The organism is Pyruvatibacter sp. (assembly GCF_040219635.1).
In the GTDB taxonomy this organism is placed as follows: domain Bacteria; phylum Pseudomonadota; class Alphaproteobacteria; order CGMCC-115125; family CGMCC-115125; genus Pyruvatibacter.
This window is the reverse complement of record NZ_JAVJSC010000009.1, coordinates 1-112,599: the sequence shown is the minus strand read 5'-3', so window position 1 is coordinate 112,599 and position 112,599 is coordinate 1. Positions and strand designations below refer to the sequence as shown.

Annotated in this window: 106 protein-coding genes, 3 tRNA genes and 1 pseudogene (1 of these 110 only partly in view); 56 read left to right on the top strand and 54 right to left on the bottom strand. The window is 60.1% G+C overall.

Features of this window, described 5'->3' with window-relative positions; translation table 11 throughout:
• The 6 genes from grxD to purC all read right to left on the bottom strand — a co-directional run.
• Positions 1–54, bottom strand: the beginning of a protein-coding gene (gene grxD / locus RIB87_RS12770; protein WP_350147243.1) for a Grx4 family monothiol glutaredoxin. The gene continues 294 nt to the left of window position 1, outside the view; the window shows 54 of its 348 coding nt (coding positions 1–54); the start codon lies at positions 52–54; its stop codon lies off the left edge, out of view.
• A gap of 23 nt (positions 55–77) precedes the next feature.
• The gene (locus tag RIB87_RS12765) at positions 78–311 is read right to left on the bottom strand and encodes a BolA family protein (RefSeq protein ID WP_350147241.1); all 234 of its coding nucleotides are present in this window, start codon (positions 309–311) and stop codon (positions 78–80) included.
• Positions 312–365: 54 nt separating this feature from the next.
• Positions 366–2,630 (bottom strand): phosphoribosylformylglycinamidine synthase subunit PurL, encoded by a 2,265-nt coding sequence (gene purL, locus RIB87_RS12760; protein WP_350147239.1) that lies wholly within the window; start codon positions 2,628–2,630, stop codon positions 366–368.
• The gene (gene purQ / locus RIB87_RS12755) at positions 2,627–3,316 is read right to left on the bottom strand and encodes a phosphoribosylformylglycinamidine synthase subunit PurQ (RefSeq protein WP_350147237.1); all 690 of its coding nucleotides are present in this window, start codon (positions 3,314–3,316) and stop codon (positions 2,627–2,629) included. Before purQ ends, purL begins: the two co-directional genes overlap by 4 nt.
• Positions 3,316–3,573 carry a phosphoribosylformylglycinamidine synthase subunit PurS gene (purS, locus tag RIB87_RS12750; RefSeq protein WP_350147235.1) on the bottom strand — a complete coding sequence of 86 codons (258 nt, stop codon included), beginning with the start codon at positions 3,571–3,573 and terminating at the stop codon, positions 3,316–3,318. The genes purQ and purS overlap by 1 nt, the downstream gene beginning before the upstream one ends.
• Positions 3,574–3,708: 135 nt before the next feature.
• The gene (gene purC / locus RIB87_RS12745; protein ID WP_350147233.1) at positions 3,709–4,476 is read right to left on the bottom strand and encodes a phosphoribosylaminoimidazolesuccinocarboxamide synthase; all 768 of its coding nucleotides are present in this window, start codon (positions 4,474–4,476) and stop codon (positions 3,709–3,711) included.
• 231 nt (positions 4,477–4,707) lie between these two features.
• Here purC and RIB87_RS12740 point away from each other — a divergent pair, with 231 nt between their 5' ends.
• Positions 4,708–5,031, top strand: a complete 324-nt coding sequence (locus tag RIB87_RS12740) for a DUF1476 domain-containing protein (protein ID WP_350147230.1) — start codon at positions 4,708–4,710, stop codon at positions 5,029–5,031.
• Here RIB87_RS12740 and RIB87_RS12735 read toward each other — a convergent pair.
• The gene (locus RIB87_RS12735) at positions 5,028–5,744 is read right to left on the bottom strand and encodes a TetR/AcrR family transcriptional regulator (RefSeq protein WP_350147228.1); all 717 of its coding nucleotides are present in this window, start codon (positions 5,742–5,744) and stop codon (positions 5,028–5,030) included. The genes RIB87_RS12740 and RIB87_RS12735 overlap by 4 nt on opposite strands.
• 113 nt (positions 5,745–5,857) lie before the next feature.
• Between RIB87_RS12735 and RIB87_RS12730 the strand changes: the two genes are divergently transcribed.
• Both RIB87_RS12730 and RIB87_RS12725 read left to right on the top strand, forming a co-directional pair.
• Positions 5,858–7,837: a pyrroloquinoline quinone-dependent dehydrogenase gene (locus tag RIB87_RS12730; protein WP_350147225.1), complete on the top strand. Its 1,980-nt coding sequence runs from the start codon at positions 5,858–5,860 to the stop codon at positions 7,835–7,837.
• A 27-nt stretch (positions 7,838–7,864) separates the two neighbouring features.
• Positions 7,865–8,395: a MarR family winged helix-turn-helix transcriptional regulator gene (locus tag RIB87_RS12725; protein ID WP_350147223.1), complete on the top strand. Its 531-nt coding sequence runs from the start codon at positions 7,865–7,867 to the stop codon at positions 8,393–8,395.
• Positions 8,396–8,570: 175 nt separating this feature from the next.
• Here the strand turns inward: RIB87_RS12725 and RIB87_RS12720 are convergent, their stop codons facing one another.
• The 7 genes from RIB87_RS12720 to sfsA form a co-directional block, all read right to left on the bottom strand.
• Positions 8,571–8,975, bottom strand: a complete 405-nt coding sequence (locus tag RIB87_RS12720) for a nuclear transport factor 2 family protein (RefSeq protein WP_350147220.1) — start codon at positions 8,973–8,975, stop codon at positions 8,571–8,573.
• Positions 8,975–10,228 (bottom strand): cytochrome P450, encoded by a 1,254-nt coding sequence (locus RIB87_RS12715; RefSeq protein WP_350147218.1) that lies wholly within the window; start codon positions 10,226–10,228, stop codon positions 8,975–8,977. Before RIB87_RS12715 ends, RIB87_RS12720 begins: the two co-directional genes overlap by 1 nt.
• 205 nt (positions 10,229–10,433) lie before the next feature.
• Complete coding sequence (locus RIB87_RS12710) at positions 10,434–11,198, bottom strand: histidine phosphatase family protein (RefSeq protein WP_350147215.1); 765 nt, start codon at positions 11,196–11,198, stop codon at positions 10,434–10,436.
• An 871-nt stretch (positions 11,199–12,069) separates the two neighbouring features.
• Positions 12,070–13,365 (bottom strand): adenylosuccinate lyase, encoded by a 1,296-nt coding sequence (gene purB, locus RIB87_RS12705; RefSeq protein WP_350147213.1) that lies wholly within the window; start codon positions 13,363–13,365, stop codon positions 12,070–12,072.
• A gap of 158 nt (positions 13,366–13,523) precedes the next feature.
• Positions 13,524–14,285, bottom strand: coding sequence for a RadC family protein (gene radC / locus RIB87_RS12700; RefSeq protein WP_350147211.1), 762 nt, complete (start codon positions 14,283–14,285; stop codon positions 13,524–13,526).
• A gap of 18 nt (positions 14,286–14,303) precedes the next feature.
• Positions 14,304–15,125 (bottom strand): type I methionyl aminopeptidase, encoded by an 822-nt coding sequence (gene map / locus RIB87_RS12695; RefSeq protein WP_350147209.1) that lies wholly within the window; start codon positions 15,123–15,125, stop codon positions 14,304–14,306.
• A 15-nt stretch (positions 15,126–15,140) separates the two neighbouring features.
• The gene (gene sfsA, locus RIB87_RS12690) at positions 15,141–15,839 is read right to left on the bottom strand and encodes a DNA/RNA nuclease SfsA (protein ID WP_350147207.1); all 699 of its coding nucleotides are present in this window, start codon (positions 15,837–15,839) and stop codon (positions 15,141–15,143) included.
• A gap of 89 nt (positions 15,840–15,928) precedes the next feature.
• Between sfsA and RIB87_RS12685 the strand changes: the two genes are divergently transcribed.
• Together RIB87_RS12685 and RIB87_RS12680 are read left to right on the top strand one after the other, a co-directional pair.
• Positions 15,929–16,696, top strand: a complete 768-nt coding sequence (locus RIB87_RS12685) for a competence/damage-inducible protein A (protein WP_350147205.1) — start codon at positions 15,929–15,931, stop codon at positions 16,694–16,696.
• 356 nt (positions 16,697–17,052) lie between these two features.
• Entirely contained in the window at positions 17,053–17,295 is a 243-nt protein-coding gene (locus RIB87_RS12680; protein ID WP_350147203.1) for a hypothetical protein, read from the top strand.
• A gap of 434 nt (positions 17,296–17,729) precedes the next feature.
• Here the strand turns inward: RIB87_RS12680 and RIB87_RS12675 are convergent, their stop codons facing one another.
• Together RIB87_RS12675 and RIB87_RS12670 are read right to left on the bottom strand one after the other, a co-directional pair.
• On the bottom strand, positions 17,730–18,350 hold the full coding sequence (locus RIB87_RS12675) for a PAS domain-containing protein (protein ID WP_350147201.1): 621 nt from the start codon (positions 18,348–18,350) through the stop codon (positions 17,730–17,732).
• Positions 18,351–18,599: 249 nt separating this feature from the next.
• Positions 18,600–19,076, bottom strand: coding sequence for a winged helix-turn-helix transcriptional regulator (locus RIB87_RS12670; RefSeq protein WP_350147199.1), 477 nt, complete (start codon positions 19,074–19,076; stop codon positions 18,600–18,602).
• 264 nt (positions 19,077–19,340) lie between these two features.
• On the opposite strand from RIB87_RS12670, the gene RIB87_RS12665 reads away from it, so the two are divergent.
• The 4 genes from RIB87_RS12665 to RIB87_RS12650 all read left to right on the top strand — a co-directional run bounded on the left by RIB87_RS12665 (position 19,341) and on the right by RIB87_RS12650 (position 25,238).
• Positions 19,341–20,486 carry an efflux RND transporter periplasmic adaptor subunit gene (locus RIB87_RS12665; protein WP_350147197.1) on the top strand — a complete coding sequence of 382 codons (1,146 nt, stop codon included), beginning with the start codon at positions 19,341–19,343 and terminating at the stop codon, positions 20,484–20,486.
• A 27-nt stretch (positions 20,487–20,513) separates the two neighbouring features.
• Positions 20,514–23,651, top strand: coding sequence for an efflux RND transporter permease subunit (locus RIB87_RS12660; protein ID WP_350147195.1), 3,138 nt, complete (start codon positions 20,514–20,516; stop codon positions 23,649–23,651).
• A 109-nt stretch (positions 23,652–23,760) separates the two neighbouring features.
• A complete protein-coding gene (locus tag RIB87_RS12655; RefSeq protein ID WP_350147193.1) occupies positions 23,761–24,627 on the top strand; it encodes a hypothetical protein in 867 nt (288 codons plus the stop codon).
• 200 nt (positions 24,628–24,827) lie between these two features.
• Complete coding sequence (locus RIB87_RS12650) at positions 24,828–25,238, top strand: GFA family protein (RefSeq protein WP_350147191.1); 411 nt, start codon at positions 24,828–24,830, stop codon at positions 25,236–25,238.
• Between the two features lie 190 nt (positions 25,239–25,428).
• Here RIB87_RS12650 and RIB87_RS12645 read toward each other — a convergent pair whose 3' ends face one another.
• Complete coding sequence (locus RIB87_RS12645; protein WP_350147189.1) at positions 25,429–26,982, bottom strand: carotenoid oxygenase family protein; 1,554 nt, start codon at positions 26,980–26,982, stop codon at positions 25,429–25,431.
• A 91-nt stretch (positions 26,983–27,073) separates the two neighbouring features.
• Between RIB87_RS12645 and RIB87_RS12640 the strand changes: the two genes are divergently transcribed.
• A complete protein-coding gene (locus RIB87_RS12640) occupies positions 27,074–27,688 on the top strand; it encodes a TetR/AcrR family transcriptional regulator (protein ID WP_350147187.1) in 615 nt (204 codons plus the stop codon).
• A gap of 158 nt (positions 27,689–27,846) precedes the next feature.
• On the opposite strand, the gene RIB87_RS12635 is transcribed toward RIB87_RS12640, so the two are convergent.
• From RIB87_RS12635 to hfaA, 3 genes are read right to left on the bottom strand one after another with little or no spacing between them, the layout of a single operon-like run.
• On the bottom strand, positions 27,847–28,623 hold the full coding sequence (locus RIB87_RS12635) for a hypothetical protein (protein ID WP_350147185.1): 777 nt from the start codon (positions 28,621–28,623) through the stop codon (positions 27,847–27,849).
• Complete coding sequence (hfaB, locus tag RIB87_RS12630) at positions 28,544–29,695, bottom strand: holdfast anchoring protein HfaB (protein ID WP_350147183.1); 1,152 nt, start codon at positions 29,693–29,695, stop codon at positions 28,544–28,546. The genes RIB87_RS12635 and hfaB overlap by 80 nt, the downstream gene beginning before the upstream one ends.
• Positions 29,673–30,122 carry a holdfast anchoring protein HfaA gene (hfaA, locus tag RIB87_RS12625; protein WP_350147181.1) on the bottom strand — a complete coding sequence of 150 codons (450 nt, stop codon included), beginning with the start codon at positions 30,120–30,122 and terminating at the stop codon, positions 29,673–29,675. Before hfaA ends, hfaB begins: the two co-directional genes overlap by 23 nt.
• 333 nt (positions 30,123–30,455) lie before the next feature.
• On the opposite strand from hfaA, the gene RIB87_RS12620 reads away from it, so the two are divergent.
• The 3 genes from RIB87_RS12620 to RIB87_RS12610 all read left to right on the top strand — a co-directional run bounded on the left by RIB87_RS12620 (position 30,456) and on the right by RIB87_RS12610 (position 32,346).
• Entirely contained in the window at positions 30,456–31,073 is a 618-nt protein-coding gene (locus RIB87_RS12620) for a 2-hydroxychromene-2-carboxylate isomerase (protein ID WP_350147179.1), read from the top strand.
• On the top strand, positions 31,070–31,852 hold the full coding sequence (locus tag RIB87_RS12615) for a rhomboid family intramembrane serine protease (RefSeq protein ID WP_350147177.1): 783 nt from the start codon (positions 31,070–31,072) through the stop codon (positions 31,850–31,852). The genes RIB87_RS12620 and RIB87_RS12615 overlap by 4 nt, the downstream gene beginning before the upstream one ends.
• Positions 31,853–32,010: 158 nt before the next feature.
• Positions 32,011–32,346: a DUF4389 domain-containing protein gene (locus RIB87_RS12610; RefSeq protein WP_350147175.1), complete on the top strand. Its 336-nt coding sequence runs from the start codon at positions 32,011–32,013 to the stop codon at positions 32,344–32,346.
• An 85-nt stretch (positions 32,347–32,431) separates the two neighbouring features.
• Here the strand turns inward: RIB87_RS12610 and RIB87_RS12605 are convergent, their stop codons facing one another.
• Both RIB87_RS12605 and RIB87_RS12600 read right to left on the bottom strand, forming a co-directional pair.
• Positions 32,432–33,085 carry a GDYXXLXY domain-containing protein gene (locus tag RIB87_RS12605; protein ID WP_350147173.1) on the bottom strand — a complete coding sequence of 218 codons (654 nt, stop codon included), beginning with the start codon at positions 33,083–33,085 and terminating at the stop codon, positions 32,432–32,434.
• Positions 33,082–34,383 carry a DUF2157 domain-containing protein gene (locus RIB87_RS12600; protein WP_350147171.1) on the bottom strand — a complete coding sequence of 434 codons (1,302 nt, stop codon included), beginning with the start codon at positions 34,381–34,383 and terminating at the stop codon, positions 33,082–33,084. Before RIB87_RS12600 ends, RIB87_RS12605 begins: the two co-directional genes overlap by 4 nt.
• Positions 34,384–34,748: 365 nt before the next feature.
• Here RIB87_RS12600 and RIB87_RS12595 point away from each other — a divergent pair, with 365 nt between their 5' ends.
• Entirely contained in the window at positions 34,749–35,180 is a 432-nt protein-coding gene (locus RIB87_RS12595) for a CBS domain-containing protein (RefSeq protein ID WP_350147169.1), read from the top strand.
• A gap of 49 nt (positions 35,181–35,229) precedes the next feature.
• Here the strand turns inward: RIB87_RS12595 and RIB87_RS12590 are convergent, their stop codons facing one another.
• Positions 35,230–36,207, bottom strand: a complete 978-nt coding sequence (locus RIB87_RS12590) for a patatin-like phospholipase family protein (protein WP_350147167.1) — start codon at positions 36,205–36,207, stop codon at positions 35,230–35,232.
• 118 nt (positions 36,208–36,325) lie between these two features.
• On the opposite strand from RIB87_RS12590, the gene RIB87_RS12585 reads away from it, so the two are divergent.
• Entirely contained in the window at positions 36,326–36,859 is a 534-nt protein-coding gene (locus RIB87_RS12585; RefSeq protein ID WP_350147165.1) for a GNAT family N-acetyltransferase, read from the top strand.
• A gap of 251 nt (positions 36,860–37,110) precedes the next feature.
• Here the strand turns inward: RIB87_RS12585 and hisI are convergent, their stop codons facing one another.
• Both hisI and folE read right to left on the bottom strand, forming a co-directional pair.
• A complete protein-coding gene (gene hisI / locus RIB87_RS12580; RefSeq protein WP_350147163.1) occupies positions 37,111–37,599 on the bottom strand; it encodes a phosphoribosyl-AMP cyclohydrolase in 489 nt (162 codons plus the stop codon).
• A 77-nt stretch (positions 37,600–37,676) separates the two neighbouring features.
• Positions 37,677–38,312: a GTP cyclohydrolase I FolE gene (gene folE, locus RIB87_RS12575; RefSeq protein ID WP_350147161.1), complete on the bottom strand. Its 636-nt coding sequence runs from the start codon at positions 38,310–38,312 to the stop codon at positions 37,677–37,679.
• A 324-nt stretch (positions 38,313–38,636) separates the two neighbouring features.
• Between folE and RIB87_RS12570 the strand changes: the two genes are divergently transcribed.
• The 7 genes from RIB87_RS12570 to thrS all read left to right on the top strand — a co-directional run bounded on the left by RIB87_RS12570 (position 38,637) and on the right by thrS (position 45,053).
• Positions 38,637–39,098 carry an iron-sulfur cluster assembly scaffold protein gene (locus RIB87_RS12570; RefSeq protein WP_350147159.1) on the top strand — a complete coding sequence of 154 codons (462 nt, stop codon included), beginning with the start codon at positions 38,637–38,639 and terminating at the stop codon, positions 39,096–39,098.
• 33 nt (positions 39,099–39,131) lie between these two features.
• Positions 39,132–39,479: a hypothetical protein gene (locus tag RIB87_RS12565; RefSeq protein ID WP_350147157.1), complete on the top strand. Its 348-nt coding sequence runs from the start codon at positions 39,132–39,134 to the stop codon at positions 39,477–39,479.
• Positions 39,480–39,587: 108 nt separating this feature from the next.
• Positions 39,588–40,178: a cupredoxin domain-containing protein gene (locus RIB87_RS12560; RefSeq protein WP_350147155.1), complete on the top strand. Its 591-nt coding sequence runs from the start codon at positions 39,588–39,590 to the stop codon at positions 40,176–40,178.
• Positions 40,179–40,183: 5 nt separating this feature from the next.
• Entirely contained in the window at positions 40,184–41,890 is a 1,707-nt protein-coding gene (locus RIB87_RS12555; protein ID WP_350147153.1) for a copper resistance system multicopper oxidase, read from the top strand.
• A 68-nt stretch (positions 41,891–41,958) separates the two neighbouring features.
• Positions 41,959–42,600, top strand: coding sequence for a copper resistance protein B (locus RIB87_RS12550; protein WP_350147151.1), 642 nt, complete (start codon positions 41,959–41,961; stop codon positions 42,598–42,600).
• 108 nt (positions 42,601–42,708) lie between these two features.
• Positions 42,709–43,017, top strand: a complete 309-nt coding sequence (gene yidD / locus RIB87_RS12545; RefSeq protein WP_350147149.1) for a membrane protein insertion efficiency factor YidD — start codon at positions 42,709–42,711, stop codon at positions 43,015–43,017.
• A gap of 86 nt (positions 43,018–43,103) precedes the next feature.
• Positions 43,104–45,053 carry a threonine--tRNA ligase gene (gene thrS / locus RIB87_RS12540; protein ID WP_350147147.1) on the top strand — a complete coding sequence of 650 codons (1,950 nt, stop codon included), beginning with the start codon at positions 43,104–43,106 and terminating at the stop codon, positions 45,051–45,053.
• 136 nt (positions 45,054–45,189) lie between these two features.
• On the opposite strand, the gene RIB87_RS12535 is transcribed toward thrS, so the two are convergent.
• Positions 45,190–47,346 (bottom strand): methyl-accepting chemotaxis protein, encoded by a 2,157-nt coding sequence (locus RIB87_RS12535; RefSeq protein ID WP_350147145.1) that lies wholly within the window; start codon positions 47,344–47,346, stop codon positions 45,190–45,192.
• Positions 47,347–47,530: 184 nt separating this feature from the next.
• Here RIB87_RS12535 and RIB87_RS12530 point away from each other — a divergent pair, with 184 nt between their 5' ends.
• Positions 47,531–49,261, top strand: a complete 1,731-nt coding sequence (locus RIB87_RS12530) for a hypothetical protein (protein WP_350147143.1) — start codon at positions 47,531–47,533, stop codon at positions 49,259–49,261.
• Between the two features lie 79 nt (positions 49,262–49,340).
• Positions 49,341–49,925 carry a nitroreductase family protein gene (locus RIB87_RS12525; protein WP_350147141.1) on the top strand — a complete coding sequence of 195 codons (585 nt, stop codon included), beginning with the start codon at positions 49,341–49,343 and terminating at the stop codon, positions 49,923–49,925.
• Between the two features lie 5 nt (positions 49,926–49,930).
• On the opposite strand, the gene RIB87_RS12520 is transcribed toward RIB87_RS12525, so the two are convergent.
• From RIB87_RS12520 to RIB87_RS12505, 4 genes are all read right to left on the bottom strand, one after another.
• Positions 49,931–51,073 (bottom strand): hypothetical protein, encoded by a 1,143-nt coding sequence (locus RIB87_RS12520; RefSeq protein ID WP_350147139.1) that lies wholly within the window; start codon positions 51,071–51,073, stop codon positions 49,931–49,933.
• 16 nt (positions 51,074–51,089) lie between these two features.
• Positions 51,090–51,788: a DedA family protein gene (locus tag RIB87_RS12515; protein WP_350147137.1), complete on the bottom strand. Its 699-nt coding sequence runs from the start codon at positions 51,786–51,788 to the stop codon at positions 51,090–51,092.
• Positions 51,789–51,874: 86 nt separating this feature from the next.
• Positions 51,875–52,861 carry an alpha/beta fold hydrolase gene (locus RIB87_RS12510; RefSeq protein ID WP_350147135.1) on the bottom strand — a complete coding sequence of 329 codons (987 nt, stop codon included), beginning with the start codon at positions 52,859–52,861 and terminating at the stop codon, positions 51,875–51,877.
• A gap of 12 nt (positions 52,862–52,873) precedes the next feature.
• On the bottom strand, positions 52,874–53,146 hold the full coding sequence (locus RIB87_RS12505) for a hypothetical protein (protein WP_350147133.1): 273 nt from the start codon (positions 53,144–53,146) through the stop codon (positions 52,874–52,876).
• Positions 53,147–53,345: 199 nt separating this feature from the next.
• Between RIB87_RS12505 and RIB87_RS12500 the strand changes: the two genes are divergently transcribed.
• Positions 53,346–54,734, top strand: a complete 1,389-nt coding sequence (locus RIB87_RS12500; protein WP_350147131.1) for an MATE family efflux transporter — start codon at positions 53,346–53,348, stop codon at positions 54,732–54,734.
• Positions 54,735–54,779: 45 nt separating this feature from the next.
• Here the strand turns inward: RIB87_RS12500 and RIB87_RS12495 are convergent, their stop codons facing one another.
• The 3 genes from RIB87_RS12495 to RIB87_RS12485 all read right to left on the bottom strand — a co-directional run bounded on the left by RIB87_RS12495 (position 54,780) and on the right by RIB87_RS12485 (position 58,010).
• Positions 54,780–56,534: a WS/DGAT/MGAT family O-acyltransferase gene (locus RIB87_RS12495; protein WP_350147129.1), complete on the bottom strand. Its 1,755-nt coding sequence runs from the start codon at positions 56,532–56,534 to the stop codon at positions 54,780–54,782.
• A gap of 145 nt (positions 56,535–56,679) precedes the next feature.
• Positions 56,680–57,543 (bottom strand): HpcH/HpaI aldolase/citrate lyase family protein, encoded by an 864-nt coding sequence (locus RIB87_RS12490; RefSeq protein ID WP_350147127.1) that lies wholly within the window; start codon positions 57,541–57,543, stop codon positions 56,680–56,682.
• Complete coding sequence (locus RIB87_RS12485) at positions 57,543–58,010, bottom strand: MaoC family dehydratase (protein WP_350147125.1); 468 nt, start codon at positions 58,008–58,010, stop codon at positions 57,543–57,545. Before RIB87_RS12485 ends, RIB87_RS12490 begins: the two co-directional genes overlap by 1 nt.
• Before the next feature lie 103 nt (positions 58,011–58,113).
• Between RIB87_RS12485 and RIB87_RS12480 the strand changes: the two genes are divergently transcribed.
• On the top strand, positions 58,114–59,277 hold the full coding sequence (locus RIB87_RS12480) for an acyl-CoA dehydrogenase family protein (protein WP_350147123.1): 1,164 nt from the start codon (positions 58,114–58,116) through the stop codon (positions 59,275–59,277).
• A gap of 7 nt (positions 59,278–59,284) precedes the next feature.
• Here RIB87_RS12480 and RIB87_RS12475 read toward each other — a convergent pair whose 3' ends face one another.
• Positions 59,285–60,748: a spinster family MFS transporter gene (locus tag RIB87_RS12475; protein WP_350147121.1), complete on the bottom strand. Its 1,464-nt coding sequence runs from the start codon at positions 60,746–60,748 to the stop codon at positions 59,285–59,287.
• A 154-nt stretch (positions 60,749–60,902) separates the two neighbouring features.
• On the opposite strand from RIB87_RS12475, the gene RIB87_RS12470 reads away from it, so the two are divergent.
• Complete coding sequence (locus RIB87_RS12470) at positions 60,903–61,928, top strand: lytic transglycosylase domain-containing protein (protein ID WP_350147119.1); 1,026 nt, start codon at positions 60,903–60,905, stop codon at positions 61,926–61,928.
• A 164-nt stretch (positions 61,929–62,092) separates the two neighbouring features.
• Here RIB87_RS12470 and RIB87_RS12465 read toward each other — a convergent pair whose 3' ends face one another.
• The 3 genes from RIB87_RS12465 to RIB87_RS12455 all read right to left on the bottom strand — a co-directional run bounded on the left by RIB87_RS12465 (position 62,093) and on the right by RIB87_RS12455 (position 64,867).
• Positions 62,093–63,301: a CaiB/BaiF CoA transferase family protein gene (locus RIB87_RS12465; RefSeq protein ID WP_350147117.1), complete on the bottom strand. Its 1,209-nt coding sequence runs from the start codon at positions 63,299–63,301 to the stop codon at positions 62,093–62,095.
• Positions 63,302–63,403: 102 nt separating this feature from the next.
• A complete protein-coding gene (locus RIB87_RS12460) occupies positions 63,404–64,615 on the bottom strand; it encodes a serine hydrolase domain-containing protein (RefSeq protein ID WP_350147115.1) in 1,212 nt (403 codons plus the stop codon).
• Positions 64,616–64,687: 72 nt separating this feature from the next.
• A complete protein-coding gene (locus RIB87_RS12455) occupies positions 64,688–64,867 on the bottom strand; it encodes a hypothetical protein (RefSeq protein WP_350147113.1) in 180 nt (59 codons plus the stop codon).
• A gap of 231 nt (positions 64,868–65,098) precedes the next feature.
• On the opposite strand from RIB87_RS12455, the gene spbR reads away from it, so the two are divergent.
• Positions 65,099–66,235 carry a SpbR family protein gene (gene spbR / locus RIB87_RS12450; protein WP_350147111.1) on the top strand — a complete coding sequence of 379 codons (1,137 nt, stop codon included), beginning with the start codon at positions 65,099–65,101 and terminating at the stop codon, positions 66,233–66,235.
• 19 nt (positions 66,236–66,254) lie between these two features.
• On the opposite strand, the gene RIB87_RS12445 is transcribed toward spbR, so the two are convergent.
• A complete protein-coding gene (locus tag RIB87_RS12445; RefSeq protein WP_350147109.1) occupies positions 66,255–67,448 on the bottom strand; it encodes an acyl-CoA dehydrogenase family protein in 1,194 nt (397 codons plus the stop codon).
• 83 nt (positions 67,449–67,531) lie between these two features.
• Entirely contained in the window at positions 67,532–68,617 is a 1,086-nt protein-coding gene (locus tag RIB87_RS12440; RefSeq protein WP_350147107.1) for an EAL domain-containing protein, read from the bottom strand.
• 156 nt (positions 68,618–68,773) lie between these two features.
• Here RIB87_RS12440 and RIB87_RS12435 point away from each other — a divergent pair, with 156 nt between their 5' ends.
• Positions 68,774–69,568, top strand: coding sequence for an NUDIX hydrolase (locus RIB87_RS12435; RefSeq protein ID WP_350147105.1), 795 nt, complete (start codon positions 68,774–68,776; stop codon positions 69,566–69,568).
• A 3-nt stretch (positions 69,569–69,571) separates the two neighbouring features.
• Here RIB87_RS12435 and RIB87_RS12430 read toward each other — a convergent pair whose 3' ends face one another.
• From RIB87_RS12430 to RIB87_RS12415, 4 genes are all read right to left on the bottom strand, one after another.
• On the bottom strand, positions 69,572–70,129 hold the full coding sequence (locus tag RIB87_RS12430; RefSeq protein ID WP_350147103.1) for a hypothetical protein: 558 nt from the start codon (positions 70,127–70,129) through the stop codon (positions 69,572–69,574).
• 15 nt (positions 70,130–70,144) lie between these two features.
• Positions 70,145–70,687, bottom strand: a complete 543-nt coding sequence (locus tag RIB87_RS12425) for a response regulator (RefSeq protein WP_350147101.1) — start codon at positions 70,685–70,687, stop codon at positions 70,145–70,147.
• A 90-nt stretch (positions 70,688–70,777) separates the two neighbouring features.
• Positions 70,778–71,914, bottom strand: coding sequence for an AbrB family transcriptional regulator (locus RIB87_RS12420; RefSeq protein WP_350147099.1), 1,137 nt, complete (start codon positions 71,912–71,914; stop codon positions 70,778–70,780).
• Positions 71,911–72,678, bottom strand: a complete 768-nt coding sequence (locus tag RIB87_RS12415; RefSeq protein WP_350147097.1) for an NAD kinase — start codon at positions 72,676–72,678, stop codon at positions 71,911–71,913. The genes RIB87_RS12420 and RIB87_RS12415 overlap by 4 nt, the downstream gene beginning before the upstream one ends.
• A gap of 103 nt (positions 72,679–72,781) precedes the next feature.
• On the opposite strand from RIB87_RS12415, the gene cutA reads away from it, so the two are divergent.
• The 7 genes from cutA (at position 72,782) to RIB87_RS12380 (ending at position 79,552) form a co-directional block, all read left to right on the top strand.
• Positions 72,782–73,171, top strand: coding sequence for a divalent-cation tolerance protein CutA (gene cutA / locus RIB87_RS12410; protein WP_350147095.1), 390 nt, complete (start codon positions 72,782–72,784; stop codon positions 73,169–73,171).
• A gap of 2 nt (positions 73,172–73,173) precedes the next feature.
• On the top strand, positions 73,174–74,670 hold the full coding sequence (gene glpK / locus RIB87_RS12405; protein WP_350147093.1) for a glycerol kinase GlpK: 1,497 nt from the start codon (positions 73,174–73,176) through the stop codon (positions 74,668–74,670).
• Between the two features lie 125 nt (positions 74,671–74,795).
• A complete protein-coding gene (locus RIB87_RS12400; protein ID WP_350147091.1) occupies positions 74,796–76,199 on the top strand; it encodes an FAD-binding oxidoreductase in 1,404 nt (467 codons plus the stop codon).
• 56 nt (positions 76,200–76,255) lie between these two features.
• Positions 76,256–77,023 carry a class II aldolase/adducin family protein gene (locus tag RIB87_RS12395; RefSeq protein ID WP_350148212.1) on the top strand — a complete coding sequence of 256 codons (768 nt, stop codon included), beginning with the start codon at positions 76,256–76,258 and terminating at the stop codon, positions 77,021–77,023.
• A gap of 129 nt (positions 77,024–77,152) precedes the next feature.
• Entirely contained in the window at positions 77,153–77,788 is a 636-nt protein-coding gene (locus RIB87_RS12390; protein WP_350147089.1) for a TetR/AcrR family transcriptional regulator, read from the top strand.
• A gap of 1 nt (position 77,789) precedes the next feature.
• Entirely contained in the window at positions 77,790–78,695 is a 906-nt protein-coding gene (locus RIB87_RS12385) for an SDR family NAD(P)-dependent oxidoreductase (RefSeq protein ID WP_350147087.1), read from the top strand.
• An 89-nt stretch (positions 78,696–78,784) separates the two neighbouring features.
• Positions 78,785–79,552 carry a Coq4 family protein gene (locus RIB87_RS12380; protein WP_350147085.1) on the top strand — a complete coding sequence of 256 codons (768 nt, stop codon included), beginning with the start codon at positions 78,785–78,787 and terminating at the stop codon, positions 79,550–79,552.
• A gap of 12 nt (positions 79,553–79,564) precedes the next feature.
• Here the strand turns inward: RIB87_RS12380 and RIB87_RS12375 are convergent, their stop codons facing one another.
• From RIB87_RS12375 to RIB87_RS12365, 3 genes are read right to left on the bottom strand one after another with little or no spacing between them, the layout of a single operon-like run.
• Positions 79,565–80,236 carry a LutC/YkgG family protein gene (locus RIB87_RS12375; protein ID WP_350147083.1) on the bottom strand — a complete coding sequence of 224 codons (672 nt, stop codon included), beginning with the start codon at positions 80,234–80,236 and terminating at the stop codon, positions 79,565–79,567.
• Positions 80,233–81,663, bottom strand: a complete 1,431-nt coding sequence (locus RIB87_RS12370) for a lactate utilization protein B (protein WP_350147081.1) — start codon at positions 81,661–81,663, stop codon at positions 80,233–80,235. The genes RIB87_RS12375 and RIB87_RS12370 overlap by 4 nt, the downstream gene beginning before the upstream one ends.
• Complete coding sequence (locus RIB87_RS12365) at positions 81,663–82,439, bottom strand: (Fe-S)-binding protein (RefSeq protein WP_350147079.1); 777 nt, start codon at positions 82,437–82,439, stop codon at positions 81,663–81,665. The genes RIB87_RS12370 and RIB87_RS12365 overlap by 1 nt, the downstream gene beginning before the upstream one ends.
• Before the next feature lie 134 nt (positions 82,440–82,573).
• Here RIB87_RS12365 and RIB87_RS12360 point away from each other — a divergent pair, with 134 nt between their 5' ends.
• The gene (locus RIB87_RS12360; RefSeq protein ID WP_350147077.1) at positions 82,574–83,878 is read left to right on the top strand and encodes an MFS transporter; all 1,305 of its coding nucleotides are present in this window, start codon (positions 82,574–82,576) and stop codon (positions 83,876–83,878) included.
• On the opposite strand, the gene RIB87_RS12355 is transcribed toward RIB87_RS12360, so the two are convergent.
• Complete coding sequence (locus tag RIB87_RS12355) at positions 83,835–86,408, bottom strand: MMPL family transporter (protein ID WP_350147075.1); 2,574 nt, start codon at positions 86,406–86,408, stop codon at positions 83,835–83,837. The genes RIB87_RS12360 and RIB87_RS12355 overlap by 44 nt on opposite strands.
• Before the next feature lie 111 nt (positions 86,409–86,519).
• Between RIB87_RS12355 and RIB87_RS12350 the strand changes: the two genes are divergently transcribed.
• Genes RIB87_RS12350 through RIB87_RS12335 form a run of 4 tightly spaced genes read left to right on the top strand, consistent with a single transcriptional unit; the run spans position 86,520 to position 90,401 of the window.
• Entirely contained in the window at positions 86,520–87,173 is a 654-nt protein-coding gene (locus tag RIB87_RS12350) for an ABC transporter substrate-binding protein (protein WP_350147073.1), read from the top strand.
• A gap of 3 nt (positions 87,174–87,176) precedes the next feature.
• On the top strand, positions 87,177–88,271 hold the full coding sequence (locus tag RIB87_RS12345; protein WP_350147071.1) for a sulfotransferase family protein: 1,095 nt from the start codon (positions 87,177–87,179) through the stop codon (positions 88,269–88,271).
• Complete coding sequence (locus RIB87_RS12340; protein WP_350147069.1) at positions 88,261–89,397, top strand: SMP-30/gluconolactonase/LRE family protein; 1,137 nt, start codon at positions 88,261–88,263, stop codon at positions 89,395–89,397. Before RIB87_RS12345 ends, RIB87_RS12340 begins: the two co-directional genes overlap by 11 nt.
• A 2-nt stretch (positions 89,398–89,399) precedes the next feature.
• Positions 89,400–90,401 carry an NAD-dependent epimerase/dehydratase family protein gene (locus tag RIB87_RS12335; RefSeq protein WP_350147067.1) on the top strand — a complete coding sequence of 334 codons (1,002 nt, stop codon included), beginning with the start codon at positions 89,400–89,402 and terminating at the stop codon, positions 90,399–90,401.
• On the opposite strand, the gene RIB87_RS12330 is transcribed toward RIB87_RS12335, so the two are convergent.
• Entirely contained in the window at positions 90,398–91,588 is a 1,191-nt protein-coding gene (locus RIB87_RS12330; RefSeq protein ID WP_350147065.1) for a glycosyltransferase, read from the bottom strand. The two genes, RIB87_RS12335 and RIB87_RS12330, sit on opposite strands and share 4 nt — an antisense overlap.
• A 161-nt stretch (positions 91,589–91,749) precedes the next feature.
• Between RIB87_RS12330 and hpnC the strand changes: the two genes are divergently transcribed.
• The 3 genes from hpnC to hpnE are packed head-to-tail and all read left to right on the top strand — an operon-like array spanning position 91,750 to position 94,823.
• On the top strand, positions 91,750–92,661 hold the full coding sequence (gene hpnC / locus RIB87_RS12325; protein ID WP_350147063.1) for a squalene synthase HpnC: 912 nt from the start codon (positions 91,750–91,752) through the stop codon (positions 92,659–92,661).
• Positions 92,658–93,554, top strand: coding sequence for a presqualene diphosphate synthase HpnD (hpnD, locus tag RIB87_RS12320; RefSeq protein WP_350147062.1), 897 nt, complete (start codon positions 92,658–92,660; stop codon positions 93,552–93,554). Before hpnC ends, hpnD begins: the two co-directional genes overlap by 4 nt.
• 3 nt (positions 93,555–93,557) lie before the next feature.
• Positions 93,558–94,823 (top strand): hydroxysqualene dehydroxylase HpnE, encoded by a 1,266-nt coding sequence (hpnE, locus tag RIB87_RS12315; protein ID WP_350147060.1) that lies wholly within the window; start codon positions 93,558–93,560, stop codon positions 94,821–94,823.
• A gap of 13 nt (positions 94,824–94,836) precedes the next feature.
• On the opposite strand, the pseudogene RIB87_RS12310 reads toward hpnE, so the two are convergent.
• Together RIB87_RS12310 and RIB87_RS12305 are read right to left on the bottom strand one after the other, a co-directional pair.
• Positions 94,837–95,102, bottom strand: a pseudogene (locus tag RIB87_RS12310) (IS5/IS1182 family transposase); the annotation flags it as partial.
• Between the two features lie 85 nt (positions 95,103–95,187).
• The gene (locus tag RIB87_RS12305; protein WP_350147058.1) at positions 95,188–96,339 is read right to left on the bottom strand and encodes a sterol desaturase family protein; all 1,152 of its coding nucleotides are present in this window, start codon (positions 96,337–96,339) and stop codon (positions 95,188–95,190) included.
• A gap of 177 nt (positions 96,340–96,516) precedes the next feature.
• Here RIB87_RS12305 and RIB87_RS12300 point away from each other — a divergent pair, with 177 nt between their 5' ends.
• From RIB87_RS12300 to RIB87_RS12285, 4 genes are all read left to right on the top strand, one after another.
• Entirely contained in the window at positions 96,517–97,593 is a 1,077-nt protein-coding gene (locus tag RIB87_RS12300) for a hypothetical protein (RefSeq protein WP_350147056.1), read from the top strand.
• Between the two features lie 109 nt (positions 97,594–97,702).
• Positions 97,703–98,299, top strand: coding sequence for a TetR/AcrR family transcriptional regulator (locus tag RIB87_RS12295; RefSeq protein WP_350147054.1), 597 nt, complete (start codon positions 97,703–97,705; stop codon positions 98,297–98,299).
• A gap of 362 nt (positions 98,300–98,661) precedes the next feature.
• Complete coding sequence (shc, locus tag RIB87_RS12290; RefSeq protein ID WP_350148210.1) at positions 98,662–100,575, top strand: squalene--hopene cyclase; 1,914 nt, start codon at positions 98,662–98,664, stop codon at positions 100,573–100,575.
• 294 nt (positions 100,576–100,869) lie between these two features.
• Positions 100,870–101,565, top strand: a complete 696-nt coding sequence (locus RIB87_RS12285; RefSeq protein ID WP_350147052.1) for a phosphorylase family protein — start codon at positions 100,870–100,872, stop codon at positions 101,563–101,565.
• On the opposite strand, the gene hpnH is transcribed toward RIB87_RS12285, so the two are convergent.
• Both hpnH and ispH read right to left on the bottom strand, forming a co-directional pair.
• Positions 101,515–102,693, bottom strand: coding sequence for an adenosyl-hopene transferase HpnH (hpnH, locus tag RIB87_RS12280; RefSeq protein WP_350147050.1), 1,179 nt, complete (start codon positions 102,691–102,693; stop codon positions 101,515–101,517). The two genes, RIB87_RS12285 and hpnH, sit on opposite strands and share 51 nt — an antisense overlap.
• A gap of 80 nt (positions 102,694–102,773) precedes the next feature.
• Positions 102,774–103,727 carry a 4-hydroxy-3-methylbut-2-enyl diphosphate reductase gene (gene ispH, locus RIB87_RS12275; protein ID WP_350148208.1) on the bottom strand — a complete coding sequence of 318 codons (954 nt, stop codon included), beginning with the start codon at positions 103,725–103,727 and terminating at the stop codon, positions 102,774–102,776.
• A 498-nt stretch (positions 103,728–104,225) separates the two neighbouring features.
• Between ispH and ispG the strand changes: the two genes are divergently transcribed.
• The 5 genes from ispG (at position 104,226) to RIB87_RS12250 (ending at position 110,348) form a co-directional block, all read left to right on the top strand.
• Positions 104,226–105,416 (top strand): flavodoxin-dependent (E)-4-hydroxy-3-methylbut-2-enyl-diphosphate synthase, encoded by a 1,191-nt coding sequence (gene ispG, locus RIB87_RS12270; protein WP_350147048.1) that lies wholly within the window; start codon positions 104,226–104,228, stop codon positions 105,414–105,416.
• Between the two features lie 12 nt (positions 105,417–105,428).
• Positions 105,429–106,388 carry a polyprenyl synthetase family protein gene (locus RIB87_RS12265; protein ID WP_350147046.1) on the top strand — a complete coding sequence of 320 codons (960 nt, stop codon included), beginning with the start codon at positions 105,429–105,431 and terminating at the stop codon, positions 106,386–106,388.
• Between the two features lie 54 nt (positions 106,389–106,442).
• Positions 106,443–108,350 (top strand): 1-deoxy-D-xylulose-5-phosphate synthase, encoded by a 1,908-nt coding sequence (gene dxs, locus RIB87_RS12260; RefSeq protein ID WP_350147044.1) that lies wholly within the window; start codon positions 106,443–106,445, stop codon positions 108,348–108,350.
• A gap of 119 nt (positions 108,351–108,469) precedes the next feature.
• Positions 108,470–109,705, top strand: coding sequence for a BtaA family protein (locus RIB87_RS12255; RefSeq protein WP_350147042.1), 1,236 nt, complete (start codon positions 108,470–108,472; stop codon positions 109,703–109,705).
• A 4-nt stretch (positions 109,706–109,709) separates the two neighbouring features.
• Positions 109,710–110,348, top strand: coding sequence for a class I SAM-dependent methyltransferase (locus RIB87_RS12250; protein WP_350147040.1), 639 nt, complete (start codon positions 109,710–109,712; stop codon positions 110,346–110,348).
• 99 nt (positions 110,349–110,447) lie between these two features.
• On the opposite strand, the gene RIB87_RS12245 is transcribed toward RIB87_RS12250, so the two are convergent.
• Both RIB87_RS12245 and rlmB read right to left on the bottom strand, forming a co-directional pair.
• Positions 110,448–110,523: transfer RNA gene (locus RIB87_RS12245), tRNA-Thr, on the bottom strand.
• 87 nt (positions 110,524–110,610) lie between these two features.
• Positions 110,611–111,672, bottom strand: a complete 1,062-nt coding sequence (gene rlmB, locus RIB87_RS12240; RefSeq protein ID WP_350147038.1) for a 23S rRNA (guanosine(2251)-2'-O)-methyltransferase RlmB — start codon at positions 111,670–111,672, stop codon at positions 110,611–110,613.
• A gap of 357 nt (positions 111,673–112,029) precedes the next feature.
• Here rlmB and RIB87_RS12235 point away from each other — a divergent pair.
• The 3 genes from RIB87_RS12235 to RIB87_RS12225 all read left to right on the top strand — a co-directional run.
• Positions 112,030–112,114: transfer RNA gene (locus RIB87_RS12235), tRNA-Tyr, on the top strand.
• 40 nt (positions 112,115–112,154) lie between these two features.
• A tRNA-Gly gene (locus RIB87_RS12230) sits at positions 112,155–112,228 on the top strand.
• 110 nt (positions 112,229–112,338) lie between these two features.
• Positions 112,339–112,599: GTP-binding protein (locus tag RIB87_RS12225; RefSeq protein ID WP_350147036.1), on the top strand; the 261-nt coding region annotated here is incomplete at its 3' end.

The window sequence follows — 112,599 nt, the reverse complement described above, 5'->3', positions numbered from 1 at the left end:
GTCATCGCCCTTGATGGCGCTGTCAATTTTGTCGAAGGCGGGAATATCGCTCATGGTCGTGGTCCTTTGCGGTGCCGCTACTTTGGAGCGGATGTCTGGAGTGCCAGCGCGTGGAGCTCGCCGCCCATGCGGCCCTCCAGCGCGTCATATACCATTTTGTGTTGCTGCACACGGGTAAGGCCGGCAAACGCCGGGGTGGTAACAACGGCTGAGTAGTGGTCGCCGTCGCCTGCCAGATCCTCGATCGTTACCTCGGCGTCAGGCAATGCGGAACGGATCAGCTTTTCGATCTCGGCAGCAGCCATCGCCATGGTGAAACCTCCTGAAACCCTAGTTGGTGTGCGGTTTTTCGCGTCGCGGTGCGGCTAATGCGTAGCATCCATATAGGCCGGGAACCAGCCTTCATGGGCTTTGCGCATTTGCTGAACAGATATGGGGTCGCACCCTTGCGCCGTCAATTCCATGCCGCCAACCGTGCCCAGACGGCGCGCGCGCACGCCGGCTTTTTCTGCGGCACGCAGGGCATTCTTTGTGAGATCAGCGGGCAGGGCAATGATGTAGCGCGCCTGATCCTCGGCAAACAGCGCCGCATGTGCCGCGATGCCCTCGGGCAGCGTAAAGGCCGCACCAATGTTGCTGGCCATGCACAGTTCGGCGATGGCGACATACAGCCCGCCGTCTGACAGGTCATGACAGGCAGTGAGGCGCCCTGTGGCAATCAATCCACGCACGAAGTCACCGTTGGTGCGTTCGGCCACAAGGTCGATGGGGGGCGGTGCCCCGCCTTCGGTATCGAGGTTGAGGCCCAACACGTCACGCAGATAAAGCGACTGGCCCAGATAACCCGCTTCGGCGCCGATAAGAATGAGGTCGTTGCCCTCTTTCATGCCGTCCATGCGGGCGTAGATGCGGGCGTCGTCAATCAGGCCGATGCCGCCAATGCCCGGCGTTGGCAGAATGCCGGTGCCGTTGGTTTCGTTGTACAGCGACACGTTGCCGGACACGACCGGGTAGTCCAGTGCCTCGCAGGCGTCCTTCATGCCGAGGATGCAGCCGGCAAACTGGCCCATGATTTCGGGTCGCTGCGGGTTGCCGAAGTTCATGCAGTCGGTGATCGCCAGCGGTTTGGCCCCGGTGGCGGTGAGGTTGCGCCATGTTTCCACCACGGCCTGCTTGCCGCCCTCTTTGGGGTCGGCCTTGCAGTAGCGCGGCGTGACATCAACGGTAACGGCGAGCGCTGTGTTGGTGCCGTGGACACGCACAACACCGGCGTCGCCGCCGGGGCGCTGCAGCGTGTCGCCCATAATGGTGTGGTCGTACTGCTCGTATATCCAGCGGCGAGAGCACAGGGCGGGCGAGCCGAGCATCTGCACCAGCGTCTGCGCCGCATTGGCCGGCGCGGGTGCGTTGCTTACATCAAACGGTGCGGGCGGTGTTGTGAACTCGTAGGGTCGCTCATACATCGGCGCGTCGTCATTGAGGCTGTCGAGCGGCAGGTCAGCCACCAGCACGCCCTGGTGGCGCACGGTCATGCGGCCCGTATCGGTAATTGTTCCGATGACGGCGAAGTCGAGTTGCCATTTTTCAAAAATCGCGCGGGCAACATCCTCGCGGCCCGGCTTGAGCACCATCAACATGCGCTCCTGGCTTTCAGACAGCAGCATCTCATACGCCGTCATGGCTTCTTCGCGCACCGGCACGTCATCAAGAATAAGCTCGATGCCGACATTGCCCTTGCCCGCCATCTCAACGGATGAACTGGTGAGGCCTGCTGCCCCCATGTCCTGAATGGCGACGATGGCGTCTTGCTCCATCAGTTCAAGGCAGGCTTCCAGCAGCAGTTTCTCCGTAAACGGATCACCCACCTGCACGGTCGGGCGTTTGTCCTGGCTGTCATCGTCAAACTCGGCGGATGCCATGGTGGCACCGTGAATGCCGTCGCGCCCGGTCTTGGAGCCGACATACACCACCGGATTGCCGACGCCCGACGCTGCGGCATAAAAAATGTTGTCTGCCGGGGCCAGACCCACGCACATGGCGTTGACCAGAATGTTGCCGTTGTAGGCCGGGTCAAACTCCACTTCGCCGCCCACCGTCGGCACGCCAAAACAGTTGCCATAGCCGCCGATGCCGGACACGACGCCTTCCACAAGGTGGCGGGTTTTTTCGTGCTCCGGTGCGCCGAAGCGCAGCGCATTGAGATTGGCAACGGGGCGCGCGCCCATGGTGAACACATCGCGCATGATGCCACCCACGCCGGTGGCAGCGCCCTGATAGGGTTCAATGAATGACGGGTGGTTGTGGCTTTCCATCTTGAAAACCGCAGCGAGGCCGTTGCCGATATCGACGATGCCGGCATTCTCGCCGGGGCCGCAAATCACCTGCGGGCCGGTGGTGGGAAGCTGCTTCAGCCACACGCGTGATGACTTGTATGAGCAGTGCTCCGACCACATGACGGAATAAACGCCAAGCTCGGTCATGGTCGGTGTGCGGTTCAGGGCACGCAGCACGCGGGCATATTCTTCGTCGGTGAAACCGTGTTCCGCAACAATCTGCGGCGTGATTTCCGGCTCGCGGGCGGCGGGGTCTGCCGATGGCAGTTCGCCGGATTGCGCTGCTGCATTGCTCATGAGAGCGCCTCCATCAGGCCTTCAAACATCGGGCGGCCATCGCTGCCGCCAAGGGCGGGCTCAATCAGCCGTTCGGGGTGGGGCATCATGCCCAGCACCCGCAAATCTTCTGAGTAGATACCGGCAATGTTGGCGCGCGATCCGTTTGGGTTGGCATCGTCACCGGGCGCGCCGCTTTTTGTGACATAGCGAAATGCCACGCGGCCTTCGCCTTCAAGGCGGGCGAGGGTGTCATCGTCGGTAAAGTAGTTGCCGTCATGGTGCGCAATGGGAATGCGGATGGTTTTTCCGGCCGCGTATTTTTGGGTGAAGGGCGTGTCGTTGCGTTCAACGCTTAGATGCACGTCCTTGCACAGGAACCTGAGGCCCGCATTGCGCATCAACGCGCCGGGCAGCAGGCCTGTTTCGGTGAGCATCTGAAAGCCGTTGCAGATGCCCAACACGTACGCGCCGTCGGCGGCACGTTTTTTCACGGCAGCCATGACAGGTGAGCGGGCGGCCATCGCACCGGAGCGCAGATAGTCGCCATAGGTGAAGCCGCCGGGCAGCACCACAAGGTCAGCTTGGGGAAGCTCGGTTTCGGTATGCCAGACTTTTATCGGCGCGCGCCCGGTGATGCGCTCAAGTGCCACCAGCGTGTCGCGGTCACAGTTGGAGCCGGGGAATGTAACAACGGCGGCCTTCATTATGATGCACTCTGGGACGAAGCCAGTTCGATGGAATAATTCTCGATCACCGTGTTGGCCAGAAGCTGCTCGCACATGTCCTTGATGACAGCTTCGGCTTTGGCCGGGTCCGTCTCGGCGATGTCGAGGTCTATGACCTTGCCCTGGCGGACACTCTCAACGCCCAAGAAACCCAGATTGCCGAGGGTCTTTTCTATGGCCTTGCCCTGCGGGTCGAGGACGCCTGATTTGAGGGTGACGTGAACGCGTGCCTTCATGGATGTGTGTTCCCCCGGCTGTTCTGGCGGGGCCTCTTTGGTTCAGGGTCGAATCGAAATCTGTTTGGCAGAAAATATCAGCAACAGCGTCTTTGCGCGCCTGCCGGACCTGCAAGGCTGCTCCTTCACCAGCGCCTACTTCACCAGCACGGGGCCGGAGCGTGGGGTGGTATCGTCGTTGCTGGTGTAGATGCCAAGGCGGCGGGCAACCTCCTGATAGGCGTCCATCAGCCCGCCCATGTCGCGGCGGAAACGGTCCTTGTCCAGTTTCTCGTTCGTGGTGGTGTCCCACAGGCGGCAGCTATCGGGGCTTATTTCATCGGCCAGAATGACCCGCATCATCTCGCCTTCAAACTGACGGCCAAACTCAATCTTGAAGTCCACCAGCTTGATGCCGATGCCCAAAAACAAGCCGGACAAAAAGTCGTTGATGCGCAGGCTCATGGCCATCATGTCGTCAATCTCCTGGGGGGTGGCCCAAGAAAACGCGGTGATGTGTTCTTCTGTTACGAGCGGGTCGTCCAGCTCGTCGGATTTGTAGGCGAACTCGATGATGGAGCGGGGCAGCGGTGTGCCTTCCTCAATGCCAAGGCGCTTGGCCAGCGAGCCCGCGGCCACGTTGCGAACCATCACTTCAACCGGGATGATTTCCACTTCCTTGATGAGCTGCTCGCGCATGTTCACCCGTTTGATGAAGTGGGTCGGCACACCAATCTCGTTGAGCTTGGTAAAGATGAACTCGGAGATGCGGTTGTTGAGAACGCCCTTGCCGTCAATCAGCTCATGCTTCTTGTTGTTGAAGGCGGTGGCGTCATCCTTGAAATGCTGAATGAGGGTGCCGGGCTCAGGGCCTTCGTAAAGGATCTTGGCCTTGCCTTCGTATATTTTTCTGCGGCGCGTCATAAAACTGAATCCATCCCGGATTGATGCCGTTTTTGGTGATTTGTGCGGTGCGACCTCTTGACCTTGGCGGCAGTCGCGCTCACGTGTTGCTTTAGCGGAAATTGGCAGCTATGCCTAGCTGAACTTGGGCGCGGTCACGTGCCGGATTTTCGTATTTTTCGGCAAAAATCTGCCATTTCGGGGGCTGTCACTCCCATATGCATGGCACCTAACTGCAAGGGGCGTTTACCCATGAGTTCACTTGATAAGCGCGGCAAGGACTTTGAAAACAAGTTCGCCCATGACCAGGAACTTGAGTTCAAGGCCGTGGCGCGCCGCAACAAGTTGCTGGGCCTGTGGGCTGCAGAGGCGATGGGGCTGGACGCGGATGCTGCGGCTGCCTACGCCAAAGAGGTTGTGAAGTCCGACTTTGAAGAAGCCGGCGAAGAGGATGTATTCCGCAAGGTGTCTGGCGATCTTGAGGCGCGCGGCGTGGATAAGTCCGAACATCAGATCCGCCGCACCATGCAGGAATTGATGGTGAAGGCCCGCGAGCAGGTTGCGACTGAAGGCTAGGCTTTCTGGGTTGCCTTGAGCAGCGCTGCATATTGGCGGATTGCTGTTTCACGGATTTGCGCTTCGCTGGCCTGCGGTATCAGCCACTGGTCGCGGTGGCGGTGCATGGCGGGCCAGGCCATCATTTCAACGGCGTTGCGTGCGGCCACATCAGTCACCACGCCCGGAGCCTTCCATTTGCCGATGAGTGCGATCAGCTTGCCCATAAAGGCGCCATGCACTTTTTCCGCCTGTAGTTTTTCAAACTCCGGAAGTTCCAGTGACAACTTATCAATCAGCCAGATGCCTTCGCGGAAGGCATCCAGCAGGTCATAAACTTCGGCTCCTATTTTTCTGAGCGTCGCCACATCGGGCGCGCGGTCTGCTGCAATGGCCGCGTCGAGGGTTGGCCATTGGGCCACGTCGCTAATCCGCTGGTGCGCCATGGCGATGATTTTTTTCATCGGCAACGGTGCGACCGGCAGTGGCGTTGCGGGCAACTCATCGTCAAAAACATGCAGGAAGGCGAGGGTGAGCAGACCCTCCTTTCCCTTTGCATATGTGTAAAGCGCGGCCGGTGACAGGCCCGCTTCCAGGGCCACATCGGCCATTTGCGTGCGATGGAAGCCGTGACGCGACATGCACTCAAAGGCAGCTTTTGCCACCAGCGCTAGCCGGGCCTGCGGTGTTTCTCCCCGCTTTGAGCGACGGGTGGGATTTTCAATCTGGGACATGGCTTGCGACTCAACACTCCGGAACACAGCGAGATAATAACACTTGACGACCGACGTTAATTAAATGAATGATTCAATCAATTAACTGCTTCGTGTCACAGGGTGGATTTTCCATGGGCTCATTTACTTTACGTTTCAGACGGTTCGGGCGCTTGTTTGCGCTGATGCTGGTGGGCGTCGTTACGGGTGCGCTCCCAGGTTTTGCCCAGCAGGGTGGTGGCTGGACCCATTATGGTGGTGACGCGGGGGGCAGCCGGTATAGCGCGAGTGCCGCGATCACGCCTGACACCGTGGGCGATCTGGAAATCGCCTGGCAGTACGCCACCGGCGATCTTGAGGCGCGCCCTGACGCTGTAACCCGCAGCGCATCCGAAGGCACGCCGATTCTGGCGGGCGGTGCGTTGCGGCTGTGCACGCCGTTCAACGAGATTGTGTCTTTGGACCCGGCCACGGGCGAGGAGCAGTGGCGCTATGACCCGCAGATTCCGACGGACTATATGCCCGCCAATCAGTTTATCTGCCGTGGCGTTGTCTATTGGCAGGATCCGCAGGCAGGTGGCGGGAGTGAATGCGCGGAACGGATTTTCATGGGCACGAACCACGGCCGCCTGATCGCCGTGGATGCTACTACAGGTCGTCCGTGTACGTTGTTTGGTGAGAATGGCACCGTTGCCATAGATCCCGGCATGGATTTGTGGTGGCCCGGCGAGTTTCAGATAACGTCGCCGCCTGTCACTGTGGGCGACACGGTGATTGTCGGGTCTGCCATTGGTGACAATGCCCGCGCGGATGCACCCAAGGGTGCCGTGCGCGCGTTTGATGTCCGCACCGGCACGCCACGCTGGGAGTTTGATGCGGTGGCGCGCGGGGCCGTCGAGCAGCCCGGCAGTTGGCAGGGTGAGCAGGCGGCCCGCACCGGCCACGCCAATGTGTGGGCGCCCATGTCGGTTGATGAAGCGCGCGGGCTGGTGTTTCTGCCAACGTCCTCGCCCTCGCCGGATTTTTATGGTGGTGAGCGTCCCGGTGACAACCGCTATGCCAATTCCGTGGTGGCACTTGACGGCGCGACCGGCACAGTACGCTGGCATTTTCAAACGGTGCATCATGATGTGTGGGACTATGACCTGCCGGCACAGCCAAGTCTGGTGACCATAAACAAGGGCGATGGTCCGCGCGATGTGGTGGTGCAGGTGGCCAAGACCGGCTTTGTGTTTGTGCTGGACCGAGATACCGGGGAGCCGGTTTTTCCCGTCGATGAAGTGCCGGTGCCACAGGATGGAGCGTCGGGTGAGGAGTTGTCCCCAACCCAACCGATGCCGCAAAAGCCGCCTGCGCTTGTGCCGCATTCGATTGTACCTGACGATGCCTGGGGATTGACCTTCTGGGATCGTGGCCGGTGTCGGGATGCGATTGCGCGCTATCGCAATGACGGGCTTTTCACCCCGCCCAGCGAGCAGGGCACGCTGATGTTTCCGTTTTCCGGCGGTGGTGCCAACTGGGGTGGAATGGCGTTCAACCCGCAAAGCCAGATGATGTATGTGAATACGTCGCGCGCTTTGCATGTTGTAAAGCTCATTCCACGTGATGAGTTTGCGGATGCCAAAGCTGCCGAGCCCGGCAAGGAAATCAGCCCGCAGGCCGGAACACGCTACGGCATGAAGCGCGATCTTGTTCTGTCGCCCCTGAGTCTGCCCTGCAACAAGCCGCCCTTCGGGGTATTGCACGCGATCGACCTGTCCACCGGCGACATTGCCTGGGAGGCAACGTTGGGCACCGTGCGCGACATCGCGCCCGTGCCGCTGCCGTGGAAGCTTGGAACGCCCAATTTCGGGGGGCCGCTGGTCACGGCGGGCGGTCTTGTTTTCATCGGTGCGGCCATGGACGACTATCTGCGCGCATTTGATGCGGCGACGGGCGATGAAGTGTGGAAAGGCCGGTTGCCCGGCGGCGGACAGGCTACGCCCATGACCTATGAATGGCAGGGCAGACAATATGTGGTTATCTCTGCCGGCGGTCATTCGCGGTCCACAACAACGCTGAACGACAAACTGGTCGCTTTCGCGCTGCCATATAATGAAGGCAGGGTAGAATGACGCTCGCGCCGAATCGGAGCTTCGTTCATGCCGCCCTCCAAACCCAAGACCAAACTGCCCGACAGCCTCAACCGACCGGATGCAGCGCTTGCGTTGCTGGGGTATTTTTACCCAATTCACTACAAAGCGGGCATCCGGGTTGAGGATACGCTGCGCAACAAGGGAATGCGCTCCGAGCTTGGTCGTCATCAGGTAGCTGTCCTGTGGCACATCCACTCCGCCGGCAAGGATGGCAAGTCGATGCGGCGCAAGGACATAGAGCAATCGCTTCGGGTCTGGTTCGAGATTTCAGGGGCCGCCATCACCAAGGCAGTGCGCGCCATGGCGGCACCGCCCTTGTCGTTGGTAGTGCAGGTGGAAGACCCCGTGTCGGCGCGTGAAAAGCTGGTGAAGCTGACGCCCAAGGGCGAGCGGTATATCGCTGCCATGATGGATCGCGGCGTCGAGGTCATCCAGGACATCATGGAGCCGATGGATGCGACTACCATCCGCGAGGGGATCAAGTTTTTTGAAGCCATCACCAAGTCTATCGCGGCAATGGAGCGAGGGGATAAGTAACCGCCGGTTCGACCGGGTGTCTTGCGCGCTTTTACCTCCCCCTTGTGGGGAGGTCGGCACGGATGTGCCGGGTGGGGGGGCGGGCGGTTGCTGACTGATCTGCGGGGGCTGCCGTCATGCACACCCCCCACCCCAACCCCTCCCCACCTCCTATCTACAAGGCGGGAGAGACTGGTTATGAAAACGCTTTTACGGCCTGATGAGTGTCCATGAAGTCGCGGAACTTTTGCCATTTTCCGTCGCGCATGGTGATGACATGGACAAAGTCTGACTTGATGTCGCGGCCGGTGGATTTGGCTGTCAGGTGCAGCACGCCGGTAACAATCACCTTGTCGGCATCGGCCAGAAACTCCTGCGGCTCGAACACGTGAATGTCCACGGATGACAGCACGGTTTCAAAAAACCGGCGTGCGCCCTCCATGCCGTCATACATGTCTGCATACGGAATAATGTCGGCAGGCCCGTAAAACTCAATGCGAATGTCGTCGCTGCACAAGGCCAGAATGGCAGGGATGTCGCCCGCGCCGAAGGCTTCAAACAGCTTTTGTGTGGCGGCGATGTTGGTTTGCTGGAGGCTCATTATGCGGCGTCCTTCCGGGCTGGCGTGAGAATAAGCGGAAGCGTTGCCAGCCCGTGATTGAGCAGGCTTGCGCGTTGGGGTTCCGGCGTGGTGCCGCCCAGCGAAATATCCGCATAGCGATCAAGCATTGCGTTCATGAGTTCGCGGGCTTCTGCCTTAGCCAGTGCTGACCCTAGGCAGTGGTGAATACCCACGCCAAAGGTCAGTTGCTTGTTGAGGTTGGGGCGATCAATGTCGAATGCGTCAGGGTCGGGAAATATGGCCGGGTCGTGATTGGCGGCTGCAAAAAACAGCGCCACCCAGTCTCCCTGCTTTATCTGGCGGCCGCCAATCTCAGTGTCTTTTTCAGCAATGCGGAACAGGCGTTGCGGCGGGCCCGAGTGGCGCAGGCTTTCGTTCATGAAGCCCTCAAGGGCGCTGCGGTCAGCGCGCAGCCGTGCGGTGATGTCCGGCATGGTCGCCAGATGATGCAGCAGGTTGCCGAGCAGGAAGGTAGTGGTTTCAGCACCGGCTACAACAAGCGTCAGGCAGAAGCGGATGACTTCATCGCGCGTCAGCTTTTCGCCGTCCGCTTGCGTGGTCAGGAGTGCACGCATCAGGCTGTCGGGCACTGATTTGCCCGCTGCCAGCGCTTCGTCCATCGCCGTCACCTGCTCAACAAAATACGTGTACAGCTCAACGTTTGAGGTCTGCCGTTGTTCCGGCGTCAGGTCGGCAGACAGCATGAAGGCTGTGCCCCAGTAGCGAAATTTTGCAGCAATCCCGTCCGGCAGGCCCAGCAGATGCACCATCACACGCGCGGGCAAGGCGGCGCAGATGTCGGTCATCGCCTCGATGCCGGTGCCTTTGTCACGTTCAATTTCGTCAAGCAGGTGATGCACCATCGTGCTCACATGCGGTGACAGCTCCTCAATGCGTTTGCGGGAGAATGCCAGATTGACGATGTTGCGCAGGCGGTCATGCTCCGGGTTGTCGTGGTTGACCAGCATCAGCGTCGGCGCGGAGGACGCCTCCTGAAGCGGGTCGCGTGACGAAAACGTGCGGTGGTCGCGGGCGGCCTTTGACACATGGTCGTAGTCCAGCAGCACCCACGCATTTACCGGCTCGTCTTCGCCGGGCACCGTGCCCGGCGGGTAGTCGCGGTAGCCCTGCACGGGGGCAAACGGGCGGAGTTGCGCATAGAGCGGGTAGGGGTTGGCGATGGTGTCGCCGGTGGGCAGGGCGGCGATGAGCGCTGCAATGTCTGCGGCCATTGGGGCTTCCTCCTTGGGCGGGAGGGGTGGTGCCTCCCTTTATTGTTCAATCAGTATATTGTTTACAGAGTAAACAATCAAGGTGTGAAGCTGGTGGCCGCGCCTGCCTCCCGGTATCCCTGACCTTATCGGGGGTCCGCTCGCTTTCGCTGTACAGTTGATCCTGTGCGAGGTGGCTCCGGATCAAGTCCGGAGCAACGGATGATTATGCTTTGCGGGTTTGCTGCAGCTTGTGCGCAAGGCCTTCAAGCGTGGTCAGGTGACGCTCGCGTTTGGGCGGGTCGTAGGTGGTCGCGTTGACGGCGCGCACCAGCACACGACGGATGGTGAGGTCATCGGGATCCTGGTCAATGTCCAGCACGTTGAGACAGCACGTGTCCTGCTCGAACTGGCCGAAGGTTTTGAGCCCGGTGCCCAGCGCCCAGCCCAGCAGCACACGGTTGACGCCGCCATGGGCGACCAGTGCCATTGTGTGCCAGTCGGGCGTCTTCAGCAGGCCCTCAAAGGCCGGCACGACGCGGGCCTCAAAATCCTCGAACGCTTCACCGTTGCGGTATTTCATGCCCGGCTTGTGCGCATTCAAAAACGCGTAGGCCACTTCGTTCAGGTCGTCGGGCAACGGCACAGGGTCGGGCGCCGAGCCTTGCTCGTAGGCGGCCTGGGCGCGGTCTGAGCGCAGCTCTTCGAGGTCCGGCACCTGTTCCACCGGCATGTCGCGGTCGCCCAGAATGCGGTCCAGGGTTTGGATGGTGCGCGGCAGGCCGGAGCATACGGCTTTGTCGATGGGGATATCGGCCATCATTTTCCCCATGGCGTCCGCCTCCTGCTGGCCCTGCGTCGTGAGGTGCACGGCGCGCGGGTCCGCCACGATGGAGCCATCATTGGTGACATAGGCAACGTCGCCGTGGCGGAACAGATAGACGCGGCGGCGCAGCGAGCCGTCAAAGGCAATGCGGGGAGGTGTGGTCATGGTGGCTCCAAAGTCTGTTTGTGTGTTTCGGTCATCAGTATAGGCGCTGCGCAACATTTGTGTGGCGCGAAGCCGGCTACATGGCTCGCGCTCATACTCCCATTATGCTTTTCCGTGGCGTGACCACGGAACCCAGGGCAGCCGGTTAGCGTGGTCGTGTGGCTCTGGGCCCCGCGGTCAAGCCGCGGGGAGGCAACGTATGTCTAACTTTTTGCCTTGCTTCTTGCTTCTTGCTTTTCCGTGGCTTGACCACGGAACCCAGGGCAGCCCGCAAGAGTGGTCGTGTGGCTCCGGGCCCAGCGGTCAAGCTGTGGGGAGGCATTGGAGAGGGGCCGAGCATCAGCATCCGCGCGCGGGGTCCGCCGCCGGTGTGCAGTCAACAAAGCTCCCAAAAGGTAAGGGAGGCGGGGAGCGCCTGAGGTCTGCTGTGCGCAAATCTCATGCGATATCAAACATAAGGCGGCAGTCCTCAGACGCTCCGCGCGCAGATGTGCTTCTGCGTGTGTCCTCGCGCGGGCGCAGGAGGCGATTAACCCCACACGTTCCGCGTGATCCTCTCGTCCGCACTCCCGCACTTTGGAACCGCACGGCCTGAGACGGGGCCAGCTTTTTCAGGGCGTGACCAGGATCAAAAACACGCAGCCCTTCCAGCGCGCCCACGTTACTTGCGCGCTACGCTGATGCAGCGTCCCTCCACGTTCCCAAGGAGATAAAACCACACCAGCCTTCCAGGCATCCGCTCCCCCACCCAGGTCCGGACGGCCCGGAGTGCCCTTGCGGCGGGAGATACGGGTATTATCGGTGACGCTGAGGGGGCGTGGATAAGTTTTTTGAAAAAAAACACCTACCCACGAGGGGGGAGGGCTTATATCTACCCAAACACCCGCTTGAAAATCGTGTCCACGTGTTTGGTGTGGTAGCCCAGGTCAAACAGGTCTTCGAGTTCGGCGTCTGACAGGATCACGTCCTTGTCGGCTTTCAGCAGATCAATGAACACGCCTTCGCCGCGCCACACGGGCATGGCGTTGCGCTGAACCAGACGATAGCTGTCTTCGCGGCTGACGCCTTTTTGCGTCAGCGCCAGCAGCACGCGCTGCGAGTGCATGAGGCCGCCGAGCTTGTCCATGTTGGCCTGCATGTTTTCAGGATAGACCACGAGTTTTTCCATCACCCCGGCAAGGCGCATCAGTGCAAAGTCGAGGGTGACAGTGGCGTCGGGGCCGATCATGCGTTCGACGCTGGAGTGCGAAATATCGCGCTCGTGCCACAGGGCGACGTTTTCAAGCGCTGGTATCACCATGCCGCGGACGATGCGGGCGAGGCCGGTGAGGTTTTCGGTCAGGATCGGATTGCGCTTGTGGGGCATGGCGGAGGAGCCTTTCTGACCGGCAGAGAAAAACTCTTCCGCTTCCAGAACTTCCGTCCGCTGAAGGTGGCGGATTTCGGTTGCCAGCCGTTCAACGCTTGATGCGATCACGCCGAGCACCGCAAAGAACTGCGCGTGACGGTCGCGCGGGATCACCTGGGTTGAAACGGGTTCGGGCGTCAGGCCAAGCTGCGCGGCCACATATTCTTCCACGCGCGGGTCAATGTTGGCGAAGGTGCCGACGGCGCCGGAAATGGCGCAGGTGGCAATCTCGGCGCGGGCGTGTTCAAGCCGTGTCTTGCAGCGGTCAAACTCCGCATAGGCCTGCGCCAGCTTGATGCCAAATGTGGTGGGTTCGGCGTGGATGCCGTGGGAGCGGCCGATGGTAACAGTATCTTTGTGTTCGTAGGCGCGGGTTTTGAGCGCTGCCAGCAATATGTCCATGTCGGCCAGCAGCAGGTCTGCGGCGCGGGTGAGTTGCACGGACAGGCATGTGTCCAGCACGTCGGATGAGGTCATGCCCTGGTGCACGAACCGGCTGTCGTCGCCGATGAACTCTGCGAGGTGGGTGAGGAAGGCGATGACGTCGTGCTTTACCTCGCGCTCGATCTCGTCGATACGGGCCACATCAAACTCGGCCTTGGAGCCCTTGTCCCAGATGTTTTTTGCGGCCTCTTCGGGAATGACGCCAAGCTGCGCCAGCGCCGTGCAGGCATGGGCCTCGATCTCGAACCAGATGCGGAACTTGGTTTCGGGCGACCAGATGGCGACCATTTCCGGGCGGCTGTAACGGGGGATCATCGGCGGGCGCTCCAAAGGCTTTGTGCGGGGAAGGGCTGGGTGAGCCTGTTGATACGCCAAGGCCTCACGGCCCTCAACCACGTTTAGCGGGGATGAGACATGCGGTGGGGCTGGCACCGAGCATTTGCCAGGCAGCAGCAAAGGGGGGGGGGCCGATGTTACAGCAACCCCAACTGCCGCAGGCTGGCGTGGGTGCCCTTGCCGATGACGAGGTGGTCGTGGACGGCAACGCCCAGCGGCTTGGCGGCGTCTTCGATTTTCTTGGTCATGTCCACGTCGGCGCGGCTGGGTGTCGGGTCGCCTGACGGGTGGTTGTGGACGAGGATGATGGCGCTGGCACCAAGCTCGAGCGCGCGTTTCACCACCTCGCGCGGGTAAACGGGGGTGTGGTCCACAGTGCCGCGGCTTTGTACTTCGTCGGCAATCAGAACATTTTTGCGATCGAGAAACAGAATGCGGAACTGTTCGTTGCGTTCATACGCCATGGCGGCGGTGCAATAATCCACCATCGCCTTCCAGCTTGTGATGGCGGGGCGTTCCAACACCTGCGCCTGCGCCAGCCGCAGTGAGGCGGCCTGCACGATCTTGAGTTCCGTCGCTACGGCGTCTGAAACGCCAGGCACTTCCACCAGCCGCTCAACGGGCGCGGTGATGACTTCGTTGAAACCGCCGAAGCGTTTGAGCAGGTCTTTGGCCAGGGGCTTGGTGTCGCGGCGCGGGATGGCGCGAAACAGGATGAGTTCGAGCAGTTCATAGTCGGGCAGGGCATCCGCACCGCCCTTGAGAAACCGTTCGCGCAGGCGCTGGCGGTGGCCGGTGTGGTGCGGCGGCTCCGACTTTTTGTCAGCCTGGTTTGACTTCGCAGAGTCTCGCGCCGGTTTGGGAAGCGGTCTGCCGCCGCTGTCCTCAAAGCCCGCCATGCGGTGCGCCTGCCGGCTCTAGCTGTAGGGCAGGCAATGAAGACCCGCCGGAGAGGTTGTGAAAATCTCGACGCCGTCTTCCGTCACACCAATGGAATGTTCAAACTGTGCCGACAATGAGCGGTCGCGGGTGACCGCCGTCCAGCCGTCAGACAGCAACTTTACGTGCGGGCGGCCCAGATTGATCATCGGCTCGATGGTGAAGAACATGCCCGGTTTGAGTACCTGACCTTCGCCACGGGTGCCGTAATGCAGAATGTTGGGTGCGTCATGAAACACACGTCCCAGACCGTGGCCGCAAAAATCGCGCACCACGCCGCAGCGCTCGCCCTCGGCATATTGCTGAATGGCTGCGCCAATGTCGCCCAGCTTGGCGCCGGGTTTGACGGCTTCGATACCGCGCATCATTGATTGATAGGTAATGTCGATCAGCCGCTCGGCTTTGCGGTTGATGTCACCCACCGGGTACATGCGGCTGGTGTCGCCGTGCCAGCCGTCCACCAGCAGCGTGACGTCGATGTTGACGATGTCGCCGTTTTTCAGCGCCTTGTCGCCGGGGATGCCGTGACACACCACATGGTTGATGGAGGTGCACGATGAGTGGCGGTAACCGCGATAGCCATAGGTCGCGGGCACCACACCGTGGTCCAGCGCGAACTCAAGCACGCGCCTGTCCAGTTCTGCGGTCGTGACGCCGGGCACAACGAGCGGTGCCAGCATGTCGAGCGCGGCCGCCGACAACTGACCGGCCTTGCGCATTCCCGCAAAGCCTTCTGCTCCGTGCAGCTTGATGGCGCCCGTATTGACGAGCGGCGCGTCGATGGCGTCCACATAGTTCATCGGCGGTTTGGCCTCTTAGATGTCGATGTCGAGTTGATAACTCAGCGTGATGGCCTCGGGTGATATGTCGCAACCATAACACAGTGTTTCAACACCGCGACCCTTGGCGATGTCCAGAGCCGCAGCATATTTCGGGTCGATGTCGTCCGCCAGTGTGAACCGCTGTGTGCCGGGATATTGAACCAGATACAGCATCACGGCGCGGTGGCCCTGCTCGGCCATGTCGCCCAGTTCCACCAGATGCTTGGCACCGCGCGCCGTGACAGAATCAGGAAACTCGGCAAGTCCGGGTTGGCGCATCAGGTGGACGTTCTTGACCTCCACATAGGTGAGCGGCTTTTGGTCGTCTTCAAGCAGAATATCAATGCGGCTGTTCTGGCCGTATTTCACCTCGCGGCGCAGGCTGGCGTAGCCCGTGAGTTCGGCAATGCGGCCGGCCTCGATGGCCTCTTCCGCCAGCTTGTTGGGCATGGATGTGTTGATGCCGACAAGGGTGCCATTCACCTCTACCAGTTCCCATGAATAGGCCAGCTTGCGTTTGGGGTTGTCGGACTTCGACAGCCACACACGGTTGCCCGGCTCATTCAGCCCCAGCATCGCACCGGGGTTGGCGCAATGGGCGGTAATGGTCTCGCCGGTGTCGAGGGTGACATCGGCCAGAAAGCGTTTGTAGCGCCTGATGAGCGTGCCGGGCACGAGGGGAGGGAGTTTCATGGCACGCGGTATCGGCTGGTGGCGGCTGTGGGTCAAGGTTGCAGTCAGGGGTGCTGTGCGCAGACGCGCTGCGTGCTATATCCGCGCCCATGAGTGACTCAGACAAAAAAGTAACCGCCGCCGTCTTGATGATCGGCGATGAAATCCTCTCCGGGCGGACGCAGGACAAGAACCTGGGCTTCATTGCCACATGGCTTGGCGAGCGCGGCATTCGGGTGATGGAGGCGCGCGTGGTGCCTGACATCGAGGCTGAGATTGTGGATGCGGTGAACACGCTGCGGGCGAAGTTTGACTATGTGTTCACGTCCGGCGGTATCGGCCCCACCCATGACGACATCACGGCTGATTCCATTGCTGCGGCATTCGGTGTGGGTATTCACCATCACCCCGACGCCATGGCGCGGCTTCAGGCGCACTATGATGCGTCGGGCATCGAGTTCAATGACGCCCGCCAGCGCATGGCACGGATTCCCGATACGGCCACGCTGATCGACAATCCGGTATCCAAAGCACCGGGCTTTCAGATCGGCAATGTGTTTGTGATGGCGGGCATCCCGTCAGTGATGCAGGCGATGATTACCGGCATCGAGGATCGGCTGACGGGCGGGGCCAGAATGCTGGCGTGCTCTGTGGCCGGACAGATAGCCGAAGGCACCGTCGCGGCACCGCTGGGCGCGCTGCAAAAGAAATATCCAACCGTCAGCATGGGGAGTTATCCCTATTACAAAGACGGTACATTTGGCGCCAATCTGGTGTTCCGCACGACGGATGCAGCGCTGCTGGAGACGGTGAAACACGAAGCCATCGAGATGGTTCGCGGGCTTGGCGTTGAGCCGGTTGTCGGCGACGGAACCTAGTTGCAGCGCTCGCAAGCCCCCTGTATCGCTGCGTTAACTTAGATTTCGTGACAGATTGGCAACACCAGTAACAACATTACGAAGATTTCAGGTGATTGGCCGAGGAATCCATTAGTATGAGTCTCAGGAGCGGTTATCGTTCTGCCCGGATAACAAGGTCGGCAGTAAGGCCGAATAGCAAGGGTGGTGCGATGCGCGTCGCTAGGGTGAGGCCTGGTCTTCACCCGAACCGGAGCATCGACCGTCCATAAACGACTGGCAGCCTGCGTTGGCCGATACCGGCTTTCGCGGGTACGCTGTTCAGGGAACATCACCCCCTAACATGGGGGCGGGGAAACCTCTTGAGGGAGACAAGTATGAAAAAGATTCTCGCAGGCGCATTTGCCGCTGCATTCATGATGACGGGCTCAGCTTTCGCGCTCGACAGCAGCTACGAAGCAACCAGCAAGGCTGGCACGCACCAGTTCTATGTGTGGTGCACCGGCGCTGCCGACAGCCAGACAACGGCTGATGGCGCCAACATGGAAGAAGCAATGGCTTCCGTGCAGGCATCCGTTGCCGGCACGTGCAAGCCCGTGTGGCAGGGTCTGGTCAACTAACCAGCTCTTCAGCGACGCGTATCCAACTCGCTCTTAACGGAGCGGCAAAACGGCGGTTCCTGTGAAAACAGGGAGCGCCGTTTTTGCGTTTGGCAGCAGAGTTGTAGCGTCGTCACCCCGGACCTGATCCGGGGGCCACTCGCATTTCAGGTTTTTCGGGGTGCTGCTGTTGAGGTGTTGGCCGCAGCAAGGTGTGCGCGACCAACAGCCAGTGTACCCGTCGCATCGCGAGTAGGCCCCGGATCAAGTCCGGGGCGACGGTGAGCATTTGGAGCCGTGCAACCACTGTCTCCCGGTCAAGTTGGAGGGGGCGTGGTCTTTGTACCCGGATCTGACTGGATGCAAATGATTCTGCGCGCCTGTGGATCGACTCGAATTGGTGAGTCGTTTCAGGTGGTTGAGTCGTTATCCACAAAGGCCTGAATCGGCGACGCCTACGTGTCTGTCTTCACCAGGCGCAGATAGGGCCGCACTTCGCGAAACGCGATGGCTGGCGGCGCGTTGTGGTCGTCTTCAACGTCCAGTTCCACGCGGGTGGTATTGGGCAGCGTCTCGCCTTGTTCGGCGTCCAGCACCTCTATGGTTTCGGTCCACTGGCGCACCAGCGGGTCCGAGCCGAGCCAGAACGGGTCTTCGAGGGGGGCAAAGCAGCCCAGCACGCGTGACAGGCGACCGTCGGCTGCGGCCAGCGGCAGCAGAATGAGTTCAAAGCGCACGGTGCGTTCGCGCATACTTTCAGCGGCAAACTCCACCAGCACCGGCTCAGCGTTGCCGATCACCCGTTCCAGCAGGCCGGTCATGGTGGCGCGGCCTTCGCCCTGCCACAGGCTGGCAAAATCCTCGCCGCGCAGTTCAAAGCCGTAATTGGCGCAGATTGCCGTGCCGGCCAGCCTGAACGTAAAGCTGCCCGGCTTTTCGAGTTCCACAATGAACATGTCCGGCAGGTGCCGTTTGATGTCGCGCGGTTCAATTTCATCGCGGCGCGGGGCCTGGCGCCCGGCAGCCAGCCGGAACCAGTAAGCAAGAAGATCGCGGGCGGCTCGCGTTTTGGTCATGGGTACGCGCTCATACTGGTGGTCGGCTTCTGGTCGTGTCCCGAAGAAGCGTCCCTGGTTGATCCGTTGGGCATATCCGGGACACCAATCGTGCCGCTGCGGCACAAAAAGACCCGGAAACTGGCCGTGTACCCTCAAGGGAGCACGCGCTGTGCCAGCCTGCCTGAAGCGCTGGGGATGGATTGTTCTTTTCAGGGGATAAGCGGAAAAAACCGGGCAAAACCGGCCAAAACCAGTCAAGACGAGAGTTCAGTCGTTTTTGCCAGGGTGACGGGCGATGCCGTCGGGCGGCGTTACCACCACCGATTTATAGTGAACGGGCCGGTTGGTGCCGGTGTCTATCATCTGCACCTCAAGGGGCGCGCCGGTGTCTGCGCTGTGAAAACGCACGGGTGCCGGTGTGTCGCCGGCAATTTTCCATTTGTTGCCCCATTGGGCCAGCGCCATGACAGCGGTGCCCAGTTCCTTGCCCTTTTGGGTCAGCACGTATTCGTAGCGGGCGGGGCGCTCCTGATATTTGCGCCGCTCCAGAATGCCGTGGCTTTCAAGGTGGCGCAGGCGGCGTGTCAAAATGTTGCGGGCGATGCCAAGCCGCTCGCGAAAGTCCTCAAAGCGGGTAAACCCGGTCAGGGCTTCGCGGATAATAAGCATACTCCACCACTCGCCTATGATCTCAAGCGAGCAGGCGAGCGTACATTCAGAGTTGGCAAAGCTGGTTCGGCGCACCCATGTCTCTCCTGTCAGGTATCACTGGCCTATCACGTTTTGCTGCCGGTGGGGGTGTTGCCCGTTGTTAACAGGGGAAAAGTGATAATAGTGCGTTGCATGACGCAACCCACTATGGCAGCCTAAGTTTCTTGGTGCAACTCACCTGACTCTCGTGCTGCCGCCAAAGGGCGGGTCGCCGCCTTGACTGGCGGGATGGTTTGGCAGGGTCAGCGTTGCGGGGCAAGGCCTATGGTGGCTGCCTCCGAAGGTGGGGAATAGGGTGTGAGCAGGCAGGTTATCATTGCGATTGTGCTGCTGGTGGTTGCCGGTGTCGCTGTCTTTTTCATGTCGGGCGCATCTGACGCCGTAAGCCAGAATGCGGACCGCGACAGGCTGCTGCCCGTTGAGGTGGCCGAGGTTGACATGCGGGACGCCTTTGAGGCCGAGGCGCGCTATGCGGGCCGCATCACCGCCAGCCGGTCCAGCAATCTGGGGTTTGAGCGTCCGGGCCTGTTGGCTTCTGTGGCCGTTGATGAAGGCGCGAAAGTAAAGGCCGGCGACGTATTGGCTTCGCTTGATACGCGGAGCCTTGAAGCACAGCTGGCGCAGGCCCGCGCGCAGGAAAATGAGGCGTCGGCCCGCCTTGCCCTGGCGAATGTTACGGTCAACCGCCAAAAGCAGCTTCTCGACCGCAAGAATGTATCCGAGCAGCGCTATGACGAGGCACGGTTCAACCGTCAGGCGACCGCCGCCCAGCTTGCCGGTGCGCGCGCCAGCATTCAGGCGCTGGAAGTGGCGTTGGAGCTTGCCACCATCCGTGCGCCGTATGATGGCGACATTGTTGCGCGCATGGTGGATGAAGGCACGGTGGTCAACGCCGGTCAGCCGATTTTCCGGCTGCTGGAGAGTGCAGCCCTTGAGGCGCATATCGGCATTCCGCCTGAAACCGCGGCTACGCTGAACACCGGCACCATTTATCAGGTGGATGTGCGCGGACAGTTGTATCCCGCCGTGCTGTCGCAGGTGCTGTCCGAAGTGGATGCCGAGACACGCACGATTTCAGCAATCTTTCTGGTGGAAGCCCCGTTGAGTGATGTGCGTGCCGGTGAACTGGCGCGCGTCGTGCTGACGCAGGAAGTGCGTGAGCCGGGGTTCTGGGTGCCGCTCGAGGCGCTCAGCGAAGGGCGGCGCGGGCTGTGGGCGGTCTATGTGGTTGCGCCCGATGATGCAGATGGCACGCAGGAAGCCGTGATTGAAAATGCCGGTGTGATTGAGCGCCGCACGGTGCAGCTTTTGCACACCGAAGCAGCGCGTGCCTATGTGCGCGGCACGCTCAGGGACGGCGAAGCCTATGTATCGAACGGCACTCATCGCCTTGTGCCCGGACAACGGGTGCGGGTGTTGGATGCGGTGGCGCAGGTTCAGTAACTCTCACGACTTTGAAGGCTAAGCTGCATGTGGTCGAACCTGTTTTTCAGAAACCCGCGCCTGACGGCCCTCACTTTGGGTCTCATCATCATTGCCGGGTGGCTGGCATTTTCAAGCCTTGGCCGCCAGGAAGACCCGGCACTGACACGCCGCTTTGCCTCCGTCGTGACCTTCATGCCGGGCGCGGATGCGCTGCGCATGGAAACGCTGATATCCGAGCCCATCGAGGAGCGTTTGCGCGAGGTGCCGGAGATCAAGGAAGTGGCGTCCACATCGCGGGCGGGTGCCTCGGTCATAACCATTGAGCTGCACGACTATGTGATGGTGCCTGATCAGGTGTGGTCGAAGGCGCGCAACAAGTTGACGGAAGCCGAAGCCGTGTTGCCGGCCGCTGCCTCAAAGCCTGACCTGCAGGACCGCTCCTCCACTGCCGTTACGCTGGTGATCGGGCTTGTATGGGATCAGGAGGGGCCGCCGCAGGTGGACATACTTAGTCGGTATGCGGATGATCTGGCAGACCGGCTGCTCAACATTCCCGGCACGCGCGAAACCGAAAAATACGGCGAGGCCGACGAGGAAGTGCTGGTCACGCTGGACGCCACCGCCGTGTCGTCGCTCAATCTCACAGTCGCCGAAATTGCTCAGGCCATTCGGCTGGCCGACGCCAAAGTGTCAGCCGGGCAGGTGCGCAATGCGGCGAATGATCTGGTGATTGAAGTAACCGGCGAACTGCAGACCATCACGCAGATTGCCGACCTGCCGATCAAGCAGCGACCTGACGGGCAGATTGTGCGCCTGCGCGACATTGCGACCGTCGCCAAGGGTGTGCGTGATCCCCCGCGCAGCATGGCGCTTGTGCGCGGCGATCGCGGGGTGATGGTTTCTGCCGAGATGGAAGCGGGGGGCCGCATTGATGTGTGGTCGGCGCGGGCCAACCGTGTGCTGAGCGACTTTGAAGCGGACCTGCCGCGCGGCGTCAAACAGATCATCGTGTTTGACCAGAACGTCTATACGTCCGCGCGCCTGCTTGAGCTTGGGGCCAACATGCTGCTGGGCGCTGCCATTGTCATGGGCGTGCTGCTGGTGACACTTGGCTGGAAGTCAGCGCTGCTGGTGGGGGCCGCGCTGCCATTGACCGTGCTGATGGTGTTCATCGGCTACAACCTTTTGGGAATGCCGCTGCACCAGACGTCCATGGTGGGCATCATTGTGTCGCTGGGGCTGTTGATCGACAACGCCATTGTGGTGGTGGACGATTTCAACGCCAACCGCCGAAACGGTGCCAGCGCCGCGGATGCAATCTCTGAAACCATTGGTCATCTGTTTGTGCCGCTGCTGGCGTCCACGCTCACCACGTGCTTTGCCTTTGCACCTATTTTTCTGGCGCCGGGCGGGGCAGGCGAGTTTGTGGGGCCGCTTGCCATTGGCGTGGTGATTGCGCTCACCAGTTCGTTCTTCCTCGCGATGACGGTCATTCCGGCGATTGCGGGCTATGTATCCAGTGATGCGGACGCTGATGCACACCGCGAAAAACGCTGGTGGCGCGACGGCTATGTCAATCAGCCGCTGGCGGATCTTTATCGGCGCAGCATCCGATTCATTTTGCGCGTGCCTGCCGTGGGCGTTGCGGTATCTCTCGTGTTGCCCATCATCGGCTTCGTGATGGCGGGGTCGCTGGAAAACCAGTTTTTCCCGGCCAACGACCGCGACATGTTTCAGATGCAGGTGTTCTTGCCTGCTCAGACATCGCTCACCGAGACCCGCGTCGAAGTTGAAAAAATCCGTGAGCGGATCAATCGGCACAAGGCGGTCATCGACAGCTATTGGGTGATTGGCGACCCGGCTCCGCGTGTTTTTTACACGATGACCAATTCGTCTGAAGGTCTTGCATCGTATGCGGGTGCGTTTGTGCGCACGACATCTGGTCAGGACACGCTGAAATATATGGCGGAGATCCAGAATGATCTGCGCAATGCGTTTCCGCAGGCGACCATTCTGGCGACGCCGTTTGAGCAGGGACCACCGGCGGACGCGCCCGTTGAAGTGCGCGTTGTGGGGCCGGATGTGGATCAGTTGCGCGAAGAAGGCGAAAAAATACGCGCCATCATGCATCGCACGTCGAGCATCACTTACACCATTGCCAAGCTCTCAGGCGGCCAGCCGAAACTGAGCGTCGTCGCCAATGAGGACGAAGCCAAGAATGCCGGCGTGCAGGCGGTGGATATCGCCCGCCAGCTTGATGCCATGTTTGAAGGCGTGATTGGCGGCTCGGTTGTGGAAGCAACCGAAGAACTGCCGGTGCGCGTACGGCTTGGTGATGGCGGGCGCAGCGAGGTCAGTGACATTCGCTCTGAATATATTCTGCCGACCCAGCGTGGTCCGCTGGTGGATGGCGGTATGCCCGGCGTGCCGCTGACGGCGATCGCCGATATTGGTCTGGTGCCGGAGCTTACGGGCATCACCCGGCGCAACGGCGAGCGCACCAACACCATCCAGGGTTTTCTGGTGCCGTTTGAACTGCCTGCCGAGGCGCTTGCCGAGTTTCAGATGCATCTCGACGAGGCAGGCTACGAGCCGCCGCGCGGCTACCGGTTTGAATATGGTGGCGATGCTGAAAACCAGTCGGAGGCGCTGGGCAGTTTTGCTGCTTTCGCCGGGCCACTGCTGGTGCTGATGGCGGCGTCGATCATTCTGTCGTTCAACTCGTTCCGCTATGCGGGCATTGTGTTTCTCGTGGCGTTTCTGGCGGTGGGTCTGGCCTTGTGGGGGGTGTGGCTGTTTGGTCATCCGCTCGGCTTTGTGGCCATTGTCGGCACCATGGGGCTGGTGGGGCTTGCCATCAACGGGGCCATAATCGTGCTTTCGGCGTTGCGGGCGGACGATGATGCGCGCGCCGGCGATGCTCAGGCGGCGGAAGAGGTTGTGATTAACGCCAGCCGCCACATCATTTCCACCACGCTCACCACCGTGGGCGGGTTTTTGCCGCTGATCCTGTTCGGCGGTCGGTTCTGGCAGCCGATGGCAACGGCCATTGCGGGCGGTGTGGGGGGCTCGGCCATTCTGGCGCTCTATCTCACGCCTGCGCTGTTCATTGTCATGGCCCGGCGCGATGCAGCCCGTGCGGAACGCGAACGGATGGCAGGGCGTATCGCGCCTGCGGAGTAGGGCATCCCGGCACACAACCTGCAAAACCTGATCTGACAGCGGTGATTTGGCCGCTTTAGGACAGGAAAGGGGTCATCTCCCCCCAGTGATGACCCGCAGGAGTGCCAGAATGAAACAGTTGACCCGCAACCAGACCCGTTTTGCCGCCGTTGGCGCGCTGTCAGTGTCCCTTATGGCGACACTTCTGACCGGCGCATCCATTGCCGGGCCGGACAAAAATCATCACAGCAAGGGCAGCTACGGCGGCCATATGCCGAGCGTGCCGCACATCTCGGTGGGTGTGCCTAAAATCTCGACGCATGTTTTCAACGTGTCGGTGCCGGTGCCCAACGTGCATGTGCCGATGTTCCACGGCGAAAAAGAGAAAAAAGACGGCGGCACGGAAACGTTCCGCGAAAAGGAAACCATCATCGAGCGTGAGACCATCCGCGAAACCACGGTGATTGAGCGCGAAGTCATCAACAATCAGACCGTGTTCATTGGTGGCGGCGGTGGCTCATCCTTTGTCATCCGTCAGGCCCCGCCGGTGCAGCTTGGTCACATCAAGGTTGTGCAGCCGCAGCCGCCCAAGCCCGTCAAGGCTGAGTGCATTGACGTGAAGGGGCACCTGTCAAACGCCGTGCGCGTATCGCCCGCTGAAATTGATGCCGAGTATCGCGGCGAAGTGTTCCGCTGCGCTGCAGGCTTTGCATTGGGCGCGACGGTTGGTGAGTGGGTTGATGGTCATGCTGATTACACAGACGGTTTTGTGATCGAGTGCCAGTCCGGCGAAGCGCTGCGCTTTGGCCAGGGCGGGCGGTTGGCCTGCGCCCCTGAAGAGCGTCGTGCAGACTATGGCCACGCGCAGCTTGCCGGTGGTCCGCTGGCTGAGGTTCTTATTCACCGTGGTGATGCGGCCGCTGCCGGTGGTCATGCCGGTGAAGCTGACCTTGGCGGGTTGGTGCTGACCGGCGGTGTCGGCGGCACGGTTTACTAGGTTTTCCGAGAGGGGAAAATGAGGTGATGGCGCGCTGACCTGTCCTGGTGTCTTTAGCGCTGCTTTTGCCTCACATGACGGGCGTTCAGGCTGGGGGGTCTGAACGCCCGTTTTCTTTTGTGCTTGATCCATTCGATAGACAATAGCCAGATGAGATTGTTTGCTTGGCCCACAAGAACAATCCTCAGGGGAGCTGGCCTATGACGCAGATAACCGGATCATGCCGATGTGGCGAAGTGACATATACCAGCACCGCTGCACCTGTTTTCGCCCGCATTTGCTGGTGCCGCACCTGTCAGCGATATGCGGCGGGCATGGGCACGGTCAATGTGGTGTTCCCCAGCGACACTTTCAAAATCAACGGGCATCTGCGTGATGATGTGAGCACCGCTGACAGCGGAAATGTCATACATCGCGGGTTTTGCCCGCTGTGCGGCACACATATGTTCAGCGAGGCCGAAGTGCGGCCGCATCTCGTGGGTGTCAGGGCGGGGACGCTGGACGACCAAAGCATTGTCAGGCCGACCGCCAATATATGGGCGTCGCAAGCGCCGCCCTGGGCGATACTGGACGACACGCTGGAGCGCTTTGAGGGTCAGCCGCCTGCGTAACAGCAAACCCGTTGCCCCGGACTTGATCCGGGGTCCACTCTCATCCGCCAACGCGACAGAGCCCAAGGTCACTGACTGAACGCGCCCCTGCGAATTGCCGTGCTGCGAGTAGGCCCCGGATCAAGTCCGGGGCGACGGGTATTGTGAGGGCGCTGCCGTTTTCAAGTCAGGCGGCCCAGCCGTTTTGTAGTTAGGCGGCCCAGCCGCCGTGGAACGAAATCGGGACGTGGTGGGTGAGCCAGATTTTGGCGAGCGGGCCTGCGTCCACGGCGCTTGCATCAAACACCGCAAAGAATGTGCGTTCGGTTTTGGCGTCCAGGCACTGGGCGATGAGCCAGCCGTCGTCAACCGTGTCGGCGCTTTCATCGCGCGCGGCAAACACGGGTTCGCCCACATGGGTTGTGTTGGCGCCAAAATCAAACGTCTGTGTACGTCCTTTTTTCATCTCCATGCGCTTGATGCCGGAATTGACCGCTCCCAGACCGCCGGTTGAGAAGTAGCCAACCTTGTGGTCGCCAAGCTGTGCGCGCGGGTCCGTCATGGGGAACTCGTGGGTGCCCGCGTCCAAAATCTCCTCGCGGGCCTTGCCGGTTGCCAGCGATATGACGTAACGCCGGATGGTGCCGGGCTGCACGGCCTTGCCCAGCCTGCCCACCATCAGCGCCTTGAGCTGCGGGTCGTCGCCGATGAAATGATCCGGGTCATCATAGCCGACAAAGTCCGCCACAATTTCGTCGCCCGCCTCATGCGCATTGAGCGCGTGCCACATGAACGAGCCGGGCACATCAAAGTAGCGCGCCTCGCCGCCTGCCTTGGGTACCACGGCCAGAATGGTGCCTTCTGCCTGGTTAAACGTCAGGCTGTCGGTGATCGAGTTCATGCCGGCCAGAAACCCGAAAGGCGAAAAGAAGCACGGGTGCAGCACGAAGATGATGTGGTTTTTGGATGCGAAAAAGTCGTGGATATAGACCTGACGCGGCGCGTCAAAGCTGAACTCATTGGCCAGCGTCATCTGCGGTGAATACACCGACACATGCAGCGTCATGGTGGGGCCAAAGCCTTGTCCTGCCAAAATCCACTCGTTGGTTTGCGGGTCGTGTTTGGCGTGCGCCTTGTAGCCGCCGGAAATGCGCGCAGTGGGAATGGTGCCGGTGGTGGCCAGAGTGTCAGGGTCGAGCACAAATGTGTCGCCGCCTTCATCGCGGGCCACGACTTTGCCGTTGACCGGATACACAGTAACGCCCGCCTGGCTGACGATGTCGCCACCCATGATGTTTGACACAAAGCCGCCGGGCCGCCGGGTGGTCCAGGTGGCGTGCAGATATTTGCCGGCTTCTTCTTCGGCGCGCAGCTTGGGCGTGTCGATGAAGGCATTTGAATAGTGGGCCTTGCCATCGCGGATGGTCAGCCGCTGCGCCAGCCCGTCGCCGTCCAGCATGTGCTGTTTGCGATAGCCGTTGCGCTCAAACAGGCCGGGGCCGTTGCGGTAGAGCGTGCCCGATAGCTGGGCGGGGAGGGTGCCTTCAATGGTCGGCGCATAGCTGCGGCCCCCTTGTTCAGAGACGCCCAGAAGCGTCATCCAGCGGGGAGCGGTATCGGCGGGTGCTGCGGCATGAGCGTGTGACATGAAACGTCCTTTGGGAAACTGGCTGGTGATCGGCAACAGGGCGGCGGCGGCTGTTCCGGCCACGAGGGCGCGTCGGCGGGTGAGGCTTGTTGGAGCGGATGATGGCTTCTTGGACATTGTAGCTCTCCGGAATGGCGCGTCACAGGCGCACAATCTTTACGTCGTTAAGATAAGTTGCAATTTAACGGTGTCAAGATTAAAAACGGATATGACAACGAAACCCGGAAAGACCCGCAAATCTGCCGGCTATCACCACGGCGACCTGAAACGGGCGCTGGTGGACGCGGGGCGGCGCGTGCTTGAGGAGCAGGGGGCTGACAAGCTGTCGCTGCGCGGTGTGGCGCGCGCGGCGGGGGTCAGCCAGGCAGCGCCCTATCATCACTTTGCAGATAAAGATGCGTTGCTGGCAGCTATTGCCACGCAGGGGTTTGCCGGGCTGGCCGCTGAAATGGCGGCGCGCTCGCAACACGCAACAACCAGTTCCGAGCATATGGCCGGTCTTGGCGAGGGCTACATCGTGTTTGCCTTCCGGAATCCTGAGCTTTTCCGCCTCATGCACGGGCCGCGCTTTGAGGTCGGCGAGCGCTACACGGACCTGCTGACGGTGGCATCTGAGAGCTACGGGATGCTGCGCGACGGTGTTGCGGCGTGTCTGCCCGGCGCGGGCGACGCCGATATTGATAGCGCATGCAAAGCCGCATGGTCGCTGGTGCACGGGGCATCCATGTTGCTGGTGGATGGCCGCATTGATGTAGGCCGCACACTTGGTGATGTGGTGGCCTTCGCCAACGACATGACGCGACAGTTGCCTGTCTCACTTTGAGTAGCCCACAAAAAAGAGGGGAGATCCGTTCTGGATCTCCCCTTCAAGTCACGCCATGACCCCGACGGTTAAGGCGCTTGGTCAACCTGGCTTGCCCTCAATTCTCACAATTGCCCTGGCAAGGGGCGGGCGGAGCCGGGTTGTCTGGTTAAGCCGGTCTAGAAGTCTGCGCCGTAGGTGGCCGTGTTGCCGATTGCCGTGGCCTGCAGGTTGGTGAAGGCCGCGTGGTTTGTGTTGTCGGTCGTCAGGTTCACCTGCGCGCGGGTTGCAGCGTTATTGGTCTGCGTGCTCGTTACGTCCAGCGGTGCGGGGTTGCCAAAGCCTGCTGCTGCACCGGTTGCCGAGTTGGCGATGGCCGTAGCTGAGCCGTGCACCACGCCCCACCCGTCAGAGGTGGTGAGGTTGGTGGTGGCGCGTGTTGCAGCATTTGTTGTCTGCTCCACGTTCATGGTTGACCCGGCGAAGTTGGACCCGGCTGTGAGCTTGTTTGAGATCGCCAGCGCGTTGGCACCCACGTAACCGTCGATTTCATCCACCGTGACATTCACATTTGCGGTCGTGCGGGCTTCGTTGGTCTGCGTTGACGTCAGGTCAAGCGTTGAGCCGCGCGTCACGCCGGTAAAGTCGTTGGCGAATGATGCCGCCGTTGCATCCACACCTGAGCCATCGTCGTACACAACCTTCACATCCGAGATCACCTGGTTGAGGTTGATCTGACCATTGAGAATGGTCGAGACGGGCGGTGTGACAGCGGTGGTTGAAGCGTCAGATGCGTCCGTGCTTTCAACAGCATCCACAATGGCCTCGGCACCAACGCCGCCTTCAATCGAGGTGGCTTCCTGGGCGAAAGCGGCGCTAGAGAGAGCCGCGAAGGCCACTATCGACACGGCCATCAGAACCGGCATACCAGCCATAGGGACGATTGCGTGTTTCATAGTTGTATCCTCCAGTATTCGCGGTCCCGTAAGCGGGCGCGGGGGTAACAGCAGGTGTGGTGTATGCGGGGGCTGCTGCATATGTGTTGGTGGTGTGACCGTTATTGGCGTGCGGCACTTTCACAGCGTCGGCATGGCCATTGAGGTCGTTGACGTAGCGGTTGTTGTTGGCAACGCCGTCAAACAGCGGGTCGTTACCGGCACAGATCTGCGGACCTGTTGAATACAGGCTGCCGACCATCTCAAGCACGGCGCGTTCAATGACCGAGCGCACGGCAAGCTGGATCGGCTCAAGGGCCTTTTCGCCTGCGCCAACATCAATCAGGTTGCCGCCGAGGAAGTCGAACACGCCGGCGCGAAGCTCGCGGCCAATGATCTGCTTCTGGTAGGAAATCACGTCCACAACTTCCAGCGTGGAGGTGCGCACCAGCCGCAGGTCGAGGCCGACATTGAGCACATACTGCTTGGCAACCAGTGTCGCCGTCGTGCCCATCGGGTTTTCTTCCGAGAACAGGCCGTCAATGCCGCCGGAGCGGATGTTGAAGTTCAGCTCGGTGATGCCACCCACAAGATAATAGTCGGAGCCGGGAATCTGACCGGCATGTACCTGGCGGTATGCGCCTTTTTCCGTGCCGTCGCCGATCAGCTTGTTGTTGGCATATTTCAGTTCAAGCTCGCTGACGCCGGTGTCGAAGCGTTCGACCAGACGCACGCCAGATTTTGCAAGGGCGGAGATCGCCATCAGGGCCGCGCCCTGGGTGACCTTGCGGCCGCCTTCAAACTCTTCCTTGCCGGTGTAGTCGGCGATCTGACCAACAGCGATCCGCGGACCGGCAATGCCCTGACCACGAACGTGGCGGGACAAGCAGCGCAGAGCTGTCGAGTAAGGTGTTTCGTTGGAGATGACGGGCGCATTGCCGATCGGCGTTGCGTATGTGCCGGAGGGACCAGCCACGGGGCTGATGCACCCGGCAAGCGCAAGCGCACCGAACGTCAGGGCAAGCCCGCGAATAGGGCCGCGGGGTGCCGCCTGGGTGCTAGCCGGGGATTTAGTCGAGATTGAGCGTGCCATTGAGGACCACTGCTTCCTGATTGCCATTGTTGACCTGCGTTGCATCGACAATCACCGTATTATTATTGCCATTCGTTACGACATTGAGTTGATTTCCAACGGCTAACGCAGAACCGTTGAACCCAACACCGGAACCTTCGCCAGAAACACCTGCGGTGTTGCTGAACTGTGAGAATTGATTAACCAGAACCCGGTTGCCACTGGCGTCGCGGGTTGTGGGGTCAAAGGCGCGGTTTGTTTCGCCAGGCTGATCCCCGTAAGGGGTGTTCATGGTGTAGTTCTCTTCCCACGGCTCGTTGGCCGCGAATGCTTCACCAGCCGTGAAGCCGATGAGAGAAACACCAAGGGCCACAACGCCACCGGCTACAGCGGCGAGCTTTTCAGCGCGCTTTTGAGCCTTTTTGCGGTTGTGCGTTGAACCCAACATGACGTGTCGCTTTCCTTTGGTTGATGTGCGCCCCACCGGGGACACAGCGCTACAGGAGCAATGGGCGTGCCATGTGGATTTTGGGTCATCCGAATACGGATTAACCATGAAACCGGCAGTTTTGGGTCAGGGCTGATATCGCGCGCCGTTCATGAAGCTGACAATGGCCAGAAGCGTGCCAGGTTGAGATGTCCCGCGATGGGTCAATGTGGGACACAAGGTGGCCGCGATGCGACAGGGTGAAAAAAATTGTAATTTTCTGACCGGACTTGCATCCTGCGGCCCGAAAACAATCAGTTGCCGCTTAAAAGACGGCACCGCAGGGAGATCAGTGTGCCAGCAACCCTTGAGTTCTTTTTCGATATTTCCAGCCCGTGGACCTATCTGGCGTTTTCGCGCGTGGAAGATGTGGCGGCGCGCGCCGGTGCTGACATTGACTGGCGGCCGGTGCTGGTCGGCGGCATTTTCAACACGGTAAACGAAAGCGTCTATGAGCAGCGCGCCAACCCGCACCCTGTGAAGGCACGCTATTACCTCAAGGACTTGCAGGACTGGGCCAAACACTGCGGCATTACGATCGGCCAGCCAAAGGTGTTTCCGGTGCGGGCTGTTACTGTGATGCGCGGTGCCATTCATGCGCAGGATCAAGGCAAGCTGGTTGAGTATTCGCGTGCGGCGTTTGCGGCCTATTGGGGCGACCTCAAGGACATTTCGCAACCCGACGTTCTCAGGGAAATATGTGACGACGTGGGGCTTGATTGGGATTCGTATCAGCAGGCTGTCGGGTCAGATGCTGTGAAGGCCCGGTTGCGCGACAACACGGAGGAGGTGATTGCGCGCGGCGGCTTTGGCTCACCGACGATGTTCGTCAACAAGACCGATATGTATTTTGGCAACGACCGGCTGGAACTGGTTGAGGCGGCGCTCGTGCGTGCAGGGGCGTCCGCATGAGTGAGGATCGTGGCCAGGAGCCTGAGGGTGGCGCATTTGGTGATCGCCGCCCGCCGAGCTATCCGGCCTTTCGCGCGCCGGGCATTCTGATTGGCCTTGTGGCGGTGCTGTTTGGGGTGCATCTGGCGCGCGCATTCATGGATGCGCAGGCGGATTTTGAGTTTCTGGTGACCTTCGCGCTTATTCCCGCGCGCTACGGGGCCGATATTGACGGCACGCAGATTGTGTTTCCCTATCCCCTTTGGGGTGCGGTGTGGACGCCGGTGACCTACGCGTTCCTGCACAGCGACTGGATGCATCTGGCGTTCAACTCAATCTGGCTGCTGGCGTTCGGCACGCCGGTGGCGCGGCGTCTGGGGCCGGTGCGGTTTGTCTTCTTCTATCTGGCGTGCGCGATAATTGCGGCCATCGTTTTTGTGGCGGCACAAGTCGGCACGCTGGTGCCGGTCATCGGGGCGTCGGGGGCCATATCAGGTGTCATCGCGGGGGCCGCGTTGTTTGTGTTTGAGCGCGGCGGGCCGTTGGCACGTTTTGGGTTTGATCATTCAGCGGCGTCGTTGCGGGCTATTCCCCGCCGCCCGGCCCACAAGGTCTTCACCAGTGGCCCGGCAATGATTTTCATCGCCGTCTGGCTGGGGCTGGCCATGCTGACCGGGTTGTTGGGCATCGGGGCCACGGGGGAGGCTGCAAATATCGCCTGGGAAGCGCATCTGGGTGGCTTTATCGCGGGGATTTTGCTGTTCCGGCGGTTTGACCCCGGCGTTGAGGCACCTGAGTAAGCACCGTGGTGGGGATAGTGCATTTCACATTCAAGGGCGGAAAACAGGGTTTAACCTATTGAATGCGTTGCGTGACTTCCCAGATCCTAGTCAAGCAACGCGCAGCATGATCGGTCATCCGGCGCGCAGCACCCCCTCTAAGGAGTGAAAGTCCCACAATGAGCGACGCTACAGCCTCCACATCCGGTGAAACCCCCAATGAAAACAGCAAGCGCATTGGCTCTGATGCCAATGGTGACGAGGCCCTCTGGGTCCGGCTGCTTTACATGCTGGGCTTCTGGTTTTTGGGAAATCTCGCATTTTCGATTTCCATCTTTCTGGGCGCATTGCAGTTTGTCGTCATTCTGGTCCGCGGCGATGCCAATGAGGAACTGAAGACCTTCAGCCGCAACCTCATCCAGTATGTGTGGCAGTGCCTGGCTTATGTGACGTTCAACCAGAACGACAAGCCGTTTCCGATGACCCGTTTTCCGGATACGGCGAAGGACGACTAAACCCGCACGATAAAGCCGGAGCAGCGGCTCATCCTAATTGGTCGGCGCTGCTAGAGCAGCGACGCATCTCAGTTGGTCGGCGCTGCTAAAGCAGCGGCTCCAGATACACCGGATCGCCGCCGTCGAGGATCAGACCCTTGATGGCGGCGGTGCCGTTTTGGGCGATCGCTGTAATGACCGTGACGCTGCCTTCGTCGCGCATATTCTCGAGATCGCGGCCGGTGCCTTCGGGTACGAAGTAACTTTCAATGCCATAGGCTATGCGCGCCGAGTTGCACGGCCTGCACGGTTCGCCATTTGCCTGCGTCAAGGGTGGCTCCGACGTTTCGCCTGCTACGGGGCGAACCTGTGTCATCCACTCGATACGACCCTTGATGAACACGTCGTCGGTGAAGGCGTCCGCGTTGCGGGCAATGCCGGATGCCTGCCAGATGCCGTTGGTGTCTTCCTCAAGAGAGACATACACGGTGTCGCCCTCGGTGTAGTCGTCCAGATCGTCGCCGGTGAGTTGCTCCAGCACCAGATTAGAAATCTCATAGGTGAGGATCACGTAGTCGCCGCGAAAAATGTCGCGCGGGTCCACCGGCGTTGTGGCGAGGCGCACTTCTGTTCCGTCGCGCAAAATTGCCACGCGCTCCATTATGATTTGGCCCAGAAGTGCGGTCATGATGAGGCCGGCAAGCACAATGCCCCAGACACGAAACGGCGCACGGGCGAGGCGTTCAAGCAGGGCGGTCATGCGCTTGTCTCCTTGTCCGTCGTCTGCTGCGCCAGAACGTATTTTCTGACCCGCTGCAGGCCGATGCTCAGGCCAATAAGCAGTACGCCGCCAAGGGCAAAGAAGGCGGCTGTGCCCAGCAGCGTGCCGATGGTTTCAAAATAGACGTAAAGCGCCATCAGCCCGAACGCGACAAACCCCAGATTGACGCTGAATCGGTCATGAGTGCGGGTGCCGTAACTGATGCACCAGATGGTGGCGGCGAAATAACCGATGATAAACAGCCAGTCGATGCCTTCGCCAAACACACCACGGGCAACGGGGAAGGCGAGCAATATGATGGTAGCGCCCATCAACACGGCAGCGTCCACCAGTGACAGGCGTTTTTGCATCAGCGCCAGACCAGTTGTGCCAAGAACGGCAAGCGCAAGCGGCACCGCAAGCAGAAGCGTCGCGCTGTCGGCCACATCGCCACTCTCTTTAGTCATTGGAATAAGGAACCCGACTGCCATCGCCGCGAACAGACCCCAGTGGATCATCGCATCCTCGAAGGGGGCGATGACGCGCATATTGATATGGCCCTTGGCGAAAATCGTCAGGGCAATGAATATCCAGATCGCAAATACGCCGGTGGGCGGCCAGCCCAGTTCGCCCATCAGCCAGGCGCCCGATGCGCCAAACCAGACACCCCATGCTAAAATGATGAGGTGGGCGCCAAACCGCCAGCCCATGCCAGCCACCAGCAGGCCTGCCAGCGAGATGGGAATGATGAACTGCCAGTGCAGCACCGTGGGCGTATCAATCAGAGCGGCAATGCTCCAGATCGGCATCAGGATGATGGCCAGTGCCAGCGCCGCGCGTGACGGCACCAGCCACGCCGTTAGAAGCGCGCCCAGCATCCACAGCATCAGCCCGCCGGAGTATTCACCGGCCACATGATACATCTGCCCGATCAGCATGATGGCCACGCCGTAGAGGATGACGGCCAGCAGCACCGCCGCATCCGTGTAAAGCGGCCCGGTGTCGCGGCGGGCCTGCCAGATGGCAATGCCGATGGCGGTCCACATGCTGCCGCCCAGAATGAGCAGCCGCGTCAGCCGTGGCATCTCCGCCCAGTTGGCGGCGACAAAGCTCATGGCGGCAAAGCCCAGCAGCACCACGCCGAGGATGGCCAGCAAGGTTGTCAGCCGGTTGGGGCTGGCAGTGCCTTGCGCGTGTTTCAGGATGGCGGGAATGTTGGCCGGGTCCACAAGGCCGCGTTGGGCCCAGGTGTCCAGATCACCGGCGAGACGCTTGAGATATTGCTGGCGCAGGATCATGTGGCCCGTCCTGTTTTGTGGTGGCACTACTCGATTAGGCACCGAATACGACCCTATTGCGGCCAGCATAAAGGCCGACGCTGCACGGACAATAGACCGGTTGAGCTATTGGGCGGGGCGCAATAATGTCAGTGTGGTTGACCTAAATAGCTGTTTTTGTTTGTTTTCCCGGCTTGCGGCGCTCTTTTGGCACGCTCATACTTTCAGTTCATATGCGTGGGAGAACTTGACGGAAGGGCTACGTGTTTTTGCCGGCAAGGAGCCGAAAAGGCCCGGCAAACTGCAAAAGCGCACTCCCGCGTCGGATTCATCATCGCTGCACACCCATGCCCCAAGGCGGGTGTGCACAGTAGGGAGAGCGACTGATGACTGTATCGAGCATCCTCAAGGACAAGGGCCGGGATGTGGCGACCATAACGCCGGAGGCCACGTTGCAGGACGCGGTCAACATGCTGGCCGCACGCCGCATCGGTGCCATTGTCGTCACGGACTTTGCGGACCGTGTGGCAGGCATTCTGTCGGAACGCGACATTGTGCGGGCGGCTGGCCGCAACGGGGGCGACGCCCTCACAGAGCCTGTATCAGCCCACATGACCCGCGAAGTGGTGACGTGCGCTGTTGATGACTCAACCGAAAAGCTGATGGAAATGATGACTGCCGGGCGTATGCGTCACCTGCCGGTGGTGCAGGACGGCAAGCTCGTGGGCATCATCTCAATCGGCGACGTGGTGAAGCGGCGGATCGCGGACGCGGAGCTGGAAGCTGAGTCGCTCAAGGCCTATATCGCCAGCGGCTAAGGCGTGCCAGAAGGCGTTTCAGAAGTCGTGTCAGTGGGTGCTGGATGCACTATTCCGATACCGGCTCGCCGGGCAAATCGGGGGTGCCTGACAGAAACTCCATGGCTTCACGGATCACCGGCATGGCCTGACGGGCGGCGTCCTCGCCCAGCTTTATGCATTCGTCGGCCTTGTGAAAATCACTCAGCGAAATATGGCCGATGCGCGGGGCGACCATCACGTCGGGGGGGTCACCGGCCAGGCGCATACGGGCCAGCCGGTCCTGAATGATGTTGAGGGCACCCATCATCACGGTGGTGATGCCGGGCGTTTTTTCGTCCCAGCCGAATAGCTGGCGCACGAGGTCGCGGTCGGGGCGTGTCGAGCGCGATACCATGGCGCGGGCGAGCGAGCGCGAATTGCCGTTCTTCTTTTCCTCGTAGCCAAAATCAAGACCGTCAATCTTGTCGCCTTCGGTGACCATGCCAAGGCCGTAAGTGTCGGACGACAGCGACACGGCGATCACCAGTCGCGCGCCGAATGCGCGGCATACAGAGGCCGGCACCGGGTTCACCAGCGCGCCGTCCACCAGCCAGCGGTCATCAATCTTGACGGGCGTGAACACGGCGGGCAGGGCGTAGGAGGCGCGCAGGGCGGGCACAAGCGGGCCTTCGCGCAGCCATATTTCGTGACCGGTCGCCAGTTCGGTTGCCACGGCCACGAAGCGTGTCTGCAGATCCTGCAACTCTATGGCACCGAGATTTTCTTCCAGCAGGCGAGCCAGCTTCATGCCGGACAGCAGGCCGGAGCCGCCGAATGTCATGTCGAGAAGGCCCAGCACCCGGCGCGGCGTCAGGCTGCGCGCCCAGATTTCCAGTTCGTCCAGCTTGCCTGCGGAATAACACCCGCCCACGACGGCACCAATGGATGTACCGGAAATGATATCAGGCTCGATGCCTTCTTCCATCAGCACGCGCATGATGCCGATATGTGCCCACCCGCGCGCGACGCCACCACCAAGAGCCAGGCCAATTCGGGGTCGCGTCATGAAGGCAGTATCCTTATGGTCCGCGCCCGGAAAGCGGCGCGTTCAAATCTGGCCGCAGGATGCCATTATTCGCCACATGTGCAAGTCACAGCTTTGCGCAACACCAGAAAGACGCCCTATGCAGCTTGAAACAGACCGCATGATTTTCCGCGCCTTTGCAGCGGATGACTGGCGTGATCTGCGTTTGATACAGGGTAACGCGCAGGCAACGGATACGCTGTCAGCGGATGGCAAGCCGTTTGCCGAAGACAAAAGTCGCGAGGCCGCGCGTCGGTGGGCGGCGCACTGGGATGTTCATGGCTTCGGGTTGTGGCACATCACTGACAAGGCCAGTGGCGGGTTTTGCGCGTATGCCGGGCTGCGGCTTGAGTTGTTTTACGGACTGCCGATTGTGGAAATGGCGTATGCCGTGGTGCCCGCGTTCTGGCGTCAGGGGCGGGGGCACGAGTTTGCGCGTGTATGCGTGGATGATGTTTTTGAGCGTACGGGCCTGAGTGACGCCTGGTGTTTTACACTGGCGCGCAACATTGCATCGCAAAAGGTGATGCAGGGGGCGGGGTTCGTGTTCAGTCACGACGGCGATCATGTGGGATTGCCGCACAGGTTCTATCATATGACCCGTGCCCAATGGGTGGCATCGAAAGCTGATTGAAAGCGGGGTGACGCAGATGCGTTGTGCTGTTTGGCCCCTGGGCCCCGCGGTCAAGCCGCGGGGAGGCAAAGACGGTGCGCTCACATCCCAAAGCTGCATCCCCGTGGCTTGACCACGGGGCCCAGAGCAACACGGGTGGCCCTTACTCTTAGAGTTTCGTCGGGTTGGCCGCGGGGAGGCAGTGATATTGCAACCTTTGCTTCCCCGTGGCTTGACCACGGGGTCCAGAGCAACACAGGTGGCGCTTACTCTTAGAGTTTCGTCGGGTTGGGGGCGTCGCCATAGACTTCTACAGGATCAAACGTCTTTTCGTTTTCCTTGTAGGTCAGCACCAGGGATGTGAAATCGCCGTCACGTTTGCCCATGGGTACTTCGCGGTAGAAGCACGACATATAGCCCACGTGGCAGGATGCGCCGGAGCCTGCGACGTCCACTTTCATCCACACCGAATCCTGATCGTCGTCGATACGCAGTTCGACAATTTTCTGCACCAGACCCGACGTTGCGCCCTTGTGCCATACGGCCTGGCGTGAGCGCGAAAAATAATGCGCTTCGCCGGTTTCAATGGCTTTGGCCAGAGCCTCGTCGTTCATGTAGCCGACCATCAGCACGTCGCCGGTATGCACGTCGGTTGTCACCACCGGCATCAGGCCATTGGCGTCAAACTTTGGTGCAAGGTCGTTGCCTTCTTCCACCTGCTCGATGGTAAGGCGTTTGGCGAACTGTGGTTTTTCACTCATGGCTCTAACTCTAAAAAAACAACGGCCCCGCACATATACTATGCAGGGCCGCTAAAATCATCTTGGTGGGCAGCGTTTTAGTAGCTGCGGTCGCCGCGCACAAGGCGGAAGAAGCGTTCTTCCATGCGCGGGTCGTCCTTGAACACGCCGGTAAACTGCGTGGTGATGGTGGCCACATCCGGCTTCTTGATGCCGCGTGTGGTCATGCACTGGTGCTTGGCTTCAATCATCACCGCCACGCCCGCAGGCTTGAGGGCAGTTGCGATGGTTTCAGCGATCTGCGCCGTCATGGTTTCCTGCGTCTGCAGGCGCTTGGCGTAAATCTCGATCACGCGGGCGAGCTTGGAGATGCCGACCACTGAATCAATCGGCATATAAGCGATGTGCGCCTTGCCCAGAATTGGCACCATGTGGTGCTCGCAGTGGCTTTCCAACGAGATGTCGCGGAGCATGACAATGTCGTTGTAGCCCTCGACTTCCTCAAAGGTGCGGCCCAGCACATCGGCGGGGTCTTCCTCGTAGCCCTCAAAAAACTCCTCGTAGGCACGCACAACGCGGGACGGGGTGTCGATCAGGCCTTCGCGGTCCGGGTTGTCACCGGCCCATGAAATGAGCGTGCGCACCGCGGCTTCCGCTTCCGAGCGCGACGGGCGCTTGATGCTGGTTTCAGCGGTATCGGCGGGCACGGCTGCCGCAGTTGGGTTGGCATCCATCGTCGTTATCCTTCCTGGCGCACGCGCGGCCCCCCGTCCCGGTTGGGTTTGTATCATCCGGGCATGAGGCGCTGCGAGGCGCGTCACTTGAAAAATCCATGCGCGAAGCGGGGTTTTAGCGGGTAACCGCACGCGCTTTGGAGGTGGATATATGGCACGGCAGACCCGCGACCACATTGCTTAAACTGTGCATGGAGTATTGCACTTTTTGAGGGTCAAACGAAGCACGCTGCCCCCTGAAACCCGCATCTATTACGTGTGTCTTGAGCAATTGGATGACAAGAGGACTTGGAATTGTGCGCTTTTACCCACATTTTGAGGCACATGAGCGAAGCAGCCCCCCAAAATGGCCTGAACGAGGTTTATAACCGCCGCATTCTTGAGTTGGCGGGAGATATTCCGTGCATTGGCGTGCTTGAAGATGCGGACGCTTCTGCCAGCGCTATTTCCAAGCTGTGCGGCTCGAAAGTGACTGTGCATGTGAAAATGGCGGACGGCCGGGTGAGTGATTTTGCGCATCAGGTTCATGCCTGCGCGCTGGGGCAGGCGTCGTCGTCCGTCATGGCGCGTAACGTGGTGGGTGCCGACAAAGCCGAGCTTGAGCAGGTGCGGGACCAAATGCGGGCAATGCTCAAGGAAGAAGGTCCGGCTCCCGGTGGCAAATGGGCGGACCTTGAAGTACTGCTGCCGGCGCGCGATTTCAAAAACCGTCACCAGTCCATCATGCTGACATTCGACGCGGTGCTGGATGCGATTGGGCAAGTTGAGGGTCGCACTGCCGCTTGACCTTCCCCTAAATGGAAGGTGCACACTGTTGGTATGCGTATGAGAATCGCACAGTTTTTGTCCGTTGTGATGTTGCTGACGGCAGCAGCGCCTGCCCTTGCCCCCGCGCAGATGGCCGGTGCGCATTCGCTTGGATGCGATATGACGGCGATGCTTGATACGGGGCATGACGGAACTGACACACCGGAGCAGGTGCGCGGCGAGAGCGATGCCCTGCGTGTGTGTCCGCTATCTGCATCATGCCCGTCTGCGATGATTGACGACCAACGCCCACCGCACAGCCGTGTTGCAGTTTCGGCGGTGCGTGTGGTGACGTTGATTATGGACCGTGAGATATCGGCAAGCCTTGAGCTTGACCCGCCGCCGCCCCGACGCGGGTAGCTTTGACATCTGCCCGGCGCGGCAGGTTTTTCAGAACATTCCTGACTGCGTCTTGCTGCGTTTGTGCAACGCGGCTGCAGCGACGGCCATTTGCTCATGGAGTTACCTATGTCCAGTTTTCATATGCTTACTCGTTTCACGTTCACCATCGGTGCTGCGTTGTTTGCCACCGTGCCGATAGCCCTGGCCGCCGGGCCTGGCGACCATTCTCATGGTGGCGGGCACATGATGAAGGAGGGCACCAGGATGTCCGGCCCGATGTCGTTTGGTATGCCGGGACAGGCTGCCAGCGCTGACCGCGTCATCGAGATTGTGATGGACGACAATTTCTTCGAGCCTGAAACACTCAGTGTTACGGCTGGTGAGACCATTCATTTCAAGGTCTCGAACCAAGGCACGCTGGTGCATGAGTTCAATCTGGGCACGCCGGACTATCACGTGGCGCATCAGGCCGAGATGGCAATGATGCAGCAGCACGGAGTGCTGATGGGCGATCACATCAACCACGAAATGATGAACATGCCGATGGGAGATGACGGCCACACCATGAGCCATGATCACCCCAACAGCATTTTGCTGGAACCTGGCAAGTCTGGCGATGTGGTGTGGACCTTCACCTCTGCGGGCGACATTGAGTTTGCCTGCAACGTGCCGGGGCATTATGCGGCCGGTATGGTCGGCACGGTGGATGTGGAGTAGCCGATATGAAACTCCGTATTCTGAGTATTTTTCTGGCGTTTGCCATCACACCGGCCTTTGGGGCCACATATGACCTTGAAGTGGGCCCGGTCACGCTTGATGTGTCTGGCCGCGATATTGGCGGGTTCGCCATCAACGGCCAGGTACCGGCACCGCTGCTGCGGTTCACGGAAGGCGAAGACCTCACCATCAATGTGACCAACACGCTGGCGGTAGATACGTCCATCCACTGGCACGGTTTTGTACTGCCGTTTGAGCAGGACGGTGTGCCGGGGATGAGCTTTGACGGCATCAAGCCGGGCGAGACGTTCACGTATCGCTTCAAGGCACCGAAGGCGGGCACCTACTGGTATCATTCGCATTCGGGCCTGCAGGAAGGGGCGGGCATGTATGGGCCAATCATCATCGAGCCTAATGCGCGTGAACCCTTCCGCTATGACCGCGACTATGTGGTGGTGCTGTCCGACTGGCATGAGGACAGCCCCATGCAGGTATTTAGGAACCTCAAGCGCTCGCCGGATCATTACAACGGCATTCAGCGCACGGTCGGTGAGTTCTTTCGTGATGCCTCCGACATGGGTTTGGGCGGTGCGATTGATGACCGGCTGGCCTGGGGCGAAATGCGGATGATGCCGTCTGATATTTCAGACGTGCAGGGATACACCTATCTGATGAACGGCATGAATGCCGGGCAGAACTGGACCGGGCTTTTTGAGCCGGGCGAGCGGGTGCGGCTGCGGTTCATCAATGCGTCGGCCATGACGTTTTTTGACGTGCGCATCCCCGGCCTTGAAATGACCGTGGTGCAGGCTGATGCCAACAATGTGCAGCCTGTTACAGTGGATGAGTTTCGCATCGCAGTTGCCGAAACATATGACGTGATCGTGCGGCCGCGTGACGACAAGGCGGTCACGATCTTTGCCGAGACGATGGCGCGCGACGGGTTTGCGCGCGGCACCCTTGCGCCGCGCATGGGCATGGAAGGCGAGGTGCCGGAACTGCGCGACCCGCCCCGGCTGACCATGGCGGATATGGATCACGGGTCGATGGACGGCATGGATCCCGCTGGCATGGATCCCGCTGGCATGGATCACAGCACGATGGACCATGCGGCAATGGGGCACGATATGAGCGCCATGATGTCAGGTGAGGGTGACGATCCGTTTTATGCGCCGGGGTCGGGCCTTGAGCCTGATGCGGCGAACGGCGGCAAGTTTCTGTCGTTGGCTGATTTGCGCGCGCAGGATCCGCTGTATGACGAGCGGCCCTATGACCGGGAGATCAAGCTCAGACTGACGGGCAACATGGAGCGTTACATGTGGTCCATCAATGACAAGAAACTGTCGGAAGCGGAACCCATACGTCTCAAATATGGTGAGCGCGTGCGCTTTACGTTCATCAACGAAACCATGATGGCGCACCCGATGCACCTGCACGGGATGTGGAAGATTGTGGATGTGGGTGCGGGCAAGTGGAACCCGCTGAAACACGTTCTGACCGTTCCGCCAAACGTCACCATATCGGCTGACGTGGAAGTGGATGCGCCGGGCCAATGGGCGTTTCACTGTCACCTCATGTACCACATGGCGGCAGGCATGTTCCGCAAGGTGATTGTGGAAGGCGGGCCTGACAACACCGCGATGATTGACCCGGAACTTGAGAAGCTCTGGGGCATGGCCAATGCGGACGCTGCTGCGAAGGCGCATCACTGATGTGGGCGCGTCTTGCGGCAGCGGGCTGTTTGCTCGCTGTGTCCACTTTGCCGGCGATAGCGGCAGAAATGGACAACATGATCCTTAGCCATGTCTCGGTGGAGCGGCTGGAGTATCGTGTTCAGGATGGTGATGATGTGGGCTTTGTCGAGGGAGACCTTGTCATCGGCAATGACGACCACAAGGTTGTGCTGGGCATTGAGGCGGAGCGGAGCGTCAGCGGTGGCGGGTTCGAAAGTTCGGAAGTCCATCTGCTATACCGGCGACCGATCTCCGACTTCTTCGATGTCCAGGGTGGCCTGCGCCACGATCTGGCGCCGGACCCGGAGACCACGCACCTGGTACTGGGGGTAAGCGGCCTGCTGGAGCAGTGGATCGAGTTCGAGGGCAATGTCTATCTGTCAGATGATGGGGACGTGTCGTTTCGTACGGAAGCTGAGACCGAAATCTTTTTGACCCGCCGCATCTTCGCGCAACCCCTTGTGGAACTGGACATCAGCGCCAGCGAGAACCAGGCGCGTGAGGTGGGGCCGGGGTTTGCGAAAATTGAAGCCGGCCTTCGCTTTCACTATGTGGTCACGGGCGGGTTCAATCCCTACGTTGGCGTCAATTACGAAGCCAAGCTCGGAGAAACTGCGGATTTTGCCCGCGCACATGGCGAAGACCCGGATGCGGTGTCCTTTGTGGCGGGAGTCCGTTTCGCATACTAGCTTTGCGTTTTGGCTAGCTTCGCGTTTTGGGCATTTGCCCTGAACGGCGGACAGGGTTAACACATGCTTAATCCTGTCCGCCTAGCGTGGGCGTTGTGAGTAGCGGCGATGCCTAATCCGTTTAAGTATTTGGCCCTATCGGTCATCTGGGTTTATAGGAACGTCGTGTCGCCCCTGTTGGGCCCGCGTTGCCGTCATCTACCCACCTGCTCTGACTATGCGCAGGAGGCGATTAACCGGCACGGGGTTTGGCGGGGAGGCTGGCTGGCCGTATCGCGCATTCTGAGGTGCCATCCGTGGGGCACACAGGGGCTTGATCCGGTGCCGGAGAGTTTGGACGCACAAAGCGTTTTCACTCCCTGGAAATACGGGCGCTGGACCGGCGCTCACATTCGGGAAACATTCCCGGACAAATAGGTCTTCATAGGAGCTCTGGTTGCTCCATTTTTTGATAACGCTCTCGGGCTTACCTGCATTGTGTGCAGAGAATGAGGAGGAGAGGGATGGTCAAGCTGACGCTCCCCGATAAATCTATTCGCGAATACTCCAATGCCATTACGGGCCTTGGTCTTGCGGAAGACATTTCAAAATCACTGGCCAAGAAAGTCGTCCTTATTGATGTGGACGGCGCGCTTTGGGATCTGACGCGGCCGATTGAGCATGACGCAACGGTGCGTCTTGTCACGCGCGATGAGCCTGAAGGCGTCGAGGTCATCCGCCATGATACGGCGCATGTGCTGGCGGAAGCGGTGCAGGAGTTGTTTCCCGGCACGCAGGTGACCATCGGGCCGAACATCGACAACGGTTTTTTCTATGATTTTGCCCGCGAGGAACCGTTCTCGACGGATGACTTTGAAAAAATTGAAAAGCGCATGGCGGAAATCGTTGATCGCGATGAGCCGATCACGCGCGAGGTGTGGGATCGCAATGAGGCGATTGAGCACTTCAAGTCGATTGGCGAAAGCTACAAAGCCGAAATCATTTCGGACCTGCCCGAAGGCGAGGAGATCACGGTCTATCGTCAGGGTGAGTGGAAAGACCTGTGCCGCGGGCCGCATCTGCCCTCCACGGGACGTGTCGGCAAGGCCTTCAAGCTGACCAAGCTCGCCGGTGCCTATTGGCGTGGTGACAGCAACAATGCGCAGTTGCAGCGTATTTATGGCACCGCATGGGCCAACGAAAAAGACCTCAAGCATCACCTCCAGATGCTGGAGGAAGCTGAAAAACGTGACCACCGCAAGCTGGGCCGCGAAATGAACCTGTTTCATTTTCAGGAGGAGGGGCCAGGCTCCATCTTCTGGCACCCGCATGGCTGGCGGCTGTTTACGACGCTCATCGACTATATGCGCGATCAGCAGGAGCTGGCGGGCTACCACGAGATCAACACACCCGATGTGATGGACAAGTCGCTGTGGGAGAAGTCAGGCCACTGGGAAAAGTTTGGCGAGAACATGTACACGTCGGTAACGCCCGATGACCGCACGTTCTGTTTGAAGCCGATGAACTGCCCCGGCCATGTGCAGGTGTTCAAGCATGGCCTCAAGAGCTACCGCGAACTGCCACTGAAGTTTGCCGAGTTCGGCAAGGTGCATCGGTATGAGCCATCAGGCGCGCTGCACGGCATGATGCGGGTACGGCATTTTACGCAGGACGACGCACATATTTTCTGTACGGAAGATCAGATTACGGACGAATGTGTGACGGTCACAAATCTCATCTTGTCGATCTACCGTGATTTCGGTTTTGAGAACGTATTGCTCAAGTTCTCTGACCGGCCTGAAAAGCGTGTTGGCTCGGATGCAATATGGGACAAGGCGGAGGCAGCGCTTAAAACCGCGATTGATGCGACGGGGCTGGACTATGAGATGAACCCGGGCGAAGGCGCGTTTTACGGGCCGAAGATCGAGTTCGTGTTGCGCGATGCCATTGGCCGCGACTGGCAGTGCGGCACGGTGCAGGTTGATTTCAATCTGCCCGGTCGGCTTGGAGCATTCTATATCGGCGAAGACGGTAACAAGCATGAGCCGGTGATGATCCACCGGGCGCTGTTCGGGTCACTTGAACGGTTCACCGGCATTCTGATCGAGCATCATGCGGGACGGTTCCCGCTGTGGCTGGCGCCGCTGCAATGCGTGGTGGCAACCATTACGTCGGATGCGGACGAATATGGCCGCGAGGTTGCCGAGGTTCTCAAGCAGCATGGCCTGACAGTTGAGACTGATCTGCGCAACGAGAAGATCAACTACAAGGTGCGTGAACACTCACTGGCCAAGGTTCCTGCCTTGCTGGTGGTTGGCAATCGCGAAGCCGAGGAGCGTACGGTTGCCATAAGGCGGCTTGGCTCCAAGGACCAGACGGTGATGCCGCTTGAAGAAGCTGCCAGGGCGCTGGCTCAGGAGGCACGTCCGCCGCGTGCAGCGTCTGTTGCCGGTGCTGCGGTGGCTGCCGAGTAGGCTGCACCTGCGCGAAAAACATGAAGGGCGGCGCAGCGATGCGCCGCCCTTTGTTTTTGGGCTTGGGTCACGTCAACACCATCCGTATCTGCGGAGCCCATACCCCCGGATCATGTGCGGTGCACCGCAATTTGCGTCACGCGGCGCGCACCTGTTGGATGAACGCGCTCATGCGGTCGCGCAGGGCGTCGCCTTGCTCGGCCAGAGCGTTGGAGGATGCCAGAAGCTGCGTCGAGGCGGCAGAAGCCTGTTGTGACGCCTCGCTCACCCCCTGCACGCTGGAAGATACTTCCTGGGTGCCTGCCGCGGCCTGCTGGGCGTTGCTGGCAATCTCGTTTGTTGCAGCGGTTTGTTCTTCAATGGCAATGGCAATCGCCTGGCTGATTTGTGTTACCTGCGCGATGACATCACGGATACCGCTGACGGCAGTAACAGCCGTCTGGCTTTCCGTCTGCACGCCGGCAATCTGTTCGCGGATCTGCTCGGTGGCCTTCTGGGTCTGGGTGGCGAGGGTTTTCACTTCGCTGGCCACTACGGCAAAGCCCTTGCCGGCTTCACCGGCACGGGCGGCTTCAATGGTTGCGTTGAGGGCCAGCAGGTTCGTCTGTTCGGCAATGTCCTGAATGATTTTCAGCACGTCACCAATCTGGTTGGCTGCAGCTGACAGACCGGTGATCTGACCAGCGGCACTTTCCACGCTTTGCGCGGCCTGTTCGGAGACATCGCGCGAGCGCATCACCTGCTGCTGCATTTCCGCAATGGATGCAGACATTTCTTCGGTTGCCGATGATACCGTTTGTACGTTTACGGACGATTCTTCGGCGGCCGCAGCAACAGTTGCGGACTGGGCTGTGGTTTCCTCCGCGATGGCGGAAACGCCCTGTGCTGTGTCTTTGAGGTCTCGCGCTGTTGCGGCAACGGCTTCAACCACCTCACCAACGGAGGCTTCAAACTCGTCGGCCAGTTTGTTCATGGCGGCGCGTTTTTCGTCGGCCTCGCGGGCGATGCGGGCGGCATCTGCCGCTTCCATTCGCTCAACTTCCTGGCCGTTGTCCCTGAAAACCTCGACGGCTGCCGCCATGTCGCCAATTTCATCGGCGCGGTTACGGCCGGGGATGTCGGTGGCCCAGTCTTTGTCGGCCAGCTTTTTCATGCTGTGCGTCATGGCGGTGATGGGCCGCGATACGCTGCGGGCGACCAGAAGGCCAATGACGACAGAAGCGAGCGACACGACAAGTCCTGCAACCGCAAACACCCACATCAGCCGGAAAACACCTGCCTCTGCTTCGGCTATTTCCTGCTCAGCGACCACCGCATAGGTGGTGCCGTTGAACGCAAGTGGCGCGTAGGCAGCAAAGGTGGCGTTTCCGGAGAAGCCCTGCGATGTGGTTATCCCCTGCTCACCGTTCAGCGCTGCTGAAACTGCCGGGCTGTTGACTGACCGCGCCAGCGTCGTTTCTTCCTCGATGAAACGTGACTGGGTGCGCATCAGATTGTCGCTGCCCACCAGATATGTTTCGCCGGTATTACCAAGTCCCGTCGTGTCGCCGAAAATTGTGGCAATTCGCGCGACCGGCATCTGGAAGGCAACAACGCCCAAAAGCTGACCGTCGCGGCCATAGACCGGCGAGCCGATGAAACTTGCCGGTACGTTGGCGGAAGGAGTATAGGGCGCGAAATCCACAAAATGTGTCTGCCCGCTCGTCTTTGTCTTTGCGCCACGGAATACGTCACCCAGGCCTGAGGCCGCCCATTGGCCGGTCATCAGGTTGGTGGCGTAGTCGTTTTCCTTGAATACGGAATACACAAGGTCGCCGTTTGTGTTGAACAGGAACACATCATAGTAGCCGCGCGTTTGCTGCAGCTTGCGGAACCAGGGGTGAAAATAGGCGTGGGTGTCATTGTAGAGCGATGGGCCGCTGGCAGCGTCCAGTTTTTCCTTTTCGCCAAGGGGGTGGGGGTTGTCGGCAATGTACGCCGCCTGCAGTGCCTGTGTTTGGCCGGTCCCCAGATCAGCCCATGCATCGTCAAATGATACGATCGCGTCGGCGATCATGTCGTTTGAGGCGAGCAACGCAATTTCTTCGTTTATGCCTTCAAGGTAGCTCTTGATTGTTTGTGCCCGGTTGAGCGCCACCACCTTGAGCTCTTTTTTCACCACCGCGTCAATTTCGGTGCGCGATCCAAAAAAGCCGAGCGTGCTCATGATGATGGTTGCAGCTACTGCAAGCCCGATCATGACCAAAGGCAGCTTGTGCGCCAGTTTCAGGGACGACAGTTTGAAGAATGACATGGTGTGATCCGCCGCGATCTGATGGGTGAGAGTATGAAGATGCTTGTTTTCTGGGGCAGACCGTATTCACTTCAACTTAAGGGAGAGTGAATGCGGCGCACGCTAAAAAGTTGTACCGGACAAATGCATCCGTTTCCGTTAACGTTTGTCCGGGTGCTGCATTTGGATACGGGCTGATCAAACCATGCGGATTTCAGGCTTCAGGCTGGCTGGTTTTGCCGGTGTTGTTGTGGCGGGCTTTTGGGGGTTGCCGGCATCTGCTCAATCGACGGCGGTGCCGCCACAAGCTGATGGTGTGGAGGTGGCACAGGTTGCCCCTTCAGCTTCGCCGCGCTCGTGGCGTTTGTTGCGGGACCGGTGGACGGCGACCGACGAACAGGCCTATTCGGATTTTATTACCGCCATCGGCGAAAGTGATTGCCGCACCACGGACCAGTGCCTCAAGCACGCGGCCAATGTGTATCGCGGGCGCAACCCGCGCGGTGTCAACTTTTATGCGGATTGTGCGGATCTGCCCTACACGCTGCGGGGCTATTTCGCATGGATGAACGGGCTGCCGTTTGCCTTTGCGTCGGCTGTTGCGCCCAACAGCTATACGCGAGATGCGCGCTATGTGGCATCGGGCAATCGCATCATTGAAAAAACGGTGGTTGTGAACTGGCCTGGCCAGTCGCCCATGGACGGGCCGGACATGCTGAGGCGGGTGTCCAATTTCGTGTCCACGGCGATGTATCGCTACGACCCCGAAGAAACACGCGGCCTGAAGGCTGACCACTATTCCACCAGCATCGACCCGCGCTCTATCCGTCCGGGCACCAACATTTATGATCCCAACGGGCATGTGGCTGTCGTGTACCGGGTCGATCCCGACGGGCGCATTCACTACATTGATGCGCACCCGGACAATTCAATCACGCGCGGGGTCTATGGCCGCAAGTTTGTGCGTGCCCGGCCGACCATGGGGGCTGGCTTCAAGAACTGGCGCCCGGTGCAGCTTGTTGGGGCCACTCGCGCGGCGGACGGCAGCCTTGTGGGCGGGCGTTACGAATATACAAGCAATGCCGAACTGGCCGATTTTTCGGTTGAGCAGTATTTCGGCAATGACACAGTGAACAAGCGCCAGTGGCAGGGCGGCACATTTGCCTATGATGGCCAGCGGCTTGATTACTATGACTGGGTGCGCAACGCGGTTGCGGGCCGCAGCCTTGTGTATGACCCGCTGGTGGAAACCCGCAACATGATGCGTGGCCTGTGTGATGACCTGACTTACCGCGTGTATGCGGTGGAGGAGGCGATTGCCGCAGGCATTCATAGCAAACCGCAGCCGTCGCGGTTGCCTGAAAACATCTATGGCACCAGTGGCGAGTGGGAGACCTATTCCACGCCGTCGCGGGATGCGCGGCTGAAGACGTCCTTCGTTGAACTGCGTGATGAAGTGGTGCGGTTCGTGGGGCTGGTCGAGGCGGGCAGTGATCGTGTGAAGTATGATGGTACTGACATTCGCGCAGATTTGCTTCGTGTCTATGATGCAGAAGCAGCGGCATGTTCCATCGCCTATACGAACTCGGCAGGGCAGGAGATTTCGCTTGGCTTCGACGATGTGCACGCGCGCCTCTTCGACCTGTCGTTTGACCCCTATCACTGCGTTGAGCGGCGCTGGGGGGCATCATCGCGGGAGGAACTGGCGTCGTGTCGTGATGGCTCCGAAAAACGTGCGTGGTATGAAGCGGAAGCGCGGCTGCGCAATCAGACGGAACGCACATATGATGTGCGGATGGATTTCTCGCTGGCGCAGTTGCGCTCCGGCGTGAATGGTTCGGGCGTTGACGCGCCGCCTGACACTGACGTTACGGCGGTGCTGACCGCACCCCCCACGCAGGTGCGCGCTGATTTGCGGCAGGCGATTACGGAATAGTTGCCGTCAGATACTTGCGGGCCTGTGTCCAGCCGCTAGGTTGGTCCGGTTCGCGAATTGATTTCTTTCAGGTGTCTTGATGTCTGCCGACAACGCGTTTTTGCATCTCCTCAAAACCCGTCGCTCTGTTGTGGTCCGTGACATGGGGCCGGACGGGCCTGATGCCGTGCAGCTCCACAACATTTTGAGCGCAGGCCTGCGCGTGCCGGATCATGGCAAGCTGGGGCCCTGGCGGTTCATTGTATTCGAGGGTGAGAACCGCAGGCAGTTCGGCGGCGTTCTTGAGGCGGCCTATCTGGCATCCGGTATGCCTGATGAAGACGAACGACGGCAATTCGAGCGTGAGCGATTTCTCCGGGCACCTGTCGTTGTGGCGGTGATCTCGGTTGTGACGCCGGACAGCAAGATCCCCGAATGGGAGCAGGTTCTGTCATCGGGCGCTGTGTGCCAGAACATGCTGTTGGCGGCCACATCCATGGGGTTTGCCGCACAGTGGCTGACCGAATGGTATGCCTATGACCCGATGGTGACGCAGGCGTTGCGATTGGGTGCCACGGAGCGGGTTGCGGGGTTCATGTATTTTGGCTCGGTGGCAACGCCGCCGCGTGAGCGCGTGCGGCCTGAACTGGAAGACCGCGTATCGCGCTGGCGGCCTGAACTCTAAACGCTCTATTGCGTGTGAGGGTAGTGGTCAAACAGCGCGCGTTCACGCCGCCAGGCGTCATACAGGTTCCAGATGGGCGGCGGTGTAAAGCCGCGCTTGCGGTTGCGCGCGCCGATTTCAAACAACATGCGGTTCTGCTCAAACAGCGTTGCGTAGGCTTCGCGCAACGTGGTTTTGCGGTCCCATATGTGGGTTGCCTCGCCACCCGCGCCGTTGATTTCGATCAGCTTGAAGCCTTCGCCGCGTTGCAGTTTTTCAATGCTGTCAAAGCGCAGGTCGAAGCGGCCGATGTAGAACTCGGGAATGCTGCGGGCTATGTCGTCAAATGCCTGCTCCATGGCGGGCGTGATGAAGCGGGCACCGTCGCGGAAAATGGTGCCGCGTGAATGGCTGCCTGCAAAAGCCAGCCTGAACGGTTCGCCATACGGCAACACGATCGAGAGACGGTGTGCGTGGCGTGGCAGATAGATGTGCGGCAAACGCCCCGCGCGCGGGTCCACCTCAATGAGTTGCCGCAGGGTTGATGTGCCATCACCAATCACATGGGGAAAGTATTTGAGCGTCAGCGAGAAGATGCGGCCTTTGTCCTCGCCCGGCAGACGGATGTAAAACACGCCGGCCTCTGCCTCATGCTCGATCATCTCCTGCAAGATCAATGTCGCGCCATCGGGGAAACCGCTGATATAGGCGGACAGGTCGTCCAGCGTGCGCACCGGACGTACGCCAACGCCCCGACAGCCGATGTCCGGCTTGGCGACCACCGGCAGGGTTATGTCTGCATCGCGCATGGCCGCCAAAGCTGCATCAAGGTCATGGCTCAGACTTTCCGGGTCGGCTGCGCGCCGGGAACAACTGCGCGTCAGCGATACCCATCGTGCCATCGCATCTTTGGAGGCGCCTTCCAGCACATTGAAAATCTCGACTTTGCTCTCACCTGCCATGCCGCCATCGGGGAAGGTGGGGTTAGCAAGCAGCGGCAGGCCGAGCCCGCGGTGTTTTAGGGCCAACCAGCACCACTGCAGCGCGATGGGTGCATAGAAAAGACGGCCGGGCCAGAACTCAAAGTGAGAGACCGGCGGTCCCGACATGTCGAGGGGTGGCATACCTACATGGATGGGTCTGTTGGGGGTGATGGTGCGCGCGGGCATGGGCGTGTTGCGTGCCTTAGCTGGGGTCGTGTGTGCCTGATTTGGCCGGTGTTACAATGCTGGTTTTTGTTCTGTCAGCAACCGGTATGGCATCCTCGACCATACCGGTTGCATCGGGCGTGTTTCCACCCGACGCATATCTGCGGGCAATTCTCTGGGTTATGCGCGGCAACACAATGGCGGCGGCAATCACAAGTGCGGCAACGCCCCAGCGCCACGGGCCAAGCTCGTCCAGCACGGTTTCACCCAGTATGGCGATGATGCTGTAGAGCGCGGTTGCCCAGCCGGCGGCAAGCACCGCTGCATACATTGCAAAGCGGGGGAACGGGATGCCGAGAAAGCCGCTGGCGGTGTATGTCGGCAGCCGCATACCGGGCACGCAGCGGGCGCCAAACAGCGTGACGAACAGTGACCCTTCCAAAAAGGCCTTGCCGCGCATGATGCGGTGCTCCGATACGAAGCGGCGCGCGCGCGGCCAGCGGGCAGCGAGTGCGCCAAGCCCGTAAAGCCCCAGATCGCCAATCATGATGCCGCAGTACAGCGCAATGAGTGCGCTTGCATGGGGGATAACCCCTTGGGACGCCAGCAGTGCGGCGGCCACGGTTGCCGCATCTTCCAGAATGAACGTGCCAAGCACGATGGCGATCAGCACCAGGTACTGGCTGTCGGCCACGCTTTGGAACAGGGCCAGAAGGCCTTCGTAGGACAGGTCCATAAATGGTCCGACAGCAGGAGTGAATCAGGTCGCGGATACCTTACCGCGCGCGGAGGCATGATCGCCCCATTGTCTTTAGTTAATTGTTACTGCGCGCTTTCGTGCACAAAATTGGCAGAGGATAGGGAGTCTTGCTGCGCGGCGTGCGCGCCTGCTTGTGCCGCACGCGCAATGGCCATGTCAATTTCAGGCTTGGCGTTCCATGGCAGAAAATGGTTCTGACCTTCCAGCACCGTCACGCTCAGGGGCGCGTTTTTCATGTGGGCTTCCGCGAACGGGACGTTTTGAAACGGTGTCAGATTATCATCGGTGCCATGCACAATTTCGACGGGCATGGCGAGGGACGCAAGGCGTGGGGCAAGAGATATGAGTTCCTGCCTGAGCGCCAGCAGCTCATGGTTGGCATTGCGCAGGGCGCGGGGCAGCAGATGACGCACGCCCCACCAGTTGCCGACGGATTGCATGACATGCACCTTTTCAAGCGCCGGGTCGAAGGCGCCGGCCACCATGACGAGCGCCCGCACTCTTGTGGGGAACAGAACACCGAGCATGGCAGCAACAGGAGCACCCAGCGAGTGCCCCACCACGATCGCAGGGTTGGTTTCATCTGCCAGCAAAGGGGCCAGCGCGCGGGCGTGTTGTTCCAGTGATGTGACAGCTTGGGTCGGGCCGCTCTGGCCAAAGCCCGCGCGGTCCACGGCGATGTATTCATAGGTCTGTGGCACGTCCGTCAGATATGCCTCCCAGGCTCCCGCAGACCCCGGTGTGCCGTGGATGAAGATAACGCGAGTGCCACCCGGCGTGCCTGCCCGCTGTGCAGCCATTGTGGTGCCGTTCCAGGCATATGAAATGTGGTCCGCCGCCCGCGCTGGCTGCACGCCGGCAAACTGCGTGGCGCCCGTAAGGCTCGCGGCAAGCAGGCTTAGAGTATGCACCGCCTGCGACTTACGTTTGCGTGTGGATGCGGCGTCGGGATTGTGCCGGACAACGCGGCGAACCGGACTTGAGCCTGAGGCTGAGGCTGAGTGGGAGCCTAGCCGGGAGCCTTTCTGGCGCTGTTGAGGGCGAGGCATATCCGCCCGATATCAGGCTGGTCCGCCGGGCAGGCCGCGAATTTCGCCATCTTCCCCGCGCACCATGGCGCGGCTCTGGCGCAGGGCTACGGCGTGACCGGGCATTTTGTCTTTTGGCTTTTTGCCGTCGGCTTTTTTACGGCCGCCTGAAAATGCAGCAATCGCAACGACCAGTGACGACACGCCAAATACAATGGCAGCTGCCTGACTTGTTTGCAAAATGAACAAAGTACCCGCGACGCCAAGTGCGCCCACAACCGCGAATACAATCAGCTTTGTGCGCATTGTTGCTCTCCTGTGTGCCGTCTCGCCTGTCTCATGCGCAGGTGAGCATGACAGCGCCACGCGCGCAAGCTGGTGTCGGCGCGCAGATCGGGTGTGTGCGTTTGCTGCAGGCGGTGCGAACGGGCGTGTGATAGCGTGCGGCATTCATCCATCCGGCACCTGTTGCCTGATATCCGTTATCCAAGACTGCGTTTTCCCAATGGCATCTCCCTCACAAAGCGGCACACGCCTTACGCTGTACCGCGCCCATCTTGGCGAGCTTGTGCGCCTTGCTGCGCCCACCATGGTGCAGCGCGGTGGCGTGCTCACCATGTCGGTTGTGGACACGATGATGGTGGGTAACTTCTCGTCACAGGAACTGGCCTATCAGGCCATCGGCCATGTGCCCTACGCGTTTGTGATGTTGTTTCTGCTTGGCGGCATCATGGGACAGCTCGTGGTGACGTCCAACGCGTTTGGTGCTGGTACCTACAAGGAATGTGGCGCCGCGTGGCGGCGCGGGGTGCCGTATGCTGCGGGCATCGGTGTGGTGGGGTTTGCGTTCTGTCTGTTTGGTGGACCGCTGCTGGCGCTGACCGGGCAGAGCGATGATCTGGCGCGCAATGGCGGCGAGGTCTCGATCGTGCTGGGCGTGGCGTTGCCGTTCCTGCTCATCACGGTGGCAGGCGGATATTTTCTCGAAGGCATCAAGCGGCCCCTGCCGGGCATGATTTTGATGATCGCGGCCAACCTTCTCAATGTGTTGCTCAACTGGGTGCTGGTGTTCGGCATTGGCCCGTTTGAGGCGATGGGGGCTGTCGGCTCTGCCATTGCCACTGCCAGCATCTGGGCGTTTCAGGCGGTGCTCATCAGCGCGTATATCTGGCATATGCGCGACGGGGCGCAGTTTGGCCTGCGCGAAAAGGTGGCTGACACCTGGGCGGGCTTCTGGCGCAGTGGCGCGCGGCAGCGCGGGCTGGGCTATGCGGCGGGTGCGAGCCTTGGCACGGAAAACGCGGCATTTTCGGTCATGCAGTTGATGGCGGGGCTGATGGGCGCCATCGCGCTTGGGGCTTATGCTGTGACGTTCAACGCATTTGCCGTGGCGTTCATGGTGTCCATCGGCATCGGTACGGCAACAGCAGTGCGCGTTGGCTTTTACTATGGTCAGCGCGACAAGCGGCAGATGGCGATTGCCGGGTGGACGGGGCTGATGTTCAACCTTGCGGTCATGACGGTGCTCGGCGGACTGCTGATTGTCTTCGCGCATCCCATCGCAAGTGCCTATGGCGAAGATGCAGAGCTGATTGCGCTTGCCGCTGTGCTGCTGGCGTTCATCGCCGTCATTCTGCCGCTCGATAGTGCGCAGGCGGTGATGGCCAGTGCCTTGCGCGGCATGGGTGAAACATGGGTGCCCACGGGCTTTCACCTGATTTCCTATTTTGGAATCATGGTGCCGCTGGCGTGGTTGTTCGGCCTGCACTGGGAGCGGGGGCCATGGGGCCTGCTGGAAGCCATGCTGGTGGCCAGCGTCATATCGGCGCTGCTTATCAACCGGCGGTTCTGGGTGTTGTCAAAACGAGGCGGGGCAGGCGGGCTGGCCAACTAACCAACCGCACCCGCCCCGTTTTTTTATCACGCCTGAGGCTGAGGATTACTCAGCGGCAGTGGAAAATTTTTCATCCAGTGTTGCCTGAACGGGGGTTTCCACAGCCTGTGTCACAACAACTGTTTCAGCTGCGATTTCAGTAACCGGCGCCACTTTCCCCGCGGCGTGCCCGGCTTTCGTTTTCGCTTTGGCCGCAGGCTTTTTCCTTGCAGCCGGTTTCTTTTTTGTGGCCGTCTTTTTTGCAGATGTCTTTTTCGACGCCGCCTTGCGCTTGCGCGGCTTGGCGCGTTTGCTGGACAGTTCGGCGTTGAGTTTCGACTGCGCCTCTTTCAGGCGCCTGTGGTGCTCAAGGGCCTCTGCTGCCTGAAACGCCTGAAACTCCATCTTGGCTTCAAAGGCTGCTTCCAGTTCGTCAGCGGCATCGCGCACCATCTGCGCCATGGCTTCCACGTCGGGCACAGCTTCGCGGTCTGCCATCAGGCCGAAGTCGATCGAGTCCATGTAGCTGGTAACCGTAATGTTCAGCGCCTGGCTGTGCACCAGCACCGACATGGGGTAGTTGGCAATCAGCTTGGCACCGTTGACATAAAGCTGTTCACGCGGGCCGGGTACGTTGGAGATCACAAGGTTCGCGGGCGGCGGCACGGTGCCGCCAAGGCCCACGGCGTTGGTGGCCAGCACCGCCCCGTTGAGCAGCAGCGAATAGTTGGTGGCTGCTTCACGCGAGAAGTGGTTGGCTTTTTCCTTGGCTGACTTCGATGAGCGCTTGATGGCCTCAAGGCGTTCCAGCGGATCGCTCACATCGGTTGCGAGCGTCGTGATAATCATCGAAATGGAGTTGCCTTCCTGCACCGCGTCCTTGGGGCGGACGGAGACAGGGCACATGGCCGTCAGCGGCATTTTGGGAAGCTGATTTTTGCTTTTCAGGTAGGTGCGCAGGGCACCGGCGCTGATGGCTAGCACCAGATCATTGACCGTTGCGTCCAGATTGGTGCCCATATCCTTGATGCGGCTCAGGGACAAGGTGGCGATGCCGAACCTGCGGTGTTTGCAGATGGTGGTGTTGAACGGCGTCTTGGGTGCCTGAAACGGCAGTGGCGCTTCGCGCTTGTCGCCGGACAGAATGTGGAACCCGCCGCGCAACAGGCGTCCGCCGAGCTCTGTGACCGTGCGGCCGGTTGTTGCAGCACCTTCCACAAGCTGCGCTGCTGACAGGGTAGCCTGAGAAATAATGTCCTGCTTGTGCGCCGCCGCGGCGACCGGCAGCTTGTGCTGCTTCTTTGTGGGTATCTGCCAGAAGCCCTTGTCCATGCGCTGACGCGGTGAGTTGGACAGGGTTGCGCTCAGCATCGACATGGCAGCGACACCGTCAACAACCGCATGATGCACCTTGATGTACTGGGCTACCCGATTGCCCTCGATGCCTTCAATGCAATAGCACTCCCACAGCGGGTGGTTGCGGTCCAGCCGCTGGCCGTGCAGGCGCGATACGAGGTGGGTGAGCTGTTCCATCGTGCCGGGGTCGGGAAGGCGGATGAAACGGACGTGGTAGTCGATGTCGAAGTTCTCGTCCTCTACCCAACGCGGCGTGATTTCGAGTTTGGAGAGACTGCCACCCAGCTTGAGGTTGAACGGTTCCGCCGGGGGGACCGACATATCTATCCGGTCGAACATGTCCTGAAAGAAATTGCCCTTGTAGCGCGGCGGCAGCTGCAGGATTTGCAGGCCGGCGACATGCGTCGGGCTTTCGTCAGTTTCGACGGTAAGAAAGGCTGAATCCTGGATGTTCAAGCGGCGCATTGAGGTGTTCCCTATTGAAGAAGCGCAGTTCTGCTCGGCTTTTCAAATACACTAACGCCGGAAAGCCTTTGTTTCCAACCATTTACCAAAATGCTGCACTGCAATCCAGAGGGTTCCTCGCTTTTTCGCATCGCAAATGCGCGGGTCAGTCCTGCGACACGCGCATGAGTGTACGGCGGGCCTGCAAAAGATGTGGCCGGTCGATCATTTTTCCGTCGAGCGACAGCACGCCGCGATCAGGTGCGGCCTCGAACGCTGCGACGATGGCACGGGCGTGGTCGATCTGGGCGGCGGAAGGTGTCAGCGCCGCATTGATGATGGGCACTTGTGCCGGGTGAATGGCCAGTTTGGCGTCAAACCCGTCGCGGACAGCCGCAGCCAGTTCGGCGCGCAAACCCTCATCGTTTTTGAAATCCGTATAGACGCCATCAAGCGCCAGCACACCGGCGGCGCGGGCAGCCGCCAGCGTCAGCGTGCGGGCGAGCCGAAATGTGTCGGTGTAGGTGCCGTCGTCGCGGCGATTTGACGTGGCGCCCAGTTCTGCGGCCAGATCTTCCGCGCCCCAGGAGAGGCCCGCGAGACGAGATGGGCTGTGGATGTAGCCATCCATGGCAAACAGAGCTGCGGGGGTTTCCGTTGAGACGGTCAGCACGCCGATGGACGATGGCTCAAGACCCGCATCGCGTTCCAACGCGTCCAGCATGTCAGACAGATCCTGCACACCTTCGGGGGTGGCTTTGGGCAGCATTACATAGTCAGGCGCTGCGGGCGCAATGGCGGCAAGGTCATCAGCACACCAGGCACCCTCCAGCGGGTTGATACGCACGACGATGATCTTGCCGGCACGGTCGCCTGAAGCAAGAAACGTTGCCGTGGCGTCGCGGGCGGCAGGCTTGGCGCTTTCGGCAACCGAGTCTTCGAGGTCGAGGATCAGGCCATCGGCGTCGCCCGCCAGTGCTTTGGCGCGTTTTGTGTCGCTGTCGGCGGGTACGAACAGGAGCGAGCGCATCAGGCAGTCCCGCTGTTGGGTTTCATCAGCATCAGTGCCTGACGGCGGCAGCGGGCCACTTCGTCGCCGTGCTGGTTGAAGGCTGCATGGTCAAACTCGACGATGCCCTGCGTGGGGCGCGACTTTGAGGCCCGTTTGGAGATCACGCGGGTTTGCACTCTTATGGTGTCGCCATGAAACACCGGCTTTGGATACACGACGTCCGTCATGCCCAGATTGGCCACTGTGGTGCCCAGTGTTGTGTCATGCACCGAAATGCCGATCATCAGGCCCAGCGTGAACAGTGAGTTGACCAGCGGTTTGCCAAACTCGGTCTGGGTTTGTGCATAGTGATGGTCAAGGTGCAGGGCGGCGGGATTCATGGTCATCACTGAAAACAGCGTATTGTCACTTTCTGTGATGGTTCGGCGGATGGGATGGTCAATCACCATGCCGTCCTCGAACTCCTCAAAATACAATCCGGCCATGTCCGCTTCCCTTGGTTTTTCATCGTGGTTTTGTTCGGCGCGGCATGACTGTAACTACGGGACGCTGTGAGGCGTCAACCGCGAACGGGCAGGAACGAGGCAAATGTTTGAACTGACTGACGACCAGCAGGCCATCGTCGATGCCGTTAACAAGGTATGCGTCGCTTATGGAGATGACTACTGGCTGGCGCGCGATACGGACGGCGCATTTCCGGATGCGTTTGTAGCCGACATGGCGGCCGGTGGCTGGCTAGGTACGGCGATGCCTGAAGTCTTTGGCGGGGCAGGGCTTGGGGTTACGGAAGCAGCCCTTGTGATGCACACGGTGGCGCGGTCAGGGGCGGGGTTTTCCGGCGCCAGTGCTATTCACATCAATATGTTCGGGCCGATGCCGCTGGTGGTCTTTGGCACTGACGCGCAGAAGCAACGCCACCTGCCGCCGTTGATCGCCGGGCGCGAGCGGTGCTGCTTTGGTGTGACGGAGCCAAATGCCGGGCTGAACACCACGGCGATTGAAACGCGGGCGCAGCGCCACGGCGATCACTACATCATCAATGGCCGCAAGATGTGGACCAGCACCGCGCAAAGTGCGTCGAAGATTCTGCTGTTGGCGCGCACCACGCCGCTGGCTGATGTGCGCAAGCCCACGGACGGCATCAGTCTTTTTTACACGGACATGGACCGCACGGCGGTGGATGTGCATGTGATCGAGAAGATGGGCCGCAAGGCGGTGGACTCAAACGCACTGTTTATTGATGGCCTCAAAGTGCCGGTGGATGATCTCATCGGTGAGGAAGGCCGGGGGTTTGAATATCTTCTGCATGGCCTCAACCCGGAGCGTATTCTGATCGGTGCGGAAGCTGTGGGGCTGGGGCAACTGGCGCTGGAGCGTGCGGCAACCTATGCCCGTGAGCGCGAAGTGTTTGGCCGCCCCATCGGCCAGAACCAGGCGATACAGCATCCGCTGGCCGATAGCTGGGCACAGCTTGAAGCAGCATGGCTGATGTGCATGAAGGCGGCATATTTATATGACGCGGGCAAGCCGTGCGGGGCGGAAGCCAACGCTGCCAAATACCTGTCAGCCGAGGCTGGTTTCACCGCGTGCGAACGCTCGGTGATGACCCACGGCGGCATGGGCTACGCGAAGGAGTTTCACGTCGAGCGCTACCTGCGCGAAGTGATGATCGCCCGCATCGCACCCGTCAGCCGGGAACTCATTTTGTCGTTCCTGGCCGAGCGGGTGCTTGGGTTGCCCAAGAGCTATTAGCCCCTGACTATGCAGCGCCTTCGTGCTGGCGCTGCCAGTTTTCCAGATAGTCACGGCTGGCCTTGTAGGAGTCGAGACCCCACCAAATGACAGCAACCGCAATGACAAGAATTGTTGTGGCAACAATCGCCAGCGACACGTTGAGCATCGTGTCGTCGGCAAACCAGAAGTCTGTCACCAGTGCGATGGCGGTTGGGCCAAGACCAAGTCCGATGATGGTCACCACAAAAATCATGAAGGCCGACGCCTGTCCGCGCATCTGGTTGGGCATGATTTCCTGCACGCCAGAAGGCCCGGCGCCGGTGCAGAATGTGGCAAAGAACGTGGATGGTGCGATCAGGATCATGGCCAGCGTGGCGCTTTCCACAAACGGGTAGGCCACGGTGAAGGGTATGGCTGCCGCTGCGCCATACAGCAGCACGCGCAGCTTGCCGTCCTTGTAGCCGATGCTTGTCAGCTTGTCGGCCATCCAGCCGCCGGTCACAACGCCCGCCGTGCCGAACACCACGACGACGAGGCCGTAATAGATACCGGCTTCGCCCGCTGTCCAGCCGTGGGTGCGGATGAAGAAAGTGGGGATCCACGCCGATACGCCATAGGCCATCATGGCGCACAGGGCGTAACCCACATGGTGCGAGAACAGCGTGCGTGAGTTTGCGCGCATGTATTCGACAACATCCTTGACGGGCACGGAGGCAATCTTCTCGTTGCCATCGGCGTCAATAGTTTTGCGCACATGGCCACGGCGGGCGGGTTCCTGCAACGTGAGTGCCCACAAGGCCACCAGAATACCCGGCAGACCGACCACAAAGAAAACCACCTGCCATGCATACACTTCACCGACGATGGGCAGAATGGTGTGTTCGATGCCGGATACCGCAGAGACAACAACGCCGCCGATGACCAGTGCCAGGCCGGCGCCGATATAAACGCCCATGCCATAGACACCCAGCGCCGCACCGCGTTTGTCCGGCGGAAAATAGTCGGCCAGAATTGAATAGGCGGCAGGCGACAGGGCAGCCTCACCCACACCAACGCCCATGCGGAACAAGAACAACTGCCAGTATGTTTTGGCAACACCGCACAGGGCGGTCATGATGCTCCAGAACGCGATGCCTATGGCAATGATCCGTATGCGGTGTTGTACATCAACCATGCGGCCGATGGGCAGGCCGCAGATTGTGTAGAACAGCGCAAACGCAAAGCCGATGAGCAGGCTCATTTCGGTGTCGGATATTTCAAGGTCGCGGCGGATGGGAACCACCAGCAGGCTCAGTATCTGCCGGTCAATAAACGAGAACGTGTAGGCCAGCACCAAAACGCCAACCACGTACCAGGCATAGGCCCGGCTGGGGTAGGGCGGCTCATCGGCTGTGGGGGATGCATCATCGTGAATGGCGGGCGTTTGTGTGCCCGCTTCAATCAGGTCGTCGGCGATGTGATCTATCTCGTCGCGTCCGTTGGTGGACATGCGGCAGCCTCCCCCTTGATGTCGTTATGCCTGTGCGGCTTTTGTTACTGACACCTTAACGGCAACCGCTGCGATGCCAACAAGACTTATACGGGCTTTGCTGAGGCGAATTGGCACGCGGTTTGAAACGGTGTGGGCACAAAGGAGCTTCGTTATGACTGCTGTTGCCACCATTTCGCCTGCCCAGAGCACCACCAGCGTGGTGGCTGCCGTAAAGACGGCGGCCCTCTCGACGGGGACTGATTTTGACTATCTGCTGCAGACGGCGGTGCGCGAAAGCTCGCTGAAACCCTCGGCAAAAGCCTCTACATCCAGTGCTGCCGGGCTGTTTCAGTTCATCGAGCAAACATGGCTTGGCGTGGTCAAGCGGCATGGGGCCGAGTTTGGTCTGAGCAATGAAGCAGCCGCCATTGATACCGGCAGCAACGGGCGGCACAAAGTGACGGATCGCAATGCCAGGGAGGCAATTCTTGCCCTGCGGCATGACCCGGAAGTGTCTGCCCTGATGGCCGGGGCGCTCACCCGCGAGAGCCAGCAGGCGCTTGAAAACGGGATTGGCCGCGATGCAACTCCGGGCGAGTTGTACACGGCGCACTTCCTGGGAGCCGGTGGTGCAATCAAACTCATCAACACGGCGCAGAGCAATCCTGATGCCCGTGCGGCAGACATTTTCCCGGCGGCGGCCAAGGCCAACAAGTCGATTTTTTATGATCGCAGCGGCCACGCCAAAACCGTGTCGCAGGTATATGACCGGCTGACGCGCGAAACAGATATTGGCACCAAGGCTGAAGCAGCCATTGCGGCGCTCAAGACGGGCCCGCAGGATTTTGCGATGGCAAGTGTTGGGCAGCCTGTTGTGCATCAGCCCGCACCAACCGTCTCGCCGCTGGTGGTGCGTACCCAGAGCACGCCGCACAGCGGACGCAGCCCGCTGACGCTGACACTTGGTAGTGGGTTTGCAGGCGGCGGCGCTGCACCTTCCTCCATACCGGCATCGCGTCCGGCGCTGGTTCTGACACCTGCCGTCATGGAGGTGCTGGCGGCGCTTGACCCGCTGCCCGCCGTTAATGGCGACGACAAGAACGATGCGCGCCGTGATGCCAACAACGACGATTACAAGATTCCCGCGCGCGCGTTTAACGATGGGTATGTTGAAGCTCTGCGCGGCACACTCGCCTAGCGACATCCGCTGACGTTAGTGACATTTCCCCACACCCTTGCTTCCCCGCGGCTTGACCGCAGGGCCCAGGGCGTCTTCATGACGGCGTTGCCCTGTGGCTCTGGACCCCGCGGTCAAGCCGCGGGGAGGCATCGCGATAAAATTGGATGCTGCTAACGCCAGCTTTAGTTGATGGCGCCGGCTGCCTTTAGGGCTTCGACGCCTGCGTCGTCGTAGCCGATCTCTTTCAAAATCTCGGCGGTGTGTTCGCCGATGCCTGGTGCCGGGCCGCGCACGCGGTCCTCGGTGGTGCCGTCGTCGTTGGGCAGTCGAACGGGGCTGGCGACGGAGCGGCCCGTGCCGCCTGCGTGGTCGGGAATGTCAACGAAGGCACCTGCTGCCTGCGCCTGTGTATCGTCGGCCACCTGGGCGGGTGTTTGTACGGGTGCCCACACAACATCGTGCTCATCGAGGCGGCGGCCCCATTCCGCTATGTCGTATTTGGCAAACTCGGCATCGAGAATATGCACGAGCTCGGCGGCATTCTCACGGCGGGATTTGGCAGAGAGGAAACGTTCTTCCTTGGCCAGTTCGGGTTTGCCCAAAGCTGCGGCGATGGGGCCAAAAATATCGCCGGAGTGGCGCGTCAAAAGGCATAGCCATGTGCCGCATGCACACTGAAAAAAGTTGTTGAGGGCGTTCACGGCGAGTTCGCGCGACTTGGTGGAGGCAACGCGGCCGTAGCGAAGCTGGATCGCCATGTCGGAGGCGATGGAATAAATGCCGGTGCGCAGCAAGGATGCTTCAATCAGCCGTCCCTTGCCGGTGCGGGTGCGATCAAACAACGCTCCCAGAATGCCGTTGAGGGTCGCCATGCCGGTGGTGTGGTCGCCCAGGCCAACGCGCAGGGGGAACGGGTCCGTGCCTTTGGGGGCCGTGAGCGATGCAACGCCGGAGCGCGCCCAGAATGCTGCCATATCGAAGCCGGGGCGGTCCTGATCTTCGCCCTCAAGGCCATAGCCGGTGACGCTGGCGTAAATCAGTTCCGGCTTTTCCTTGCGCAGGGTTTCCCAGTCGAGGCCAGCACGTGCCAGTCCGCCGGGGCGCACATTGGTGATGAACACATCAGCCGACAGCACCAGTTTCCTGAGCGCTTCGGCACCCTTGTCGTTGCGCAGGTCAATGGCCAGGCCGCGCTTGCCGCGATTGTCCATGTCAAAAATCGGGTTGCCTTCAACGTTGGCGGCCGACACGTTTTTGAGCATTCCGCGAATGGCGTCGCCCTGCAGCGGTTCCACCTTGATGACCTCCGCACCCCAGTCCGCCATGATGCCGGCGGCGGCGGGTGCTGCAATGTAGGTCGCCAGTTCAACGACGCGGATGCCTTCAAGCATGGGTGTTCTCTCCGTAAAGCCTTTAGATGTGTTCGGGCGCGATCATCCACGCACGGGCGGCCACGTCAATGCAGTCTGGCGTGCAGTGTGGTGTTTTGCCTGCTAGAAGCTGCGCGCAATCTCGCGGAACAGATGAAACGTCTCGTTCTCGCGGTATGAACTTTCCTGCAGGTCAACGGCATAGTTGCTATTGGCGGAAAGTTTGACGATGACCACGCCGTGCGTCGGGTTCACATACACAAACTGGTTGTAAACGCCGATGCCGGAATACTCGCCTTCATCGCCGTCCAGCACCCACCACTGGTAGCCGTAGCCAACGGGCAGGAAGGGGTCGCCTGCGACTTCCGGTGTCAGGTGCGGTGCATCCGGCGTGACGGACGCTTTAGCCCAGTCTGCGGGTACAATCTGCGTGCCGTTCCACATGCCGCCATTGCGGTAAAGCTCGCCCAGCTTTGCATAGTCGCGGGCCGTGGCGTTGAAGCCGCCGAACGCCATTTCCATACCCTCGGAGTCGGTCAGCCAGTAGGCATCGTTTTCGGCCCCCAGCGGCTGCCAGAGTTTTTCAGCCATGTAGTCGGCAATGGAGCGGCCCGTCGTTTTTACCAACAGCGCACCAAGTACCTGGGTGTCGGTGGAATTGTAATGGTTGACGGTGCCCGGCTCGTTGGCGCGGGCGAGCGTGCTCATGAAGTCGTTAAGGGAGCCGCCCAGCGCGAAGATGCGGCCGAAGCGGTTGATGTCGGAGTCAGGGTCTGAATAGTCCTCGTTCCATGCGGTGCCGGATGACATCTGCAACACATCCTTGATGCGCACGCCGTCGTACGACGAGCCTGCAAGTTCCGGCAGATAGTCGGAGATTGGCTGCTCGATGCTTGCGATATGGCCTTCGTCGACGGCAATGCCGATCAACGCTGACACAAAACTCTTGGCAACGGACATGGACAGCCATTGCTGGTCGCGTCCGCCGGTCAGCATGTAGCGTTCGAGCACCACCGCGCCGTCCTTGAGAACAAGCAATGCGCTGGTGTCGGTTTCAGTCAGGAACGTTTCGGTATCCACCGCGTTGCCCTTGAACGTGAAGCTCTCAGGCAGGGTGATGGGGTCGCCGTCGGGAAAATTATAGGGCGTGGTGGAAGCGGGCACGGTGTTGACGGGGAACATCTCGTCCATGCGGTGAAAATTGTCATATTGCTCAGCGCCGGTGAACAACGTGGCGATAGTGGACGCACGGTCGATGTTCTGGCTGAAGAACCACAGCGAGCCCGTCACCAGCACCACAACCAGTGCGATGACGCCGAGAATAATCTTTTTCATTTGGCTGTTCCCCTGAATGCGGCTCCTGAGATGAGCTTTGGCGGGGACAATAGGGCACGCAGCGCTCTGCGGCTAACGGATATATCCGCGGTCCGAGCCCATGGTGCCTGTACGCCGGGCGTAACGGGCGCGCTCAAAGGCGTTGTCCAGCCTGTCGGCGCGGCTGGCGCGTTTGCGGCCCGCAACAAGGCCGACCAGAAGAATGAAAAAGACAAACGCCAGCGCGCCGCCTATGAGCCAGATGATTTCCATTGGCGTCGTCTCCCCAAGAAAGAGCGTGCGGTACACCGGCCTGCGCGCCCAGAGACAATCCCCTTCGTCACCCACACAGTGTCGCAAAAATGTGCCGGAGTTGTGGCATCCCGCTGCTTTCATCGCTGCCTGTGGACCTGTTGCTAAACCAAACCTTTACCCGGCCTCCGCCACAGTGCGGTATGGCGGACGTGTGTTTGGCGCGGCATCGCCTTTTGGAGCTTGTGTCCCGTGACGAAGCGGCATCTTTCCCAGGCCGATATTGCCGCCCTGCTTGCCGGGCCAACGGAAGATGTGCGCGCGGAAATTGCGCTCAAGGTTGGCGGGCAGGTGAGTGCGGGCGTGCTCACGGGCGACGAACGATTGATTGCCAACGATATTTTGCGGCTGATGGTGCGCGATGCTGCGGATCGTGTGCGCCAGGCAATGGCGCAGTCGATTGCCAACACAAAAGATGTGCCACGCGAGGTGGCGCTGAAGCTGGCCCATGACATTGACGATATCGCGGTGCCTTTCTTGGGCTCATCTCCGGCGCTGAGCGATGAGGATCTTGTGTCCATCGTGCGCGCGGGCAGTGATGAAAAGTCCATCGCGGTGGCCGGACGTGCGGGGCTTGGCTCCGATGTATGTGATGCCATTGCCAATGATGGCGGCAAGGACGCGGTGGTGCGGATGCTGGGCAATGAGGGCGCGGAGATTGCGCCCGCCTCATTTGGCACGGTGATGGAGCGGTGGCAGGGCGATGAAGACCTGGCTGACACAATGGCGTGCCGCCAGTCGCTGCCGGTGACGGTTGCTGAACGGCTGGTTGCGTTTGTATCAGACGAAATAAGGGTGCGTTTGATGTCGCGGCACGCACTGCGCGAGGACATCGCCGCGCGCATGGCCATCGAAGCGCGGGAGATGGCAACCATAAGTCTGCTCGACGGGCTTGATGATGTTGAGAACTTTGACCGGCTGATGGACCATCTGCATGTGTCTGGCCGGTTGACGGGCACGCTTATTCTGCGTGCTGCGTGTCTGGGCGAGATGCGGTTTGTTGAGCATGCCCTTGCCCGCCTGACACGTATCATGCCTGCGCGGGCATGGACGCTGGTGCACGATACTGGTGGTCTTGGATTGCGTGCCTTGTTTCAGCGTGCGGAACTTGCAAGCGAGCTTTACCTGCCGCTGCGCACGGCAGTAGATGTGTTTCACGAAACAGGCATGAACGGCGCGCCGCGCGATCGTGAACATTTCCGGCGTACACTGATAGAACGCATTCTCACGCAGACGGATAGTCTGAGCGGAAAGGAAATGGATTTCCTGCTGTATCAGATTTCCCGACAGGAACTGAAAATCACTCAGCCGGATGCGGCAACGGGTTGAGCCGCCATTGCTGACGTTGTCACCCGGCCATGATGGCTTTGCCGATGGTGATGATCTGGATTTCTGTTGTGCCACCACCCAGCTCCAGCAGCTTTGCATCGCGGGCAAGACGCTCCACTACATATTCAGACATGTAGCCGTTGCCTGCCAGAATGTGGATCGATTCCATCGCCACGCGGGTGCCTGCTTCGGCCACAAAAAGTTTGCCGGCGCAGGCGTCCAGTATGTCCATCTCCTCGCTTGAATAGACAATGCGCCGTGCGTTGGAGAGATCCACATACATGCGCGCGAGGCGGTTCTGGATGAGCTGATAATGGCCGATTGCCTGGCCGCCCTGTTCGCGGGTCTTGGCGTAGTCAACGGCAATGTCGTAGCAGCGCTCGGCAATGGCGTAGGACAAAACGGCAATGCCGATGCGCTCGGACGCCAGCGACTTGCGCACATGGTCGCGGTCCTTCATGCCGCCGCCCAGCAGGTTTTCAGCGGGCACGCGCACATCATCCAGAAACACCTGTCCAGTGGGTGACGATTTCATGCCCATCTTGTCGAACGGCTTGGATGTGTCCACGCCCTTGAAGCCGCGCTCGACGATGAAGGCCTGAATGGAGCCGTCTTCGGTGTTGCGGGCATAGACCAGAAAAACGTCCGCATACGGCGCGTTGGTGATGAAGGTTTTTGACCCGTTCAGCACATAGTCGTCGCCGTCCGGCCGGGCGCTTGTTTTCATCGAGCCGAAGGCGTCTGACCCGGCGCCTGGTTCGGTGAGACACCATGAGCCGGTTTTCTCGCCGCGCATCACGTCGGGCACATATTTTTTGATCTGGTCCGGCGTGCCTTTGCTGCGGACGTTTGAGCCGAAGAGGCCCACGCTTGCGCCCCACGACATGGCAAAGCCTGGGTTCACGCGCGCCAGCTCGATTTGTACCTGGGTGCGGGCAAAGCGCATCAGGGCGGCAGTATCCGGATCATTCGGCCTGTCAGCGGCATCAGTGTCGCTTTTGACGCCGCCGGTTTTTTCCAGTTTATCGGCGTCGCCGGCAAGGCCCAGATCGCCGACCATTTTCTTCATCAGCGGATACGGGTTTTCGCCTGCTTCGAGCGCTGCTGTATGCGGGTCAATTTCCGCCATCATGTATTTGCGGAAGTGGTCACGCATCGCCACTTGTTCGGGCGAAAAACTCGCGGGGGTGTATTGAGTGGCGGGCAGGTCCATCGGGCGATCCTTGCAAAACGAAATTGGTTTTGCGGCGGATCATGGCCCTGATTGCCGGCCGACGGCAATGCGTGGCGGGGTGACTAGAAGGCCAGTGCCCGCGACAGGCGCTGGTGCCATTTGCTCAATAGCCCCTCAGACGCCGCGTCATCGGCGGTTTTTGCAGGTGCCGTTGCGTCATGTGGTGAGGGCACACGCAAGCGGGCGATGCGTGCCTGCGTGCCTGAGCCTTGATCTGTCATGAGATCAATTTGCGCAGCCCCGCGCACAACACGGACGCGTGGCGGTTTGGCTGTCGGGACAGGTGCCTGAGGAAGAACCAACTGCTCAAGCGGCTGTTTTGCGGGAGTGGGGGCGGGTGCCGTCACGGCGTGTGCTTCTGGTGTGAAGCCGGCCAGGGCGTGCGGCGTCAGGGGCGGCGAAATGGCGTTGCCCTGCGCAAGTTCAAAGCCGAGCGAGGGCAGAAGGCTTATGGTCTGCGGCGTTTCAGCGCCCACGGCGGTGGTGGTCATGGCGTTGTCGCGGGCATAGGCGATGCGGCTTTGCATCAGGCCAAGGCCGGTACCTTCAAGGCGGCTGGCGAACTGGATGATGGCCTGTCCGCCAATTTTCAATTCGCCGAATGAGGATGGGTCGAGGGTTTGGGGGTCGGCCGCTTTGAAGTCAATCAGCGGTTCTGCGGCGCATTCCAGTGCAAGGCCAATGCCGATTTCCGACAGCGCATGAATGGTGGCTTTGGCGCGGTCAGGTTCTGCCGCAAGGCCGCGCTCGGGGAGGTCCAGCACGAGCCGGGAAGGGTCCACATCTGCCGTGTTGAGTGCCAGGCGAATGGATATGGGCAAGGAGCCGTCGGCCAGTTCTTCGGGGGCAACGTTGACCGAAATTGTCAGGTTTTCATCGTGGGTGCGCCAGCGGGCCAGTTGGGCAATAGCCTCACCCAGCACATAGCGGGTCAGTTCCTGACTGCGCCCCTGCCGCGCCAGCACGGGCAAAAAAAGTGCCGGGGGAATGACGCCGAATTGCGGGTGCTGCCAGCGCGCGAAACTCTCCGCGCCCATCAACCTGCCGTCTGACAGGCGGATTTTCGGCTGGAAAACCAGGCGGAAATGCCGCGCTGCAAAAGCGTCGTCAATCTCGGTGTTGGTGAGACGGAACGAATTGCGGTACATCACGCCCTCAAGCTATTCGCATTTGTTGGCCGCTAAACTCCGGGTTTTCGGAGCTTGTGCTGACGCTACACAACAAAAGTTAACGGCCGCTCATGAGCTTTGCGCGCAATCGATTTACGTTTGCGTCATTCATGGCAGCGCTGCGGGGAAATATTCGTGACTGATAAAAAAGCAGAGAAGCCGCTTATTCCGGCGGCGACAATCCTGATGTTGCGCGACGGGGATACGGGGCTGGAAGTGTTCATGGTGGTGCGTCACCACCAGATTGATTTTGCGTCGGGTGCGCTGGTGTTTCCCGGTGGCAAGCTGGCGCCCGGCGATAAGGAGCCGAAGGTGCGCGGGCTATGCGACGGGGCCGACGGTCTTGATGACACGCTGCTGGCGCTGCGTGTTGGTGCTATCCGCGAGGCGTTTGAAGAGTCCGGCGTGTTGCTGGCGCGTGATGCGGGCGGCGCTGTTATTGACGGTCCCCGGCTTTCAGCGCTGGAAGCCGACCGGCCGTTGCTGGACAAGGGCGAGTTGGCCATAGGTGATTTTCTGGAGCGCGAGACCCTGCGGCTGGCGTGCGATATGCTGCACCCGTATTCGCACTGGATCACGCCCAAAATGATGCCCAAGCGCTTTGACACCCACTTTTATCTGGCTGATGCGCCAGCCGACCACGTGGCCATGCATGATGGCTCTGAAGGCGTGGATTCGGTGTGGATCAACCCGTCGGATGCGCTGCGCGAGGCTGACGAAGGCAAGCGCACAATCATTTTTCCCACGCGGATGAATCTCGAAAAACTGGCCGAAAGCAAAACGGTGGCGGAGGCAATGGCGGCCGCGAAGGCGCGCAGCATTGTGACCGTTGAGCCGGTTGTTGAGGATGTGGACGGCACAATGATGCTGAAAATACCCGCCGAAGCCGGATACAGCGTCACGCAGATTGCCATTGATAAAATGGGCTAGCGCCTATTTGGCGTCATCCAGCCCCAGCAGGCTATGCGCGCGGCTTTCAAGTTCCGTCGCCAGCGCGTCGGCCGTTTTGTCGCAGTGGCCGTCAGCGTGACGCACATCGCGGGTGGCGCGGATGGCATCTACATGCGCTTCAAGTAATGTCAGGGCCTGTGCGGCGTGGTGTTCGAATGCAACGCCGCCGCGCTCCGTCAACAGCGTGATGAGGCTTGTGGCAAAGCGGTCTGCGGCCGGGTTGTTACCCGTCCTTGCTATGCCCTTGAGGTCCATGGCAGCACGTTCTATGGATCGGCGAACGGCAGTGTCGTCGGGTGCACTGCATACAGCGACACGGCACTGTTGCAGCGCGTCAATTGCGTCTGCCACCCATGCCTCACACTCGCGCTTGATGTTGTCCAGCGCATTGTCGGCGGCAGCCAACGGGTCATACACGGATGGTGTGGCTGATTTGAGTTTGGCGCGCAGCACGTTGGGTGGCGTGATGTATTCAATTGGTTTGCCCGGTTTTTTGCCGGATTTTTTTTGGCTTTGCTTTTTTGCTGAGACTGAGGCCATGCCAATGCCGCGGGGTTAAGCCGCGTCCTCCGCCTGGTCATCTATTTCAAACAGATCGGTGCTTGCATTTTCGTCTTCACGACGTTCCGGGCCCTGGTAGAACGAGCTGTCCTTGCGGCGGCGGTCGGGACCAAAGAATTGTGGCGTGCGCACGAAGGGCCGCGGATTTTCAATCACCATTTGCAACCTTGATAACAGCCCCTTGGGTGTAATCGGTTTCGCCAGATACTCGGTCACACCCGCCTCGCGAGCAGCCAGAATGCTGCTGCGTGTGGTGTGGCCTGTGAGCATGATGATGGGCAGATACGGATTGGGCACGCCGTCGCCCCTGCGCACTGCGCGCGTCAGTTCAATGCCGTCCATTGGCTCCATCTGCCAATCAGCAATCATCACGTCCACCGGGTACTGCGACAGATAGGTCAGTGCGGCCTCGCCATTTTCTGCTGCGGAAATGTTGCGGCAGCCAAATGCGGTCAGAATTGTGCGCGCAAGGCGGCGTATGTGGATGTTGTCATCCACGAGCAGAACGGTCAGACGGCTGAAGTCATAGGTATCCATCGGCTGGGTCCATCGGCCGGGGCGCTCAAATAGCGTGATCCGTGGGAGCAGTATGGGCGACGAGCGTTAAGAGCCGTTAAACCCTGCCGCTCAATTTGTCGGCTTTTTAGACTCTTTTCGCTGGCCAAGGCTGAATGCCAGCGGCGCGCCAATCACCACCATGGCGATCCGCAATACGTGCATGGCGGAGACAAAGGCTGTGTCGATGCCCAGAATGAGGGCGATCAAAGCCATTTCGGCCAATCCGCCGGGGGCAAACGACAGCACCAGCACATCAGCGGGACGGTCCAGCAGGTCAGTCAGGCTGTAGGCGGCTAAAGCGGCTGCGGCCACCATCACGATGCCGGACACAAGCCCTGCCGAGATGATCCGCCGGGCGTCGCCCAGGGTCAGCCCGGCAAAGCGGCAGCCGATGGAGGCCCCGACCACCACCTGTGCCGCTGCGACAATTTCAGCGGGTGGCTTGGCGGTTGAATAGGCTGCCAGATGCACCGCAGCGCTGAGAACCATTGGCCCGATGAGCGCGCCCGCAGGCACGCGCACGAGCTTGCCAAGGGGGACGCCCAGCAGGGCGCAGGCGCTCAACATCACGGCTTCGTAACCCGACAGATCAAGCAACGAGCCCACGTCTTTTGGTAGCGCGGGGATTTCAAGCCCTTCCACAACGCGGAAATAAACCGGGATGGTGGCGACAACCACCAGAATGCGGGTGGCATGGATAAGGCTGATGGTGCGGATATCCGCGCCCAGTGCATGGCCCATGATGGCCATTTCAGACAGTCCGCCGGGGGTGGCTGAAAAGTATGCTGTGACCGGATCATATTTCGCGCCATAGCGGAAAATGACAAAGCCGATGGATGTGACCAGCACGATGAACAGCGCCAGCGCCAGCACGTCGGGCCACCAGCCGGGGATCTGGCCCAGCAGGTCCGGCGTGAAGGCGCTGCCAAGCATCACGCCGAGCACGGCAATCATGGTGGTGCGCAGCCACGCATAGACACCAAGCTCTGCGAGGCCAGCCATGGCGATGCCGGTTGTGACGAACATGGCCCCCAGCATCCATGCGAGGGGTGCACCCGCGACCGCGAAGACAGCCCCGCCTGCGGTAGCGATCACCAGCGTGCGGATGACTGTTTTAAGGGGCGGGGGCGTAGAGCCGGGCAGGGCCAGGCCGCCCGCGGCAAAGGCGTTTGCGGCCTGGTTGAGCGCAGGTTTTTCAGCCGTCACGGCAAAAACTGTTCCGCGATGATGCGCTCATCCAGGTTGCGGTCGCGGTCAAACAGCATGTGCAGGCTTTTGTCTCCCGCTTCTTCAATGCTGGCGGTGCGGATAGACCGAAACTCCTGATGGTCAGCCACCGCGCTGACCGGACGCTTGGAGGCCTCCAGCACGTCAATGCGCACACACGCATCGTGACGCAGCAGCGCGCCACGCCAGCGGCGCGGGCGGAAGGCGCTGATGGGAGTGAGGGCCAGCAGTTGCGCGCCGAGCGGCAGAATTGGTCCGTGGGCGGAGAGGTTGTAGGCAGTGGAGCCTGCAGGCGTTGCCACCAGAAGGCCGTCGCACACCAACTCGTCCATCCGCGTTTTGCCGTCGATGACAATGCGCAGCTTGGCGGCCTGATAGGTTTCGCGCAGCATTGACACTTCGTTGATGGCCAATGCTTCATGCCGCTCGCCGTCGGTGCCTTCCACGTTCACCCGCAGGGGGTGAATGGTGGTGTGCTCGGCTGCTTCAATGCGCTGCGGCAAATCATCTTCGGCATAGTCGTTCATCAAAAAGCCGACAGAGCCGCAGTTCATGCCGTAAATGGGTTTGCCGGTGTGCAACTGCGCATGAAGCGTTTGTAGCATCAGCCCGTCACCGCCCAGCGCCACCACGGCGCGGGCTGTTGCCGGGTCCGCATTGCCATAGCGCGCCACAAGACGCGTAAAGGCAGCCTGGGCTTCTTCATGGGGGCTTGCCACGAATGCGAGATTATCAAGGGCCATTTTTTGATGCGGCTTTATACTGAGGTATCAGGTGAGGGCGGACCTTAGCCCAAGCGGGCGCGTTGCGGAAATGGGCATAGTGCCTGATGCGCGGGAGGCTGGTATGAGCGGTATGGCGAATGCGGATAAAGTCGTTTTTATCTATACAACAGTTGCGTCCATGGATGCAGCGGATGCAATCGCGGACACACTTGTTGGTGCGCGGCTTGCTGCGTGCGCCAATATCGTGCCGGGTATGCAGTCTGTATATCGGTGGAACGGACAAATTGCCCGCGAGCAGGAGATAGTCGTCATTCTCAAAACGCGCAAAGGGCTGGAGCGTGAGGCTATCAAGGCGGTCTGTGCTGTACACCCCTATGATGTGCCTGCGGTGACGGCGTTTGCCGCGTCATCTGTGTCTGGTGATTTTGCGGCTTGGATTGGTGCTGAGACCAGCCTCGATCATGATGAGTCGGCGCGGGCGGAAAAAGCAAAGCACACGGATCAGGAGTAGTCATGACGGCGTCTTACATACTGTCTATCGATCAGGGCACCACGTCATCGCGGGCCATATTGTTTGACGCGCAGGGCACGCCGGGGGCCAGCGGGCAAAAGGAACTGACCCAGCATTTTCCCGATGACGGCTGGGTGGAGCATGACGCCACCGAAATATGGTCCGACACGCTGGCTGTCTGCCGCGAGGCGCTGGCCGGGGTGGACATTGGCGACGTTGCCGCCATCGGCATCACCAATCAGCGCGAAACAACCGTTGTGTGGGACCGGGCAACCGGGGAACCCGTGCATCGCGCCATCGTATGGCAGGACCGGCGCACCGCCGACATGTGCGCGCGGCTCAGGGCTGAGGGGCATGAGGCGATGTTTCAACAGCGCACCGGGCTGCTTTTGGATTCATATTTTTCCGGCACCAAGGTTGCGTGGATTCTGGACAATGTGGACGGGGCGCGGGCACGTGCCCGGAAGGGCGAATTGTGCTTCGGCACGATTGATAGCTGGCTGGTGTACAAACTCACAGGCGGCGACGTGCACGCAACGGATGTCACCAACGCATCGCGCACCTTGATGTTCAACATCGAAACCCAGGACTGGGATGACGAGCTGCTGGCCGTGCTTGGCGTGCCGCGCGAGATGTTGCCGCGGGTGCTGGATCCGTCGGCTGTATTCGGCACCACATCGCAGGAGTTGTTTGGGGCGTCCATTCCCGTGGCGGGCATTTTGGGCGATCAGCAGGCGGCTACCGTCGGGCAGGCGTGCTTCGCGCCGGGGCTGATGAAGTCCACCTACGGCACCGGCTGTTTCGCGCTGGTGAATACCGGCACCACAAAAGTCGATAGTGCCAACCGGCTGCTTGGCACCGTGGCCTACAGGTTTGGCGGCAAGCCGACCTATGCGCTGGAAGGCTCCATCTTCATGGCCGGGGCCACCGTGCAGTGGCTGCGCGACAAGATGGGGCTGATTACCTCGGCATCGGAAACGCAAGCGCTGGCACAGCAGGCAGACCCGAAGTCGCATGTGTATCTGGTGCCTGCCTTTACCGGGCTGGGCGCGCCTTACTGGGATCCACATGCGCGCGGCACCATTGTGGGCATGACGCGGGATACGGGGCGCGCGGAAATTGTCAGTGCGGCGCTTGAGGCAGTTGCCTTCCAGACGCGCGACCTGATGGATGCCATGGCGGATGACATGCGCCGTGCCGGGCTGACCGCGCCCACCGAACTGCGGGTGGATGGCGGCATGGTGGCCAATGACTGGTTCTGCCAGGTGCTGGCCGACACGCTGGGGCGGCCCATCGCGCGCCCCGCGGTGACAGAAACCACATCGTTGGGGGCAGCTTTTGCGGCGGGGCTTACGGTAGGGCTGTTCAAATCGACGGATGACGTTGAAGCGATCTGGAAGCTGGACCAAACGTTTGAGCCGCAGAAAACCGACGACTGGCGGGCTGAGCGCTACGCGGGCTGGCAGGATGCGGTGTCGCGGGCACGGGTGGAGACCTGAGGCCGCCGGTGCCGGTTGCGCCACATCATTCGGGTGCGCGGCATCTTTCCGCTATACTCCTGCGAACGGCGCAAGGCACCGCAGACGTGCCGGGCTGTATGGGAGACATGACGGGAGGACGGCGGATGAGCGCGCTCATAGATCAACTCAAGGATCTTCTGGGGCCGACCGGGTATCTGGAAGGGGCCGACGTTGAGGCGAAGGCCAGTTCCGGCTGGAGCCATGTGGGCAATCCGCCGCTGGTGCTGCGGCCCGCCACCACCAACGAAGTTTCTCAGATCATGAAGCTGTGCCACGAGGCCGGTCAGTCTGTTGTCGCCTGGGGCGGGCTGACGGGGCTGGTGGAAAGTGCACGCGCTGTTGAAGGCGAACTGGCGCTGTCGCTTGAGCGTATGCACGCCATTGAGGAAGTGGATGAGCTTGCGGGCACGGCCACGGTTCAGGCCGGGGCGGTGTTGCAGACGGTGCAGGAGGAGATCGAGAAGCACGGGCTTATTCTGCCGCTGGATCTGGGCGCGCGGGGCTCTGCCACGATCGGTGGCAATGTTGCCACCAATGCGGGCGGTAACCGTGTAATTCGCTACGGCATGATGCGCGACATGGTGCTGGGCCTTGAGGTGGTGCTGGCAGACGGCACGGTTCTGTCGTCGCTGGGCAAGATGATCAAAGACAATGCGGGATACGACCTCAAGCAGTTGTTTATCGGCTCTGAGGGTACGCTTGGCATTGTCACCCGTGTTGTGGTGCGGCTGCGGCGCAAGCCTGATAGTCAGGACACGGCGTTTGTGGCGGTGGACAGTTTCGACAAGTTGCCCAAGTTGCTGGATCTGATGGACAGGCGGCTGGCTGGTACGCTCTCGGCTTTTGAGTGTCTGTGGCAGGATTTTTACAAGCTGCTGACCAACGAGCCTGCACCGCACACGCCGCCGGTGGAGCAGGACTATCCCTATTATGTGCTGATTGAAGCCATGGGGGCCAACCAGCAAAAAGACAGCGAGCGGTTTGAGCTTGCGCTGGAGGATGCGTTTGAAGCCGGCCTGATTGTGGATGCCGTGCTGGCCAAGAGCCAGAGCGAGCGCGACAAGATGTGGGCGATCCGCGATGACGTGGGGCAGGTGGCGCAGAACTGGCCGATTTTCACATTCGACATCAGCCTGCCGGTCAAGGACATGGAAGCCTATGTGACCGAAATGAAAGACCGGCTTTCATCCGCCTACCCGGAGCACACGGCGATGATTTTCGGACATCTTGGGGATGGCAACCTGCATGTGATCGCAGGTGTGGGTGATGACAGCAAGGATGCCCGGCGCGGCGTTGAGGCCTGTGTTTATGAGCCCTTGCGGGCGCGCGGCGGGTCGGTTTCAGCCGAGCATGGGGTGGGTCTCGAAAAGCTGCCTTATTTGGCCTATACCCGCACTCCCGAAGAGATTACGCTGATGCGCACGCTCAAGAACGCGCTTGACCCCAAGGGCATTCTCAATCCGGGCAAGATTTTTTCAGCGCAGCCACTGCGCAGTGCTGCCGAGTAGGCGCGCATACAAAGACCACCACAAGGGAGACACTTTCGATGTCCGTTGCTTTTGAAATGCCAAAATATGACGAGATTGAATCCGTCAAAGACAAAGTATCGCCCGAAGAGTGGCAGACCCGCGTTGACCTTGCAGCGCTCTACCGGCTGGTCGCGTCTCATGGTTGGGATGATCTGTTGTTCACTCACCTTTCAGCACGTGTGCCGGGTCCGGAGCATCATTTTCTGCTCAACCCGTTCGGCATGATGTTTGAGGAAGTCACTGCGTCGTCGCTTGTGAAGGTGGACAAGGACGGCAACAAGGTGATGGACAGTCCGTATGACATCAACCCGGCCGGCTTTACCATTCACTCCGCCGTTCACATGGCGCGCGAAGACGCAAAATGCGTGATGCATCTTCATACGAATGATGGTGTGGCCGTGTCGTCGCAGGCTGCGGGCCTGATGCCGATCACCCAGCACGCCATGCAGTGCGGCGAGATTGCCTATCACGAATATGAAGGCGTGGCGCTGGACCACGAGGAGCGCGATCGCATCGTCAAGGATCTGGGCGACAAGCAGTTCATGCTGTTGCGCAACCACGGCACGCTGACGGTGGGGCCGGATATTCCAGCCGCCTTCCTGGCCATGTATTACCTTGAGCGCGCCTGCACCATGCAGATCCGTGCGCTGGCGGGTGGTGTGGATATCAATAATCCGCCGCAGGGCACCCACGAAAAAGCCACCCACCAAAGCGAAGTGCTGTTTGACGGGTCCGCCAGCCCGCTGGTGTGGCCGCCGATGCTGCGTAAGCTCGACCGGCAGGACCCCACTTACCGCACCTAGCTGCGGGTTGGGCACAGTTTGGGGCGCTGGCTGGTTAAGGCCATTATGTTTTATCGGCAGCGGAAATAATCCCGCTGCCGATTTTCTTTTGCAGATTGACAATTTGTCAGTTTGGGTGAGACTTGATGCATGAATGATGTGACACAGATCAGCGCTGATGGCATCAGCACCGGGGCGTCCAAACAGCACGGGCGTGGCGACACGCGCGCCAAGCTGTTGGCGGCGGCGCAGGAGCTGTTCGTAGCCAAGGGCTTTCACGCCACGCGCCCGCAGGATATTTCGCGCGCGGCAGGTGTTGGCCACGGCACGTTCTATCTGCATTTCAAAGACAAGCAGGCGTGCTTTCTGGCATTCGCCGAGCAGGCAGCGGAAGCGCTTGAAACCTATGTGGAGACGCGGCTCCCCGCAGACGGCACGCCCTATGATGCCATGCGCGAGACCATCCGGCTGACTTACGAGTTTTCGCAGGCGCATCCGGGCATTCTCGCGGCTGCCCTTACCGACATGAGCGTGATTGACGGCGGTGATGGCGGGTCCATTCTGATGGGCCGCTGGGGCATTCAATGGGCAGAGCGTCTGGCGGAATGGAAGAGTGCGGGGCTTATCGGCGCGCATGTGGATACCGATTACGTGGGCTACGCGATCCCTGGAATGATACGTCAGGCCGGCGAGCGGGCGGCGGTGGATGAAGCAGATAAGGTTCAGGTGCTGGATGCGCTGATGGCATTTCTCGCCGCCGGGCTTGGTCTCAGCAAGGAACACTAAAATGCCAGTGACCGATTTTTCAGGGAAAACCGCTTTCATTACCGGCGGTGCCAGCGGTATCGGCCTTGCAATGGCCAGAAGCTTCGCGGCGCGCGGGGCCAATGTGATGCTGGCGGACATTGAAGAAGCACCGCTGAAGGCTGCGGTGGAGCTTTTGTCAAAGAGCAACACGCAGGTGGATGGTGTGGTGCTGGATGTGTCTGACCGCGATGCCATGCGGGCGGCCGCTGCCAAAACCATTGAGCGGTTCGGCAAGGTTCACATTGTTTGCAACAATGCGGGCATTGGCGCGGGCGGGCCGATGGACGAAGTGACGCCGTCGGACTGGGAATGGTCCATTGATGTCAACCTCAAAGGCGTTGTGTGGGGCATTGAAGCCTTCGTGCCACTCATCAAGCAGCACGGTGAGGGCGGCCATGTGGTCAACACGGCGTCGATGGCGGGTCTTGTACCGATCCCAGGATTTGGTCCGTACACGGCAACAAAATATGCCGTGGTCGGTATGTCGGAAGATTTGTCGATGGAGCTTGAGCCGTTCGGCATTGGCGTCTCCGTGCTGTGCCCCGGCTTTGTGAAAACACAGATCGGCACCTCGCGGCGCACGCGCTCTGACAAATATGCAAATGACAAAGCGCCCGATCAGGATGCGATTGCGCAATCCAACCAGGCCATTGAGGCGGGCATTCCCGCCGAGGTGGTGGGGGAGCGCGTGGTGGAGTGCATTCTGGAGAACCGGCTTTATGCGTTCACGCATCCGGAGTTCAAGTCATTCACGGCGGAGCGGTTTGAGCGAATCTCGGCGGATTTTGATGCGGCGGGCGAAAGTGCGTCCGTCAAAAGTGTGTCGCCTGACGCCAAAGAGCACCAGCTGGCAGCGGTTGCAGCCCTGCGCGACGGGCAGGATTAAGCGGTTTTTCAGGGTTGCTGCTGAAAACTATTGCGCACGGATAAATCACACCCCATCTTACTGACATAATTGTCGGGAGGAGTGCCGTCATGGCATCTGCAGATATGTCACCTGAAGCCGAGATTCCGCAGTCGAACTGGTATCAGCCGCGTCTCGCCATGAAGGCGATGGCGAAGCTGATGGAAGATCCTGAAGACACAGCGCAGGTTTTTCGCATCATCCGCGCCATGAGCGGGCCATCCCGGCAAAAGAGCTTCAAGCGTTTTATCAAGTCCCCCGTTGGTCGCCGCGTGATGGCCACACGGCAGGAGCTTGCGACTGTGCTCAATGACCGTGACGCGCTGCGTGCCATGCCCGATGGCTCGCTGGGCCGCGCCTATCTTGAGTTTGTGGAACGCGAGAATCTGTCCGCTGATGGTCTCAAGCAGGCCAATGTGGAAGGTGGTCGCTGGACGCTGACCAAGGACCAGGAACTGTATTCCAACCGCACCCGCGATATGCACGATCTGTGGCACGTCACCACCGGCTATGGCCGTGACGGTCTGGGGGAGTTGTCATTGCTGGCCTTCTCGTTCGCCCAGCTTGGCAATATCGGCATTGCGATGATTATCTATTTCGGCACACGCGGTGGTGTGCGCGAATCCGGCGACAAGCGGCTGTGGAAAGCTGTGTGGGAGGGGTTCCGGAATGGTCGTCGCGCCACCTGGTGGGCCGGTGAGGACTGGGAAGGTCTGCTGCACGCACCCCTCGAAGATGTGCGCAAGCAGCTTGGTGTTGTGCGGCCTGATACTTACCGCAAAGTCTTTGCGGATCATCTGGCAGCGGCACAGGCGCAGGCTCCCGCGCAGGCAGCCTAGGTACTTTTCCGGTCAGGCGACCAGAATGATGTGCACCGCACGCGGACCGTGTGCGCCCATTACCAACGTGGCTTCAATGTCGCCGGTGCGCGATGGGCCGCCGACAAAAATCAATGCACGGGTCATGCCCTGGTTGTCGCGCCCGTCGCGGGCGAGCGTCCACACATCTTCATAGCCGCCGACAATCTCATCCACCCGCAGCACGATGATGTGCCGGTCCGGCAGCAGGCCAAGGCTGACCGGGTATCGGCTGCCGGACATGACGGCCACAGCGCCGGTTTCCGCCACGCCGGCGCGGGCACGGGTCACGGATGTGGCACCATCGAGTGCCTGTCTGTCGATTGTGTCGCTGGTTGAAAGACCGGCGGGTACCCACCCAAGGGGCGCCAGATCATCGTCAGCAGGCAGGGCGACCGCCAAATCCGTTTTCTGCTCGCTCAGATATGCAGCAACTGCTGCGGGCACGGCTTCCATGCCTGTGCAATCCGCGACGGTGCAGCCGAGGGCTATTGCCTTGGTGATGAAAGTATCGCGGGCCTCATCCTTTGTCAGGCGGCCCATGGCGGGCACCAGTTGCGGCGGAGGAGATTGAAGCCGCGCCTTTGCCGCAGCGGGGTCCGTGGTTGTGCGTTTGGCGTCAACGGCCTTGATTTTGGCGAAAATGGCAGCGCGGGCGTCACTCATCGGCGGCGACCCTCTTTGTACTGACTAAGGAAAGTTGGTTCTTTGGGTACTGCCAGGTCGCGCGACTGCGTCCACCCCTTGCCGATAAACGGCAGCCACGAGGCGACAGGTGCGCCGCGCCTTGGCCTGGCGATCAGCCGCAGGCCGATACCAGCCAGGTTAGTGGCGGCACGATAGAGCGACGGCCGTTGGCCCAGCCATGCCCAGACGCCTAATCCCCAGCGCTGGCCCGATGGCGTGAGATGGGCCTCAAACTCCTTTTCGCGCCAGTGCCGCATCATCGAGGGCAGGGGAATGCGCACCGGGCATACGTCTTCGCATTTGCCACAGAAGGTTGAGGCGTTGGGCAGCTTGGCCGCACTTGAAACGCTGGCCAGCGCGGGCGTCCATACAGCCCCCATCGGGCCTGAATAAACCGACCCGTATGTCTGGCCACCAACAGTTGTGAATACCGGGCAGGAGTTGAGACACGCCCCGCAGCGGATGCAGCGCAACATGTCTTCAACCGGCGTGCCCAACATGTCGGTGCGGCCATTATCCACCAGCACCACATCAAACTCCGCAGGGCCGTCCGCATCGCGTTCACGGCGCGGGCCTGAATACAGCGACACGTAGTTGGAGGTTTCCTGACCCGTGGCCGAGCGCGCCAGAATCCGCAGCAGCACGGCCATGTCGTCTAGGGTCGGCACCACTTTTTCGATGCCGGTCACGACGATGTGTTTTTTAGGCAGAGTTGCTGACAGGTCCGCGTTGCCCTCATTGGTGATGAGCGCGATCTGGCCGGTTTCCGCCACCAGAAAGTTTGCGCCGGTAATGCCCACGTCGGCATTCTTGAAGCGTTCGCGCAGCACGATGCGGGCTTCTTCCACCAGCTTTACCTTGTCGTCCACCTTTTGAGTGCGGCCATGCTTCTGGTGGGCTTCGTAAAAGGTGTCAGACACCTGGGCGGCTGTGAGATGCAGCGCGGGGCCAACAATATGAAATGGCTTTTCGTGGCGAAGCTGGATGATGTATTCGCCAAGGTCGGTTTCGACAACATCATAGCCCTTGCCGATCAGGTGGTCGTTGAGTTCCAGTTCTTCGGTCACCATCGACTTTGACTTGATGATGTTTTTGGCACCTGCCTCTTTGCACAGACGTTCGACAATGCTGTTGGCTTCAAGTGCCGTGCGCGCCCAGTGAACGCGTCCGCCTGCTTGCGTTACCCGTGCCTCGAAGGCTTCGAGATAGGTTCCAAGATTTTGAAGGGTATGAACCTTGATGTCGCGGGCGTTGTCGCGCAGCGCTTCAAACTCAGGCAACTGCGAAGCGGTGGCGTCACGCAGCAGCGGAAAAATCTTGCCGAAAATGAACAAGCCTGCCTGCAACTGCTCGTTGCTGATGGCGTCTTTGGCGCGGTCTGAGAACTGTGATGATGTGACGTGCATCAGCGGTTGTCCTCATCTGTCATGCCGGCCAGCACTTCGGCCACATGGTACGCGCGCACCTTGTCGCCCCGGCGGGCAAGGGCGCCTTCCATGTTGAGCAGGCAGCCCACATCGCCGGTGACCAGGGCATCGGCTTGTGTCTTTACAATCTCGTCGGATTTCTTGCGCACCATTTCGCCGGAGACATCCGGATACTTGACGCAGAACAGGCCGCCAAAGCCGCAGCAGACTTCGGCGTCTTCCATCTCCCTGAGCTCGACGCCGTCCATCGCACCAAGCAGCTTGCGCGGTTGGGCTTTCACTTTGAGTTCGCGCAACCCGGAGCACGCATCGTGATAGGTCACGCTGCCGGTGTGCTGTGCCTGGATGCTGCTGACGCCTGCTACATCTGCGAGGAAGGACACAAGTTCATATGTCCTGGCGGCAACCGCCTCCACACGCGCCTTGTCCGGGTCGCCATCGTCAAACAGGCGGGGGTAATGCACGCGCACCATGGCGGCACAGGAGCCTGACGGCACCACCACATAGTCAAACGCTTCAAACAGCGCGACGAAGGAGAGCGCAAAGCTGCGGGCGCTGGCACGGTCGCCGGAATTGTAGTTGGGCTGGCCGCAGCAGGTCTGGTCGCCGGGCACGTCAACGGCAAAGCCCGCATCCTCCAGCAGCGTGAGCGCTGCAAAGCCGACACGGGGCCGCATGGTATTGACCAGGCAGGTGGCAAACAGGCCGATACGCTTTGAGGTGAGCGCGGATTGTGTGGGGGAACGCTGCGACATCCGGATGGTTTTCCTTGGCTTTATTTGGCGCATTAGACCTCTCCGGGGCCACAAGCGCAAATGGGTTTGCAGCCTCATTGACCCTGCCTTTGTGAGCGCGTACCAAGCGCATTGGTCAAGAGGAGCCACCGGGTTTGCGAAAAACTGTTCTGCCGATCAGCGTACTGCTGTTCACAACGCTCATTTTGTATTTCGCCGCCGGGCAGCAGGGCATTCTGGTGCCTGTACGCGCGGGGCTTGAGGGCTTTTCAGACTTTACCATCGGTTTTTTCGGTACGGCCTATGCGTTGGGCTTTATCGCCGGGTGCTACCTCATTCCCGTTGCGCTGACGCGGGTCGGGCATATCCGCACGTTCGGCGTTGTGGCGGCGCTGGCGGCTGTCGGTATGCTGGCAAAGGGGCTGCTGGTTTATCCTGAGGTGTGGTTTGTGCTGCGGGTGGTCGCAGGCTTTGCCATTGCCGGTGCTGCGATGATTATTGAAAGCTGGCTCAATGAGCGCGCCACAAACGAGAACCGCGGCCGGGTTTTTTCCACCTACATGATCGTCTATCTCACGGCCGTTACCGCCGGGCAGATGTCGCTTGTGGCGTTTGATCCGTTGCAGATCACCATGTTTGTTGTCGCGGGCATCCTGTTCATTCTGGCGCTCATTCCAACGTCACTCACCCTGCTGCCCGCTCCCCTGCCGCCGGGCCGCACAGTATTGAACCTGAGCAGGCTCTATACCCTGTCGCCGGTCGGCGCATGGGGGGCGTTTGCCGTGGGGTTGGCGAATGGCGCATTTGGCACGCTTGGCCCGGTCTATGCGCAGACCATCGGCTTCAGCACCACCGGCGTTGCCATTTTCATGAGCCTGGCGCTGGTAGCGGGGGCGTGCGCGCAGTTGCCGTTTGGACGGCTGTCGGATGCGATTGACCGTCGCCGGGTCATTGGCGGTGTGAGCGCCATTGGCGCGGTCGCGGGTATTGCCATGGTTATGTTTGCGTCGCCCGGCCTTGTGGGCTACGCGCTGGTCGTGGGGTTTGGCATCTCGGCATTTTCGCTTTACGGCCTTGTCGTGGCGCACACGAATGACCACGCTGATCCCACGGAGTTTGTGCTGGTATCAGGCGGGTTGCTGCTGGTGTTCGGCATCGGGTCTGCGGTGGGTCCGTTGATCGCTGCGGCGCTCATCACGTTTGGCCTGCAGGCCGGCGTCTTTGTGTTCACGGCGCTTATTCACACGCTGCTTGGCGGCTATGCTGTTTACCGCATCAGCCAGCGCAAGCAGGTGCCGGATGAGGAAAAGGATGTGTTTGTGGCCACCGCGCGGCCCACGTCTCCCGGTGCTGCCATGATGGACCCGCGCTTCGACGACCCGGATGCAGATGCGCATGTAGAGGAGCCGGGCGACCCTATGCCGCCGGGTGGGCGTGTGAGCGGGGGTGACGCAGGCTGAGCGCTGCGGGCAACACAAACACCGTTGCAATCAATAAAAACACCATGGCGATGGTCAGCAGAATGCCGATGCTGGCGGTGCCTGCATGAACCGATATGCCCAGCGCGCCAAACGCACCAATGGTGGTCAGTGTGCTGAGAATAATCGCGCGCGGTGTTGATGATGTCATCAGACGATCAAGCGAGCCGTCCTGCCGGTAGCGCATCAACACGTGAATGCCGTTGTCCACGCCTAGCCCCATGATGAGCGGCAGAACAATGATATTGGCCTGATTGAACGGCATACCGATGAGCACGCCGGTTGCCGTGGTGGCGAGGGCGGCCAGCAGCAGTGGCATCAAAATCAGCGCTGTGTCCGCAAGGCTGCGGGTTGCCATGAAAATGATGATGGTGACGGCGCTCAGCGCCAGCACCAGCGCCGTGATGAAGGCGTTGACCACAATGTCGCCCACGGTTGCTTCCACGACTGCACGCCCGGTGCTGTCGGGGAATGCTGATTTTACATCGCGGACAAACGCATTCAGCTCGCTTGTGCGGGTGACATCACCTGCAGGCAGGCCGATGACGAGGGCTGCACCTGACGGGGAAATGTACCGGTCCAGGATTTCCGGCGGCACCTGGTCAAGCGAGGTGACGGGGCGGGCGTCCAGCACTGCCAGCAGCATCTCAAGCTCGCGCGTTACCTGCGCGGCGACACGGGCGTTGAACTGTATCAGCGCGTCAGAGGGCAGGGCTGCAAGCGCTGCTTCAAGCATGGCGTAGGCAGTGCGGGTTTGCGCATCGGTTGTGTCGGGTGCTGACAGTGAAAGATCGGCAGGCACGGGTGCGGCGGGAGCATTCAGTTTGGCTTTGAGGGGAAACAACAAAAAGGCGGCATCTTCTATCAACAGAAGTTTTTCGGATTGGTCGGCGGGAATGAGCCCCGCGGCTGTGCGCACACTTGCGACTGTAGGCAGCGCGGTGAGACGTTGTGCTATCGGGTCAACCTCTTCCAGCGACGGCACAACCACGTAGGCGGCATAGTCTGTTACCAGCCCTCGTTGTTGCAGGTCGGCCAGCGCCTCGATTGGTTCCGATTGAGCATTCTTGAGCGCGAGCGTTGAAAAATCAAAGCTGGCACGGGTGGCGATAGCAGCAGAGGCAAGCCCGATGGCGATGGCGGCAATAACAATGGTTCGGGCGTGGCGCTCCACCACCGCAAACACACCGGCGGTAACGGCTGAAAACTTTTCCCCGGCGCGGCGCTGGTGCGGCACGCCGCCTGCGGCAAGGCTCGCCGGAATAACCGTGATGGCCGCAATGAAAGCCAGCGCCATACCGCCTCCGGCAATAACACCCAGATCAGCAAAGCCCTTATAGTCGGTCGGCAGAAACGCCAGAAAGCCGATGGCCGACGTCAGCGCGCCCAGCGCGATGGCAGGGCCGACGTCACCAGCGGCTGCCGTGAGGGCCTCCGGCGTGCCCATGCCTGCCTCCACATCCTCCTGTGCGCGCAAGGCAAGGTGGATGGCGAAGTCGATGCCCAGCCCGACAAACAGAATGGCAAAGCTGGCTGACAGCAGGTTGACCTCGCCGATGCTCAGCATCGCCCACGCCATGGACCATACGCCGCCGAGCACGAGCGTCAGCACCAGTACCGAGACGATACGCGCTGACCGCACACCGAAGCCCAGCACGATTGCCAGCATGGCAAATGATAGGGCGCCCGCCAGGCCCAGGCTGTCGCGCACCTGGGTCAGTTCCTCCACCGACAGGGGAATGTTGCCGGTGAGGCGAATCCGATATCCGGCTTCGGGCGTCAGTCCCAGATCAGTTGCGGTCTGGCGGATCACGTCAAGCTTGGCGCGGGGCGACAGAAAGTCGGTTGCGTCTTCGCGGATCTGGATGGTGATGAGTTCAATCGCGGTCTCGGTACCTGCCTGCGCGGTGCCCAGCGACAGGCGTATGGGAGCGTTGTCGTCAGCGGCAAAGGCTGTTGCGGCACGGGTCAGGTCGCGGGCCAGCGTCAGCAGGGCCGGGTTCACGTTGCCGGTCTCGTCAAGCTGGGTTGTGCCCTGACGCAGCAGTGTCAGAAGCCCGCCAAGGCCTTTTTCATCGGTGGCGATGGCGATGCCGGGCTGGGCCTCGACGACGGCATCCAGTTGTGCGGCTATGTCAGGCGTATCGAGGTAGAGCAGGCCGTTGGTCTGAAAAAAAGGCGATGCGGCGGTGGTGAACACATCGCGGTACAGGTCATCGCGGGTGGCGAGCGCCTGCGCCAGGTCAATGGCGCCGCTGCGCGCGGCGCTGCGGGATGCGGCTTCAACCACCACAAGGGTCGTGCGCTTGTAAGCCGGGAACGCCTCGCGAAACGCGTCAAACCGCACCTGAAACTCAGCGTTGGGTGCAATCAATGATGCCTGATCCGCATTCACACGAAAGTGAGTGACCGCAAACCATGCAGCCAGAAGTGTGACAAGCAGCAGCCCCACAAGGGTTGTGCGGGGGTGGCGGGTGATGGCACCCACAATGGTGGCAAGGAATCGTGACATTCAGCTATGGTACATGCTCATGTGAGACGATAGATGACGGCGGGAAACAGTCGTAGCCTGTATGCCGACGCGCGCCTTGTATGTAACAGCAACTGCGAACGGATCAACGCAATGCCCTGGACCCACAACCTCCACTCTTTGCTCACAAGTTGCGCCCGTTTTGTGGCGGGCATCATGCTGGTTCTTGCTGTTCTGGCCATGCCGGCCAAAGCACAGGTTGACCCGGCGGACGCCGTTGCCAAAGTCGAGGCCCTTCATGCGGGGCTTGAGCAGCTTATGGCAAACGGTCAGACGTTGGGAACTGGGGGCTCTGCCGAGTTTATCGGCAGTGTGGTGGATACGACGTATTTCCTCCCTGGCCTGACCGCGCAGTCCATCGGCCCCTCGACGTATCGGGGCTATGACGAAGCGGAACAGGCACTGGTTGTTGACGCATATCGCAGCTTCGTGGTGGCCAACTATGTCAGCCGGTTTGCCAAACCCTTGCCCATAAGTTTTGAAAGCGGCGACGTGGAGCCTGGCCCCGGCACGGCGCTTATTGTGAATACGTTGCTCAACCGCAGTTCGGGCGACCCGGTGCAGTTGAGCTATGTGGTGGTTGCCTCGCAAAGCGGCGAGGTGGGCATCACGGATGTTCTGTATGACGGCGTCAGCGAGGCTGCACGCCGCCGCTCGGAGCTGTCGTCGCTGGCGCGCCAGAGTGCGCAGGCTGTGGCAGATGCATTGCGGAAAAAATCCGCACAGATAGTGGCAGGCGGCCCTTAGCCCATGCATCCGCTCACCGGTAGTAATTTCAAAACGTTCGCGCGGGTGCTGTCACAAAGTGGTGCGCTACCTGCGTCGTCGTGGGCAGAGGTTGCGGGGCTGATGGCGGCAGTTGTCGGGCGCACGCCGTTGTCGCTGATTGAACGCGGATATACGCGGGCACGGCTTGCGACGTCCGGTGAGATGCCACCGCCGGTTTTCATTGTCGGCCACTGGCGCAGCGGCACCACGCATTTGTATAATCTGATGGTGCAGGATGATTTTGGTTTTGTACCGCCGGTGGCCACAGGCCTGCCGTGGGACATGCTGCTGCTGGGCCGTGCGCTCAAGCCGGTGATTGACCGAGCGCTGCCTGAGACCCGGTACATTGACAATATTCCCGTCAAGCCGGATTCGCCGCAGGAAGACGAGATTGCGCTGGCCAACATGTCGCCGCTGTCTTTTTATCACGGCATTTATTTTCCGCGTGCTTTTGACCATCATCTCAAACGCGGCCTGTTTTTTGAGGGGTGTACGGAGGATGAGGTTGCCGAGTGGCAGGAAACATTCACGTATTTTCTGCGCAAGCTGTGGCTGCAACAGGGCCGCAAACGCCTGCTGATAAAAAACCCGGTTTACACAAGCCGCGTTGCGATGCTGCATAAACTCTATCCGGATGCGCTGTTTATCCACATTCAGCGCAACCCCTATGAAGTGTTTGAGAGCATGAGAAACTTTTACGCCAAGCTGTTCAAGCAACTGGCGTTGCAGCCCTATGGGCATGTGCATATTGATGAAGTGGTGCTGTCGGTTTATGAGCGCATCATGGGGTTGATTGACACCGAGTGGCCGTCCATTCCCGCGTCGCAACGCGTGGACGTTGCCTATGCCGATCTCGACCGCGCGCCAATAGCCGAGCTTGAGCGCATTTACACGAGCCTTGGCCTGCCGGGCTTTGATGCGGTGCGCCCGCGCTTCGAGGCTTATTTGCGGTCTGTGTCAGGCTTCAGGAAAAACAAGTTTGACTATTCCGACACATCCGCAAAATTGGTGGAGGCGCGTTTGGGCGTGTACCTGCAACGCGGACAGTACACGCGGCCCGGGTTGAATGCGGAGTAGTGGTACAGCGTGTAGCCGCGTCGTTGTGCTGGCTGTTGCTGCCGCCTTCATGCCGTTTCACGGACATGCCGGCCCCATGCAATGTACGCATCTGCCGGTTGTTTCGGCGGACGGCGAGCGGATCACGGGTATTGAGGATATGGCGCTGGATGGCGCAAACAACCGTGTGCTGCTGAGTGCCTATGACCGACATGCGGTGGATGAGGCCCTGGCTTCGGGAATAACTGAAGGCGTGACTGTGCCTGAGGGGGGGCTTTACTGGCTTGGCCTCGAGCAACTTGAGGTCTCACCTGTGACATCGCTCTCAGCCACGCGCATTGCCGTTTTTGCCGAAACCCCGGTGCGGCTTTTGCCTCATGGCATAGGCCTGTTTGACCATGACGGGGTGCGCCGGTTGGGCCTCGTCAACCGTGTTGTGACACCGGATGGCATATCTGGTGAGGTTCTTTTTTTTGATGCGGCAGGCACCGACTTCCAGCTTACTGGTCGGGCGGGGGGAGATGCATTTTGCCGCGCCAACGATGTGGTGGTGGTTGACTCCGCAACAACGCTTGTCACCTATGATCAGGCAAATTGCGACGGCTGGGCGCTGTGGGCCGAGCGGGCTTTTGACCGGCATAGCGCCGGTGTGCTGCGGGTGACATTTGGCACGGCTGGCGTGGCGGATACCCGAACGGTGTTCGATTCTGTTGCGTTTGCAAATGGCATTACGCTGGACACGCGTGGTCGTATTGTTTTTGCGGCATCCCGCGACAGCGCCGTGTATGCCCTGACAGGTGAGGCGTTGCTGCAAGGTGACCGCGATGCCACCGTGATGGTGCGCTTTCAGGGTGGGCCCGACAACATTACAGTCAATGAGAGCGGCGCGCTCATCGTGGCTGTTCACCCGTCGCCCTTCGCGCTGTTTTTGCACATGAACGGGCTGACAGGTGTTCCCACCAGCCGTGTTGTGGCGGTTGCGCCTGATGGCACCACCACGCTGCTTGTGGATGCTGACACGCCGGGTGTGCCGGGCGCGGCAACCACCGCGCTTGAAGCGGCGGGCAAACTGATTGTCTCCTCCGCCTGGGATCATGGTCTTGGTGTGTGTACACCCGTAATGCCGTCAGCCGCGGACAGGGGCTAAGGATGACGCTAGCGCTGGTGACAGGTGGTGCAGGATTTCTGGGTCGTCATGTGGTGCAGCAGCTTGGCGCGGCGGGGATCATGGTGCGCGTGCTTGATCTGCAACCACCGCCTGAAGACATGCCTGCCAGCCTGAATATGGAATGGTGCTGCGGGGATGTGACGGACGCGGAGTGCGTTGCCTCGGCGCTGAAAGGTGCGACACATGTTGTGCATCTGGCGGCCATTCCACATTTGTGGACGCGCAACGTTGCGGACTTTGAGCGTGTGAATCACACGGGTGCCGTGACGGTGCTCAGCGCCGCGAGGTCTGCTGGTGTTCGCGTGGTGCATGTTTCGTCCCTCACAACGCGGATCAGCGGACATGCCGGTGGTGCGGTGCGCATGGTGACAGAAGATGATGTGCCGCCACTTGACGCAATGCTGGGGCCCTATCCGCGTTCAAAATGGGCGGCGGAACAAGCCATGCGTCAGGCGCGTGCGGCGGGCGACATGGTCCAGATTGCTATTCCCACAATGCCGCTTGGTCCCGGTGATGATGGCTTCACGCCACCAACCCGCATGGTGCTGGATTATGTGTCGGACAGGACGCCGGCCTATCTGGAAAGCTGGATGAACATTGGCGACGTGCGCGATATGGCAGCGGACATTATCGCGCTGCTTGATGTGGATGCGCCGCCGACGGGCGTGTTTGTGGGCGGTGAAAACATCCGCATGAGTGATTTTTTGCACCGGCTTGAAAAGGTGAGTGGCGTGAAGATGCCGCGCATGCGGGTGCCGGGAGTGGTTGCGCAGACCTTTGCTCACCTTGAGGAGGCCATGAGCACCCATGTAACCAAACGTCCGCCCAAGGCACCGCTCACGGGTGTGCGGCTGGCACGACGGCCGGTGACGTTTGATATGTCACGGTCGCAAGAGCTGTTTGGTCGTGCGTCGCGTCCTCTGGATCAAACGCTTGTGGATTTGCTGGCCTGGTTCGAGCGTGAAGGTCACTGGGCGCGTTAGCGGGCCGGGTAAGATCGGCCTTTCCACCGCGCGCCGCTACCTTTGGCATGGCGAATGGCTGATGCAACCGTTGCCGCGCCATATATCACGGCGGCAGCGGGCAGGGCGAAGGCCCATCCAGCCGACAACCCGTACATTCTGATCGTCGGCCAATAGGTGCGGGCCATCAGCACCCATGCGGCCAACCCGATAAGCGAGATGCCAAAGGACGTGTCGCCGAGTGCCCATGCTGCTACCGCCCAGACCGGGACTATGAACGTCAGCGCCAATCCGGCAATGGCTCCGGCGAGCGCCAGCCAGCTATAGCCAAGCTGGGTAAAGGCGGTGCGCGCCACCATGTTCCAGATGCTTTCCAGTGAGCGGTTGTCGCGCAATGACACGACGTCATGGGTCAGCGCGGTCAGCGTGTCGTGCGCCGGGCGGGCGCGTTTCAAGGCTTTGGCGAGTGCGCAATCGTCGATGATGTCGCCCTTGATGGTCTGCAGGCCGCCTGCCGCTTCAAGCGCATCACGGCGAACGAGGAAGCAACCGCCTGCGGCGCCGGCCAAAGGGTCATAGCGGGTGTTAGTGCGTTTGAACGGGTAGATCAGTTGGAAAAAATAGATGAAGGCTGGCACCAGCAATTTTCCCCACGGCCCGCGTGCATCCAGTTTTGCCATCAATGATACGAAGGTCAGCGAGTTGTGCTCGGCCTTATTGATTATCTTGGCCAGCGTTCCCTGCCGATACAAAATGTCGGCGTCGGTCAGCAGCAGATAGTCCGTGTTGTGCGCAACGGCTTCAACGCCCTGTGCGAGGGCCCATACCTTGCCACTCCAGCCGTCGGGCAGAGCATCACCGTCGATGACCCTCACCGGGCATCGAGGCGTTGATGCGGCGCGGGCAATGTCGCCGGTTGCGTCCGTGCTCTGGTCGTTGACGACCCAGATTGCCAGATCACCATCATAGTGCTGGCTGGTGAGCGATGCGAGCGTTTGGCCGATGGTTGGCGCTTCATCGCGCGCGGGAATGATGACGGCAACGCGCGGGGCTTGCCGTCCGGCACCCTGATCGCGCGGCTCCGGAACAAGCCATGTGTCGGCGCGCCAGAAACCGGCACGGCCCCAGGTCAAAAAGACCCACGCAGCGAGCGCCAGAAGAGCAAGGGCACTGAGTTCGAATGTCGCCAGATCAATCAGAAAGTTCATGGCATGGGGCCGGGTATTGTGGGCGAGGCAGGGGGACGCTTGTTGGCTGACTATAGCGCGATTTATCTCAACCCTTAACGCAATCAGCCGCTTTCTTGCCGCCCACGGTGGGACGCGATAGCGTGCGGGTTTCCATATCCCTAGCGAGTCCTTTCAGCCTGATGGATAGCCCGTCCGCCTCCCACACTGCCGCCGATCAGCACCGCACCGTGCCAGGTGCAGCGGCGCGCGCGGAAACGCCCTCCGGCAAAGGCGCACGTGATGAAAACTTCCCCGTTGGATCGGTGCTGTTGCCCGCGCGGTTTCGGCCTGTCGTCATGGCTTTTTATGGCTTTGCCCGTGCTGCGGACGACATTGCGGACAACCCCACATTGTCGGCAGATGCAAAGCTGGCGCGGCTGGATGCCATGGAAGCGAGCCTTGAGGCAGACGACACCAGCCGAGGTGCCGAACTTGCCAGGCTCTTGCACGCTCATGGTCTTGACGCGACACACCCGCGCGCGTTGCTGAGGGCGTTCCGTCAGGATGCGGTTCGCGGACGATATGCCTCGCTTGATGAGTTGCATGGTTATTGCCGCATGTCGGCGGACCCGGTAGGGCGGTTTCTGCTTGATCTGCATGAAGGTGGTGCGAGCAAAGCTGCGCTGGTTTATCGGTATTCGGATGGTTTATGTACGGCTTTGCAGATCCTCAACCATTTGCAGGATTGCGGCAAAGACCTGATGACCATGGATCGGTGCTATCTGCCGGGCGACATGCTGAACGCCGCCGGTGCTGAGATTGCTGATCTGCGCGGCCCGTCGCTGACGCCAGGTTTGCGCACTGTCATCGACCGGCTTCTGGATGATGTGGACGCACAGCTTTCGCAGGCCGGCAAACTGCCGCGTGCGTTGCGGTCGCGCAGGCTGGCGATGGAATCTGCCGTTATCTTCCGTCTGGCGCATCGGCTGGCTGCCCGCCTGCGGCGAGCTGATCCGCTGGCAACGCGGGTGGCGCTCAGCAAGTGGGATTTTTTTACTGCGACCGTCTGCGGCGCTGTGGCAGGCTTTGTAACAGGCGGGAGAGGGCAATGATGCAGACGTCAACCGGCATCATGGACCCGCAGGCCGCTGCCCACCATGCAGCGCAGATCGTCAAGCGGTCCGGCACATCGTTTGCGGCTGGTATGCGCATCCTGTCGCGCGAGCGTCGTGAGGCGATGTACGCCATCTATGCTTTCGCGCGCGAGGTTGACGACATTGCAGACGAAGGCGGCACCTATGATGAACGCATGGCCGGCCTGAAAGAATGGCGCGCCGAAATTGCGCGGGTCTATCAAAGTGCGCCGCAGACCGCAGTGGGTGTTGCGCTGGTTCCTGCCATCAGGCGGTTTGACCTTGAGCGCGGTGAGTTCGAGCTGTTGATTGAAGGCATGGAGATGGATGTTGAGGGGCCGCTCATCGCGCCATCTCATGCGCGTCTCATGGCCTATTGTCGCCGTGTGGCGGGGGCCGTGGGTTTGCTGTCCATGCCGGTGTTCGGGGCGGGACGTGGCGACATTGAGGATCGCTATGCGCTTGCACTGGCGAATGCGCTGCAACTTACCAACATATTGCGCGACATTGACGAAGACGCGCAAATGGGTCGTGTTTATCTGCCCGCTGAGCTTCTGAACGCTCACAATATAACCACGCGCGATGCCGCCGCCATTGTGTCGCATCCCGCACTGCAGGATGTGGCGCGTAGTCTGGGGCGTGAGGCGCGGGGCTGGTTTGCCGAGGCGCAGGCGCTGCTTGTGCATCTCAACTGGCGCGACGTGCGTCCGGCATTGCTGATGATGGGTGTCTATGAGCGGTATCTGCGGATGATGGAAGAACGCGATTTTGCGCAAGGCACGCCGATAAAGCTGAGCAAACCGGCGAAACTTGGCATTGCGCTGCGCTATCTGTTCGTGCCGCCGCGTGCGCCTGCGGGCAAGGGGGCCTGACGGGTGCCGACAGTTCATGTGATCGGAGCAGGCCTTGCGGGCCTTTCGGCAGCGGTTGCGCTTGAGGGTGCGGGCGTGCCGGTGCAGGTGTATGAGGCGGCAGGCCACGCGGGCGGACGGTGCCGGTCGTTTTACGACAAGACCCTGGACCACATGATAGATAACGGCAATCACCTGCTGTTGAGCGGTAATAAATCAGCGCTCTCCTATCTCAAGGCGATCGGCTCAGGGGATGCGCTATCCGGGCCGTCCAGGGCGGCGTTCCCGTTCATTGACGCCAAAACGCGAGAACGCTGGACGCTGAAGCCCAACTGGGGACCGATCCCGTGGTGGGTGATGTCGGCAGATCGGCGGGTGCCGGACACCCGGCTGCATCATTATTTCAGCGGTCTCAAAATACCGTTCGCCAAACCTGACCAGACGATGGCGGATCTGATGGCGACGAGCGGGCCGCTGTTTCAGCGCTTCTGGGAGCCTTTGGTGGTGGCGGTGCTCAACACCCTTCCCGAAAAGGGGGCGGCGCGTCTGATGTGGCCGGTGCTGCGCGAAACCTTCCTGAAGGGTGAGCAGGCGTGCCGTCCGCTGATCGCCAAAAAGGGCCTGGGACCAGCTTTTATTGATCCTGCCGTTCGCAGGTTGGGGCGTACCAACCGGCCCGTGCAGTTCAACACGCGCCTGCGCAATATCGAGAAAACCGATGGGCTGATAACCGGCCTTGTGTTTGGTGACCGTACGGTGAGCGTGCAGCCTCATGATGCGGTTATTCTGGCGGTGCCGCCGCAGCGCGCGCACGACATTTTGCCGGATATGGAGTTTCCCGGTGAAGGTGAGACCATTTTGAATGTGCATTTCCGGTTGCAGCGTCCGGCTCCCAAGCCGGACGGCGTGGGGGTGATCGGTCTTATCAATGCACATGCGCACTGGGCGTTCGTGCGTGGCAATATTGTCAGCCTCACGGTTTCGGCTGCCGGTGATCTGGCAGATCGCCCGGCTGAGGAACTGCTGCCGCTTTTCTGGGAAGAAACGCGCTTTGCTCTTGGTCTTATTGATCGGGAATATGTGGCCGGGAAAGTCATCAAGGAGCGGCGGGCGACGTTCGACCAGTCGCCCGCAGGTGTTGCAAAGCGACCCAGGACGCAAACTCAATGGGCCAATCTGATGTTGGCGGGAGACTGGGTAGATACCGGTCTGCCAGCCACCATCGAAGGGGCTATTCGCTCGGGAGGCAGTGCGGCTGAAAGTGTGCTCAGACGCATGAAGGCTGCCTAGGGTCCAGACTCACTTATAACCAGAAGGCGACGAGGATGGCGATAGTGACAGCGGACAGAAAGTCCCTGGCGAGCTTGTCGTAGACGATCTTGCGCTTCCGGCTGCTGCGCCCCGGGATGACAGGAACCATACGATCCTGACCCAGGCTCTTGCGGCTCGCATTGGCGTCATGGCCCTTGTCGGCAATGATGTAGCGGGCGGCGGCAGCGCAGTGGAGCAGCATACCGGCCACTTTCATATCCAAGACATTGCCCGCGTCAGTTCGAAGGCGTAGGGGCGCCTCCGGCTCAAATCCCTCTTCAATTGTTTGTTTTGTGCGAAGCGATCACGGGGCTGAGCCGTCGGGGCGTATCTGCCTCAGGGATCAAAGTGCCCTCTGTAGCGACGCTGCCTCCTGATCGGGCTGATTTTCGGCCTTGGCTTGACCATCGTGCTCCGCACCGAAGACCTTTTGATCGGGCAGGAACGGCGCAATCAGCAGTCCTGCCATTGTCATCGGATAGTTTGGCGCGGTGCCAATACCGATCTTGTCCTGCGGACGCTCGCCATTCACCTTGTGGAACGTTCCAAACAGGATATCCCAGACAATGAACTCGCCACCGTAGTTGGAATCACCAACCTGTTTGTCGGGGTAGTGGTGGTACCTGTGATTGTCGCCGATCGAGAAGATGTATTCCCAGAAGCCCAGCTTCAGATCGAGGTTGGCGTGCTGAAATATCCCGATACTTAGCTGCATCAGAACAGCTACGACCGCGATCTCGACCGATGGCTGAAGGAGGGCCAGCGGCACCGCGAAGAGCAGCGCCTGACCGATCACCTCGATTGGGTGACTGCGAATGCCATTGAGCCAATAGAGACGCTCAACCGAGTGGTGAGCCGCGTGGAAACGCCACAGAAACGGCACCTCGTGCAGAGCGCGATGATACCAGTATCGGAAGAAGTCCTTGAGCAGGATGAAGAGGAATACCTGGACCACTCCGGGCAGTTGTGCAGGCCAAAGGTCGTGACCATAGGGCTCCACCATTTCGATAATGCCAACAATGAATAAAGCCTGCAGCAGGAACCTGGAGAATCCGTTCCAGAATGCTCCGGAAAAGAACATCATCAAATCGACGGACATGTCATTTTTACCCTCCAGCCAGTTGCGGCTGAACGGCATCAGGCGCTCCAGAGGAGCTACAAACAGGCCCACAATGACGGGTATGAGCGCAAGTACTAAGAGGGAATTGAGCCCGCCACCATTCTCGACAAACTCAAAACTGAGATAAAGCGAGATGACCATAGTAGCGGGAAAGATTGTGTGCTGCAGAACCCGTCGCAGCAACGTGCCTTCCAGTCTGTGCGACAGCCAATCAAGGTGCCGCAGCGCCCAATTCAATGGGCGAACGATGACGTAAGACAGAATCGCTTCGATCAGGTTGAGCGGCATCCCAAGCCACTTCTCGAAAGCTCTGGCGAGCGGAGCGCGCGCAGGCAGGTTCCGGTTCTTGAGAGCCTTGGCGTCAGTTGACTGCATGGTGAATTTCTCGGTTGAAATGCGCTGGTTGGCACTCGCGGATCAGAACGGCACCACAGCGCGTATTGATTAAATGAACCTGTTCAATATACTAACCGAAGACCTATCGTCAAGCTGACGTAGAAACATGGTGCCTGCCGAAGGCGCTGGAACTTGAGTTTCAGAGGGAGAAGAGAATTGCCGAAGAAAACCATCGTCATTGCTGCTGTGCTGTTGCTGATTGGATGGCAGGCGTGGCGCATCTCTCGCGATTCCGGCGCCTTCGTCGAGATCGAACCGGTATCGGTAGGCGCGTGTACCATGATGGAGGGACCAGCCGGGTCGGAAGACATCAACATCGACCGAGTGAACCGCGTAGCCTTCATTTCGGCTGGCAACGGACGCGAAGTGTTCGACAGCTATCGCAGCGGCAGCACCGCAAAGGTTAAGAATGGTGATATCTGGTTGCTCGATTTGTCACAGCCAGACAGTCGACCCGAACCTCTAAATGTGCAGATTGAGCAGCCGTTTCATCCGCATGGCATCGATCTCTTGCAACTCGAAGATGGAAAGCGGGAATTGTACATGGTCAATCACCCTTCGCGTTTCGAAGACGAGATACTCGTATTCGATGTCGCCGAAGATCATAGCCTTACGCTCAAAGGTCGTTTTCACTATCCGGAGTTGATCTCACCAAACGATATCAAGGCGATCGGCAGAAACCAGTTCTTTGTTTCAAATGACCATGGCAGCCCCCAACCGTCGATAATGGCGACGATTGAAGACTACTTTGGAATGTCCTGGTCGTCGGTTTCCTACTTTGACGGTCAAACGGGAGTTCTTGCTGTCGAGGGCATCAAGGGTGCAAATGGGCTTGCAATTTCCGAAGACGGACAGACCCTGTTTATAGCCGAGGCCCTCGGACGCTCGGTCAAACGTTTCCGCAGGGGAGCGTCAATGCGCGAGTGGGAGTTCGTCGAGAAGCTGGATGTAAACACAGCGGTGGACAACTTGGAATGGTCTGAGGATGGCAGGCTATTAGCAGGCGCTCATCCCAAACTTTTTCCTCTGCTCGAGCATGTGAGGGATGCAAACAGCCTTTCACCTTCGCATGTCATTGCAGTGCAAGTCAGCAGTTCGCCCATGACGTTTGAGACAATCTATATGAACGATGGAACCGAGCTTTCGGGTTCAAGCGTAGCGACGATGCTCGATGGAGAGATGCTCATCGGCTCCATATTAGAGGACCATTTTCTTAGGTGCGAAGTAGAATAAATCTCTGTATGGCTTATGGGCTCGCACGACGTGTGTGAGGAATGGAATAAACTTTCGGACAAAGTGAACTGTGCCGAGGCCACCCATAACCGATGAAAAGCGTGCGAGGATGCGCCATCAAATTTGCCAAGCCGCAGTGCGGTTGGGACAGCGTCGCGAAATTGCGCCCAACGATGCAAAGGCATGGGACGACATTACAATTAGAGATGTGGCCGAAGAAGCCCAGATCTCGGTCGGAACATTCTATACGTATTTCAAGAGTCGCGATGACCTCGCTCAGGCGGTTTGGTCTGTTCCAGTTGACCAGATCCGGGCTGCTATGCAGGCCAACTACGATGCTTCCCATGATCCAGCAGAGAAGGTGCGCTGTTTGCTGCAGGACTACGCAAGCATCGCAATCACAAACACCCGTTTCTTCAAGTATGTGTTTCTCCCAGTCCCCGATGGAAGAAAGAACTACGTCGAGAAAGTCGACCTAGGAGATGAGTTCTTCTATCGGGGTTTGTGCGCCGCATTCGAGGAAGGACAAGCTTCAGGCGTGTTTGTAGATTTTGATCGCCACGAGATGGCGCAGTTCTTTTGGTCTGCGATTCACGGCTGTCTAGCGCTACCGATCAACCTAAGCCGCTTGCGGTTTGATCCACCTGAAACGCTGTCCACAAACGTGATCAACGTCCTTTTGTCGCTGATTTCGAACGAGAGCTGAGGCGCTGCTCTGCACTCTAACCCATCTTATCCACCGTCGGTGGCCTGAGGGGTGGACCGTAGGCCGACCGCCTGATTTTTCGCGCCCCCTTTTTCCCCACAAGCCAAGCAGTGCGCCATGAATCATCCTCCAAAAGCTCTACGCCATCGGAATCACGATTTGCGCCGCAAGATCAATGCGCTGATTGGGTTTTGACCCTAGCAGCGGATATGCCGGGCTTGCTGTTTGGGCGTGCCCGCCGCTAGTATTGCACTGCACCATTCAGAGCAGTCCGCCAAAGACACCACAAAAAACAGGGGAGAGTACCCGTGACGGTTGTTGAGTTCGGCCCGCAGGACACGGAAGAAACAGCCGAGCAGGCGATGGCTGCCCGCGTGGCGCGCGAGGAGCTTATCAAGACACAGGCCGATCGCTTGGTTGAGATGCAGCGCGACGACGGGCACATTGTTTTTGAGCTTGAGGCCGACAGTACCATTCCGTCCGAATATGTGTTGCTGCAGCATTTTCTGGATGATGTGGACCCGGCCAAGGAAGCAAAGATTGCGCGCTATCTGCGCCGCATCCAGAACGCGGATGGAAGCTGGCCGCTGTTTCATGATGGTGACGGCGATATCTCGGCCACCATCAAGTCGTACTGGGCGCTGAAGCTGACCGGCGAGGATATTGATGCGTCGCACATGGTGCGTGCGCGAGACTGGGTGCTGGCACGCGGTGGAGCGTCCAAGGCCAACGTCTTTACACGGATCATGCTGGCACTGTTCGCGCAGATCCCGTGGCGTGGTGTGCCGGTTATTCCGGTGGAAGTCATGCTGTTGCCGCGCTGGTTTCCGTTTCACATGTCAAAAATTGCTTACTGGTCGCGCACAGTGATTGCGCCTCTGCTGGTGCTCTATGCGTTGAAGGCGCAGGCGCGCAACCCGACGGGCATTACCATCCGTGAACTGTTCGTGACGCCGCCCGAAGATGAGAAAGTGTATAACATCAACCCCAATGGCAGCTTTGTGGGCGATTGTTTTCTGGTGCTCGACAAAGTGCTGCGGTTTTGTGAGCCGGCGTTTCCCAAAGGCTTGCGCAAACGGGCCATCGACAAGGCGGTGGCGTTTTTCACCGAGCGGTTGAACGGGTTGGACGGGCTGGGCGCGATTTATCCAGCTATGGCCAATTCGGTGATGGCGTATGACGCACTGGGCTACCCCAAGGATGACCCGAACCTGATGATTGCCAGGGAATCCATCGAGCGGCTGCTGGTGGAAACCGACGACGAGCTTTATTGCCAGCCGTGCGTGTCGCCGGTGTGGGATACGTGTCTGGCGTCTCATGCCTTGATGGAATCCGGCCTTGAAGCGGGCGATGACGCGCTGGATGGCGCGCTCGACTGGCTCAAGGACAAGCAGATTTTGGATGTGGTGGGCGACTGGGCTGTGCGGCGGCCTGATGTGCGGCCGGGCGGCTGGGCGTTTCAGTACAACAACGACTATTACCCGGACGTGGACGATACCGCCGTTGTGGCCATGGCAATGCACCGCACGGGCAAGCCGGAATATACCCAGAGTATTGAGCGCGCCGCGGAGTGGGTTGTTGGTATGCAGTCGTCGTCAGGCGGCTGGGGGGCTTTTGAGCCTGAGAACGAACATTTTTATCTGAATTCCATCCCGTTCGCTGACCACGGTGCGCTGCTTGATCCGCCTACGGAAGATGTGACGGCGCGGTGTGTGTCGTTTCTGGCGCAACTCGACAGGCAAAGATTTGCGGCAGAAATAGCCAAGGGTGTGGCGTATCTCAAGCGTGACCAGCAGCCGGATGGCTCATGGTGGGGGCGCTGGGGTGCCAACTATGTATATGGCACATGGTCGGTCTTGTGCGCGCTCAATGCGGCGGGTGAGGACATGCAGTCTGCCTACGTGCAGCGCGGTGTGGCCTGGCTGAAGGCACGTCAGCGGGCTGATGGGGGGTGGGGTGAAGACCTCGCGACCTATCACGAGGACCGCAAGAGCGAAGTGAAGGAGAGCACCGCCTCACAAACCGCCTGGGCCGTGCTTGGCCTGATGGCCGCGGGCGAGGTTGAGAGCGATGCTGTGAAGCGCGGCGTGGCGTATCTTGAAAATGCCAAACGCGATGGCGCGCGGTGGGATGAGAAGCTGTACACCGGCACCGGCTTTCCCAAGGTGTTTTATCTCAAGTATCACGGCTACGCGGCGTATTTCCCGCTGTGGGCAGTGGCGCGGTATGAGAACCTGATGAAGAGCAACGACCGGCATGTTGCGTATGGCATGTAGCCAACAAGCGTGTCAGCAATATTCCGTTTCCCCGGACCTGATCGGGGGTCCATTCGCGGTGCAGCGGTATAGTAGTGCGTGCTGGTTCGGGCCGGGCTGCACGCACATTTTGCGCCAGCCACTATGTCGAAGGCCGGTCGGCGGGTAGGCCCCGGATCAGGTCCGGGGACACGGGATTGGGCATGGGGAATATCAGAGCTTTAGCCCCTTTGCTTTCCGCGGGATCGCTTGCAGCAAGCACCAAACTGCTCCACACACAGACGCATTACCAAGTAAATACCTGAGGGCAAACGCATGAAACGGCTTGGCATTGTGTGCGGCGTGAAGGCCGAAGAAGCAGCGCTTGGCACGCTGGTGGATGATCCCGCACTCAGGACCGCCGTATCGGGGGCGTCGCCCGCCAAAGCTGAAGACCTGGCGCGAGAGCTTGTAGAGGTGCATGGCTGCACGGCGCTGCTGAGTTTTGGCGTGTCGGGGGCGCTGAGTGATGCGCTGGTGCCCGGTGATATTGCCGTTGCCCGCGCCGTTGTGATGCGCGACGGCAAACGCATTGAAGCGTCGCCGCAGTTTGCGCCTCTGCTTGCGCAGTGTGCAGCGCGGGCAGGGCTCACGCTCAAACATGTTGATATGGCTGATGCTGCTGACGTTGTCGCAGATGTTGCCGCCAAGCGGGCGCTTGGGCGGCGTACCGGAACGCACGCGGTGGATATGGAGAGCGGGGCAGTGGCCCACGTGGCCCGCGAGCTGGGCGTGCCGTTTACAGCGTTGCGGGCGGTTTCAGATGCAGTGCATCACACGCTGCCCCATGCAGCGCTGGGGGCGATTGGACCCGGCGGTGATATTCGCGTCATGACGACGGTATTGCGGCTGATGCTGCGGCCTCAGGACCTGCCGGCGATGATGCGTCTTGCCGCCGGCAGTTCCAAAGGGTTCAAGAGCCTAGGCCGCTGTGCCAGAGACCTTGTCCCTGGTCTTCTTGGGGTCGTGTAAGTCCTTGAGCTTTTGCTCTTCAACCTTCTGCTCAATCAGCTCGTCGTAGATGTATTTGGCCTTGCGCTGATTGGTGAGGTCGATTTCCGGTGCAAAGTCGCCGGATGTTTTGGGGCCGCGCAGCGACACCCACAGGGTTTTGAGTGGGTGGGCGGCAGCATCTGCCGCAGCGGTTGGCTCGTAGCCACAGTGGGCCATGCAGTCAGCGCATTTTTCGTAGTTGCCGGTGCCGTACTGCTCCCATTCGGTTTCGTCCATCAGCTCCTGAAAGCTGGAGGCGTAGCCTTCATTCAGCAGGTAGCACGGGCGCTGCCAGCCGAAGATGTTGCGCGTGGGCATACCCCAAGGCTGACACATGTATTGCTGGTTGCCGGCCAGAAAATCCAGATACAGGGAGGAGTGATTGAGCGCCCATTTTTTCTTGCCGGATTTCTTGCGCTCTTCGCCCTTGCGGAACACGTCGCGGAACAGATCCTTGGTGCGGCGGCGCTCAAGGAAGTGCTCCTGATCCGGCGCACGCTCATAGGCATAGCCCGGCGAAATGGTGATGGAGACGCCGATGTCGGTGCAGTAGTCGAGGTATGACGCCACCTGATCGGCGGTCATGTTGTCAAAGATGGTTGCGTTGACGTTGACCTGAAAGCCTGCGTCCTGCGCGGCCTTGATGGCGGACACGGCCTTCTTGAACACACCCTTCTGGTCCACGGCCTTGTCGTGCTCTTCCTCCAGCCCATCAAGATGGACCGAGAAGAAGAGATAGGGCGATGGCTTGAACAGATGCAGTTTCTTTTCCAGCAGCAGGGCGTTGGTGCACAGCGACACGAACTTTTTCCGTGCGACGATGCCCTCAACGATCTCACCGATTTCCTTGTGGATCAGCGGTTCGCCGCCGGGGATGGCCACCACGGGAGCACCGCATTCGTCCACCGCGTCGAAGCATTCCTGAGCCGACAGGCGCTTGTTGAGAATGGCGTCCGGGTAGTCAATCTTGCCGCAGCCGGGGCAGGCAAGGTTGCAGCGGAACAGCGGCTCCAGCATGAGCACAAGTGGATAACGCTTGTTGCCCTTGAGGCGCTGCTTCATCACATAGGCGCCAACCATAGCCATCTGTCGAATAGGTACAGCCACTTTTCGTCTCTCCTGGCCTCATACGGCCTTTTGGTGTGTGCCTTCCGGCGCGGTTCGGGGTGTCTGATTCAGGGAGTGTATCAGGCACCCGCGGCGCGGGATGGCTCAGGGTCATCAAGTAGTTCGCGGGGTAGTTTGAAGGTCACATTTTCGCGAATCACGTTGAGGCTTTCCACCTCAACGTCATGGGTGGTGCGCAGGCGTTCTATCACACCCTGCACCAGTGTTTCAGGGGCAGAGGCACCGGCGGTGAGGCCGACACGGGTTTTGCCCTCCAGCCAGGCGTCTTCCATGGCGTGGGCGTCGGCGATCAGATAGCTCGGCACGCCGATGGTTTCGCCCAGTTCACGCAGCCGGTTTGAGTTGGAACTGTTGGTGGCACCCACCACCAAAATCATGTCCACATGCTTGGCCATTTCGGCAACAGCGGTCTGGCGGTTCTGAGTGGCGTAGCAGATGTCGCGTACGTCAGGGCCGACAATGGACGGGTATTTTTTCTTGAGGGCTTCAATCACGTCACGGGTGTCGTTCACGGAAAGTGTGGTCTGGGTCACAAATGCCACCCGGTCGGGGTTGGCCACTTCCAGAACGGCAACATCCTCAGGCTCTGAAATGACGTGCACCTTGCCGGGAATGCGGCCCAGCGTGCCTTCCACTTCCGGGTGGCCCAGATGGCCGATCATCACCACGTCGTAGCCCTGCTCGGCATAACGGCGGCCTTCGCGGTGAACCTTGGTGACGAGCGGACACGTGGCATCAATGGCCTTGAGGCCCCGAGCGCCGGCATCTTCCTCAACACGTTCGGCAACGCCGTGAGCTGAAAAAATGGTGACGGCACCCACCGGCACCTCATCCACTTCCTCTACAAACACAACGCCCTTGGCGCGCAGGTCTTCCACCACGTGTTTGTTGTGAACAATCTCGTGGCGCACATAGATAGGGGCCCCAAAGCGTTCGAGCGCCTTTTCCACCACATCAATGGCGCGCTCAACACCGGCGCAAAAGCCGCGTGGCTCTGCCAGAACGACTTTCATCGCAGGTCTGATTGCGGAAGAGGTGCTTTCAGTCACGTGCCAACCCCTGAATCTGTCAAAAAATGCATCAAGTTAAATGTAGGCCAATTGGCGGTTCAGGCTCCGAACAGGCGCCGGGTTGAGTGGAAGGCGCTTGCGACGGTATGCGTCGTAATCAAGCTGCCAGTGTGCGTGTTTGGTGATGCCGGTGCAAGGCGGTCAGCATCAATTCCGTGTTGAATATGGTACTGATTTTAAGGTGTTAACCACAATCAGCGTCCGGTTTTTCATCCGTGGAGTTACATGTTTGCCGCACCTGTTCCAATCACGCTTTCGCCAATAAAAGTTGATTTGTGGCCTGTTGCTGGGCGGCGGACCATATTACCTTGCATAGTGCCTTTGTGTCGCTACGGCAGCGACGTGTAAGGCACGCGGTTTTCTGGTATCTAGCGCGGTCAACACCTGACACGCGCAAAGTGGCAGGCGTGAAACGACTTAAACCTGAATGGAGCGGCAGCCTTGAGCAGCAGCGTTCGACCATATCGCGATATTTACCGGCGGGAATGCCGCAAGATCCACGTCGGCAATGTGCCTGTGGGGGGTGACGCGCCTATTACCGTTCAGTCGATGACCAACACGCTGACGCCTGACGTGAAAGCAACCGTCGCGCAAATTCGCGAGCTGGAAGAAGCTGGTGCCGACATTGTGCGCGTGTCTTGTCCGGACGAGGACTCCACCGCCGCCCTCAAGGAGATTGTGGCTCAGTCGAAGGTGCCCATCGTTGCGGACATCCACTTTCATTATAAACGTGCCATTGAGGCCGCCGAGGCAGGGGCTGCGTGCTTGCGCATCAACCCCGGTAACATCGGCAACGCCCAGCGGGTGAAGGATGTGGTGCAGGCGGCCAAGGACCATGGCTGTGCCATGCGCATCGGCGTCAATGCGGGCTCGCTCGAAAAAGACCTGCTTGAAAAGTACGGCGAGCCGTGCCCGGAAGCGATGGTGGAAAGTGCGCTGGACCATGCGCGCATTCTGGAAGACAACGATTTTTTCGAGTTCAAGATTTCAGTGAAGGCGTCTGACGTATTTCTTGCGGTTGCCGCCTATCAGGGGTTGGCCGAGGCGTGCGACTACCCGCTGCATCTGGGCATCACGGAAGCCGGCGGTTTTCAGTCCGGCACCATCAAGTCGTCCATTGGCCTTGGTATGCTGCTTTGGTCGGGCATTGGTGACACGATCCGAGTGTCGCTGTCGGCGGACCCGGTGAAAGAGATCGGCGTTGGGTTCGATATTCTCAAGTCGCTCAATCTGCGGCATCGCGGTGTGAACATCATTTCGTGCCCGTCATGCTCGCGGCAGGGCTTTGAGGTTATCAAGACGGTTGAGACGCTTGAAAAGCGGCTGGCTCATATTTCAACGCCGCTCACGCTGTCGGTCATCGGCTGCGTGGTGAACGGGCCAGGCGAAGCCATGATGACGGATGTGGGCTTTACCGGCGGTGGCTCGGGCAAAAATACCGGCATGGTGTATGTGTCCGGCATTGCGGACCATAAAATTGATAATGACGGCATGGTCGATCATCTGGTCGAGCTTGTTGAAAAGAAAGCTGCCGAGATTGAAGTGGAGCGTGCCCGCGAGGCGGCGGACGCACAAGCCAAGGCAGAGGCTGAAGCTTCATCATCAGCGCAGCAGGTAACGGCGGCGGAGTAGGGGGCGTACAGGTTGAGCAGCGAAGCAGCGGCGCCGGTGGATCACTCCGGCGAGCCGCACACACCCATGTCTGACCCGGTTTCAGATCAGAGTTCTGATCTGGGAACGCTGATGAGCACGGCTGCCGATGCGGTAACGGCTGAGCTCGACAGGCTCATTCCTGCCGTTGATGGTCCGCGCGGCCCGGTGGTGGAGGCCATGCGGTATTCCGCGCTGTCGGGCGGCAAGCGGCTGCGGCCGTTTTTGGTCATGCAAAGCGCCAGACTTTTCGGCGTGCCTGACGCGCAGGCGCTGCGGGTGGGGTGTGCTGTCGAGATGGTGCATTGCTATAGTCTCATTCACGACGACCTACCGGCGATGGATGACAGCGACACGCGCCGCGGACGTCCGGCTGTTCACAAGGCCTTTGACGAGGCGATTGCCATTCTGGCGGGAGACGCGTTGCTGACGCAGGCGTTTGAAGTGCTCGGCGACTTTTCGACCTCGCGTGATCCGGCCATTCGCGCGGCGCTTGTGGTGGAACTTGCCCGCGCGTCCGGGGCGGCGGGCATGGTCGGCGGCCAGATGATTGATATTTCGCCGGCCCGTACCGACATGGGCTTTGATGAGATTGCCCGGCTTGAGGCGCTTAAAACCGGCGAGCTTATTCGCTTTTCGTGTGTTGCCGGCGCATTGCTGGCAGGCGCGGGCGAGGGTGAGCGGGCAGCGCTTGCAGGCTATGCGGCGGATCTGGGGCTTGCGTTCCAGGTGGCGGATGACCTGCTGGACGTGACGGGAACTGAAGAGCAAATGGGCAAGCCCGTGGGCCAGGACCATGGCCTTGCCACATTTGTAACGCTCCTTGGGCTTGAAGGAGCACGCAAGAAGGCTGACGAGTTGGTTGAGAGTGCCTGCGGGCATCTGGTGCCGTTTGGGGCCAGTGCGGACAATCTACGGGCGGTCGCGCGCTTTGTGGTTGACCGAAAACAGTAGGTGCTTTTGCGGACATGCTTTTAGGGTTATGTGTCCGCGTTAGGAGAACAAAAAATGGCTGATGGGCACACACCGCCTGAGGCTGGGTCAAAATCCAGCAACTTCCTGAGCGCAATCGACGTTCCCGCTGACCTGCGCAAGATTGACCAGGCTGATCTTGGCCATGTGTCTGATGAAGTGCGCCAGGCGGTGATTGAGGCTGTGTCACAGACGGGCGGCCATCTGGGTGCCGGGCTTGGTGTGGTGGAACTTACGGTTGCGCTGCATTACGTGTTCAATACGCCCGCCGACAAGCTGATCTGGGATGTGAGCCATCAGTGTTATCCGCACAAGACGCTGACGGGGCGTAAGTCACGCCTCAACACGTTGCGCACCGGCGGTGGATTGTCAGGCTTCACGTCGCGCGCTGAAAGCGAGTTTGATCCGTTTGGGGCTGCGCACTCGTCAACCGCCATTTCAGCCGCTCTTGGGTTTGCCGCCGGCCGCGACTTTATGGGTCGGGACAATCAGGTGGTGGCAATTGTGGGCGACGGGGCAATGTCTGCGGGTATGGCGTTCGAGGGCCTCAATAATGTGGGCTCCGAAAAGCGCCGCATGGTCATCATCCTCAATGATAATCACATGTCGATTGCGCCACCGGCGGGCGCGTTGTCTGACTATCTGACCGAACTGCGCAGCCACATGCCGGACGAAGCCACGCGGGATGCAGGCATAGCCGAAGAGGGTTTGCCGCGCTTTGTCGATCAGCCGACCCTGTTTGATGATCTGGGTGTGCCGTATGCAGGCCCGTTTGATGGCCATGACGTGGACGAAATGGTCCGTGTGCTGACGGCTGCGCGTGATCTTGACGGGCCGATTGTGCTGCATGTCATAACCCGCAAGGGCAAGGGCTACGCACCTGCCGAAGCCTCTGCTGACTGCTATCACGGTGTTGCCAAGTTCAATGTGGCTGACGGCAAGCAAGCCAAGGGCGTGCCCGGGGCACCCAGCTACACAAGCGTGTTCGCCAATGCGCTGATTGATGAAGCCGCGCGCGATGAACGCGTGGTGGCAGTTTCTCCGGCGATGCCGGATGGCTCCGGCCTTACCAAGTTTGGCGAGATTTATCCCGACCGGCATTTTGATGTGGCTATCGCTGAGCAGCATTGCGTGACGTTCTGCGCCGGTATGGCGGCAGAAGGCATGAGGCCGTTCGCGGCGATCTATTCAACGTTCCTGCAGCGCGGCTATGACCAGGTCATTCATGACGTGGCCATTCAGAAGCTGCCGGTGCGGTTTGCCATCGACCGGGCCGGCATGGTGGGTGCGGACGGCGTGACCCATCAGGGTGCCTATGACATTGCGTTTCTTGGCTGCATTCCCGGCTTCACGCTGATGGCGGCAGGCGACGAAGCCGAGCTTGTTCACATGGTGTCCACGGCTGTCGAATTCGACGAAGGCCCCATCGGTCTGCGCTATCCGCGCGGCGAGGGTGTGGGCGTGGCTCTGCCTGAGCGCGGCACGCCCATTGAAATCGGCAAGGGCGTGGTGCTCAAGGAAGGCAGCAAGGTTGCGATCCTCAGCTATGGCGGGCGTCTGCATGATGCGCTGGCGGCGGGCGACAAGCTCAATGCCATGGGACTGTCGACCACAGTGGCAAACGCGCGTTTTGCAAAGCCTGTTGATGACGAACTGGTTCGTCAGCTTGCGGAGCATCACGAGCTTCTCATCACCGTCGAAGAAGGCTCCATCGGCGGCTTCTCGGCGCTGGTGTTTGACAGTCTTGTGCGTCAGGGAGCCGATATGGCCAAGGCCCGCTTCGTGCCAATTTACATGCCGGACATCTTCATCGACCACGACAAGCCAGCCAATCAGGTGGCCGCTGCCGGGCTTGATGCAGACGGCATCGTCGCCCGTGTTCTGGCGTCGCTTGGCATGGATGAAGCGCGTGCCATTGCTGCGGCAGGCGTTGGGGCCGAGTAGTTTTTCCTTCACGAGCGTCATATGGCAGACGCGTTGCTGTGACAAAACCGTCATGGCCGGACTGGTATTGAGCGGGGTCGCCCACGCTGGCGATTCATCCCTGTATTCAGGAGCCCGCCATGCCGCCTTCAGCTGTTTCGCAAACACGCAAACACCTTAAATCTGCAGTCCACCAGAATGACGCAGATACGCGTGCCGGTGTTCTGGAACGGATGTTTACGTTTGCGTTCAAGGGGCTGGTTTATCCGCAAATCTGGGAAGACCCGGAAGTGGACCTGGAGGCGTTAGCGCTGACGCCCACATCGCGGATGCTCACCATTGCGTCGGGTGGCTGCAACGTCTTGTCGTATCTGACCGCAGACCCCAAAGAAATTGTGGCGGTGGACCTCAACCGCGCCCATCTGGCGCTGACGCGCCTGAAACTTGCGGCTGTGCGGGGTATGCCGACCTATGAAGCGTTTTACCGGTTCTTCGGGGAAGCCGATGCGAAGGCCAATATCACCGCCTACAAACGCTTTGTGCGCGACGAGCTTGACGGGGAAAGCCGACGCTATTGGGAAGGCCGCGACTGGATGCTGCAGCGACGCATCTCGCTGTTTTCACGGGATCTCTATCATCACGGTTTGCTTGGTTACTTTATCGGCGCGGCACACTGGATGGCGCGCCTGCATGGTACCGACCCACGGCAGATAGTCTGGGCGCGGACGGTTGATGAGCAGCGGACGTTTTTTGATACGGCGCTTGCGCCGCTCTTCGACCGCCGTGTGGTGCGCTGGGTGACGTCAAAAAAAATGTCGCTATACGGACTGGGTATTCCGCCGGCTCAATACGAGGCGCTGGCGGCAGATGGCAATGGCGACATGGCGGCAGTGCTGAAAGCGCGTCTTGAAAAACTCGCCTGCGGGTTTCCCATGCAAGACAATTACTTTGCGTGGCAGGCATTCGGGCGCGGCTATGCATCTGGCCCCTCAGGCCCATTGCCGCCCTACTTGCAGGCAGAGCATTTTGCAGATGTGCGGGACCGGGCAGACCGGGTCAATGTGCAGCACCGGTCTGTTACCGATCAGCTTAAACTGGAACAAGATGCCTCTCTCGACGCCTATGTTTTGCTTGATGCGCAGGACTGGATGACAGATGCCCAACTCATGGAACTGTGGGCTGAGATCAGCCGCACCGCGCAACCTGGTGCGCGGGTTGTGTTTCGCACAGCCGGTCAATCCTCCATTCTGCCGGGGCGTGTGGATGATGCCATCATGGCGCGATGGGACTATCGCGCTGAGCAAAGCCTCGAATATTCAAAGCATGACCGCTCGGCGATTTACGGCGGCGTACATCTCTACGTCTTCAAGGGCTAGCCTGATGAGCGATGTGACGTCACCCACCGGCGACCTGATGGATTCGATCTATCGCACGCAACGGCATTTTTACGATGCGACCCGCAAGTATTTTCTGCTGGGGCGCGACAGGCTGATCCGTGATTTGGCGCCACCACAAGGTGGCTGTGTGTTGGAAGTGGGCTGTGGTACCGGGCGCAACCTCATCAAGGCCGCCCGGCGCTACCCGCACGCGCTGTTTTTCGGCCTCGATATTTCAGAAGCGATGCTGGAAAAGGCCCGCCATGAAGTTGCCCGCGCAGGTCTGAAAAACCGCATCACGCTGGCCCGCGCCGATGCCGCCGGTTTTGATGCGAACGCGCTGTTTGGACGTGCTGTGTTTGACCGTGTGTTCTTCTCCTACAGCCTTTCCATGATCCCTGACTGGCAGCAGGCGCTGGCGCAAGGCTATGGGGCTACCGGCGCAGGTGGCAGATTGCTGCTGGTTGACTTCGGCCAGCAGGAGCGCCTGCCACGCTGGTTCAGCCGCCTGCTGATGTGGTGGCTAAAACAGTTCCACGTCACGCCACGGGCCGACCTGAAACAGACCATAACATCGCTGGGAAAAGGGCGCGTGCTGCCGCTCTACGGCGACTACGCCCGCATCGCTGAGGTGGTGCGGTAGGTCTTTCGTGTGTCACCCGAACGCCTGACCAGGCGTCGGCCCGTCAGGCCGCCTATCCGGAGCGTTTGCGCGCAAGTGCACTCAAGCGTGAGGAATAAATGGTGCCGGCTGAGAGGCTCGAACTCCCGACCCCCTGATTACAAATCAGGTGCTCTACCAGCTGAGCTAAGCCGGCACACGTGGCTCAAAGACTGTTCGTCTGAATCGCAGCTTTGAATCGGGCTCGGTATAGCGCGGTTATTTTGATCTGGCGAGACGTAATTTAGGCTTTGGTGCCGCCCGCCTGTCGGCGGATCTCATACAGCGCCACAGCGGTGGCGTTGGAGACATTGAGGGAGGCGAAGCCGGGTTCGCCGGGGATTTTGGCCAGCATGTCGCAGCGCTCGGCAGTGAGGCGGCGCAGGCCGGTGCCTTCTGCCCCCATGACGATGGCGATTTTGCCGGTGAGGTCGAGGTCGCCTAGGGCCTTGTCGCCGGTGCCTTCAAGGCCAACGGTGAACCAGCCTTCCGCCTGCAGCACGGCGATGGCCTGCGCCACGTTGGGCACCTGCACCAGCGGCATCTGCTCAACGGCACCAGAGGCTGCTTTGGCCAGTGCGCCGGTTATGGGCGGCGAGTTGCGCCGGGTGACGATGACGGCACGGGCGCCAAACACAGCAGCCGAGCGCAGCACCGCCCCGACATTTTGCGGGTCTGTCACCTGATCGAGGATAATCAGCGGTTTTTGGCCAGTAGCAGGGGTGGCGGCACCTTCAGCGGCTTCGGCCTCGGCGCGGGCCAGCACATCTGCCAGCACCGGCTCTGCCAGCGGTGCGACCTTGATGGCAAGGCCCTGATGCACGGTGCCTGCGGGAAACAGCTTGTCCATCTCGCGGGCGTCGGTTGTTTCTATTTGCAGGCCGCGTTTTTGCGCGGATTCAGCCACGGCCTCCGCGCCTGCCGGCGTTGCGATCAGGCGCAGCACGCGGCGTTTGGGGTTATGCAGGGCAGCGCGCACCGCGTGGGTGCCATAGAGCCAGTCTGGTCCGTCTGATGCTGCGGATGATGACCGCCCGCGTGACGCGGCACGCTCAGGTGCCCGCTCAGTGGTGCGGGTGGGTGGGCGTTTACGGCCGCCTGATGAGGGGCCGCGATCCCTTCCCCTGCCATCACGCGTTCCCTCGCGGTTTGCCCCACGGACGTCACCAGGCGCATTGTTGCGTCCGGGCCTGTTTCCACCGGCACGACCGCGATTTGGGCCGCCACCGGGGCCGCCGCCTTTGCCGCCACCGGGGCCGCCGCCGCGTGGCCCTTTGGGGCCATTTCCTGATTTCTGATCGCTCATACCAGCGCTCTAGCGGGTTCAGGCGGCGGCTGCAATCAGTTCCGGTGTGCCGGTGCATTGTTTTTAGGGGTCTTGTCGGTTTTCAAGCGTCTGTGGAGTGCGATCTGCGGGGCGCTGATCATTTGGCGTGCCCAACTTGGCATTGACAGGGGGGGCTAAAAACGCCTATTTCCCCGGTCACCAGCGGCGTGCGGGGCCGGTGTTTCCGTTTATAAGTGACACCATCATCTGTCGGCTTTTCATCCAGAAAGGCCGAAAGAGATGGATTGTCTCTTTTTTGCGGGATACCGTCCGGTTCATAAAGCGCCAACGGGCCTTGAAGGGCGTTCGTTTTATCAGGCGGACGCTATGGTTTTTGGAGGGATGCCCGAGTGGTTAAAGGGGACGGACTGTAAATCCGTTGGCTATGCCTACGTTGGTTCAAATCCAACTCCCTCCACCACCATTTCTTCAGGGAATATGTGAGACCAGGACCGGATCAGGCGGGTGTAGCTCAATGGTAGAGCAGCAGCCTTCCAAGCTGACGACGAGAGTTCGATTCTCTTCACCCGCTCCAGCTTGAAGGGGCATACGAGTTGAGTGTCCGGTTAAAACGAGTGAGCATTTGAACGAGGCGGATCGCGGTTAGGTGCGATCCACAAACCCAGAAGGTCCGAGGACAAAGAGATGTCAAAAGCAAAGTTTGAGCGCACCAAGCCGCATGTAAACATCGGCACGATTGGCCACGTTGACCATGGCAAGACGACGCTGACGGCTGCGATCACGAAGGTGCTTGCTGAGTCAGGCGGGGCGACGTTTTCGGACTACAACGACATTGACAAGGCGCCTGAGGAAAAGGCGCGCGGGATCACGATTTCGACGGCGCATGTTGAGTATGAGACGGAAAACCGTCACTACGCACACGTGGACTGCCCGGGCCATGCCGAC

What these genes read in the sequence shown, in the direction of transcription:
- shc (WP_350148210.1), top strand. Translation starts at nt 98,662, where the DNA reads ATGGCTGCCCGCGTGGCGCGCGAGGAGCTTATCAAGACACAGGCCGAT.
- RIB87_RS12385 (WP_350147087.1), top strand. Translation starts at nt 77,790, where the DNA reads ATGCCAGTGACCGATTTTTCAGGGAAAACCGCTTTCATTACCGGCGGT.
- RIB87_RS12715 (WP_350147218.1), bottom strand. Translation starts at nt 10,228, where the DNA reads ATGGCCGCAGACATTGCAGCGCTCATCGCCGCCCTGCCCACCGGCGAC.
- RIB87_RS12730 (WP_350147225.1), top strand. Translation starts at nt 5,858, where the DNA reads ATGGGCTCATTTACTTTACGTTTCAGACGGTTCGGGCGCTTGTTTGCG.
- RIB87_RS12615 (WP_350147177.1), top strand. Translation starts at nt 31,070, where the DNA reads ATGAGTGAGGATCGTGGCCAGGAGCCTGAGGGTGGCGCATTTGGTGAT.
- RIB87_RS12415 (WP_350147097.1), bottom strand. Translation starts at nt 72,678, where the DNA reads ATGGCCCTTGATAATCTCGCATTCGTGGCAAGCCCCCATGAAGAAGCC.
- cutA (WP_350147095.1), top strand. Translation starts at nt 72,782, where the DNA reads ATGAGCGGTATGGCGAATGCGGATAAAGTCGTTTTTATCTATACAACA.
- RIB87_RS12640 (WP_350147187.1), top strand. Translation starts at nt 27,074, where the DNA reads ATGACAACGAAACCCGGAAAGACCCGCAAATCTGCCGGCTATCACCAC.
- RIB87_RS12345 (WP_350147071.1), top strand. Translation starts at nt 87,177, where the DNA reads ATGCATCCGCTCACCGGTAGTAATTTCAAAACGTTCGCGCGGGTGCTG.
- map (WP_350147209.1), bottom strand. Translation starts at nt 15,125, where the DNA reads ATGAACTATGTGGACGCCATCGACGCGCCGCTCGTCAATACGGGCGCC.
- hfaB (WP_350147183.1), bottom strand. Translation starts at nt 29,695, where the DNA reads ATGGCACGCTCAATCTCGACTAAATCCCCGGCTAGCACCCAGGCGGCA.
- RIB87_RS12735 (WP_350147228.1), bottom strand. Translation starts at nt 5,744, where the DNA reads ATGTCCCAGATTGAAAATCCCACCCGTCGCTCAAAGCGGGGAGAAACA.
- hfaA (WP_350147181.1), bottom strand. Translation starts at nt 30,122, where the DNA reads ATGTTGGGTTCAACGCACAACCGCAAAAAGGCTCAAAAGCGCGCTGAA.
- RIB87_RS12375 (WP_350147083.1), bottom strand. Translation starts at nt 80,236, where the DNA reads ATGAGTGACGCCCGCGCTGCCATTTTCGCCAAAATCAAGGCCGTTGAC.
- RIB87_RS12500 (WP_350147131.1), top strand. Translation starts at nt 53,346, where the DNA reads ATGGCATCTCCCTCACAAAGCGGCACACGCCTTACGCTGTACCGCGCC.
- RIB87_RS12365 (WP_350147079.1), bottom strand. Translation starts at nt 82,439, where the DNA reads ATGTCGCAGCGTTCCCCCACACAATCCGCGCTCACCTCAAAGCGTATC.
- RIB87_RS12390 (WP_350147089.1), top strand. Translation starts at nt 77,153, where the DNA reads ATGAATGATGTGACACAGATCAGCGCTGATGGCATCAGCACCGGGGCG.
- rlmB (WP_350147038.1), bottom strand. Translation starts at nt 111,672, where the DNA reads ATGAGCGATCAGAAATCAGGAAATGGCCCCAAAGGGCCACGCGGCGGC.
- glpK (WP_350147093.1), top strand. Translation starts at nt 73,174, where the DNA reads ATGACGGCGTCTTACATACTGTCTATCGATCAGGGCACCACGTCATCG.
- RIB87_RS12765 (WP_350147241.1), bottom strand. Translation starts at nt 311, where the DNA reads ATGGCGATGGCTGCTGCCGAGATCGAAAAGCTGATCCGTTCCGCATTG.
- RIB87_RS12520 (WP_350147139.1), bottom strand. Translation starts at nt 51,073, where the DNA reads ATGCCCGCGCGCACCATCACCCCCAACAGACCCATCCATGTAGGTATG.
- RIB87_RS12400 (WP_350147091.1), top strand. Translation starts at nt 74,796, where the DNA reads ATGAGCGCGCTCATAGATCAACTCAAGGATCTTCTGGGGCCGACCGGG.
- RIB87_RS12285 (WP_350147052.1), top strand. Translation starts at nt 100,870, where the DNA reads ATGAAACGGCTTGGCATTGTGTGCGGCGTGAAGGCCGAAGAAGCAGCG.
- RIB87_RS12305 (WP_350147058.1), bottom strand. Translation starts at nt 96,339, where the DNA reads ATGCAGTCAACTGACGCCAAGGCTCTCAAGAACCGGAACCTGCCTGCG.
- RIB87_RS12680 (WP_350147203.1), top strand. Translation starts at nt 17,053, where the DNA reads ATGAAAAAGATTCTCGCAGGCGCATTTGCCGCTGCATTCATGATGACG.
- RIB87_RS12555 (WP_350147153.1), top strand. Translation starts at nt 40,184, where the DNA reads ATGAAACTCCGTATTCTGAGTATTTTTCTGGCGTTTGCCATCACACCG.
- RIB87_RS12395 (WP_350148212.1), top strand. Translation starts at nt 76,256, where the DNA reads ATGCCAAAATATGACGAGATTGAATCCGTCAAAGACAAAGTATCGCCC.
- RIB87_RS12635 (WP_350147185.1), bottom strand. Translation starts at nt 28,623, where the DNA reads ATGAAACACGCAATCGTCCCTATGGCTGGTATGCCGGTTCTGATGGCC.
- RIB87_RS12295 (WP_350147054.1), top strand. Translation starts at nt 97,703, where the DNA reads ATGCGCCATCAAATTTGCCAAGCCGCAGTGCGGTTGGGACAGCGTCGC.
- RIB87_RS12350 (WP_350147073.1), top strand. Translation starts at nt 86,520, where the DNA reads ATGCCCTGGACCCACAACCTCCACTCTTTGCTCACAAGTTGCGCCCGT.
- RIB87_RS12600 (WP_350147171.1), bottom strand. Translation starts at nt 34,383, where the DNA reads ATGATCCTGCGCCAGCAATATCTCAAGCGTCTCGCCGGTGATCTGGAC.
- RIB87_RS12440 (WP_350147107.1), bottom strand. Translation starts at nt 68,617, where the DNA reads ATGTACCGCAATTCGTTCCGTCTCACCAACACCGAGATTGACGACGCT.
- RIB87_RS12515 (WP_350147137.1), bottom strand. Translation starts at nt 51,788, where the DNA reads ATGGACCTGTCCTACGAAGGCCTTCTGGCCCTGTTCCAAAGCGTGGCC.
- hpnC (WP_350147063.1), top strand. Translation starts at nt 91,750, where the DNA reads ATGGATAGCCCGTCCGCCTCCCACACTGCCGCCGATCAGCACCGCACC.
- hisI (WP_350147163.1), bottom strand. Translation starts at nt 37,599, where the DNA reads ATGAGTGAAAAACCACAGTTCGCCAAACGCCTTACCATCGAGCAGGTG.
- RIB87_RS12430 (WP_350147103.1), bottom strand. Translation starts at nt 70,129, where the DNA reads ATGGCCTCAGTCTCAGCAAAAAAGCAAAGCCAAAAAAAATCCGGCAAA.
- RIB87_RS12485 (WP_350147125.1), bottom strand. Translation starts at nt 58,010, where the DNA reads ATGGCCGGATTGTATTTTGAGGAGTTCGAGGACGGCATGGTGATTGAC.
- RIB87_RS12710 (WP_350147215.1), bottom strand. Translation starts at nt 11,198, where the DNA reads ATGACCACACCTCCCCGCATTGCCTTTGACGGCTCGCTGCGCCGCCGC.
- ispH (WP_350148208.1), bottom strand. Translation starts at nt 103,727, where the DNA reads ATGAAAGTCGTTCTGGCAGAGCCACGCGGCTTTTGCGCCGGTGTTGAG.
- RIB87_RS12470 (WP_350147119.1), top strand. Translation starts at nt 60,903, where the DNA reads ATGACTGCTGTTGCCACCATTTCGCCTGCCCAGAGCACCACCAGCGTG.
- RIB87_RS12650 (WP_350147191.1), top strand. Translation starts at nt 24,828, where the DNA reads ATGACGCAGATAACCGGATCATGCCGATGTGGCGAAGTGACATATACC.
- RIB87_RS12565 (WP_350147157.1), top strand. Translation starts at nt 39,132, where the DNA reads ATGCGTATGAGAATCGCACAGTTTTTGTCCGTTGTGATGTTGCTGACG.
- purC (WP_350147233.1), bottom strand. Translation starts at nt 4,476, where the DNA reads ATGACGCGCCGCAGAAAAATATACGAAGGCAAGGCCAAGATCCTTTAC.
- RIB87_RS12610 (WP_350147175.1), top strand. Translation starts at nt 32,011, where the DNA reads ATGAGCGACGCTACAGCCTCCACATCCGGTGAAACCCCCAATGAAAAC.
- RIB87_RS12655 (WP_350147193.1), top strand. Translation starts at nt 23,761, where the DNA reads ATGAAACAGTTGACCCGCAACCAGACCCGTTTTGCCGCCGTTGGCGCG.
- RIB87_RS12535 (WP_350147145.1), bottom strand. Translation starts at nt 47,346, where the DNA reads ATGTCATTCTTCAAACTGTCGTCCCTGAAACTGGCGCACAAGCTGCCT.
- RIB87_RS12380 (WP_350147085.1), top strand. Translation starts at nt 78,785, where the DNA reads ATGGCATCTGCAGATATGTCACCTGAAGCCGAGATTCCGCAGTCGAAC.
- RIB87_RS12335 (WP_350147067.1), top strand. Translation starts at nt 89,400, where the DNA reads ATGACGCTAGCGCTGGTGACAGGTGGTGCAGGATTTCTGGGTCGTCAT.
- RIB87_RS12355 (WP_350147075.1), bottom strand. Translation starts at nt 86,408, where the DNA reads ATGTCACGATTCCTTGCCACCATTGTGGGTGCCATCACCCGCCACCCC.
- RIB87_RS12645 (WP_350147189.1), bottom strand. Translation starts at nt 26,982, where the DNA reads ATGTCCAAGAAGCCATCATCCGCTCCAACAAGCCTCACCCGCCGACGC.
- purS (WP_350147235.1), bottom strand. Translation starts at nt 3,573, where the DNA reads ATGAAGGCACGCGTTCACGTCACCCTCAAATCAGGCGTCCTCGACCCG.
- RIB87_RS12475 (WP_350147121.1), bottom strand. Translation starts at nt 60,748, where the DNA reads ATGTCCACCAACGGACGCGACGAGATAGATCACATCGCCGACGACCTG.
- RIB87_RS12720 (WP_350147220.1), bottom strand. Translation starts at nt 8,975, where the DNA reads ATGAGCCTCCAGCAAACCAACATCGCCGCCACACAAAAGCTGTTTGAA.
- purQ (WP_350147237.1), bottom strand. Translation starts at nt 3,316, where the DNA reads ATGAAGGCCGCCGTTGTTACATTCCCCGGCTCCAACTGTGACCGCGAC.
- RIB87_RS12250 (WP_350147040.1), top strand. Translation starts at nt 109,710, where the DNA reads ATGAGCGATGTGACGTCACCCACCGGCGACCTGATGGATTCGATCTAT.
- RIB87_RS12560 (WP_350147155.1), top strand. Translation starts at nt 39,588, where the DNA reads ATGTCCAGTTTTCATATGCTTACTCGTTTCACGTTCACCATCGGTGCT.
- RIB87_RS12605 (WP_350147173.1), bottom strand. Translation starts at nt 33,085, where the DNA reads ATGACCGCCCTGCTTGAACGCCTCGCCCGTGCGCCGTTTCGTGTCTGG.
- hpnD (WP_350147062.1), top strand. Translation starts at nt 92,658, where the DNA reads ATGATGCAGACGTCAACCGGCATCATGGACCCGCAGGCCGCTGCCCAC.
- RIB87_RS12675 (WP_350147201.1), bottom strand. Translation starts at nt 18,350, where the DNA reads ATGACCAAAACGCGAGCCGCCCGCGATCTTCTTGCTTACTGGTTCCGG.
- RIB87_RS12570 (WP_350147159.1), top strand. Translation starts at nt 38,637, where the DNA reads ATGAGCGAAGCAGCCCCCCAAAATGGCCTGAACGAGGTTTATAACCGC.
- RIB87_RS12495 (WP_350147129.1), bottom strand. Translation starts at nt 56,534, where the DNA reads ATGCGCCGCTTGAACATCCAGGATTCAGCCTTTCTTACCGTCGAAACT.
- purL (WP_350147239.1), bottom strand. Translation starts at nt 2,630, where the DNA reads ATGAGCAATGCAGCAGCGCAATCCGGCGAACTGCCATCGGCAGACCCC.
- RIB87_RS12510 (WP_350147135.1), bottom strand. Translation starts at nt 52,861, where the DNA reads ATGCCTCGCCCTCAACAGCGCCAGAAAGGCTCCCGGCTAGGCTCCCAC.
- RIB87_RS12445 (WP_350147109.1), bottom strand. Translation starts at nt 67,448, where the DNA reads ATGGACCTGCCCGCCACTCAATACACCCCCGCGAGTTTTTCGCCCGAA.
- dxs (WP_350147044.1), top strand. Translation starts at nt 106,443, where the DNA reads ATGGCTGATGGGCACACACCGCCTGAGGCTGGGTCAAAATCCAGCAAC.
- RIB87_RS12590 (WP_350147167.1), bottom strand. Translation starts at nt 36,207, where the DNA reads ATGACGCGACCCCGAATTGGCCTGGCTCTTGGTGGTGGCGTCGCGCGC.
- RIB87_RS12595 (WP_350147169.1), top strand. Translation starts at nt 34,749, where the DNA reads ATGACTGTATCGAGCATCCTCAAGGACAAGGGCCGGGATGTGGCGACC.
- RIB87_RS12455 (WP_350147113.1), bottom strand. Translation starts at nt 64,867, where the DNA reads ATGGAAATCATCTGGCTCATAGGCGGCGCGCTGGCGTTTGTCTTTTTC.
- RIB87_RS12550 (WP_350147151.1), top strand. Translation starts at nt 41,959, where the DNA reads ATGGACAACATGATCCTTAGCCATGTCTCGGTGGAGCGGCTGGAGTAT.
- RIB87_RS12465 (WP_350147117.1), bottom strand. Translation starts at nt 63,301, where the DNA reads ATGCTTGAAGGCATCCGCGTCGTTGAACTGGCGACCTACATTGCAGCA.
- RIB87_RS12660 (WP_350147195.1), top strand. Translation starts at nt 20,514, where the DNA reads ATGTGGTCGAACCTGTTTTTCAGAAACCCGCGCCTGACGGCCCTCACT.
- radC (WP_350147211.1), bottom strand. Translation starts at nt 14,285, where the DNA reads ATGGCGGGCTTTGAGGACAGCGGCGGCAGACCGCTTCCCAAACCGGCG.
- RIB87_RS12725 (WP_350147223.1), top strand. Translation starts at nt 7,865, where the DNA reads ATGCCGCCCTCCAAACCCAAGACCAAACTGCCCGACAGCCTCAACCGA.
- RIB87_RS12740 (WP_350147230.1), top strand. Translation starts at nt 4,708, where the DNA reads ATGAGTTCACTTGATAAGCGCGGCAAGGACTTTGAAAACAAGTTCGCC.
- purB (WP_350147213.1), bottom strand. Translation starts at nt 13,365, where the DNA reads ATGATCCCCCGTTACAGCCGCCCGGAAATGGTCGCCATCTGGTCGCCC.
- RIB87_RS12460 (WP_350147115.1), bottom strand. Translation starts at nt 64,615, where the DNA reads ATGAAAAAGATTATTCTCGGCGTCATCGCACTGGTTGTGGTGCTGGTG.
- RIB87_RS12525 (WP_350147141.1), top strand. Translation starts at nt 49,341, where the DNA reads ATGTCTGCCGACAACGCGTTTTTGCATCTCCTCAAAACCCGTCGCTCT.
- RIB87_RS12255 (WP_350147042.1), top strand. Translation starts at nt 108,470, where the DNA reads ATGCCGCCTTCAGCTGTTTCGCAAACACGCAAACACCTTAAATCTGCA.
- folE (WP_350147161.1), bottom strand. Translation starts at nt 38,312, where the DNA reads ATGGATGCCAACCCAACTGCGGCAGCCGTGCCCGCCGATACCGCTGAA.
- RIB87_RS12585 (WP_350147165.1), top strand. Translation starts at nt 36,326, where the DNA reads ATGCAGCTTGAAACAGACCGCATGATTTTCCGCGCCTTTGCAGCGGAT.
- RIB87_RS12505 (WP_350147133.1), bottom strand. Translation starts at nt 53,146, where the DNA reads ATGCGCACAAAGCTGATTGTATTCGCGGTTGTGGGCGCACTTGGCGTC.
- sfsA (WP_350147207.1), bottom strand. Translation starts at nt 15,839, where the DNA reads ATGAAACTCCCTCCCCTCGTGCCCGGCACGCTCATCAGGCGCTACAAA.
- RIB87_RS12340 (WP_350147069.1), top strand. Translation starts at nt 88,261, where the DNA reads ATGCGGAGTAGTGGTACAGCGTGTAGCCGCGTCGTTGTGCTGGCTGTT.
- RIB87_RS12480 (WP_350147123.1), top strand. Translation starts at nt 58,114, where the DNA reads ATGTTTGAACTGACTGACGACCAGCAGGCCATCGTCGATGCCGTTAAC.
- RIB87_RS12685 (WP_350147205.1), top strand. Translation starts at nt 15,929, where the DNA reads ATGAGTGACTCAGACAAAAAAGTAACCGCCGCCGTCTTGATGATCGGC.
- RIB87_RS12370 (WP_350147081.1), bottom strand. Translation starts at nt 81,663, where the DNA reads ATGCACGTCACATCATCACAGTTCTCAGACCGCGCCAAAGACGCCATC.
- thrS (WP_350147147.1), top strand. Translation starts at nt 43,104, where the DNA reads ATGGTCAAGCTGACGCTCCCCGATAAATCTATTCGCGAATACTCCAAT.
- RIB87_RS12330 (WP_350147065.1), bottom strand. Translation starts at nt 91,588, where the DNA reads ATGAACTTTCTGATTGATCTGGCGACATTCGAACTCAGTGCCCTTGCT.
- RIB87_RS12530 (WP_350147143.1), top strand. Translation starts at nt 47,531, where the DNA reads ATGCGGATTTCAGGCTTCAGGCTGGCTGGTTTTGCCGGTGTTGTTGTG.
- RIB87_RS12425 (WP_350147101.1), bottom strand. Translation starts at nt 70,687, where the DNA reads ATGGATACCTATGACTTCAGCCGTCTGACCGTTCTGCTCGTGGATGAC.
- yidD (WP_350147149.1), top strand. Translation starts at nt 42,709, where the DNA reads ATGCCTAATCCGTTTAAGTATTTGGCCCTATCGGTCATCTGGGTTTAT.
- RIB87_RS12490 (WP_350147127.1), bottom strand. Translation starts at nt 57,543, where the DNA reads ATGCGCTCGCTCCTGTTCGTACCCGCCGACAGCGACACAAAACGCGCC.